This window comes from Jiangella mangrovi, from assembly GCF_014204975.1.
GTDB lineage: Bacteria > Actinomycetota > Actinomycetes > Jiangellales > Jiangellaceae > Jiangella > Jiangella mangrovi.
This window is the reverse complement of sequence record NZ_JACHMM010000001.1, coordinates 1036968-1148909: the sequence shown is the minus strand read 5'-3', so window position 1 is coordinate 1148909 and position 111942 is coordinate 1036968. Positions and strand designations below refer to the sequence as shown.

General features: G+C 72.3%; 106 protein-coding genes, 2 tRNA genes and 4 pseudogenes (2 of these 112 running past the window's edge). 54 read left to right on the top strand and 58 right to left on the bottom strand.

Translation table 11 applies throughout. The annotated features are described in order from the left end of the window. Positions 1 to 154: pseudogene (locus HD601_RS35420) on the top strand (mechanosensitive ion channel family protein); it begins 670 nt to the left of the window's first position. 19 nt (positions 155 to 173) lie between these two features. On the opposite strand, the gene HD601_RS05305 reads toward HD601_RS35420, so the two are convergent. Then, positions 174 to 536, bottom strand: a complete 363-nt coding sequence (locus HD601_RS05305) for a DUF6401 family natural product biosynthesis protein (RefSeq protein ID WP_184819969.1) — start codon at positions 534 to 536, stop codon at positions 174 to 176. Positions 537 to 588: 52 nt separating this feature from the next. Continuing rightward, positions 589 to 1095, bottom strand: coding sequence for a GNAT family N-acetyltransferase (locus HD601_RS33450; RefSeq protein ID WP_184819967.1), 507 nt, complete (start codon positions 1093 to 1095; stop codon positions 589 to 591). A gap of 70 nt (positions 1096 to 1165) precedes the next feature. On the opposite strand from HD601_RS33450, the gene HD601_RS05295 reads away from it, so the two are divergent. Then, on the top strand, positions 1166 to 1678 hold the full coding sequence (locus HD601_RS05295) for a hypothetical protein (RefSeq protein WP_221440551.1): 513 nt from the start codon (positions 1166 to 1168) through the stop codon (positions 1676 to 1678). A gap of 76 nt (positions 1679 to 1754) precedes the next feature. Here the strand turns inward: HD601_RS05295 and HD601_RS05290 are convergent, their stop codons facing one another. From HD601_RS05290 to HD601_RS05280, 3 genes are all read right to left on the bottom strand, one after another. Next, positions 1755 to 2180, bottom strand: a complete 426-nt coding sequence (locus HD601_RS05290) for an Hsp20/alpha crystallin family protein (RefSeq protein ID WP_184819965.1) — start codon at positions 2178 to 2180, stop codon at positions 1755 to 1757. A gap of 483 nt (positions 2181 to 2663) precedes the next feature. Next, entirely contained in the window at positions 2664 to 3539 is an 876-nt protein-coding gene (locus tag HD601_RS05285; protein ID WP_184819963.1) for a methyltransferase, read from the bottom strand. Between the two features lie 103 nt (positions 3540 to 3642). Beyond that, positions 3643 to 3849, bottom strand: coding sequence for an FmdB family zinc ribbon protein (locus HD601_RS05280; RefSeq protein ID WP_184819961.1), 207 nt, complete (start codon positions 3847 to 3849; stop codon positions 3643 to 3645). 88 nt (positions 3850 to 3937) lie between these two features. Here HD601_RS05280 and HD601_RS05275 point away from each other — a divergent pair, with 88 nt between their 5' ends. Beyond that, complete coding sequence (locus HD601_RS05275) at positions 3938 to 4192, top strand: type B 50S ribosomal protein L31 (RefSeq protein ID WP_184819959.1); 255 nt, start codon at positions 3938 to 3940, stop codon at positions 4190 to 4192. Here HD601_RS05275 and HD601_RS05270 read toward each other — a convergent pair. Further along, positions 4168 to 5433, bottom strand: coding sequence for a DUF6596 domain-containing protein (locus HD601_RS05270; RefSeq protein WP_221440550.1), 1266 nt, complete (start codon positions 5431 to 5433; stop codon positions 4168 to 4170). The two genes, HD601_RS05275 and HD601_RS05270, sit on opposite strands and share 25 nt — an antisense overlap. Further along, positions 5415 to 5768, bottom strand: a complete 354-nt coding sequence (locus HD601_RS05265) for a YciI family protein (RefSeq protein WP_184819953.1) — start codon at positions 5766 to 5768, stop codon at positions 5415 to 5417. Before HD601_RS05265 ends, HD601_RS05270 begins: the two co-directional genes overlap by 19 nt. Before the next feature lie 97 nt (positions 5769 to 5865). Between HD601_RS05265 and HD601_RS05260 the strand changes: the two genes are divergently transcribed. After that, positions 5866 to 7221: a dihydrolipoyl dehydrogenase family protein gene (locus HD601_RS05260; RefSeq protein ID WP_184819952.1), complete on the top strand. Its 1356-nt coding sequence runs from the start codon at positions 5866 to 5868 to the stop codon at positions 7219 to 7221. Positions 7222 to 7231: 10 nt separating this feature from the next. On the opposite strand, the gene HD601_RS35415 is transcribed toward HD601_RS05260, so the two are convergent. Continuing rightward, on the bottom strand, positions 7232 to 8293 hold the full coding sequence (locus tag HD601_RS35415) for a peptidoglycan DD-metalloendopeptidase family protein (RefSeq protein WP_184819950.1): 1062 nt from the start codon (positions 8291 to 8293) through the stop codon (positions 7232 to 7234). 203 nt (positions 8294 to 8496) lie between these two features. On the opposite strand from HD601_RS35415, the gene HD601_RS05250 reads away from it, so the two are divergent. After that, positions 8497 to 9072, top strand: a complete 576-nt coding sequence (locus HD601_RS05250) for a helix-turn-helix transcriptional regulator (protein WP_184819949.1) — start codon at positions 8497 to 8499, stop codon at positions 9070 to 9072. Here the strand turns inward: HD601_RS05250 and HD601_RS05245 are convergent. After that, on the bottom strand, positions 9020 to 10234 hold the full coding sequence (locus HD601_RS05245) for an ROK family protein (RefSeq protein ID WP_184819947.1): 1215 nt from the start codon (positions 10232 to 10234) through the stop codon (positions 9020 to 9022). The genes HD601_RS05250 and HD601_RS05245 overlap by 53 nt on opposite strands. Before the next feature lie 100 nt (positions 10235 to 10334). On the opposite strand from HD601_RS05245, the gene ggh reads away from it, so the two are divergent. After that, entirely contained in the window at positions 10335 to 11654 is a 1320-nt protein-coding gene (gene ggh / locus HD601_RS05240) for a glucosylglycerate hydrolase (RefSeq protein WP_246400670.1), read from the top strand. A 19-nt stretch (positions 11655 to 11673) separates the two neighbouring features. On the opposite strand, the gene HD601_RS05235 is transcribed toward ggh, so the two are convergent. Then, positions 11674 to 13614, bottom strand: coding sequence for a PA domain-containing protein (locus HD601_RS05235; protein WP_184819945.1), 1941 nt, complete (start codon positions 13612 to 13614; stop codon positions 11674 to 11676). Between the two features lie 137 nt (positions 13615 to 13751). Here HD601_RS05235 and HD601_RS33440 point away from each other — a divergent pair, with 137 nt between their 5' ends. Next, positions 13752 to 14249: a hypothetical protein gene (locus HD601_RS33440; protein ID WP_246400303.1), complete on the top strand. Its 498-nt coding sequence runs from the start codon at positions 13752 to 13754 to the stop codon at positions 14247 to 14249. Here the strand turns inward: HD601_RS33440 and HD601_RS36230 are convergent. Continuing rightward, a pseudogene (locus HD601_RS36230) lies at positions 14174 to 15316 on the bottom strand (S8 family peptidase); the annotation flags it as partial. The gene HD601_RS33440 and the pseudogene HD601_RS36230 overlap by 76 nt on opposite strands. Positions 15317 to 15682: 366 nt before the next feature. Here HD601_RS36230 and HD601_RS05225 point away from each other — a divergent pair. From HD601_RS05225 to HD601_RS05205, 5 genes are all read left to right on the top strand, one after another. Then, complete coding sequence (locus HD601_RS05225) at positions 15683 to 16666, top strand: winged helix-turn-helix transcriptional regulator (protein ID WP_184819943.1); 984 nt, start codon at positions 15683 to 15685, stop codon at positions 16664 to 16666. A gap of 209 nt (positions 16667 to 16875) precedes the next feature. After that, positions 16876 to 20895 carry a caspase, EACC1-associated type gene (locus HD601_RS05220; RefSeq protein WP_184819941.1) on the top strand — a complete coding sequence of 1340 codons (4020 nt, stop codon included), beginning with the start codon at positions 16876 to 16878 and terminating at the stop codon, positions 20893 to 20895. 135 nt (positions 20896 to 21030) lie between these two features. After that, positions 21031 to 21831, top strand: a complete 801-nt coding sequence (locus HD601_RS05215) for an endonuclease/exonuclease/phosphatase family protein (RefSeq protein WP_221440548.1) — start codon at positions 21031 to 21033, stop codon at positions 21829 to 21831. Between the two features lie 144 nt (positions 21832 to 21975). Beyond that, the gene (locus HD601_RS05210) at positions 21976 to 22548 is read left to right on the top strand and encodes a Uma2 family endonuclease (RefSeq protein ID WP_184819939.1); all 573 of its coding nucleotides are present in this window, start codon (positions 21976 to 21978) and stop codon (positions 22546 to 22548) included. Between the two features lie 2 nt (positions 22549 to 22550). Continuing rightward, complete coding sequence (locus HD601_RS05205) at positions 22551 to 23555, top strand: zinc-binding alcohol dehydrogenase family protein (protein WP_184819937.1); 1005 nt, start codon at positions 22551 to 22553, stop codon at positions 23553 to 23555. Here HD601_RS05205 and HD601_RS05200 read toward each other — a convergent pair. From HD601_RS05200 to HD601_RS05190, 3 genes are read right to left on the bottom strand one after another with little or no spacing between them, the layout of a single operon-like run. Further along, entirely contained in the window at positions 23518 to 24720 is a 1203-nt protein-coding gene (locus tag HD601_RS05200) for a cation:proton antiporter (protein ID WP_184819935.1), read from the bottom strand. The two genes, HD601_RS05205 and HD601_RS05200, sit on opposite strands and share 38 nt — an antisense overlap. Positions 24721 to 24735: 15 nt before the next feature. Then, positions 24736 to 25227 (bottom strand): cation:proton antiporter regulatory subunit, encoded by a 492-nt coding sequence (locus tag HD601_RS35410; protein WP_184819933.1) that lies wholly within the window; start codon positions 25225 to 25227, stop codon positions 24736 to 24738. 31 nt (positions 25228 to 25258) lie between these two features. Beyond that, positions 25259 to 25621 (bottom strand): MmcQ/YjbR family DNA-binding protein, encoded by a 363-nt coding sequence (locus HD601_RS05190; protein WP_184829459.1) that lies wholly within the window; start codon positions 25619 to 25621, stop codon positions 25259 to 25261. Between the two features lie 81 nt (positions 25622 to 25702). On the opposite strand from HD601_RS05190, the gene HD601_RS05185 reads away from it, so the two are divergent. After that, positions 25703 to 26101: a VOC family protein gene (locus HD601_RS05185; RefSeq protein WP_184819931.1), complete on the top strand. Its 399-nt coding sequence runs from the start codon at positions 25703 to 25705 to the stop codon at positions 26099 to 26101. 16 nt (positions 26102 to 26117) lie between these two features. Here HD601_RS05185 and HD601_RS05180 read toward each other — a convergent pair whose 3' ends face one another. Together HD601_RS05180 and HD601_RS05175 are read right to left on the bottom strand one after the other, a co-directional pair. Further along, entirely contained in the window at positions 26118 to 26801 is a 684-nt protein-coding gene (locus HD601_RS05180; RefSeq protein WP_184819929.1) for a helix-turn-helix domain-containing protein, read from the bottom strand. Between the two features lie 38 nt (positions 26802 to 26839). After that, complete coding sequence (locus HD601_RS05175) at positions 26840 to 27685, bottom strand: AraC family transcriptional regulator (RefSeq protein WP_184819927.1); 846 nt, start codon at positions 27683 to 27685, stop codon at positions 26840 to 26842. A 170-nt stretch (positions 27686 to 27855) separates the two neighbouring features. Between HD601_RS05175 and HD601_RS05170 the strand changes: the two genes are divergently transcribed. Then, positions 27856 to 28674 (top strand): phytanoyl-CoA dioxygenase family protein, encoded by an 819-nt coding sequence (locus tag HD601_RS05170; protein WP_184819925.1) that lies wholly within the window; start codon positions 27856 to 27858, stop codon positions 28672 to 28674. Between the two features lie 164 nt (positions 28675 to 28838). On the opposite strand, the gene HD601_RS05165 is transcribed toward HD601_RS05170, so the two are convergent. Then, entirely contained in the window at positions 28839 to 29675 is an 837-nt protein-coding gene (locus HD601_RS05165; protein ID WP_184819923.1) for an isocitrate lyase/PEP mutase family protein, read from the bottom strand. Between the two features lie 82 nt (positions 29676 to 29757). On the opposite strand from HD601_RS05165, the gene HD601_RS05160 reads away from it, so the two are divergent. From HD601_RS05160 to HD601_RS05150, 3 genes are read left to right on the top strand one after another with little or no spacing between them, the layout of a single operon-like run. Beyond that, positions 29758 to 30990 (top strand): FAD-dependent oxidoreductase, encoded by a 1233-nt coding sequence (locus HD601_RS05160; RefSeq protein ID WP_184819921.1) that lies wholly within the window; start codon positions 29758 to 29760, stop codon positions 30988 to 30990. Between the two features lie 13 nt (positions 30991 to 31003). After that, the gene (locus HD601_RS05155; protein ID WP_184819919.1) at positions 31004 to 31429 is read left to right on the top strand and encodes a nitroreductase/quinone reductase family protein; all 426 of its coding nucleotides are present in this window, start codon (positions 31004 to 31006) and stop codon (positions 31427 to 31429) included. A gap of 19 nt (positions 31430 to 31448) precedes the next feature. Beyond that, on the top strand, positions 31449 to 32225 hold the full coding sequence (locus HD601_RS05150; protein WP_184819917.1) for an SDR family NAD(P)-dependent oxidoreductase: 777 nt from the start codon (positions 31449 to 31451) through the stop codon (positions 32223 to 32225). 16 nt (positions 32226 to 32241) lie between these two features. Here the strand turns inward: HD601_RS05150 and HD601_RS05145 are convergent, their stop codons facing one another. Continuing rightward, positions 32242 to 32592: a YciI family protein gene (locus HD601_RS05145; RefSeq protein ID WP_246400666.1), complete on the bottom strand. Its 351-nt coding sequence runs from the start codon at positions 32590 to 32592 to the stop codon at positions 32242 to 32244. Between the two features lie 49 nt (positions 32593 to 32641). Between HD601_RS05145 and HD601_RS05140 the strand changes: the two genes are divergently transcribed. The 3 genes from HD601_RS05140 (at position 32642) to HD601_RS05130 (ending at position 34587) form a co-directional block, all read left to right on the top strand. After that, the gene (locus tag HD601_RS05140; RefSeq protein WP_184819913.1) at positions 32642 to 33184 is read left to right on the top strand and encodes a hypothetical protein; all 543 of its coding nucleotides are present in this window, start codon (positions 32642 to 32644) and stop codon (positions 33182 to 33184) included. Positions 33185 to 33259: 75 nt separating this feature from the next. Continuing rightward, positions 33260 to 33868, top strand: coding sequence for an ArsR/SmtB family transcription factor (locus tag HD601_RS05135; RefSeq protein WP_184819911.1), 609 nt, complete (start codon positions 33260 to 33262; stop codon positions 33866 to 33868). Beyond that, positions 33865 to 34587 (top strand): SRPBCC family protein, encoded by a 723-nt coding sequence (locus HD601_RS05130; protein ID WP_184819909.1) that lies wholly within the window; start codon positions 33865 to 33867, stop codon positions 34585 to 34587. Before HD601_RS05135 ends, HD601_RS05130 begins: the two co-directional genes overlap by 4 nt. On the opposite strand, the gene HD601_RS05125 is transcribed toward HD601_RS05130, so the two are convergent. Beyond that, on the bottom strand, positions 34563 to 35081 hold the full coding sequence (locus HD601_RS05125; RefSeq protein ID WP_184819907.1) for a CGNR zinc finger domain-containing protein: 519 nt from the start codon (positions 35079 to 35081) through the stop codon (positions 34563 to 34565). The genes HD601_RS05130 and HD601_RS05125 overlap by 25 nt on opposite strands. Positions 35082 to 35109: 28 nt before the next feature. Between HD601_RS05125 and HD601_RS05120 the strand changes: the two genes are divergently transcribed. The 3 genes from HD601_RS05120 to HD601_RS05110 all read left to right on the top strand — a co-directional run bounded on the left by HD601_RS05120 (position 35110) and on the right by HD601_RS05110 (position 36751). After that, a complete protein-coding gene (locus HD601_RS05120; RefSeq protein ID WP_184819905.1) occupies positions 35110 to 35655 on the top strand; it encodes a putative glycolipid-binding domain-containing protein in 546 nt (181 codons plus the stop codon). A 169-nt stretch (positions 35656 to 35824) separates the two neighbouring features. Continuing rightward, positions 35825 to 36223: an MmcQ/YjbR family DNA-binding protein gene (locus HD601_RS05115; RefSeq protein ID WP_184819903.1), complete on the top strand. Its 399-nt coding sequence runs from the start codon at positions 35825 to 35827 to the stop codon at positions 36221 to 36223. A gap of 45 nt (positions 36224 to 36268) precedes the next feature. Then, positions 36269 to 36751 carry a GNAT family N-acetyltransferase gene (locus HD601_RS05110; RefSeq protein WP_221440545.1) on the top strand — a complete coding sequence of 161 codons (483 nt, stop codon included), beginning with the start codon at positions 36269 to 36271 and terminating at the stop codon, positions 36749 to 36751. A gap of 10 nt (positions 36752 to 36761) precedes the next feature. Here HD601_RS05110 and HD601_RS05105 read toward each other — a convergent pair whose 3' ends face one another. Next, a complete protein-coding gene (locus HD601_RS05105) occupies positions 36762 to 37343 on the bottom strand; it encodes a TetR/AcrR family transcriptional regulator (RefSeq protein WP_184819901.1) in 582 nt (193 codons plus the stop codon). A gap of 151 nt (positions 37344 to 37494) precedes the next feature. Between HD601_RS05105 and HD601_RS05100 the strand changes: the two are divergent. Continuing rightward, positions 37495 to 38366, top strand: a pseudogene (locus HD601_RS05100) (LLM class F420-dependent oxidoreductase). Between the two features lie 59 nt (positions 38367 to 38425). Here HD601_RS05100 and HD601_RS05095 read toward each other — a convergent pair. Both HD601_RS05095 and HD601_RS05090 read right to left on the bottom strand, forming a co-directional pair. After that, positions 38426 to 39691: a sialidase family protein gene (locus HD601_RS05095; protein ID WP_184819899.1), complete on the bottom strand. Its 1266-nt coding sequence runs from the start codon at positions 39689 to 39691 to the stop codon at positions 38426 to 38428. A 58-nt stretch (positions 39692 to 39749) separates the two neighbouring features. After that, entirely contained in the window at positions 39750 to 40019 is a 270-nt protein-coding gene (locus HD601_RS05090) for a hypothetical protein (protein ID WP_184819897.1), read from the bottom strand. On the opposite strand from HD601_RS05090, the gene HD601_RS05085 reads away from it, so the two are divergent. From HD601_RS05085 to HD601_RS05075, 4 genes are read left to right on the top strand one after another with little or no spacing between them, the layout of a single operon-like run. Further along, complete coding sequence (locus tag HD601_RS05085) at positions 39994 to 41394, top strand: DHA2 family efflux MFS transporter permease subunit (protein WP_184819895.1); 1401 nt, start codon at positions 39994 to 39996, stop codon at positions 41392 to 41394. The genes HD601_RS05090 and HD601_RS05085 overlap by 26 nt on opposite strands. After that, on the top strand, positions 41391 to 41780 hold the full coding sequence (locus HD601_RS05080; RefSeq protein WP_184819893.1) for an SgcJ/EcaC family oxidoreductase: 390 nt from the start codon (positions 41391 to 41393) through the stop codon (positions 41778 to 41780). Before HD601_RS05085 ends, HD601_RS05080 begins: the two co-directional genes overlap by 4 nt. A 13-nt stretch (positions 41781 to 41793) precedes the next feature. Further along, on the top strand, positions 41794 to 41934 hold the full coding sequence (locus HD601_RS32965) for a hypothetical protein (protein ID WP_221440543.1): 141 nt from the start codon (positions 41794 to 41796) through the stop codon (positions 41932 to 41934). A gap of 29 nt (positions 41935 to 41963) precedes the next feature. Then, entirely contained in the window at positions 41964 to 42785 is an 822-nt protein-coding gene (locus HD601_RS05075) for an RNA polymerase subunit sigma-70 (protein ID WP_343076483.1), read from the top strand. Positions 42786 to 42851: 66 nt separating this feature from the next. On the opposite strand, the gene HD601_RS05070 is transcribed toward HD601_RS05075, so the two are convergent. The 3 genes from HD601_RS05070 to HD601_RS05060 are packed head-to-tail and all read right to left on the bottom strand — an operon-like array spanning position 42852 to position 45690. Beyond that, positions 42852 to 44414, bottom strand: a complete 1563-nt coding sequence (locus HD601_RS05070; protein WP_184819891.1) for a CYTH and CHAD domain-containing protein — start codon at positions 44412 to 44414, stop codon at positions 42852 to 42854. Between the two features lie 51 nt (positions 44415 to 44465). Next, positions 44466 to 44972, bottom strand: a complete 507-nt coding sequence (locus HD601_RS05065; protein WP_221440541.1) for a metallophosphoesterase family protein — start codon at positions 44970 to 44972, stop codon at positions 44466 to 44468. Continuing rightward, positions 44965 to 45690: a class I SAM-dependent methyltransferase gene (locus tag HD601_RS05060; RefSeq protein ID WP_184819889.1), complete on the bottom strand. Its 726-nt coding sequence runs from the start codon at positions 45688 to 45690 to the stop codon at positions 44965 to 44967. The genes HD601_RS05065 and HD601_RS05060 overlap by 8 nt, the downstream gene beginning before the upstream one ends. 80 nt (positions 45691 to 45770) lie before the next feature. On the opposite strand from HD601_RS05060, the gene HD601_RS05055 reads away from it, so the two are divergent. From HD601_RS05055 to HD601_RS05040, 4 genes are all read left to right on the top strand, one after another. Beyond that, on the top strand, positions 45771 to 46724 hold the full coding sequence (locus HD601_RS05055; RefSeq protein WP_184819886.1) for an NmrA/HSCARG family protein: 954 nt from the start codon (positions 45771 to 45773) through the stop codon (positions 46722 to 46724). A gap of 67 nt (positions 46725 to 46791) precedes the next feature. Next, positions 46792 to 48612 (top strand): BTAD domain-containing putative transcriptional regulator, encoded by a 1821-nt coding sequence (locus HD601_RS05050; protein WP_184819884.1) that lies wholly within the window; start codon positions 46792 to 46794, stop codon positions 48610 to 48612. 71 nt (positions 48613 to 48683) lie between these two features. Beyond that, entirely contained in the window at positions 48684 to 49886 is a 1203-nt protein-coding gene (locus tag HD601_RS05045) for a M14 family zinc carboxypeptidase (protein ID WP_184819882.1), read from the top strand. 10 nt (positions 49887 to 49896) lie between these two features. Next, a complete protein-coding gene (locus HD601_RS05040) occupies positions 49897 to 50928 on the top strand; it encodes a M14 family zinc carboxypeptidase (protein WP_184819880.1) in 1032 nt (343 codons plus the stop codon). 76 nt (positions 50929 to 51004) lie between these two features. Here HD601_RS05040 and HD601_RS05035 read toward each other — a convergent pair whose 3' ends face one another. After that, a complete protein-coding gene (locus tag HD601_RS05035; protein ID WP_184819878.1) occupies positions 51005 to 51928 on the bottom strand; it encodes an ArsR/SmtB family transcription factor in 924 nt (307 codons plus the stop codon). 54 nt (positions 51929 to 51982) lie between these two features. On the opposite strand from HD601_RS05035, the gene HD601_RS05030 reads away from it, so the two are divergent. Both HD601_RS05030 and HD601_RS05025 read left to right on the top strand, forming a co-directional pair. Next, positions 51983 to 53248 carry an MFS transporter gene (locus tag HD601_RS05030; protein WP_184819876.1) on the top strand — a complete coding sequence of 422 codons (1266 nt, stop codon included), beginning with the start codon at positions 51983 to 51985 and terminating at the stop codon, positions 53246 to 53248. 90 nt (positions 53249 to 53338) lie between these two features. Next, complete coding sequence (locus tag HD601_RS05025; RefSeq protein WP_184819874.1) at positions 53339 to 54406, top strand: type IV toxin-antitoxin system AbiEi family antitoxin domain-containing protein; 1068 nt, start codon at positions 53339 to 53341, stop codon at positions 54404 to 54406. A gap of 384 nt (positions 54407 to 54790) precedes the next feature. Here the strand turns inward: HD601_RS05025 and HD601_RS05020 are convergent, their stop codons facing one another. The 10 genes from HD601_RS05020 to HD601_RS04975 all read right to left on the bottom strand — a co-directional run bounded on the left by HD601_RS05020 (position 54791) and on the right by HD601_RS04975 (position 66611). Next, the gene (locus HD601_RS05020; RefSeq protein WP_184819872.1) at positions 54791 to 56143 is read right to left on the bottom strand and encodes an MFS transporter; all 1353 of its coding nucleotides are present in this window, start codon (positions 56141 to 56143) and stop codon (positions 54791 to 54793) included. Positions 56144 to 56160: 17 nt separating this feature from the next. Next, the gene (locus tag HD601_RS05015) at positions 56161 to 57006 is read right to left on the bottom strand and encodes an NAD(P)H-binding protein (protein ID WP_184819870.1); all 846 of its coding nucleotides are present in this window, start codon (positions 57004 to 57006) and stop codon (positions 56161 to 56163) included. A 60-nt stretch (positions 57007 to 57066) separates the two neighbouring features. Then, positions 57067 to 58026 (bottom strand): glycoside hydrolase family 26 protein, encoded by a 960-nt coding sequence (locus tag HD601_RS05010; protein ID WP_184819868.1) that lies wholly within the window; start codon positions 58024 to 58026, stop codon positions 57067 to 57069. 5 nt (positions 58027 to 58031) lie between these two features. Continuing rightward, positions 58032 to 60254, bottom strand: coding sequence for a glycosyl hydrolase family 28-related protein (locus tag HD601_RS05005; protein WP_184819866.1), 2223 nt, complete (start codon positions 60252 to 60254; stop codon positions 58032 to 58034). A gap of 32 nt (positions 60255 to 60286) precedes the next feature. Then, complete coding sequence (locus tag HD601_RS05000) at positions 60287 to 61102, bottom strand: carbohydrate ABC transporter permease (protein WP_343076482.1); 816 nt, start codon at positions 61100 to 61102, stop codon at positions 60287 to 60289. 91 nt (positions 61103 to 61193) lie between these two features. Then, entirely contained in the window at positions 61194 to 62111 is a 918-nt protein-coding gene (locus HD601_RS04995) for a carbohydrate ABC transporter permease (RefSeq protein ID WP_184819862.1), read from the bottom strand. A 13-nt stretch (positions 62112 to 62124) separates the two neighbouring features. After that, positions 62125 to 63414, bottom strand: a complete 1290-nt coding sequence (locus HD601_RS04990; protein ID WP_184819860.1) for an extracellular solute-binding protein — start codon at positions 63412 to 63414, stop codon at positions 62125 to 62127. A 29-nt stretch (positions 63415 to 63443) separates the two neighbouring features. Beyond that, positions 63444 to 65057 (bottom strand): FAD-dependent oxidoreductase, encoded by a 1614-nt coding sequence (locus tag HD601_RS04985; protein ID WP_184819858.1) that lies wholly within the window; start codon positions 65055 to 65057, stop codon positions 63444 to 63446. 46 nt (positions 65058 to 65103) lie between these two features. Then, positions 65104 to 66156, bottom strand: a complete 1053-nt coding sequence (locus HD601_RS04980; RefSeq protein ID WP_184819856.1) for a LacI family DNA-binding transcriptional regulator — start codon at positions 66154 to 66156, stop codon at positions 65104 to 65106. 176 nt (positions 66157 to 66332) lie between these two features. Further along, complete coding sequence (locus HD601_RS04975; protein WP_184819855.1) at positions 66333 to 66611, bottom strand: DUF1905 domain-containing protein; 279 nt, start codon at positions 66609 to 66611, stop codon at positions 66333 to 66335. Between the two features lie 91 nt (positions 66612 to 66702). On the opposite strand from HD601_RS04975, the gene HD601_RS04970 reads away from it, so the two are divergent. Then, the gene (locus HD601_RS04970; protein ID WP_221440540.1) at positions 66703 to 67242 is read left to right on the top strand and encodes an NUDIX domain-containing protein; all 540 of its coding nucleotides are present in this window, start codon (positions 66703 to 66705) and stop codon (positions 67240 to 67242) included. Positions 67243 to 67392: 150 nt separating this feature from the next. Here HD601_RS04970 and HD601_RS04965 read toward each other — a convergent pair whose 3' ends face one another. Further along, positions 67393 to 68736, bottom strand: coding sequence for a phytase (locus HD601_RS04965; protein WP_184819853.1), 1344 nt, complete (start codon positions 68734 to 68736; stop codon positions 67393 to 67395). A gap of 82 nt (positions 68737 to 68818) precedes the next feature. Between HD601_RS04965 and yaaA the strand changes: the two genes are divergently transcribed. Then, positions 68819 to 69580 (top strand): peroxide stress protein YaaA, encoded by a 762-nt coding sequence (gene yaaA, locus HD601_RS04960; protein WP_184819852.1) that lies wholly within the window; start codon positions 68819 to 68821, stop codon positions 69578 to 69580. On the opposite strand, the gene HD601_RS04955 is transcribed toward yaaA, so the two are convergent. The 9 genes from HD601_RS04955 to HD601_RS04915 all read right to left on the bottom strand — a co-directional run bounded on the left by HD601_RS04955 (position 69568) and on the right by HD601_RS04915 (position 80406). Continuing rightward, entirely contained in the window at positions 69568 to 70563 is a 996-nt protein-coding gene (locus tag HD601_RS04955) for a YdcF family protein (protein WP_184819851.1), read from the bottom strand. The two genes, yaaA and HD601_RS04955, sit on opposite strands and share 13 nt — an antisense overlap. Positions 70564 to 70630: 67 nt before the next feature. Beyond that, positions 70631 to 73519, bottom strand: coding sequence for an AfsR/SARP family transcriptional regulator (locus tag HD601_RS04950; RefSeq protein WP_184819850.1), 2889 nt, complete (start codon positions 73517 to 73519; stop codon positions 70631 to 70633). 31 nt (positions 73520 to 73550) lie between these two features. Beyond that, entirely contained in the window at positions 73551 to 74549 is a 999-nt protein-coding gene (locus HD601_RS04945; protein WP_184819848.1) for a WD40 repeat domain-containing protein, read from the bottom strand. A 127-nt stretch (positions 74550 to 74676) separates the two neighbouring features. Then, positions 74677 to 75195, bottom strand: a complete 519-nt coding sequence (locus tag HD601_RS04940) for a TrmH family RNA methyltransferase (RefSeq protein WP_184819847.1) — start codon at positions 75193 to 75195, stop codon at positions 74677 to 74679. A 46-nt stretch (positions 75196 to 75241) separates the two neighbouring features. Then, entirely contained in the window at positions 75242 to 75394 is a 153-nt protein-coding gene (locus HD601_RS04935; RefSeq protein ID WP_184819846.1) for a hypothetical protein, read from the bottom strand. A 16-nt stretch (positions 75395 to 75410) separates the two neighbouring features. Next, positions 75411 to 77156: an arginine--tRNA ligase gene (argS, locus tag HD601_RS04930; protein WP_184819845.1), complete on the bottom strand. Its 1746-nt coding sequence runs from the start codon at positions 77154 to 77156 to the stop codon at positions 75411 to 75413. Between the two features lie 72 nt (positions 77157 to 77228). Beyond that, positions 77229 to 77954: a nucleotidyltransferase domain-containing protein gene (locus tag HD601_RS04925; RefSeq protein ID WP_184819844.1), complete on the bottom strand. Its 726-nt coding sequence runs from the start codon at positions 77952 to 77954 to the stop codon at positions 77229 to 77231. Continuing rightward, on the bottom strand, positions 77951 to 78886 hold the full coding sequence (locus HD601_RS04920) for a class I SAM-dependent DNA methyltransferase (protein ID WP_184819843.1): 936 nt from the start codon (positions 78884 to 78886) through the stop codon (positions 77951 to 77953). The genes HD601_RS04925 and HD601_RS04920 overlap by 4 nt, the downstream gene beginning before the upstream one ends. Then, a complete protein-coding gene (locus HD601_RS04915; RefSeq protein WP_221440539.1) occupies positions 78883 to 80406 on the bottom strand; it encodes a pyridoxal phosphate-dependent decarboxylase family protein in 1524 nt (507 codons plus the stop codon). The genes HD601_RS04920 and HD601_RS04915 overlap by 4 nt, the downstream gene beginning before the upstream one ends. A gap of 194 nt (positions 80407 to 80600) precedes the next feature. Between HD601_RS04915 and HD601_RS04910 the strand changes: the two genes are divergently transcribed. Beyond that, on the top strand, positions 80601 to 81911 hold the full coding sequence (locus HD601_RS04910; RefSeq protein ID WP_184829451.1) for an NsdA family TPR-like regulatory protein: 1311 nt from the start codon (positions 80601 to 80603) through the stop codon (positions 81909 to 81911). A gap of 29 nt (positions 81912 to 81940) precedes the next feature. Further along, complete coding sequence (locus HD601_RS04905; protein ID WP_184819841.1) at positions 81941 to 82474, top strand: NUDIX domain-containing protein; 534 nt, start codon at positions 81941 to 81943, stop codon at positions 82472 to 82474. A 548-nt stretch (positions 82475 to 83022) separates the two neighbouring features. Here the strand turns inward: HD601_RS04905 and HD601_RS04900 are convergent. Then, a tRNA-Arg gene (locus HD601_RS04900) sits at positions 83023 to 83095 on the bottom strand. 65 nt (positions 83096 to 83160) lie between these two features. On the opposite strand from HD601_RS04900, the gene HD601_RS04895 reads away from it, so the two are divergent. The 3 genes from HD601_RS04895 to HD601_RS04885 all read left to right on the top strand — a co-directional run bounded on the left by HD601_RS04895 (position 83161) and on the right by HD601_RS04885 (position 85612). Then, positions 83161 to 84135 (top strand): pirin family protein, encoded by a 975-nt coding sequence (locus tag HD601_RS04895; protein ID WP_221440537.1) that lies wholly within the window; start codon positions 83161 to 83163, stop codon positions 84133 to 84135. 104 nt (positions 84136 to 84239) lie between these two features. Then, positions 84240 to 84767, top strand: a complete 528-nt coding sequence (locus HD601_RS04890; protein WP_184819839.1) for a sigma-70 family RNA polymerase sigma factor — start codon at positions 84240 to 84242, stop codon at positions 84765 to 84767. 26 nt (positions 84768 to 84793) lie between these two features. Then, positions 84794 to 85612 carry a hypothetical protein gene (locus HD601_RS04885; protein ID WP_184819837.1) on the top strand — a complete coding sequence of 273 codons (819 nt, stop codon included), beginning with the start codon at positions 84794 to 84796 and terminating at the stop codon, positions 85610 to 85612. Positions 85613 to 85760: 148 nt separating this feature from the next. Here HD601_RS04885 and trpS read toward each other — a convergent pair whose 3' ends face one another. Continuing rightward, positions 85761 to 86816: a tryptophan--tRNA ligase gene (gene trpS, locus HD601_RS04880; RefSeq protein ID WP_184819836.1), complete on the bottom strand. Its 1056-nt coding sequence runs from the start codon at positions 86814 to 86816 to the stop codon at positions 85761 to 85763. A gap of 155 nt (positions 86817 to 86971) precedes the next feature. After that, the gene (locus HD601_RS04875) at positions 86972 to 87514 is read right to left on the bottom strand and encodes a hypothetical protein (RefSeq protein WP_184819834.1); all 543 of its coding nucleotides are present in this window, start codon (positions 87512 to 87514) and stop codon (positions 86972 to 86974) included. A 267-nt stretch (positions 87515 to 87781) separates the two neighbouring features. Between HD601_RS04875 and HD601_RS04870 the strand changes: the two genes are divergently transcribed. The 3 genes from HD601_RS04870 (at position 87782) to HD601_RS04860 (ending at position 92633) form a co-directional block, all read left to right on the top strand. After that, a complete protein-coding gene (locus HD601_RS04870; protein WP_184819832.1) occupies positions 87782 to 91849 on the top strand; it encodes a DUF4011 domain-containing protein in 4068 nt (1355 codons plus the stop codon). 153 nt (positions 91850 to 92002) lie between these two features. Next, entirely contained in the window at positions 92003 to 92461 is a 459-nt protein-coding gene (locus HD601_RS04865) for a CBS domain-containing protein (RefSeq protein WP_184819830.1), read from the top strand. A gap of 34 nt (positions 92462 to 92495) precedes the next feature. Beyond that, complete coding sequence (locus HD601_RS04860) at positions 92496 to 92633, top strand: hypothetical protein (RefSeq protein WP_184819828.1); 138 nt, start codon at positions 92496 to 92498, stop codon at positions 92631 to 92633. Between the two features lie 15 nt (positions 92634 to 92648). Here HD601_RS04860 and mscL read toward each other — a convergent pair whose 3' ends face one another. The 5 genes from mscL to HD601_RS04835 all read right to left on the bottom strand — a co-directional run bounded on the left by mscL (position 92649) and on the right by HD601_RS04835 (position 95447). Beyond that, positions 92649 to 93038: a large conductance mechanosensitive channel protein MscL gene (gene mscL / locus HD601_RS04855; RefSeq protein WP_184819826.1), complete on the bottom strand. Its 390-nt coding sequence runs from the start codon at positions 93036 to 93038 to the stop codon at positions 92649 to 92651. A gap of 75 nt (positions 93039 to 93113) precedes the next feature. Next, positions 93114 to 93746: an SAF domain-containing protein gene (locus HD601_RS04850; RefSeq protein ID WP_184819824.1), complete on the bottom strand. Its 633-nt coding sequence runs from the start codon at positions 93744 to 93746 to the stop codon at positions 93114 to 93116. 93 nt (positions 93747 to 93839) lie between these two features. Then, positions 93840 to 94181: an FmdB family zinc ribbon protein gene (locus HD601_RS04845; protein ID WP_184819823.1), complete on the bottom strand. Its 342-nt coding sequence runs from the start codon at positions 94179 to 94181 to the stop codon at positions 93840 to 93842. Positions 94182 to 94290: 109 nt separating this feature from the next. Then, positions 94291 to 94860: a hypothetical protein gene (locus tag HD601_RS04840; protein ID WP_184819822.1), complete on the bottom strand. Its 570-nt coding sequence runs from the start codon at positions 94858 to 94860 to the stop codon at positions 94291 to 94293. Continuing rightward, entirely contained in the window at positions 94857 to 95447 is a 591-nt protein-coding gene (locus HD601_RS04835; protein ID WP_184819821.1) for a hypothetical protein, read from the bottom strand. Before HD601_RS04835 ends, HD601_RS04840 begins: the two co-directional genes overlap by 4 nt. 150 nt (positions 95448 to 95597) lie before the next feature. On the opposite strand from HD601_RS04835, the gene HD601_RS04830 reads away from it, so the two are divergent. Beyond that, the gene (locus HD601_RS04830) at positions 95598 to 98168 is read left to right on the top strand and encodes a penicillin acylase family protein (RefSeq protein ID WP_221440536.1); all 2571 of its coding nucleotides are present in this window, start codon (positions 95598 to 95600) and stop codon (positions 98166 to 98168) included. Between the two features lie 75 nt (positions 98169 to 98243). Here the strand turns inward: HD601_RS04830 and HD601_RS04825 are convergent, their stop codons facing one another. After that, positions 98244 to 98840 carry a 5-formyltetrahydrofolate cyclo-ligase gene (locus HD601_RS04825; protein ID WP_221440535.1) on the bottom strand — a complete coding sequence of 199 codons (597 nt, stop codon included), beginning with the start codon at positions 98838 to 98840 and terminating at the stop codon, positions 98244 to 98246. Between the two features lie 67 nt (positions 98841 to 98907). On the opposite strand from HD601_RS04825, the gene galU reads away from it, so the two are divergent. The 8 genes from galU to HD601_RS04785 all read left to right on the top strand — a co-directional run bounded on the left by galU (position 98908) and on the right by HD601_RS04785 (position 104458). Continuing rightward, positions 98908 to 99849, top strand: a complete 942-nt coding sequence (gene galU / locus HD601_RS04820; protein WP_184819819.1) for a UTP--glucose-1-phosphate uridylyltransferase GalU — start codon at positions 98908 to 98910, stop codon at positions 99847 to 99849. Continuing rightward, a complete protein-coding gene (gene glp / locus HD601_RS04815) occupies positions 99850 to 101076 on the top strand; it encodes a molybdotransferase-like divisome protein Glp (RefSeq protein ID WP_184819817.1) in 1227 nt (408 codons plus the stop codon). A 47-nt stretch (positions 101077 to 101123) separates the two neighbouring features. Further along, positions 101124 to 101552: a cyclic pyranopterin monophosphate synthase MoaC gene (gene moaC, locus HD601_RS04810; RefSeq protein WP_221440534.1), complete on the top strand. Its 429-nt coding sequence runs from the start codon at positions 101124 to 101126 to the stop codon at positions 101550 to 101552. Continuing rightward, on the top strand, positions 101549 to 102040 hold the full coding sequence (locus HD601_RS04805) for a MogA/MoaB family molybdenum cofactor biosynthesis protein (protein WP_184819813.1): 492 nt from the start codon (positions 101549 to 101551) through the stop codon (positions 102038 to 102040). Before moaC ends, HD601_RS04805 begins: the two co-directional genes overlap by 4 nt. Further along, positions 102037 to 102654, top strand: a complete 618-nt coding sequence (locus tag HD601_RS04800) for a GNAT family N-acetyltransferase (protein ID WP_184819811.1) — start codon at positions 102037 to 102039, stop codon at positions 102652 to 102654. Before HD601_RS04805 ends, HD601_RS04800 begins: the two co-directional genes overlap by 4 nt. 144 nt (positions 102655 to 102798) lie before the next feature. Further along, positions 102799 to 103431 carry a YceI family protein gene (locus tag HD601_RS04795; RefSeq protein WP_184819809.1) on the top strand — a complete coding sequence of 211 codons (633 nt, stop codon included), beginning with the start codon at positions 102799 to 102801 and terminating at the stop codon, positions 103429 to 103431. Positions 103432 to 103524: 93 nt separating this feature from the next. After that, positions 103525 to 104331 carry a divisome protein SepX/GlpR gene (gene sepX / locus HD601_RS04790; protein ID WP_184819807.1) on the top strand — a complete coding sequence of 269 codons (807 nt, stop codon included), beginning with the start codon at positions 103525 to 103527 and terminating at the stop codon, positions 104329 to 104331. 51 nt (positions 104332 to 104382) lie between these two features. Further along, positions 104383 to 104458, top strand: a tRNA-Ala gene (locus HD601_RS04785). Positions 104459 to 105251: 793 nt separating this feature from the next. Here the strand turns inward: HD601_RS04785 and HD601_RS04780 are convergent. The 3 genes and pseudogenes from HD601_RS04780 to HD601_RS04770 all read right to left on the bottom strand — a co-directional run bounded on the left by HD601_RS04780 (position 105252) and on the right by HD601_RS04770 (position 111504). Further along, positions 105252 to 107861, bottom strand: coding sequence for a DEAD/DEAH box helicase family protein (locus HD601_RS04780; RefSeq protein ID WP_184819805.1), 2610 nt, complete (start codon positions 107859 to 107861; stop codon positions 105252 to 105254). Beyond that, positions 107858 to 110002, bottom strand: coding sequence for a DNA methyltransferase (locus HD601_RS04775; RefSeq protein ID WP_184819803.1), 2145 nt, complete (start codon positions 110000 to 110002; stop codon positions 107858 to 107860). Before HD601_RS04775 ends, HD601_RS04780 begins: the two co-directional genes overlap by 4 nt. Positions 110003 to 110273: 271 nt before the next feature. Continuing rightward, positions 110274 to 111504 (bottom strand): annotated as a pseudogene (locus tag HD601_RS04770) (IS256 family transposase). A gap of 229 nt (positions 111505 to 111733) precedes the next feature. Here HD601_RS04770 and HD601_RS04765 point away from each other — a divergent pair. Then, positions 111734 to 111942: the 5' portion of a UvrD-helicase domain-containing protein gene (locus HD601_RS04765; protein ID WP_184819801.1), read on the top strand. Its footprint extends 2563 nt past the window's final position; only the first 209 of its 2772 coding nucleotides appear in the window; the start codon lies at positions 111734 to 111736; its stop codon lies off the right edge, out of view.

Here is a 111942-nt window from a genome sequence, read left to right as displayed (position 1 = left end):
CGAGGCCTACCAGCGCGGTCGTGAGGACGCGCTACGTGCGCACGAGACGCCGGCGGGCGTCCAGCCGTCGGGGCGGCCGGGCGACCTGCCGTCGGCGACGAGGGCCGACGCGGTGGGTCCGTACTCGACCTCGCCGCAGGAGGAGCACCCGTAGGGCCGGTGACGGCGCGGGCTCAGGAGAGCGCCGCGTCACCGTCCGCGATGCTGGCCATGGCGCCGTCGGCCGTGGCCAGCATGCAGACGCCGGCCAGTCGCAGCCAGACCCAGTCGTGGCCGCCGCCGGGCCGCCGCACGTTGTCCCGTCCGTGGTCCCGGGCGACGTCCTCGATGCCGCGCGCGTAGTCGGCCAGCTCTGCCGGGCCCAGGCCGGCGTTGCCGAGGACGAGGATGTCGCGGACGGCGGCGGCGTGCTGGTCGACCTCGGCGAGCAGGCCCGGCGCCCACTGCGACATCGTCTCCATGCCGATCCGCGCGGTGAGTGACGCCAGCTCCTGACGTGCGCGGGTCGTGTGCCGGCGGGAGGGCAACCAGTTCATGGCCGTCCAGGCTACGAACCGTCGGCCCGAGCCTGGAAGGCGGGTGGAGGGTTCAGCCGCCGAGGGCGAGCGTCGCCCGGCGGGCCGGTGGTTCACCGTCGGGGCCGACGGTGAAGCCGAGCGTGCGCAGGAACGCTTGCCCCGCCGGCCAGGCGTCGTGCGCCGTCGCGGTGACCTGCTCGAGGCCGGCCGCGCGCGCCTCGGCGATGAGTACGCCGGCGACGGCGGTGCCGGCGCCGCGGCCCCGGTGCGACGGCGCGACGAGGAACTGACCGACGGCGACGGCGGTGCGATGCGGGTACCCGAGCACGGCGTCGACCAGACCGACGATCTTCTCGCCGTCGCGGACGGTGTAGAGCCGCTTGTCCTCGAACGAGCGGCCCTCGGGCAGCGAGTAGAACAGGCTCTGCACGTCGCCGTGGCCCGACGGCCCGCCGGTGACCGCCTCGAACCAGTCGTCGCAGGCGGCGAAGAGCTCGAGGATGCCGGGCTCGTCGTCGGGCTCGATCTGCTCGCGCACGACGAGGGGGCCGAAGTCGGTGGCGACGGTCCAGATCACCCGTCACAGCTTAGTGGCCTGGCGGCGTCCGGAACCGGGGCGCGGCGTCGGACGTCTGATCATCGTGAGGATGGATCGGCTGTTCACGACCGTCGCCGCGGCGGCGGCCCTGCTGCTCGCGGCCTGCGGCAGCGACGTCCCGGCGACGGGCGGCGACGATCCGACGGCGGAGGTGACACCGACCGGCGGGCCCAGCTCCTCACCGGGACTGCCCACCGACGACCCCGGCGCCCCGACCGACGGCCCCACCGATCCCGGCCTCGACCCCACCGGCGGTCCGTCCGCCGACCCCACCGGCCCCGGCGGCGAGCCGCAGCCGGACCCGTCGGGCACCGAGGACCCCGTGCCCCAGCCCACCACGCTGCCCGGCCCCACCGAGCTGACCGGCTTCCCCGAGGCGGGCGTCGAGTCCGGCTGCTGGCTGCTCGACGGCTATCTGCTGATCGGCGGCGACCAGACGCTCATCGCGTCCGGCCGCGAGGTCCAGATCACCGGCACCGTCGACGACACCCTCATGACCACGTGCCAGCAGGGCACGCCGTTCCGCGTCGACACCGTGGTCGGCATCGAGCCATCCAGCTGACCCCGACGGGACCCGGGGACAGCGAACGGCCGGGGCGGTCCGTGTGGACCGCCCCGGCCGTTTGTTCTGCCGCGGGTCAGGCGGCGCGCTGCACCTCGATGCGGGTGGGCGAGGTGCCCGCGTAGACGCCCGCCACGGTGACGCTCAGGACGCCGGCGTCGTAGCTCGCGCTGACGGCGCCCGGGTCGACCGCGACCGGCAGGGCGACCGTGCGGCGGAAGCTGCCGTAGCGGACCTCGCGGACCCGGCGGCCGGAGCCGTTCTCCTCGCGGGTGTCCTGGCGCTCGCCGTGGACGACCAGCTTGCGCCCCTCGACCTCGACGGTGACGTCCTTCTCCGGCTCCAGGCCCGGGAGGTCGAAGCGGGCCACCAGGTCGTCGCCCTCACGAGCGAGGTCGGCGGCGGGGGCGAAGCCCTTGGCGGTGCCGGCGGTGACGGGCGCGTCCCAGAAGCTGCGGAACAGCCGGTCGACGTCGGCGAACGGTACGAGTGTGGTGCTCATGGCGACTCTCCTTCGTGATCGAGTACCTGGGATCACCAGGTCTGACACGCATAACTTGAGTCGCCTACGCTCAATTCCCGCCGTTCGCCGTGGGCGATCCGCCGCAGGTCCGGCGCGGGTCTGGTCCGCGCCCGGTCGGGAGGGGGCGGTTCGCGCGTGGTCCAGTTCCGCCGGCCACTCACTGTTGATCATGGGGAAGGTCGGCTTCTGGGGCGCTGTGGAGCCGACGTTCTCCATGATCATCAAAGATTTGGGCTGCCATCACGACCCGAATTCTTGATGATCACGGAATTCGGCCGGCGAGACTGGTTGGCGGTAGGTCTGGTCCCCGCCCGGTTGGGAGGGGGCCCACCCTACGGGCGGGCACCGACAACCGCCGACAGGCAACCCGTAACGACTGGCAACCCGCAACGACAGGCAACTCGCAACGACAGGCAACCCGCAACGACTGGCAAGCAGCGACGGCGACCGGCGGGGCCGGCGCTAGGCGGTCGCGCGGTGGCCGAGGTGGACGCTGCGGGCGCTGAGCGAGTAGACGTCGTCGCGGTGGGCGAGCCAGGCGTCGTCGGCGGGGTCGAGGAGCCGGTCCCAGGCCGCCTTGTCGGCCGGTCGCAGCTCGCCGTCGGTGTACGCGCGGTCGACGCGGTGACGGAGGCTGTGCAGCACCGAGGCGAGGTCGGCCTCGCTCAGCGGGACCGGGCGCTCGAACGTGAACGTCCGGGTGCCGACCTCGACGAGGCCGGCGCGGCGCAGGGCGGTGGACCAGCCGTACGGCATCGCCACGTTGCCCGGCACGCTGGCCCGCATGCGCGCGAACCAGCGGTCCTCGGCGGCCGCCAGCCGCACCTCGAGTCCCGGCTCGCCGACGCCGACGTCCCAGGGGAGGTGCCGGGCGGGCAGGCCGCCTTCGGCCAGCGCCAGCCGGCCGCCCGGCGCCAGCAGGGCCGCGAGCGCGTCGATGGCGGCCTGCTGGTCGGCGAGGTGGTGGATGGACGACGACGCCCAGATGATGTCCGCACCGCGGGCCACCGCGGGCAGGACGTTGAGGTCGGTGTCGAGGTCGGCGAGGAGCAGCCGGATGTGGCCGTCGTCGATGCCGGTCTCGGTGATGCGCCGGCGCGCCGCGTCGAGGACGTCGCCGTCGCCGTCGACCCCGACGACGAACGCCGCGGGCGGCAGCGCGGCCCCCAGCGCGACGGCCATGCCGGCGCCGCCGCAGCCGATGTCGACGGCGAGCCGGTCGCCCGGCCGAGCCAGCTCGCGGGCGACGGATGCGTACCAGGCGGCGTCGTCGGTGACGGCGGCGCAGAGTCGTTCGGCCTCTTCGGCCCAGTTGATGACGATGGTCTGATGGTTCATGGCGCGGCCCCCTCAACGCCCTTGCCTGAGAATCAGTCTCAGTCAAGCACGCCCCGGGCCGGCGCGGAAGCGATTATTGCGGCCAACGCAAGAATCGACGGGGTCAGCCGCAGCCGCAGCCGCCGCCACAGCACCCGCCGCCACCGGCCGGGGCGGCGCCGGAGCGACCGGCCAGTCCCACGGTGGTGAGCAGCTTGACGGTGTCGTCGTGCCCGGCCGGGCACGGTGCCGGGGCGCTCGCGTCGGCCATGGGCCGCACGACGTCGAAGGTCGAGCCGCAGGCGCGGCAGCGGAACTCGTAGGTCGGCACGCCACGAGTTTACCGGCCGCGACACGGCGGCGGGAATGCCGCGCACAGCCGCCGCGTTGTTGAGAACGACATTCAGAAGGAGGTCGTCGTGAAGAAGAACATCCACCCCGAGTACCGGCCGGTGGTCTACCGCGACGCCGAGGCGGGCCTCGCGTTCCTGACCCGCTCGACCGCGCGCACCGAGCAGACCGTCGCGTGGGAGGACGGGAACACCTACCCCGTCGTCGACGTGCAGATCTCGTCCGCCAGCCACCCGTTCTACACGGGCAAGGCGCGGGTCCTGGACTCCGCGGGCCAGGTCGAGAAGTTCCGCCGGCGCTACGGCGCCAGTTCGGCGGCCTGAGCCAGCAGGTAGGACCGCTCCACGTCGTTGCCGGTCGAGGCGGCGGCCTCCGCATAGGAGGCCGCCGCCTCCGCATACCGGCCCAGCTGCCGCAACAGGTCGGCCCGGACCGCCGGCACACCGTAGTACCCGTCCAGCCGTGGGTCGGCGGCCAGTGCCGCCACCGAGTCGAGGGCCGCGTCCGGCCCGGCCACGTGCGACCACGCGGCCGCCCGGGCTAGCGCCGTCACGGGCGACGGCGCCACCGTCAGCAGCAGGTCGTACAGCGCGACGACCTGCGCCCAGTCGGTCGCCTCGTACGACGGCGCCTCGGAGTGCACGGCCGCGATGGCCGCGTGCAGCGCGTACGGGCCGGCCCGTCCCGGCGACGACCGCCGCATCGCGCGCGCGGCCAGCGCGCACCCGTCGTCGATCAGCGCCCGGTCCCAGCGGGACCGGTCCTGCGCCGACAGCGGCACCAGGTCGACCTCGGAGTCCAGCCGCGCCGTGCCCCGGGCCGCCGCCAGCCGCACCGTTGCCAGCAGTCCCAGCACCTCCGCCTCGTCCGGCATCACCTCGGCCAGCACCTCGGCCAGCTCCGTCGCCGTCCGCACCAGCTCCGGGCGCCGCAGCGACTCGCCGCGCGACGCCGTGTGGCCCTCGGTCAGCAGCAGCGACACGACGGCGAGCGCCGCGGGCAGCCGGTCGGGCAGCTCGTGCGCCGACGGCACGCGGTACGGGATGCCGGCGGCCTGGACCTTCTTCTTCGCCCGGGTCAGCCGGGCCGCCATGGTCGGCGGCGGCACCAGGAAGAGCCGGGCGACGTCCGGCGTCGGCACGCCGCAGACCAGGCGCAGCGTCAACGCGACCCGGGCCGGCAGCGCCAGCGCCGGGTGACAGCAGGTGAAGACCAGCCGCAGCCGCTCGTCGTCCATGGCATCGGCGACGGCGTCCGGCTCACCCTCGCCGGGCACGATGAGCAGCGGCAGCTTGCGGGCCATCGTCCGCTCCCGCCGCATCGCGTCCAGGGCCCGGTTCCGGGCGACCGTCGTCAGCCAGGCCGTCGTGTCCTCGGGTACGCCCCGCACCGGCCAGCGCTCGACCGCCAGGGCGAACGCCTCCTGGACGGCGTCCTCGGCCGCGTCGAGGTCGCGGGTGACGCGCACCACCGTGGCCAAGACCCTCGCCCAGCCCCGGCGGTGCGCGTCGGCGACCGCATCGGCGACCGCGTCGGCCGCCTCGCTCAGAGGTCGGTCTCCCACAGCGGCCGGATCTCCGTGCCGGTGCCGGTCGGGCAGTGCCGGGCGATCTCGATGGCGTCGTCGAGGTCGGCCGCCTCGACGACGTAGTAGCCGGCCAGGTTCTCCTTCAGCTCGACGTACGGGCCGTCGGTGACGAGCATGTCCTCGCCCGGGCCCGCGGGGCGCAGGGTCGTCGCCGTCGTCGACGGGCGCAGTGCGTCGCCGGAGAACTCGATGCCGCGTCCCTGCAGGTAGGCGATGAATCTCCCGTGCTCGTCCAGGGCCGCCGTGCGCTCCTCGTCGGGCACCGCGTCCCAGTCGGTGTCCGGCTCGAACAGCATGAGCATGTACTTCATGTCGCCTCGTCCTTCCCTCTCGGTGGCTGTCTATCACCCTTGACGAACGAGGCGCCCCCGAATCGACATAGGCTCGGCGGCAACGACTGGAGGTGCGATGAGCGAGCAGGTCGATGTGGTCGTTCTGGGGCTCGGCGTGGGCGGCGAGCACGTCGCCGGAACGCTGGCCGAGAACGGGCTGAACGTGGTCGGCATCGAGGGCCGGCTGGTGGGCGGCGAATGCCCCTACTACGCCTGCGTCCCCACGAAGATGATCGTGCGGGCGGCCGACCTGCTGGCCGAGACCCGCCGCGTCGACGGCATGGCCGGGCACGCCGAGGTCACGCCCGACTGGGCGCCGGTCGCGGCCCGCATCCGCGACGAGGCCACCGACGACTGGAACGACCAGGTCGCCGTCGACCGCCTCGTCGGCAAGGGCGTCACCTTCGTCCGCGGCTGGGGCCGTCTCGCCGGTCCGGGCCGGGTCGAGGTCGACGGGACGGTGTACGAGGCGAACCGCGGGGTCGTCATCGGCACCGGGTCGGCGCCGTTCGTGCCGCCCATCGACGGCATCGAGGGCACGCCGTACTGGACCAACCGCGACGCCGTCCAGGTCAAGGAGCTGCCGGAGTCGATGATCGTGCTCGGCGGCGGCCCTGTCGGGCTCGAGCTGACACAGGGGTTCGCCCGGTTCGGCGTGCGGGTCACCATCGTCGAGATGGCCGAGCGGCTGCTGCACAACGAGGAGCCCGAGTCCGGTGAGCTGGCGGCCCGCATCCTCGAGTCCGAGGGCGTCGACGTGCGCGTGGGCTCCGGGGCACGGTCGGTGCGCCACGACGGCGAGCGGTTCACCGTCACGCTCGCCGACGGCTCGGACGTCAGCGCCGAACGCCTGCTGGTGGCGGTGGGCCGCTACTGCGACCTCGGCGCCATCGGGGTCGACGCCGTCGGCCTGGACCCGTCGGCGAAGTTCGTCGAGGTCGACGACCACCTGCGGGCCGGCGACGGACTGTGGGCCGTCGGCGACGTCGCCGGGCACGGCGCGTTCACGCACATGGCCATGTACCAGGGCGACATCGTCATCCGCGACGTCCTCGGCCAGGACGGTCCCGCGGCCGACTACCGCGCGCTGCCGCGGGTGACGTTCATGGATCCCGAGATCGGCGGGGTCGGCCTGACGGAGGCGCAGGCGCGCGACGCCGGGCTCGCGGTCCGCACCGGCAGCACCCAGGTGCCGTCCACGTCGCGCGGCTGGATCCACAAGGCCGGCAACGACGGCTTCATCAAGCTCGTCGCCGACACCGACCAGGGTGTCCTGGTGGGTGCCACGTCGGCCGGGCCCACCGGCGGCGAGGTGCTCGGCGCGCTGGCGGTCGCGGTGCACGGCCGGGTCCCGGTCGAGCAGCTGAAGCACATGATCTACGCCTACCCGACCATCCACCGCGGCATCGGCGACGCCCTGCGCGAGCTCTGAGCGCCGGCTCCTACTGCAGCCAGCTCATCGGGTCGGTGAAGTCGCCGTTCACCAGCACCTCGAAGTGCAGGTGGCAGCCGGTGGACGAGCCGGTGGTGCCGACCCGCCCGATGAGCTCGCCGGCGGCAACCGACTGCCCGGGGCTGGAGCTGAACGCCGACAGGTGGTTGTACGTCGTGGTGACGTCCACCCCGTCGATGTCACCGTGCGAGACCTCGATGCGGTTGCCGTAGGCGCCCGCGTAGTTGGCCGACTCGACGGTGCCGGGGTAGGCCGCGTACACCGGCGAGCCGCAGGCGGCGCCGAAGTCGGTGCCGCTGTGCAGCTTGTAGACGCCGGTCACCGGGTGCACCCGCATGCCGTACGGCGACGTGATGCGCGCGCTCGACGGGTACTGGAAGACGCCGTTGCCGGACGGCGGCGGGCTGTCGGTGGAGCCGCCACCACCGCCGCCGCCGTCGTCGCCGCGGTCGGGCTGGTTCTGCGCGTTCTCGCGCTCCTCGGCCGCGCGCTCGGCGGCCGCATGGATGTCGCGCATCTTGCGCAGCTGCGCGTTCGCCTCGTCCATGGCGGCCGCGGCCTCGTCGAGGGCGGCCAGGGCCTGGTCGGACAGCTCCGTGGCCGAGGCGGCCGCCTGCTGGGCGGCGGCGGCGTGGCCGTCGGCGCGGGAGGCTGCGTCGGTGGCGTTCGCCTGCGACTCGGCGGCCTCGGCGAGGACGCCGTCCTGCACCCGCATGAGGTCCTGGACGCCCGACGACCGGGCCTGGAACTCCTCGGGGTCGCCGATGCCGAGCTGCATGATGCTGCTCAGCTCGGAGTTGGTCATGTAGGCGTGCGCGGCGAGCCGGCCCAGGGTCTGGCGGGCGTTCTCGGCCGCCGTGGCGGCGTCGGTGCTCTCGCCGCGGGCGCGGTCGGCGCGGGCGGTCGCCTGCTCGGCGGCCGCCTGGGCCTCGACCGCGGCCTGGCTGGCCTGCTCGGCCTTCTGCTCGGCGGCCCGTCGGGTCTGCTGGGCCGTCTCGAACGCGGCCTGCGCGGACTCGAGGTCGGCCTGCGCCTCCTCGACGGAGGGCACGGTGGACTCGGCACGGAGATCGGGTGCCGCCGTCGAGGACGTCATTCCCCAGGAAAGACATCCGATGGTGACGGTCGCAGCCACGATCGGCCCCAGTGATCGTCTCGTCACTCGGGGCCCTTCCTGTCGGCAGTCATCGGCGGCTACTGTAAGCGGGCTTTGCCCGGTTTTACAACCAATAGCTGTAATCCAGGGGGATGCCCATGCTCGATGCGGGTGCCGAGCTCGAGGCCGCTCTACGCCCTCTGACCTGGCCCGATGCCGATCTCATGGCCGGTGGTGGCAACTATCTGAGAACTTCTGGATCCTGGATCTACACCGCCTCCCGCCAGCCCGTTCCCGGTGCGACGGACGTCACCTTCGGACGGCGCTACGCGGGCGCCCTGCGCGTCGCCCGCGACGACGGCGAGTTCGTGCTGCTGGACCGGGCCTGGCTGGAAGGCCCCGAGTCGCGGCCGGAGCTGCGCTGGTGCATCCCGCTGGGGACGCTCGCCGCCGACGGCTCGCCGACGGTGGCGGTGCCGGTGGACGAGATCCTGGCCCGCTCGTCCGTGGTCGTCGGCCTGTCCGCGCCGGAGCTCGACCCGGAGGCGCTGCTGACGGCGTCGGCGATCGCCCGGCTGCTGGGCGTCACCCGCAGCACCGTCAACGCCTACCACGCCCGGCACCAGATGCCCCCGCCCGTCGCGACGCTCAACAACCGGCTGCCGCTCTGGACCCGTCCGGTCATCGACCACTGGGCCGCGCGGCAGACCCGCCGGCGCCGGCCCGCTCTCTGAGCCCGGCGTCCACGACCTCCGGGTCGTACACGTGCCCGGTGACCAGGGCGGCCATGCCCACGGCGGCCGGGTGGCGGGCCGTGCTGGCGACGATCTCGAGGTCGCCGGTCAGTCGCTCCAGGGCATCCGCCCGCACCGCCGCCGCGACCTCGTCGACCACGACCGGCAGCCGTCCCAGCGACCCGCCCAGCACGATCGTCTGCGGGTTCACCAGCGCGACCAGCCCGGCGAGCGTCCGGCCCAGCAGCCGGGCGCCGGCACGCAGGTCCGGCGCCGCCGCGACCCGCGCGGCCAGGTCGTCCGACGGCGACGGGGTCACGCCGCGGCGCCGCAGCAGCGCGTAGCCCGACGCGTACGCCGCCAGGCACCCCGTCCGCCCGCATCGGCAGACCGGGGCCGCACTGCCCGCCGGGTCGCCACCGGTCACCCGGATGTGGCCGATGTCGCCGGCCGCGCCGTCGAACCCGCATAGCAGGGCGCCGTCCAGGACCACGCCGGCGCCGATGCCGTGCGCGTACTTCACCGCGACCAGCGGCGTCGTACCGGGACGCTCGGCCGCCTCGCCCAGGGCGTGCGCCCGCGCGTCGTTCTCGAGCAGCACGGGCACCGGCCAGCGGGCGGCGATGACGGCGGCGATCGGGAAACCGTCCCAGCCGGGCATGACCGTGGCCGGTCGGAGCAGTCCGGTGACCGGCGACACGGGGCCGGGCAGCGCGACGCCCACGCCGACCAGCGTCTCGCCCGCGCCCGAAGCGAGCAGCGCGGCGCCCGCCTCGCACACCGTCGTCAACACCTCGGCCGGCGGACCCGCGATGTCCACAGGCAGCTCGCGTTCGCGCAGGCTGTGCCCGGTCAGGTCGGTGACGGCGACCCGCGCGGTGTGGTGGTCGAGGTCGAGCACGAGGACGACGCGGCCCTGGCCGGCGAACCGGATCAGCGCCGCCGGGCGGCCCCCGGTCGGCCCGGCCGCGCCCGCCTCGTGCACGAGGCCGGCCCGGAACAGCGTGTCGAGCCGCTCGAACAGCGTCATGCGCGACAGCCCGGTCTCGGCCAGCAGCTGCTGGCGGGTCCAGTCGTCGCGGGAGCGGATCAGCTGCAGCAGCCGGCCGGGCGAGTTGCCGGTCGTCGCCGCGGGCCGGCCGGTGGTGCGCAGCGCCGTCACGAGCCACCCCTTACGTCCAGCGAGTTGACAAAAGCAGGACGATACCGAAACCTGGACGGGACGGACATCCCCTGGTTCGACAGGTGCAGGAGGCGCGGTGCTGGTCCCGGTCAGCGACGTGGGGCTCGGCGACCGCGCGGCACAGGTGCTGCGCCGCAACGACCTCGGCTCCATGACGGCGGCGGCGCCCCGGCTCTACCCGCACATGTGGAGCTGGGACTCCGCGCTCATCGCCGTCGGGCTGGCCCAGCTGTCGGTGCCGCGCGCGGTCACGGAGCTGCGTACGCTGCTGCGGGCCCAGTGGTCGACCGGGATGATCCCGCACATCGTGTTCTCGGCCGGCGACGGCTACTTCCCCGGCCCGGAGCGCTGGGGGACGCAGGCCGCGGCGGCCGCGCCGGCCTCGGTCCGGACGTCGGGCATCTGCCAGCCGCCAGTGCACGCGGTCGCGGTGCGCCGCATCGTCGACGCCGGGCGGCGGGCGGGCGGGTCGGCGCGCGAGGAGGCCGAGGCGTTCGTCCGCGAGACGTTCGGCGCCTGGCTGGCCTGGCACCGCTGGCTCGCGACGGCGCGCGACCCCGACCGCCGCGGGCTCGTCGAGATCTACCACGGCTGGGAGAGCGGCATGGACAACTCGCCGCGCTGGGACCGGCCGTACGCCGCCGTCGTCCCCGGCGCCGAGTTGCCCTCGTTCGTCCGCACCGACGTCGACCACGTGGGCGACGCCCGCGAGCGCCCCACCGACGCCGAGTACGGGCGGTACCTCTGGCTGGTCGAGCAGCTGCGCCGGGTCGGCTACGACGACGACGCGGCCCGCGACGTGGTCGGCTTCCGGGTCGCCGACGTGTTCACCTCGGCCATCCTCGCGGTGGCCAGCGAGGAGCTGGCACTCCTCGGTGAGGAGCTCGGCGCCGGGTCGGGTGACGACGTGGCCGAGCTGCGCGAGCTGGCGGCCCGGTTCCGCGCCGGCGTCGCGTCCACGGTGTCGCCGTCGACGGGACTCGCCCGCGACCTCGACCGTCGATCGGGGGAGTGGATCGAGACCGAGACGGTGGCCGGCTTCGCGCCGCTCCTCTGCGGCCCCGACGACCGCCAGCGCGAGCTGTTCTGGGGCGAGCGCTGGTGCGGCCACCCCGCCCTGGCCCACCCGCTCCCGCCGACGGTGTCGCCGTCGGACCCCGGCCTGCAGCCGCGGGCCTACTGGCGCGGCCCGGTCTGGCCCATTGTGTCGTGGCTGTTCAGCTGGGCCTTCGCCCGCCACGGCGACGACGACGGCGCCGGCCGGCTGCGCGAGGCCTCGCTCCGGCAGCTCGCCGCGGGCGACTTCGGCGAGTACTACGAGCCGTTCACCGGCGAGCCGCTGGGCAGCCTGCACCAGTCCTGGACCGCCGCGGTCACCCTCGACTGGCTGTCGCGCTGACCGCGGCGGCGAGCGTCGGTCAGTCGGCGGGCAGCGCGGCCGCCCTGATCACCTCCTGGTCGATCCGGTTGCCGTCGGCGTCCTCGGCCGAGAAGCGGAACGAGACGAAGCCGGAGTTGTCGCGCGGCGGACGGTTCGGCAGGTGCGCCGCGAAGGTGTCGCCGTCGCGCCGGACCCGCAGCGTCTGCCAGGTGTCGCCGTCGTCGTAGGAGGCCTCGACGGTCAGGCCGGTGATCCGGGTGTCCGCGCCGGCCAGGTGCCCGGCGCTCACCTGGATCTCGTTCGGGCCGCGGCGGTCGCGCGGTCCGGGGAGCCGGTTGGTGAGGTCGGCGCCGAGGTCGTGGTCGAGCGTCAGCAGCGGTACGACGGCGGGTTCCTCGTCCTCCGAGGTCGTCGCGGAGACGAACGTCCACGACGTCCGCGTCAGGGTCGACAGCTCCACCCAGGGCGTGCGGTTCTCGATCGCGTAGTCGATCCGGAAGGTCTCCTCGCCGGGCGGCAGCAGGATCGTTCCGGACGGGAGGTCGGTGCCGCCGGCCTCGCCGATCAGCTCGTCGCCGTGCCACACCTGGAACAGCCCCTGGTAGCCCTGGCCGAACCCGTCGGCCACGGCCTCGGCGAAGTTGCCGTCCGCGTCGACGTACCCGGCCGTGGGGATGATCAGCACGTCGCCCTGCCGGGCCATCGGCTGGCCGGAGTCGAACCCGGGCGCCAGCGGCTGGCGTAGCCACGACGTCTCCTCGGTGCCGGGCTCCTCGTAGGTCCGCAGCGTGCTGAGCAGCTTGAGTGGGGTGACGAACGGCTCCGGCCAGTTGCCGGAGTACGGCTCCTGCGGCGTCCGCACGTGGTGCTGCCAGACGATCTCGGGGTCGAGGACGTAGTAGTCGACCCGCTCCGCCGGGGCCGACGGCACCGCATGGGCCCACGTCGCGGAGAAGTCCGCGCCCGGCTCGAACGCCCACGAGGCCTCGGACAGCGAGCCGGCCACCTGGACGGAGAAGTCGCGCTCGACGGCCGCCAACTCGTCGGAGTCGGCCACGTAGGAGAGCTCGGCCGGGATCCGCCCGTGCTCGGTGTGGCTGAGGTCGTAGAGGTAGGGGCTCGACGGCGTCCCGGTCGCGGTGGCGGTCAGGGGGCCGGCCGCCATCCGGTCGAGCAGCGCGAGTCCCTCCTCGTGCGACAGCCGGACGGTCGGGACGTCCAGCCGGATCCCCCACGCGCCGGGATCGGCGGACGATCCGGGCAGGTGGTGGTAGACCGCGACCATGCGGGCGCCGGCGGCGGCCGCGGCGTTGGCCTGCTCGGCCACGGCGACGGCCGGGTCGCGCCGGACCAGGGCCAGCGCGCCGTCCAGGTCCGCCCCCGCGAGTTCGGCGGGCGTGGCCGTCCCGGCGTCGACGACCGGCAGCTCCAGCTCGCCGTCGAGCACCGGGAGCTGCCAGGTCTGGTCGCTGAACGCCGGAGGCGGGTAGTACGACGGGTGCAGCGCGGTGCCGCCGGCCTCGAGCATCACCTCCGGCGCGGCGAGGCGGAAGCGCGACGACGCGCTGAAAGCGCCCACCGTCACCTCGTCGGTCGGCGCCATGAACAGCCGCTCCTCGATCTGCGACCCGGGCGGGTTGAGCAGGTACTCGGCGGCGGTGGTGCCGTCTGCGGCCGTACGGGCCCAGCTGAACCCGGCGGCGGCGCCGAGGTTGCCGGCGCCGGTCACGTGGTCCGGCGTGGTGACCTCGACCTCGGTGGCCTCGCGGGCGTCGAGGACGACGGTGAGGTCGGCGTCGACGGTGACCTCGGGGTCGCCGACCAGGGCCGAGTGCAGCGGGATGGTCGTGAACAGGTCGCCGTCGCTCTCGGCCCAGGCCGGCTTGGTGAGCACCCACCCCATGACCGAGTAGGTGCCGGCGGGGACGCGGAGGCAGATGTCGAGGCCGGCCGGCTGCTCGGCGCACGGTTCCAGCATCGGCCGGCCGGCCGGTCGCGACGTCGACGACGGGCGTGCCGGCGAACTGCGCCAGGGCCCGCGCCGGGCGGCCGTCCGCGGCGATCGCGTGGAGGGTGAGGTCGTGGTAGCGCGGCTCCACGTCGTACGCGACCGGCATGGCCAGCTCGGTGTCGCCGGCGGTCGCGACGAGCCGGCCGGCGTACTGGGCCGGCGTGTCGCCGGCGACGTCGAGCACGCCCTCCGCCTGCGCGGTCGCTCCCGGCGCGATGGTGAGCGACGACGGCGTCACGGTCAGGTCGCCCGGCTCGACACCGGGGACGTCGAAGGCCAGCTCCACGGTGACCGGCTCGTCGCTCGTGTTCCGGAAGCCGGCGGCGCGCCGCAGCGGCTCGGCCGGGCCGTCCTCGGGATGCGGCACGGCGCCGAAGGCCAGCGGGCCGGTCGTCATCACCACCGGACCCTCGAGCACGCGTCCGACGTCGACCCGGCCGGTGCCCTGGTCGGACACGTCCAGCCCGTCCGTCGGCACCGCCGTCGACATCAGGGCAGCCTTGAGCTCCGGCCCGGTCAGCTCCGGCCGGGCCTGCGCCAGCAGCGCCGCGGCCCCGGCGACGTGCGGCGACGCCATGGAGGTGCCGGAGAGCGCGACGTAGGGATCGGTGCTGCCGCCGCCGGCGCGGGCCGCGGAGATGCCGACGCCGGGCGCGGTGATGTCCGGCTTCGGCTCGCTGCTCTCGAACACCGGGCCGCGGCTGGAGAAGTCGGCCAGCCGGTCGTCGCGGTCGACGGCGCCGACGGTGAGCGCTGACGGTGCGTCGGCCGGGCTGCCGATGCAGGCCTCGCACTCGTTGTTGCCGGCCGCGATGACGAAGAGCGTGCCGTGCTCGGCGCTGATGCGCTCCACGGCGGCGGTGAACAGCGGGCCCTCGAAGTGGCCCGGGCCGAGGCCCAGGCTCATGTTGACGATGTCCGCACCCTGGGCGGCGGCCCACTCCATGCCCGCGATCGCCCACGACACCGAGCCGCCGCCGTCGGAGCCGAGCACCTTGCCGTTGAGCAGCCGCGCGCCCGGCGCCACGCCACGGCGCTCGCCGTCCGAGGCAGCGCCCGTGCCCGCGACCGTCGACGCGACGTGGGTGCCGTGGCCGTTGTGGTCGGTGGCGTCGGGGTCCTCGGTGAAGTTGGCCGCCGCGTCGACCCGTCCGGCCAGGTCGGGGTGGGTGTCGTCGATGCCGGTGTCGAGGACGGCGACCACGGTGCCGGTGCCGTCGACGCCCGCGTCCCAGGCGGCCGGCGCCGAGATCTGGCTGGTGCTGCGGTCCAGCCGGGCCTCGGTGGGCGCGTCCAGCCAGACCTTCTCGACGGCGCCGAGCGGCTGGGCCGCGAGCGTGTCGGCGTCGGCCTCGGCGCCGCCGCCGGCCGCGGCCAGGCCGAGGACCGCCGCGCCGAACTCGTCGGTGGCGGCGTCCACGGCGACCGCGTTGACGCTGTCCAGCTGCAGCCGCGCCGTGGCGCCGGGAACGGGCTCGGTGCTGAGCGGGCGCGGCGCGTCGTCGGCGTAGTCGAGGATCAGTGGCAGCCCGTCGCCGGCCGGCAGCTCGGACAGCGCGGTGACGTCGAACAGGGCGGCGTCCAGGCGGTCCGGGACCAGCGCCGCGACGTCGGCCGGAATGACCGACGTGGTGTCGCCGTGGCTGCTGACCAGGAACTGCGGGACCATGCCGTTCGGCCGGGACGCGGGGTCGACGGTGATGCCGTGGCGGCCGTCGGAGGTCGGGTGCACCTCGACGCGGTCGCCCGTGACCAGCGTGACGGTGGTGGCCGCGGGCGCCGCGCCGAACGCCGTCGCCGGTGGCGCCTGTCCAGGCACCTCGGCGTGTCCGGGCGCCGTCGCGCCGAGGGAGACGGCCACCGAGCCGCCCAGCAGGACGGCGACGACGCGTTGCGCGGGGGTACCAGGCCGGCGGATCGTCACGACGGCTCCTTCACATTGTCGCAAGGGGGAAGTGCCGTCCAGTGTTCGGTCCGGGCGCTCGGTGGCACCAGAGCTGGGCCTGGCGAGTGCTCGCCATGGCATCATCTCGCCATGCTGCAGGCACTGGGCGTGACGCCCTTGGACGAAGAGGTGTACCGGACGCTGCTGCGCTACCCGGGCAGCACCTCCGAGGACCTCGCCGACCTCGCCGGGCACGCGGCATCGACGCTGCGGCGCTCGGTGCGCCGGCTCGAGGAGCTCGGCCTGGTCACGAGGCTCGCCGGGACGCCGGTGCGGCTGCTGCCGGCCCGCCCCGACGTCGCCGTGGACGTGCTGGTCGCGCAGCGCCAGCAGGAGCTGGCGCTGGCCCGCGAGTCGGCCCGCGGCCTGCTGCAGGAGATGTCCGCCGAGCACGTGCACGAGTCGGGCGACCTCATCGAGATCGTCCGCGGCAGGCCGGCCGTCGCACACCGCTTCATGCAGATGGAGCAGACGGTCACGCGTGAGCTGCTGGTGCTGGACCGGCCGCCGTACGCGCAGACGCTCGACCAGCCGAACGACCGCGAGTACGAGCTGCTCGCCCGCGGCGTCCGCTGCCGCGGCATCTACGCGCCCGAGGGGCTGGAGCGGCCCGGCCGCCTCGACGAGCTGCGCCGCCTGGTCGACGCCGGCGAGGAGGCGCGGACGTCGCCCGTGGTGCCGCTGAAGATGGCCATCGCCGACGGCGAGGTCGCCATCCTGCCGCTGAGCTTCGAGCAGAGTGCCGAGCAGGCGCTGGTGGTGCACGCCTCGACGCTCGTCGACGCGCTGGTGTCGCTGTTCGAGGTGCTGTGGGACCTCGCGCTGCCGCTGGCCGGACTAGAGGGGACGGGGCAGCAGACCGGCGCGGGCGAGGCGGATGCGGCCGTCGCAGCGCTGGTGCCGTTGCTGGTGGCCGGGCTCGGCGACCAGGCGATCGCCCGCCAGCTGGGAGTGAGCCCGCGGACGCTGAGCCGGCAGCTGGCGGTGCTCATGGAGACACTCGGCGCGCGGACGCGGTTCCAGGCGGGGGTGCTCGCGGTGGCCCGCGGACTGACCGGTCCCGGTTCGGGATGACAACCCGGAATTCTCATGATCGAATGCGCGCGGGGTTATACGGGACGTCTTTCTAGATCACCACGATCCTCTCGTCCGAGTACTCCATCGGGTGTTCGGACCATATTGCTCCAAGACCCGACATACGTCGCGATGCGTACTTAGTCTGCGAGAGAACTGCAGGTGAACGGGGTGTTCGCCGCCATCCAGGCCAGACGCGAGGGAGCCTGATGAACGAGCTGTCGATGAATGTGCGGGCCGATCACGTCCGCGACCGATTCGTGGCAGTCCGTCCGGCCACCGCCACACTTCCGGTGTCGTCGAGGCGGACTCCGGACGCGTCCCTGCGTTTCCCGTCGGCCGCGGAGTCCGCTGTCGCGCCCGCGGTTCCGGACCGCCGGCAGCTGCCCGCGGGCGACCGCGCGGCCCTGCTCGTCGGCACCGCCGTGCACGACCACGCGGGCTACCCGCTGCTGCCGGCCGCGGCGGCCGGGCTGCGGCAGCTGCGGCAGGTCCTGGAGCGTGCCGACGTGGGCATGGTCGACACGTGCCAGGTGGTGCCCGACGGCAGCCGCGGCGAGGTCATGCGGGCCATCGAGACGTTCCTCGACGAGCGCGCGCTGGCCGACACCGTCCTCGTGTACCTCACCGGCTACGCGCAGGTGTCCGCGGCCGACGGCCGGCTCTACCTCGCCGCGGCCGACACCGACCCCGCGGACCTCGAGCGCACCGCCATCCCCGCCGACTTCCTCCGCGACCAGCTGCAGGAGTGCCGGGCGGCCAGCAAGGTCGTGCTCCTCGACACCTGCCTGCCGGGCGCCGAGACCGACCGGTTCGCCGTCCAGCGCCGTCAGGTCATGCTCGAGCCGGCCGGTGTCTACGTCATCTCGGCGTCGCAGGTGCCGCAGCCGGCGGCGGCCATGGCCGAGCCGGTCGCGCGCCTCGGCACGACGCGGTTCACCGGCGAGATCGTCGAGGGCCTGCGCACCGGGCGGGTCAAGCGCGGCCTGGGCCCGTGGGTCACCGCCGACGACCTCGCGACCTACCTGACGGAGCGGCTCACCGAGCAGGGCCTCCGGGCCGAGCAGCTGCCGGCCACGTCGACGCTGGCGGTCGCCGGCAACCACGTCATCGCGCGGTCCGCGGTGCGGGCGCTCAGCCTGCTCGACGGCGACGCCGACGGTGTGCGCGGCCGCGGCCCCGACGGCGGCAAGGGCGGCTGGGGCGGCGCCACCGCCACCCTCGCGCCCGCCGCACCGGCCACCGGCGCGTCCGCCGGCGGTGCGGGGACGGCCGACGGCGAGCACGGCGACCAGGTCGCCGACCCGGGCTGGCGCGAGGTCATCGCCTACTACCGCGCCTGTCTGGCGGAGGCCCCGTCGCCGGGCGCGCTGCCCAGCCGCACCGGCGAGGCGGCCGACTGGTTCCCCATGGCCGACGGCGCGGAGCTGCTGCTCAGCGGCGTCGAGGCCACCGCCCTCGCGCCCGCCGGCGTCGACACGTTCGACTGGAAAGAGCGCGACGTCTGGTACGGCTACCCGCTCGTCACGCTCGCCGGCGCCGGCCGCCGCAACTCCGGCGACCCGCTCGCCTCGTCGACCGTCGCGCCGCTGCTGGTGCGCCGCGCCGAGGTCACCGTCGACGCACGCGGGGCCGCGGCGCTGCGCCCGACCGGCCCGGTGCTGCCGCACGCCGGGGTCCTGCAGGCCTGCCTCGACGACCAAGAGGCGGCCAGCCTGCTGGCGGCCTGGCGGCAGGGCTGGAAGCCCGGCGACCGCGACCAGATGCTGGTGGCGATCCGCCAGCTGCTGAAGCGGCTCGGGCTGACCGAGCTGGACGCGCTCGACCCGGCCGCGCTGAGCGCCGTCGAGCTGAAGACCGCGAACCGCACCGGCGTGCACAACACCGCCGGCGTCCTCTACGCCGAGTCCGATCGCGCCGCCCAGCAGGCCGTCGCCGCCGAGCTGGGCGAGCTGGCCGAGCGGCTGGCCGACGTCCCGGGCACGGCCCTGGAGTTCCTGGGCAAGCCGGTCGGGCTGCGCACGACCACCCGCTCCTTCGTCACCCCCGTGCTGCCGGCCGAGCTGAACGAGAGCCAGGAGGCCGTGGTCGCGGCAGCCATGTCGCGGCCGCTCACCGTCGTCACCGCCCCGCCCGGCACCGGGGCGGGCGACGTCATCGTCGACGTCGTCGCCACCGCGGTCGCCGCCGGGCAGAAGGTGCTCGTGGCCTCGGCCGACGACGCCGCGCTGCAGCGGCTGGCCGACCGGTGCGGCGCCCTCACCACCGGTCTGCTGGTCAAGACCGGCGACGCGCAGGCGCGGGCCGAGGAGAAGCAGGTGGTCCGCGAGCTGCTGCGCTCCACCAAGGACGAGCGGCGCGGCCGGGCCCGGGGCTCCGTGGCCGCCGAGCTGGCAGCCACCCAGGCGCAGGTCAAGGCCTGGCGCGAGCGGCTGGCCGAGCGCAACGACCTCGAGATCCTGATGCGCAAGACGACGACGGCGCGGGCGACGGCGGCCGAGCGGCTCGGCGTGCCGGCGGACGTGCTGGCCGCGGCCTGGCGCGACGACGACCCGGGCCTGAGCGACTGGATCGACCGCGCGCGCACCCTCACCGAGACGCACCTCATGGGCGGGCTGCGCCGGCGCAACCTGGTGCTCGCGTACGTGCACGCCGTCGCCGAGGCGGGGGCCGACGGCGACACCGTCCGCGACGCGCTGCTCGAGCCCGCCGCCTACGACACCCTGCTGCTGTTCGCCCGGGCCGAGGAGCGCCTGCGCGAGGACAAGCGCGAGGTGCTCGCCGTCACCGACGACGCCCTCGACCGCGAGGGCCGCGACCTCGCCGCCCGGGTCGCCGAGCTGTCGACCGAGCTGGTCTCGGTGGTCGTCGGCGAGCAGGCGGCGACCGCCCGCGAGCGGCTCGAGGCGCGCCGCATCGCGCTTGAGCCGGGCGGCCGGAACCGGCAGACCAGCCACCGCGAGCTGCTGAGCCACCTCGGCGGCTGGGCCGTCACGCTCGAGGACGCCGGCCAGCTGGCGCTCGAGGCCGGCATGTTCGACCTCGTGGTCATCGACGACGCCCACCGCGCGCCGGTCTCGGCCGCGCTGCCGCTGCTGTTCCGCGCGCGCCGGGCGCTGATCGTCGGCGACCCCCGCCAGCAGGTCCGGGCGCCCGGCCTCAGCGACCACCGGCTGCGTCGGGCGCGCCGGGCCGCGGGGCTCTCCGCCGGGTTCCTGGCCGAGCGGCGGCTGTCGTTCCGCGGCGACTCGGTCTACGACGCCGCACTGCCGAACGTCGAGGAGCCGCTGCTGCTCGACGAGCACGACGGCTCGCACCCCGGCATCGCCCGCATCGTCGACGAGCACTGCTACGAGGGCCGGCTCACCGTCGTCACCGACGTCGGCGCGCTGCCCCGGGCGCTCGACCCCGAGACCGGCGACGCCACGCTGCTGCTCTGGGAGGACGTCACCGGCACGCCCGAGCGCGGCGCCAACGGCGGGTCGTGGCGCAACCAGGCCGAGATCGACCGCGTCGTGTGGGCGGTCAAGGAACTGCGCGAGCAGCTCCCCGAGGACGCCACCATCGCGGTCGTCACACCGTTCCGGGCGCAGGCCGACGAGCTGCGGTCGCTGTTCCGGTTCGAGCCGGTGCCGGTGGTGTGCGTGGCCGACGGCGAGCCCGTCGACTGCGACGCCGTCGTGCTGTCGCTGGTCGCGGGCGAGGACATGCCGGCGGCGACGGTCCGCTGGGCGCTGGCCCAGGCCCCGCTGTGGAGCGCCGCCATCAGCCGCACGCGTGCGCACGTCGTCACCGTCGGGCAGCACGGGTTCTGGTCGCGCCAGGCCGGGCTCCCGGCGCTGCTGGCGCGGATGTCGGCCGTCCGGTCCTTCCACGTCCGGCCCAACCCGCCGGCGCCGCTGGAGTCCGCCGTCTTCACCGACCCGCTGATCGAGCTGCTGTGCGACCGGCTCGCTGCCGCCGGGCACACCGACGTCGAGCCGAACGCCGTCGTCGACGGCTACCGCGTCGACGTGCTGGTGCGCACCCCGTCCGGCAGCACCGCGGTGCTGATCGACCGCGGCTGGCCGGGCGAGGACTCCGCTCGCCACCTGCGGCTGCTGCTGCGCCGGCGGCGCCTGCTGACCGGCCTGGTGCCGGAGTCGGGGCTGCCGCCGGTGACCCGGGTGCTGCGGGTGCCGACGTGGCAGGTGCGCTCCGGCGACCCGATCGACGGGCTCATTGACTGACCGTTTCCGGCAGGTTTGTCTACAAGTCATCCATGGTGGGAAAGCTCGACGGCACGTGCCCCGTGACGTCGAAGGGATTCCCCCATGCGCATGCTCCGCACCGCCGTGCCCGCGGCTCTGGCAGTCTTGGGACTGATGGCCGCGACCGCACAACCCGCCTCGTCGGCCGACCCGTCGCCGCGTGACCGCCCGCTGTCGGTCATGAGCTTCAACATCCACGCCGGCATCGGCACCGACGACCAGCTGAACCTCCAGCGCGTCGCCGACGTCATCGAGTCCGAGGGCGTCGACGTCGTCGGCCTGCAGGAGGTCGACCGGCACTGGGGCGCCCGCAGCGACTTCGTCGACCAGGCCGCCTGGCTCGCCGAGGAGCTGGACATGCACGTCGTCTACGGCGCCAACCTCGACCAGGACCCGCTCGAGCCCGGCCAGCCGCGCCGTCAGTACGGCACCGCCATCCTCAGCGAGCGGCCGATCCGCGAGTGGGACAACACCTTCCTGCCCAAGTACGAGGGGCACGAGCAGCGCGGCCTGCTGCGCGCCCGCATCAACGTGCGGGGTGTCTGGGCGACGGTCTACAACACGCACCTGCAGCACAACGACGCCAACGAGCGGCTCGAGCAGGTCGCGGCCATCGAGGAGCTGATCGGCGAGCCGGACGAGTCGGTCGTGCTGCTCGGCGACCTCAACGCGGTGCCGACGGCGCCGGAGATCCGCGAGCTCGTCGACGACCTCGTGGACGCGTGGGAGGCCGGCGGCGCGGGCGAGGGCCACACCTACCCGGCCGAGGACCCGAACGCCCGCATCGACTACGTCCTCACGTCCGGCGACGTCATCACCCGGACGGCCGCGGTGGTGACGACCGACGCCTCGGACCACCTTCCGGTGAAGGCGGACGTGCTGCTGCCCGGTTCGCACGTCGGCCTGGGGAGTTAGCGGTTCGGGCAAGTTTCCGGACGCCGGATCCGCCGGTTCGGGCAACCGGGCCGGCGGATTCGGGCAACTGCGCGAAGGTGCGGAACTGCGTATCGTGACGGTATGACTCGAAGGTCAGAACACGATCGAGCGAAGGAGGTACCGATGACGACGGTCACCGTGCCCATGGAGCTCCTGACCATCGAGGACTGGGATGCACTCGAGGAGACCGACGCCAACCGGTACTGGGAGCTCGTCGACGGGACGATCGTCATGAACTCGTTCCCGTCGGTCGGACATCAGCTGGTTGCGCAGCGACTGGTCACGCGATTGCACGCGCAGCTACCCGACGGCCTGGTCGCCCTTCAGCACATCGGCGTGACCATCGAGGCGCAGTTCCCGCCGACGGAGCGCGGCCCGGACGTCGTCGTGTTCCCGCGGGCGCTGGCGCACCTGGACGTGCCGCGGATCGACCCGGCCGACGTGCGGCTGGTGGTCGAGGTCGTCTCACCCGGCTCGCGGCGCACCGACCGGATCGGGAAGGTCGCCGACTATCAGTACGCCGGCATTCCGGCGTACTGGATCATCGACCCGGCGGCTTCTGACGACAGTCGGTTCGTGGCGTATGAGCTGGTGGGCGAGGCCTACAAGGAGGTCGCACGCGGCTCGGGCGTCATCGCGCTCGAGCGGCCGTTCCCGGTGACCGTCGACGTCGATGCGTTGCTGACGTTCGACTGACGATGCGCGCCTGGCGGGTCACGGCGCCCGGGCCCATGGCGACCCGGCCGCTCACCCTCGTCGACGAGCCGGTCCCCGAGCCCCGCCCTGGCGAGCTGCTGGTCCGCGTCCTGGCCTGCGGCGTCTGCCGCACCGACCTGCACGTCGCCGAGGGCGACCTGCCGGTGCACCGCCCGCACGTCGTCCCCGGCCACGAGGTCGTCGGCGAGGTCGTGACCGCACCCGACGACGCCGGGCACGTCCCCGGCGACCGCGTCGGCATCGCCTGGCTGCGCGGCACCGACGGCACCTGCGCCTACTGCCGCCGGGGCGCCGAGAATCTGTGCCCGGCGTCGGTCTACACCGGCTGGGACGCCGACGGCGGGTATGCCGAGTACGCCACCGTCCCGGCCGGCTACGCGCTGGCGCTGCCCACCGGTTACGACGACGCCGAGCTGGCGCCGCTGCTGTGCGCCGGCATCATCGGCTACCGCGCGCTGCTCCGCGCGGAGCTTCCGGCCGGCGGGCGCCTGGGCATCTACGGGTTCGGCGCCAGCGCCCATCTGGCCGCGCAGGTCGCGCTGGCCCAAGGTGCCACCGTTCACGTCCTGACCCGCAGCCCGGCCGCCCGGGCGCTGGCGCTCGAGCTGGGCGCCGCGTCGGCCGGAGGCGCCGCCGACCCGCCGCCGGAGCCGCTCGAAGCCGCCCTCCTGTTCGCGCCGGTCGGCGATCTTGTGCCGACGGCACTCGAGGCGCTGGACCGCGGCGGCACGCTCGCGGTCGCCGGCATCCACCTCACCGACGTTCCGCCGCTGGACTACCAGCGGCACCTGTTCCAGGAGCGGCAGCTGCGCAGCGTCACCGCCAACACCCGCGACGACGCACGGGCGTTCCTGCGCTTCGCCGGCGCGCACCGCCTGCAGGTCACCACCACGCCCTATCCGCTGGGCCGGGCCGACCGAGCCCTGGCCGACCTGGCTGGCGACGCCGTCACCGGCGCGGCGGTACTGCTCCCCGGTCTCGGCTGAGCATCCGCCGTCGCAGCGCCGCCCGGAACCGCGGCGACTCCGGCAGCCGCGCGAGCAGCGGTCCGGTCACGACGGTGATCAACACGTACGTCGTCACCAGCGGCGCCAGCGTGGGTTCGATGCCGGCGCTCACCGCCAGCCCCGCGATGACGACGGAGAACTCGCCGCGCGGTGCCAGCGCCAGCCCGGTCCGCCACCGCCCGGGCTCGCCGATCCCGGCCCGCCGCGCGGCCAGGTAGCCCGTCAGCAGCTTCGTCGCGATCGTGATGATCGCGAGCGCGAGGGCCGGCAGCAGGACCGGCCCGATCTCGGCCGGGTCCGTCTGCAGCCCGAAGAAGACGAAGAACACCGCCGCGAACACGTCGCGCAACGGCGTCAGCAGCTCCGACGCGTGCTCGGCGACCGGGCCCGAGATCGCGATGCCGACCAGGAACGCGCCGACGGCCGCCGACACGTTGACCTGCTCGGCCACGCCGGCGACCAGCATCGTCAGCCCCAGCACGCCCAGCAGCAGAGCCTCGCGCTGCCGCGGCGAGAACAGGGTGGAGATGACCCGGCCGTACTTCAGCGCCGCGAACAGGATGACCAGCGCTGCGGAGACGGCGATGGCCATGGTCCGGGCGCCCTCGGCCAGCCCCGCCCCGACCACCAGCGCCGAGAGCAGCGGCAGGTAGAACGCCATCGCGAGGTCCTCGATGACCAGGATCGACAGAACCACCGGCGTCTCGCGGTTGTTCAGCCGGCCCAGGTCACGCAGCACCTTCGCGATGACGCCCGACGACGACACCCAGGTGACGCCGGCGAGCGCGACGGCGGCCACGGGGCCCCAGCCGAGCAGCAGTGCGAGCGCCGCCCCCGGCAGCGCGTTGAGCAGGGCGTCGAGCAGCCCCGCCAGCGCGGACCGGCGAATGCTCGTCAGCAGCTCACCGGCGGAGTACTCCAGGCCCAGCATGACCAGCAGCAGGATGACGCCGACCTCGGAGCCGACCTCGAAGAACTCCTCGCTCGCCGACAGTGGCAGCAGCCCGCCCTGCCCGAACGCCAGCCCGGCCAGCAGGTACAGCGGGATCGGCGATACCCCGGCGCGACCGGCGATGCGCCCGAGCAGGCCCATGCCCAAGAGGAGCGCGCCGATCTCGATCAGCAGCGTGGTCGTCTCCGCCATGGGGGCAGCGGGCGGTCAGTTCGCGCCGTCGGCGATGATCCGCGTCAAGGAGTCCAGACCGGTGCGGGTGCCGACCGCGACCACGTTGTCACCGGCTTGCAGCCGCGTCTCGGGCCCGGGCGACGGGACCACGCTGCCGTCGCGCAGCAGCGCCACGATGGACGCGCCGGTGCGCGTGCGGGCCCGGGTGTCGCCGAGTCGCCGGTCGACGAACGGGGAGTCGGCCGCGATGACGATCTGCTCGGTGTACACGCCCGCGGCCTCGCGCAGCGCCGAGAGCTGCCCGAGCATGACCGACGCGCCGAGCAGCTCGGCCAGCGCCTCGGCCTCGTCGTCGGTGAGGGTGACCGGGTCGCGGCAGGAGTCGGGATCGTCCACCTCGAACACCGCGAGCGTGCGCTCGCCGGAGCGGTGGGTCAGGACACTGACGCGGCGGCCGGTCTCGGTGAGCACGTCGTGCCGCACCCCGATGCCCGGCAGGTCGACCTGCTCGATACGTACTGCCACGCCTTCGACAGTACCTCCGCCGCGACGCGGATCAGCCAGCGTCCAGCGCCTTCAGCATCCGCTTGAGCGCGACCTGCCGGTAGGAGCCGTCCAGCAGCTCGCCGACCTCGGCCCAGTCGACCTCGGCGGCGGTGAGGTCGAACGCCAGCCAGCCGCTGGGGCCGTAGTAGGCGGGCACGTAGAACCGTGGCTCCTGCAGCAGCGCCGGGCGGTCGGAGGGGTCGGGCTTGACGATGACGGCGAACGGGTGGTCGTCGTTGCCCTCGAAGACGGCGAACATCTTCTTCCCCGCGCGGAACGTCGGCCGGCCCCACGCCTCGACCTCGACCGCCTCGGGGAAGCGCAGGCACGCCGCGCGCAGGTCAGCGAGGTACGGGTCGTCGTCGCTGTACATCCGCGGGTGCGCCACGACCTCAGCGTAGCGGCGTCCGATTCCTTCAAGACGGCGTGCGCGCCGGGCCGTAGCGTCGGTGGCATGACACAGCCACGTTTCGCCGCCATCGGGTTCCCCGTCGCCGACATGGCACGCTCGCTGGAGTTCTACCGCGCCCTCGGACTGGACGTCCCGGACGGCGCCGAGGACGCGCCGCACGTCGAGATCGAGCTCGCGCCGGGGGTCAAGCTCCTGCTCGACACCCACGCGACCATCGCCTCGTTCGACCCCGGCTTCACGCCGCCCGAGGAGAGCGGCGCCAACCTCGCGTTCGACTGCGGCGACCCGGCCGGGGTCGACGAGCTGTACGAGAAGCTCACCGCCGCCGGGTACGAGTCGCACCTCGCGCCGTGGGACGCGTTCTGGGGGCAGCGCTACGCCGTGGTGCTCGGCCCGGACGGCAACGGCGTCGACCTGTATGCGGCGCTGCCGGCGAGCTGACGCGCTTTGCCGTGGGTCAGGCCACCAGGGTGGTCAGGGTGACGCCGGTCAGCGACCGCACCTCGCGTGAGAGGTGCGCCTGGTCGGCGTACCCGGCCGCGTAGGCGGCCTCGGCCGCGGCCGTGCCGGAGCGCCCGAGTTCGAGCGCGCGGTGCAGCCGCAGGATGCGGGCCAGCGTCTTCGGCCCGTACCCGAACGCGTCGAGGCTGCGGCGGTGCAGCTGCCGGGGGCTCAGCCCGACCTCGTCGGCGACCTCGCCGACCGTGGACCCCTGGCCCAGCCGTTCGGCCACCCGCTCGACGACGGGATCGGCCGGCGCCGCCGCGGCCAGCCGGCCCTGGGCGACCGCCTCGAGCAGGCCGCCGGGATCGGACGCCTCGGCCAGCCGCTCGGTCAGCCGGCGCACCTGCGCGGCCGGCCAGAGCTCGTCGAGGCGCACCCGCTGGTCGCGCAGCTCGTGCGCGGGCAGGCCCAGCACCCGCGGCCCCGCCCCACTCGCCAAGCGCAGCCCCACGAACGGCGTGCCCGGCCGCCACGACGCGATGTGCGCGACGGTGTCGGGCCCGGCGACCGTCAGCCGGCCGTTCGACCAGAGCAGGTCGAGGCAGCCGTCGGGGAGTACCCGGTGCGACTCGGCCGAGCGCACCGTCGACGACCAGACCACCGCGTGCGGGATGCGCGAGGGGCGTTCGCGGTACATACCTCCACTCTGCCACTCGGCTCCGACAGCCGCCGCCGTCAGCCGCCGCCGTCGGCGAAGCGGGCGCGGTACTCGCGCGGCGTCATGGCCTTGAGCTCGCGGAAGCGCCGGTTGAAGTTCGAGAGGTTGCCGAACCCGCAGGTCGCGGCGATGTCGGAGATCGCGCGGTCGGTCTCGGACAGCAGCCGGCACGCGGCGCCGACGCGCAGCTCGGTGAGGTAGGCGGTGAACGTGCGGCCGGTGGCGCGGCGGAAGAACCGGCTGAACGCCGTCGGGGAGAGGTGCGCGACCGCGGCGACGTCGTCGACGGCGATCGGCTCGGCGTAGTGGGCGTGCAGATGGCCGAAGACGTCGTCCATGCGACGGCCGTTCGCCCGGCCGGGCGGCCGGTAGCCGGCGCCGGCCAGTGGCCGCCCCGGTGCGCCGTCGGCCAGCCTGACCAGGGCGTCGAGCAGGCCGAGCGTGCCGTCGGCGCCGGTCCGGGTGGTCAGCTCGGTGAGCCGGGTGACCATCGGCGGCGGCGCGGGCAGCTCCAGCCCGCGTCCGGCGGAGGCGATCAGGCGCCCGGCCCCGGCGAACTCCGCCGCGTCGAACAGTCCGGGGCCCAGGAAGTCCGGCCGAAAGTGCACCACGACCGCCTCGTGCCGTCCCGGCGCCGCCGACACGAAGGCGTGCGGCACACCGGCGCCGAGGAGGGTGAGCTGGCCCGGCTCGTACGGCTCGATGCTGTCGCCCGCGTAGCGCGTCCCGGTGCCCGCGGTGATCAGCGTCAGCTCGACCTCGGGGTGGAAGTGCCAGCTGAACGCGAACGCGCGGCTGCGGAACAGGTGCCGCTTCCACGACAGCCCTCCCGTCGTGCCGACGTGCTCGAGGGCCGGGCGCATGCCCCGACGATACGGGGCAGCCGCGTAGGAGCGCCTCGACGCGGTGAAGAGGTCAGGAGAGTACCGGAAGTCGTCATCGCCGGCGTGGTGGCCGATGGGGCGGCGCCCGCAGCATGGACGTGGGCGCCCAGCCGTGACCACCCCCGTCACCACCCGTCCCAGGAGGACCGATGACCACGACTACGCCGACCGCCCTCGACACCCCCTACGACCTCGCGCCGGAGCGGATCGCCGCGTTCGAGCGCGACGGCTTCGTCCAGCTCGGCGGCGTGCTCGATCCGTCCGTCGTCGCCGGCTACGAGCCCGAGATCACCGCGAAGGTGATCGAGCTGAACACCATGCACCTGCCGATGGCCGAGGGATCCACCTACAACAAGGCGTTCCTGCAGGTCGGCAACCTCTGGCAGCACAGCGAGCGGGTGCGTGAGCTGGTGTACTCGCGCCGGCTGGCCCGGATCGCCGCGGAGCTGCTGGGGGTCGACGGTGTGCGGCTGTACCACGACCAGGCGCTGTACAAGGAGCCCGGCGGCGGGATCACGCCCTGGCACGCCGACCAGTACTACTGGCCACTGGCGAACGACCGCTGCTGCACGATCTGGCTGCCCCTGCAGGAGACCCCGCTGGAGATGGGACCGCTGGAGTTCGCCGCCGGCAGCCACCGGTTCGAGTACGGCCGCGACCTGCCGATCAGCGACGAGTCCGAGGCCGCGCTGCAGGTGGCGCTGGCCGAGCAGGACCTGCCCGTCGTGAACGAGCCGTTCGCGCTCGGCGACGCCAGCTTCCACCTGGGCTGGACCTTCCACCACGCCGGCCCGAACACGGCGGCCGATCCGCGCCGGGTGATGACGGTCATCTACATCGACGCGGACATGGTCGCCGCCGAGCCGGTCAACGAGCACCAGGTGGGCAACCTGGCCGCGTCGCTGCCCGGGGTCCGGCCCGGCGAGGTCGCGGCCAGCCCGCTCAACCCGGTTCTGTACCGCCGCTGACGCGACGGGTCTTGCTCCCGGCCCGGAGCGTCGACTGGCGGGCGAACGCTGCGAAGACCGGGTGGCGTCGCTGTCGTCCTGACGGCAGCGACGCCACCCAGTCGGTGCAGCGACGCCACACCGAAGCCGCCCGAGCCGCGCCCGCGGTCGCGCGTCGCCCGGTGTCAGGACATCAGCGTGTTGAGGTCGCCATAGGCGAGCCCTCCCTCGATGGCGGTGTAGGTGCCCTGCTCGAACAGTTCCTTCGCCGCGCGTTGGGCGACCGCGTAGGCGGCCGCGGCGACCGACGAGCCGAGGCTGATGCGGGCGACCCCGGCGGCCGCGAACTCGGCGACCGGCGGGGCGCTCGGCCCGGCCAGGACGTTGAGCGGCCCATCGATCGCCGCGGCGAGCCGCGTGACCGTCGGCACGTCGACGACGCCGGGGACGAAGATGCCGGATGCGCCGGCCTGGAGGTAGGCCCGGGCCCGGGCGACGGCGTCGTCGAACCGCCCGGCCGGGTCGCCCACGGCGCGCAGGTAGGTGTCGATGCGCGCGTTGACGTAGAACGGCACGCCGGCGGCGTCGGCGGCCGCACGCGCCGCCGCCAGCCGCTCGGCCTGCTCCTCCGGCGCGCGCAACGCCGACGGGTCGGACGGGTGGACGTCCTCGATGTTCGCCCCGACCGCCCCCGCCGCCAGCACGCCCTGCACCGTCACCCCGACCTCCGCCGCCGTGGCTCCGAAGCCGCTCTCGAGGTCGGCCGTGACCGGCACGCCCACCGCCGCCACGACCCGTGCGGTCAGCGCCAGCACGCTGTCGCGGTCGATCTGGTCGCCGTCGGCCGCGCCGAGGGCCCAGGCCACGCCGGCACTGGTGGTGGCGACCGCGGGGGCTCCGGCGGCCTCGACGATGCAGGCGCTGAGCGGGTCCCAGGCGTTGGGCAGCAGGAGCGGGGTTCCGGGCCGGTGCAGGGCGGCGAAGGCGGCGGCGCTGTCACGCAAAGACGTCATGGACCGCATCCAACCAGCCAGGTCCGACAACCACTGGCGGATTATCGCCCTCGACCCCGCCGCCCCGCACCGGGCGCGTTAGCGTGGGGCCGTGACCGAGCAGCCATTCGTCATCGTCGGAGCCGGCCTCGCCGGTGCCAAGGGCGCCGAGGCCCTGCGCGACCAGGGATACACCGGTCCGCTGGTGCTCATCGGCGACGAGCCGGACCGCCCGTACGAGCGGCCGCCGCTCTCCAAGGACTACCTCCTCGGCAAGGCCGAGCGCGACGCCGCGTTCGTGCACGACGAGGGCTGGTACGCCGAGCACGACGTCGACCTGCGGCTGGGCACGCGTGTCATCGAGATCGACCCCCGCACGCACACCGTCGTCCAGGACGACGGCGGCACCGTCCGCTACGGCAAGCTGCTGCTGGCCACCGGGTCCAGCCCGCGCCGGCTCACGCTGCCGGGCGCCGACGCCGACGGCGTGCACTACCTGCGCAAACTGCCCGACTCCGACGCCATCAAGGCGACGCTCGCCTCGATCCAGCGACTGCTCGTCGTGGGCGGCGGCTGGATCGGTCTCGAGATCACCGCGGCCGCGCGCGAGGCCGGCGTCGAGGTCACCGTCGTCGAGTCGCAGGAGCTGCCGCTCATCGGCCCGCTGGGGCCCGAGCTGGCCACGGTCTTCGCCACGTTGCACACCGAGCACGGCGTCAGGATGCGCATGCGCAGCGGGGTCGAGCGGTTCACGGTGGGCGCCGACGGCGTCAGCGGTGCGGTGCTCGCCGACGGCACCCGGCTCGAGGCCGACGCGGTCGTGGTCGGCATCGGGGCGGCGCCGAACCTGCAACTGGCGGCCGGTGCCGGGCTGCGGGTGCGCTCGGGTGTCGTCACCGACGCGCGGCTTCAGTCCAGCGACCCCGACATCGTCGTCGCCGGTGACATCGCCGAGGCCGACCATCCGCTGCTGGGGCCGGGCATCCGGGTCGAGCATTGGGCCAACGCGCTGAACCAGCCGGCGGTCGCGGCGTCGACCATGCTGGGCGGCGACGCCGTCTACGACGAGCTGCCGTACTTCTTCACCGACCAGTACGACCTCGGCATGGAGTTCCACGGCCTGGTGCGGCAGGACGACTACGACGACGTCGTCTACCGCGGCGACGTCGAGGCCCGCGAGTTCGTCTCCTTCTGGCTGCGCGACGGCCGGGTGGTCGCCGGCATGAACGTCAACGTGTGGGACGTCGGCGAGCCGATCAAGGCACTGATCCGCTCCGGCGAACCGGTCGACGTCGCGCGGCTCACCGACACCGGCGTCCCGCTCGAGGACGTCTTGGGCTCCTAGGCCGCGGCCCGCCGTGCGCGACGTCACCGCCCGCCGGCTGTCCCGCCTGCACATCGCCCTCTACCGGGCGACCCGCGGCGTGGCCGGCCGGCGGCTCGTGCGCAACGACATGCTGCTGCTCACCACGACCGGCTCGCGGACCGGGCAGCGGCACACCGTCCCGCTGCTCTACCTGCACGACGACGAGCGGCTGGTGGTGATCGCGTCGTGGGGCGGCCGGCCGCGGCACCCGCAGTGGTACACGAACCTCGTCGCGCACCCGGACGTGACGGTGCAGGTGCGCGGGCGGCGTTGGCCGGCCCGGGCCCGGACGGCGGACCCGGAGGAACGCGCGGTGTGGTGGCCGCGCGTGCTCGCCGCGTACAAGGGCTACCGCCTCTACGAGTCCAACACCGACCGCGTCATCCCGGTCGTGTTCCTGGAGCCGCCGTCGCCGTGACCGTGGCAGGGTGGAGGGCATGGACCGCTCGTATGTGGTGACGGGCGGCGGCCGCGGCGTGGGCCGTGCCGTCGTGGAACGGCTGCTCGAGGCCGGTGGCACGGTGGTGGCGCTCGACCTCGACCCGACGGCGCTCGCCTGGTTGCGCGACCATCCGGCCGGCAAGCGCGCCCTGGCGGTGGCGGGCAGCGCGGCCGACGACGGCGTCGCCTGGCACGCCGCCGACCTCGCCGAGTCCGCCGCCCCGCTGGCCGGCTGGGTCAACAACGCGGCGGTCTTCCGCGACGCGTCCGTGGACTCCACCGACGCGGCCGAGACGTCCCGGCTCATCGCGCTGAACCTCGACCCGGTGGTGGTGGGCTGCACGACGGCGGTCCGCCGGTTCCTGGCGCACGGTCAGGGCGGGGCCATCGTCAACGTGTCGTCGCACCAGGCGCAGCGGGCGGTGCCGGGGTCACTGCCGTACGCCACGGCCAAGGCGGCGGTCGAGGGCCTGACCAGGGCGCTCGCGGTCGAGTACGGCGCGCGCGGCGTCCGCGTCAATGCCGTCGCGCTGGGGTCCATCGCCACCGAGCGCTACGACAGCTACCTCGCCGGTCTCTCCCCTGAGGCGGCCGCCGAGGTCGAGGCGCAGCTGCGTCAGCTGCACCCGGTCGGGCGGGTCGGCCGGGTCGGCGAGGTGGCGTCCGTCGTGGCGCACCTGCTCTCCGACGACGCCTCGTTCGTCAACGGCGCGACGGTGCCGGTCGACGGCGGGCGCGCGGCGCTGGGGCTCGACCCCGAGGCGCCGGCCTGAGTCTGGACCCGCAGGGTCACATGTCGGCAGGGTCGATGACCCGGCGCACCTCGACGAGGTCCAGCGCGGCCTCGGGGATGAGCGCCGCGATCTCCGTCGCCCGCTCGTCGCTCGCGCAGTCGACCAGGTAGAAGCCGGCGAGCACCTCCTTCGCCTCGCCGAACGGCCCGTCGGTCACCGCGGGGACGCCGTCGCGCACCCGGACGGTCCGGGCCGCCTCGACGGTGAGCCCCTGCGACGCGACGTACTCCCCCGACGCGACCAGCTTCTCGGTCAGCTCGCGGTGGGCCCGCATGTGCGCGGCGCCGGCCTTGTCGCCGTCGTAGATGCGCTGCCACGTCTCGTCGCTGCCGTAGATCAGCATCATGTACTTCACGAGCGGCAGCTTAGGGCGCAGCGCCACTAGGCTGGAACCCGTGGCGCGACCGAACAGCACCGTCGTCGTGATCGTCGGCGAGCAGGCGGGCCGCATCGTGGCCGGGCTCGACGGGCTGGCGAACGTGCGGGCGGTGGCTCGCACGGGTGACGACGGCGACGGCGTGCGGGTCCGCGAGGCGGCCGCGCAGTCGCACGCGGCCTATGTCGTGCACGATCTCGACCCGCTCGCCGGTGTCGGCGCCGCGTGGGCCGGGTTCTTCGATGCCACCGCGCCGGCCGGCACGCTCGAGGTCGCCGTCGAGGCAGCGCTGAGCAGTCTGCGCACCGAGGCCGCCGCGCTGCCCGACTACTACGTCGTCCTCGACCCGGACGGGCTCGGCGACACCGCCAAGCACTGGTGGTTCGGGGTGCTCGCCGGCGCCTCGCCGAACCGCGTCGTGCCGGCCGCCCCGTCCGTCGGTGCCGTCCGCGACCTGCTCGGCGGGCTGCGATCCGGGCGCTGGTGGCCCGATCCGCCGGACGAGTGGCTGCGTGGCCTCGGCCGCGTCGTCCCCGACCGCGCCCCGCTCGCCGCACCCTGACCCGTCGTCACCCCAGGTCGTGGCCACGCTCGCTCCCATATTGACAAATTGAACTGTCAATTCGAGGATGGTGCTATGGCCGCGATCACCTACCTCGAGGAGCCCGCCGAGGTGCGCGCCGCGCTGTCGCCGCCACGGCGCGAGCTGCTGACGGCGCTGCGCGAACCGTCGTCGGCCACCCAGCTCGCGGCGGCGTTCGGACTGCCGCGGCAGCGGGTCAACTACCACCTGCGCGTGCTCGAGGCCGCCGGGCTGGTCGAGCTGGTCGAGGAGCGACGGCGGCGCGGGTTCGTCGAGCGGATCCTGCGGGCCAAGCCGGGGGCGCTCGTCGTCGACCCCGCGGTCATGTCCGCCGACGGCGACGGCGACGGCGACGGCCGCCGGCGGTTCACGCAGATCCAGGACCAGTACGCCGCCGAGCACCTCGTCGGCGTCGCGGCCGGCGCCGTGCGCGACGTCGCCCGCATGCAGTCGAAGGCCGACGAGTCCGGCAGGCGGCTGCTCACGTTCACCATCGAGGCCGAGGTGCGCTTCGCCGCGCCCGGCGACGTCCACGCGTTCACCGACGAGCTGACCGAGGCGGTGCGGCGCACAGTCGCCCGCTTCGACACCGCCGACGGCCGGCCGTACCGCCTGGTTGCCGGCGGCTACCCGGCACCCGCCGAACAGGAGATCACCCCATGACCGACCAGGAACGCCCCGTGATCCAGGTGACCATCGCCGCACCCGTCGACGACGTGTGGCGTGCGCTGCGCGAGAAGGACAAGATCCGGCACTGGCACGGCTGGGACGACCCCGGCCTCGACGCCGAGATCGACCTCATCTACTTCCAGAGCTTCGTCGAGGACGCGCCGGCCCGCACGCTCGGCGTCCAGGAGGGCGACCAGATCGTCCTCGAGCCCGACGGCGACGGCACCCGGGTCACGCTGACCAGGGCGCCGCGCGGGGTCAGCCCCGAGTGGGACGCCTACTACGACGACATCACCGAGGGCTGGACGACGTTCATGCACCAGCTGCGCTTCTTCCTCGAGCGTCAGCCCGGCGGCCACCGTCGCACCGTGTTCCTCGCCGGCACCACGGCCGGCGCGCCGCCGCTGCTGCCCGAACTGGGGCTCGACGGCGTCGCCGTCCAGCCGGCGGGCAGCGCGTTCGAGGCGACCCTGGCCGGGCAGGACGTCAAGGGCGAGGTCTGGTTCCGCTCGGAGAACCAGCTCGGCGTCACGGTCGACGCCTGGGGCGACGGCCTTCTGGTGGTCGCGTACGCCGGGCCGACCGTCGACAAGCCGGCCGGGACCGCCATGGCAGTGCTCAGTACCTACGGGCTGGACGAGGCGTATGCCGAGCTGAACGACCGGTGGGCCGCCTGGTGGGGCGAGCGCTACCCGGCGTCCGCCGAGGCCTGACGCGCCCGGTGGGCGCGGACCTTGGCGATGCTGCCGCACGACCGCCCGCCCGGACCGCCCGCCGTCATGAGGCACCAGCGCTTGCTGCCGTTGCGGGTGTGGTCGTAGAACGCCCAGCGGCAGTCCGGGCAGGTCTTCAGCCGTGACCACCGGCCGTCGGCCATCGCCGTCACGACGGCGGCCACCAGGTCACCGGCCGGGCCGCCCTCGTGCCAGTACGTGACGGCGCCATCCTCGACCCGCGGCTGCAGCCCGGCCCTGGCGATCCACCGGTTGACGACGGCGTCGGCTTCCGCCCCGCCGTCGAGGGCGGCGCGGAGGTCGTCGCGCAGGTCGCGGACGGCGCCGCGCTCGGCCGGATCGGTGACGGCGTGCGCGGCGGCCCACGCGTCGAACCGGTCGTCGGGCTGCCGGGTGTCGTTGGGGATCAGCCAGCTGTTCAGCAGCTCGCGGACGTCCTCGAGAACGCCCGGCGCCTCCTGAGCGTTAACCATCCAATCAGTTTAGTGGTTAACTAGCGTCATGATGGGACGCGAGCTGATGTGGTCGGCGCTGCAGTGGCCGGCCACCGAGCACCTGATCCTGCGGGCCGGCGGCGACGGCGTGGTGGCCGACGGCGTGATCGTCGCGCTGGACGGCCGGCCGACGCGGGTCGCCTACCGCATCGAGGCCGACGCCGGCTGGGCCGTGCGGCGGCTGACGCTGGCGACCAACGGCGAGCCCGACCTGGTGCTGGAACGGCGCGACGGCGACCGCTGGTACGACGGCGACGGCGCCGAGCGGGCCGACCTAGCCGGCTGCGTGGAGGTCGACGTCGCGCTGACGCCGTTCACCAACACGCTGCCGATCCGCCGCCTGGGCCTCGCGGTGGGGGAGGCGTCGGAGGACCTGCGGATCATCTACGTGCAGGTGGACCGCGGCCTGACGTCCGACGCGGTGAATCAGCGCTACGTCCGGCTGGCCGACGACGTCTACCGCTACTCGTCCGGCGAATTCACCGCCGACCTGACGGTGGATGCCGACGGCTTCGTCGTCGACTATCCGGACCTCTGGCGGCGGATCGCCTGACGGCCCGCCCTCCTTGTTCGGGCCGATCCCGAGCTGTCCGAGCCGATGCCGTCATAGACGCTCCCGCCCTGGCAGCCGCCCCCGGCCGACCGGCGACGGCGGAAGCTGACGGCGCCGTGGGCCGGACGGCCCCTGGTTCGCCCGCCCGGACGGGTCTACCGTTGATCACATGTGCAGCTGGGACGACGTCAGCCGCATCGCGACCGCCCTGCCGGACGCCGACGAGCAGTCCGGGCGCGACGGACTGCGCAGCTGGAAGGTCCGCGACAAGACGTTCGTGTGGGAGCGGCCGCTGCGCAAGGCCGACCTCGCCGCACTCGGCGACGCCGCCCCGGACGGCCCGATCCTCGGCGTCTGGGTCGCCGACCTCGGCGTCAAGGAGGCGATCCTCGCCGACGACCCGGACCTCTTCTTCACGACGCCGCACTTCGACGGCTACGCGGCGGTGCTGGTGCGCCTCGATCGCATCGACGAGCCCGAGCTCACCGAGTTGATGGTCGAGGCCTGGCTGGATCGCGCGCCGAAGAAAGTCGCCCAGGCCTACCTCGACGAGATCGAGCCGCGCTGAAAACCCGTTGAAGCCGGCCGGACGGGACGATTACGGTCGCCGCCCGTGACCACCGCTCTGCACACCGACCGTCTCGTCCTGCGCTCGTGGACCGCTGCCGATGTCACCGCCGTCGTCGACGGGGTCCGCTCGGCACAGTGGGCCGAGGACTTCCCCGCCGAGGGCGACCAGGTGATCGCAGGCCTGCTCGCCGACCACCTCGGCTGGCTCGGCCCGTACGGTCACCGGCTCGTCGTCGAGCGCGAGACCGGGCTGGTGGTGGGGTCGATCGGCCTGTTCTGGCCGCCGGCGGACGGCAGCGTCGAGATCGGCTACGGCATCCTGGCCTCGCGGCGCGGCCGTGGGTACGCCGCCGAGGCGACCCGGGCGCTGACGGCGCACGCCCTCGCCGCACCGGGGGTTCACGCCGTCCGGGCCGGCGTCGAATTGGCCAACCCCGCCTCGATCCGGGTGCTCGAGAAGGACGGCTTCGGCCTCGCCCACACCGACCAGCAGCAGGGCACCGCCGTCTACCGGACCACGGGCTAGGGCGACCGGGTCAGCCGCCAGGCCGCACCCGGACGCCGTCGAGCGCCATGGTCAGCACGCGCTCGAGCTGCGCGGGGTCGGCGAACGGGTACATCGTCACGCCGCCGACCAGCCGGATCACGTCGTCGAAGGAGGCGTCGGGCCGGGCGTCGCCGGACTCCTGGGCCCGGCGCAGCAGCGGCTCGCCGGCCGCGTTGACGAGCTTCCAGCCGGAGGCGAACACCGTCGACTGGTGGTTGAGGGCCTCGGCGATGGCCCGCTTGGTCGCCGTGTAGCCGACGAACCGGCGCAGCCAGGCGGCGAGCGCCTCCCACGGCGGGAGGTCCGCCACGTCGTCGGCCGCGCGGCACAGCACCTCGACCTCGTCGACGTAGACGGCCTCGAAGAGGTCCTGCCGGGTGGGGAAGTGCCGGTAGAGCGTGCCGATGCCGACCCCGGCGCGGCGGGCGATGTCCTCGAGCGACGCGCCCATGCCGGCCTCGGCGAACGCCTCGCGGGCCGCGGCGAGCAGCTTCTCGTAGTTGCGCCGGGCGTCGGCGCGCATCGGCCGGCGCCCGAGGACGTCGGGTGTGGCCTCGTCCGCGTCGGTCATGCCGTCGTCCCCGTCTTTCCATCAGAGCCCTTGCAAGCGGAGGCGTGCCTCCATATAGTGATGTGGAGGGCACCCTCCACTTTACGCCATCGCTTCTCGTCGACGAAGCACATCACATCCGGCTCTCTCTCAGCGAAGGAACCACCACGCCATGAAGCTCGGCCTGCAGATCCCAGACTTCACCTGGCCGAACGGCCCGGCCGCGCTCGGCGGCGAGCTGGCGGCCATCGCCCGCACCGCCGACGGCGCCGGGTTCGAGTACCTCGCGGTCATGGACCACTTCTTCCAGATCCGCGGCGTCGGCCCGTCCGAGAACGACATGCTCGAGGCGTACACCACCCTCGGCTTCCTCGCCGCGCACACCGAGCGCGCGACGCTGCTCACCCTCATCACCGGCATCCAGTACCGCGAGCCCGGCCTGCTCGCCAAGGCCGTCACCACGCTCGACGTCCTCTCCGGCGGCCGCGCGATGCTCGGCATCGGCGCCGGCTGGAACGAGGAGGAGTCGCGCGGCCTGGGCTTCCCGTTCCCGCCCACCGCCGAGCGGTTCGAGCGGCTCGAGGAGGCGCTGCACTACGTCATGCAGATGTGGTCCGACGACGACGGCCCGTTCGACGGCCGCTTCACGAAGGCCGAGCGGCTGCTCAACTCGCCGCAGGCGCTCAGCCGCCCGCACCCGCCGATCATGGTCGGCGGCGGCGGTGAGAAGAAGACGCTGCGGCTGGTCGCGCAGTACGCCCAGGCCTGCAACCTCTTCGACACCCCGGAGCTGCCGCACAAGCTCGACGTGCTGCGCCGGCACTGCGAGGACGTCGGCCGCGACTACGACGACATCACCAAGACCGTCTACCACTCGATGGGCGTCGGCACGAACGGCGACGGCACCCAGCGGCTGATCGACGAGCTCGGCCGGCTCGCCGATCTGGGCGCCGACGTCGTCATCGGCAGCCTCCGTCGCTGCCGGGTCTCGACGACCTCGAGCGCATCGGCGCCGACGTCATCCCCGTCGCCGCGAAGCTCTGACCCTCGTTCCCTTGATCATCAATGATCCGACCCCCTCTGGGTGGTTGGATCATTGATGATCATGAGATGCCGCCCGCGCAGCTCGGCTCGCGGACGCCGGCCTGGATCCACGGCAGGTTCACCTTGCGGAACGCGATCGAGCGGTGTGACGTGGAGTTGCTCGCGGTGTTCTCGTTGACCTCGATCAACGCGCCGACGTTGTAGTCGGCGGTCTTCGCGATGCTCGAGTAGCCGCCCTCGCGGTAGTTGCCGCCCTCCAGCGGAAGCGGTGCGTCAGAGAACGGCCGGCTGTAGCTCCACGTGCGCCCCTCGTCCTCGCTCATCCGGATCCGCATCCGGGTCCGGGTCTCGGTGCTGGCGGAGTTGACGAACGCGAGCCGGGCCGGGGCGTCGGCGTTGTAGCGCATCGTCGACGCCTCGTTGAGCGGATCGAGCAGGCAGCTCGCCGGCGCGAACGGCGCCCACGAGCCGCCGATGCTCCCCGTCGAGACCCAGCGCCGTTTCCCGGTCTCCCAGACGCCCGAGGTCGGCCGGTCGTTGCGGTACAGCCGGCCGTCGGCCAGTTCGAGGACCGTCGACTCGCCGGTCTGCTCCATCGCCGCGCCCGACGCCGTCTCCATGACGTCGACCTGCCAGGTCTCGCCGTGGTCGTCGCTGTAGATGGTGCGGTGCTGGGCCGGGATCACCAGCCGGCCCGGGTTGCGCACGGTGGTCTGGATGCCGACGCCGGGCCCGACCGCGTCCCAGTTCCAGCTGCGCCCGCCGGCCAGCGTCCGCGGCTTCAGCGTGCTCGACAGGTTGACGGGGTCGCTCCAGCTCACGCCGTCGTCGGTCGACGATGACAGCCAGACCTGCCGGTCGTCCCACGAGTTCACCGGGTGCGAGCCGACCGGCTGGTGGTTCATGAAGAGCCAGATCGTCCCGGTCTCGCGGTCGACGACGGCGGTCGGGTTGCCCCAGGTGCCCTGCCCGGCCCCGACGACCTCCGACAGCCGCGACCAGGTGGCTCCGTCGTCGGTGGAGCGCTTGTAGAGCAGGTTGATGTTGCCGAAGTCCTGGTTGTTCGCGGCCCTGCCCTCGGCGAACGCGATCAGCGTGTCCTCGGTGGTGCGGATCAGCGCCGGGATCCGGAACGAGTGGTATGTGATCCCATTGAGCACCTCACCGCCGCCGCCGTCGAAGATGACCCGCTCGCTGTGCGACGGCGCGGCGGCGAGGACGGGCCCGGCCGCGGCTGACGCCGTCGTCGATGGTGGAGCGGAGAACGCGGCCGCGAGCACCGCCGCCGTGATCGTTCCGGCCAGGACCACGCCGCTTCGACCCATCGCCCGCACCCTTTCGTGACCGCCGACCTGACGATCCGAAATGTATCGGGATATTGGGTTATTGGATAGATGTGGGGGCGGCAGCTGCGGCCAGCGTGCGGAACCGGTCGAGGTCGCCGCCGCAGGCCTGGGTGACCAGCTCCAGCGCGTCCGGGTCGCCCGAGTCCTGCAGTTGCAGCGCCAGCACGGTGTTGATCAGCATCCCCTCGGCGAGGAAGCGAGTGGCCTCGTCGGGGGAGAGGCCGGCGTCGTCGCGGAGCAGCCGGTAGATCGTCAGGAACCCCTCGCGCCCGACCGGGCCGATGGCGGCGTCGCTGCCGATGTTCATGGCGGCGCTGGACAACCTGGTCGTCACCAGCGCGCTCCCGGTGCTGCAGCGGGAGTTCGAGGCCTCCATCGAGGAGCTGCAGTGGTTCGTCAACGCCTACACCCTGGCGTTCGCCGGGCTGATCCTCGTCGCCGTCGCGCTCGGTGACCGGTTCGGCCGGCGGCGGGTGTTCGCGATCGGGCTGGCGCTGTTCACGGTGTCGTCGGTGCTGTGCGCGCTGAGCGTGGAGTCGTGGCAGCTCATCGCGGCCCGGGCGCTGCAGGGCGCGAGCGCGGCGGCGCTGATGCCGTTGTCGCTGACGCTGCTGTCGACGTCGGTGGCGCCCCGGCTGCGGCCCGTGGCGATCGGTGTCTGGGGCGGCGTGACGGGGCTCGGCGTCGCCCTCGGCCCTCTGGTCGGCGGCGCCGTCGTCGAGGGGCTGAGCTGGCACGCGATCTTCTGGCTGAACGTACCGATCGGCCTGCTGTCGCTGCCGCTGGTCCTGGCGGTGCTGCCGGAGTCGTTCGGCCGCCGGGTGCGCATCGACCTCGTCGGCGTCGGGCTGGCCAGCACTGGACTGCTCGCGCTCGTCTTCGGGATCGTCCGGGCCGAGTCGGTGGGCTGGGGGAGCGCGCAGATCGTGGCGACGCTGACGGCGGGCGTCGTACTGCTCGGGCTGTTCGTGGCGTGGGAGCGGCGCACGCCGGACCCGCTGCTGTCGCTGGGCCTGTTCCGCGACCGGAGCTTCTCGGTGGCCAACGTGGTCGGCGTGCTTTTCAGCTTCGGCATCTTCGGGGCGATCTTCATCCTCATCCAGTTCCTGCAGATCGTGCAGGGCTACAGCCCGCTCGAGGCCGGCGTGCTGACCATGCCGTGGACCATGGCCCCGATGGTCGTCGCGCCGCTGGCCGGACTCGCGGTGCCGCGGCTCGGGACCCGGCTGCCGATCGTGACCGGGCTGGTCTTCGTCACGGTGGCGCTCACCTGGATCGCGCTGGTCATGACCGAGGACGTCGGCTATGGGCGGCTCGTGGTCGCGTTCGCGCTGGCCGGTGTGGGCATGGGCCTGGTCATCGCGCCGAGCGCCACCGCCGTCCTCGCCACCATCCGCGACGAGGACAACGCGAAGGCGTCCGGCACCAACTCCGCGCTGCGCGAGGTCGGCGTCGCGCTGGGCATCGCCGTGCTGACGGCGGTCTTCACCGGCGCGGGCGGCGAGCTGACGCCGTCGGGCTACGTCGACGCCGCCGGCGTCGCGGTGCTGGCCGGCGCGGGTGTGGTCGGCCTGGGGGCGCTGGCCGCGCTCGCCCTGCCGCACGGCCGGACGGGGCGCTCCGTAGAGTCGCCCGCGGAGACGCCGATGAGTTCGCGGCCGCTCGCCGGTACACCCCGGTGACAGCACGACCCACCGAGACCGATGTCCAAGCCGTCCTCGACCAGATCTGCACCGCCTGGGCGGCCGGCGACGCCGACGCGTTCGCGGCGCCCTACGCCGAGGACGCGACCGTGGCGATGCGCGGGGTATTCCACCAGGGCCGGGCCGCGGTCCGCGACCACATGGCCGCCGGGTTCGCCGGCCCGCTGCGAGGCTCGCAGGGCGTCGACACCCCGCAGGACGTCCGCGTCGACGGCGACACCGCGATCGTCGTCAGCCGGGCCGGGATCCTGTTCGCCGGCGAGACCGAGCTGCCCGCCGAACGCGCGGTGCTGGCCACCTGGGTCCTGCTCCGGCGCGACGGTCGCTGGCAGATCGCCGCCTACGCGAACACGCCCGCCCAGTGACGACGGGGGCACGGTGACGACGGGCGCCGGCGACGACCTCGCGGAGCGCCTGGAGCCGCATCGTCGCGAGCTGGTCGCGCACTGCTACCGGATGGTCGGCTCGGTGCACGGGGCTGAGGGCGTGGCCGACCGCGAGGTCCCTGGCGGCGATTAGTCCCGCAAGGTAAAGGAAATCAGGACTTGGTGCAGGAGACGATGCTGCGGGCCTGGCGGGCGCGCGACCGGTACGACGAGAGCCGCGCGTCGGTGCGCACATGGCTCTACTCGATCGCGACGAACGCCTGCCTCACGGCGCTCGAGGGCCGGGCGCGGCGGCCGCTGCCGTCCGGCCTCGGCGCGCCCAGCGAGGACGCCGAGGCGCCGCTGACCCCGTCGTTCGAGGTGCCCTGGCTGCACCCGTTCCCCACCGACCCGGCCGACGCCGTCGAGGTACGGACGGGGCTGCGGCTCGCGCTGGTCGCGGCGGTGCAGGTGCTGCCGCCGCGGCAGCGGGCCGTGCTCGTGCTGCGCGAGGTGCTGCAGTTCAGCGCCGCCGAGGCTCGACACGACGGTCGCGTCGGTCAACAGCGCGCTGCAGCGGGCCCGGGCCGTGTCGCGGCGGCCGGGCCGACGGCGTCGGCGGTCGCGGCCGCCCCGGACGACCCGGACGACCCGCGCGCTCGCGCCGTCGTCGACCGGTACGCCCGCGCCTTCGAGGCCGCCGACGTCGACGGGCTGGTCGCGCTGCTCACCGAGGACGCCGTCCTCGAGATGCCGCCGGTCGCGCTCTGGTACCGCGGCCGCGACGACTACGGCCGGTTCATGGAGCGGCTGTTCGTGCTGCGCGGCTCTGACTGGCGGACCGAGCCGGTGTGGGCCAACGGCCAGCCGGCGTTCGCGGCCTACCGCGCCGGGACACTGCACACGCTGCAGGTGTTCGCGGTCGATGGCGGCCGCATCGCGCACACCGTCGTCTTCCAGGATCCGCGGGTGTTCGAGCTGTTCGGCCTCGCCCCTCGTTCATGATCATCCAAGAAATGGGGCGCCATCACGCCCCGGAACTTGGATGATCATGGAGGAGCGTGCGGTGGATCAGCTCAACCAGCGCCGCGCCTTCTTCGCGGTGACCCGGTCCCAGGCCGGCCAGAACCGGCGCTCGGCGTCCTCGGCGAGCTCCTGGTGCCGGTCGTGCAGCACGCCGAACGTGAAGCCGTTCTCTCCGGCCTGCTGCGCCTGCGTGCCGAGCTGGCGCAGCAGCGGCCGGACGACGGCGCTGTCCTGGTGCTCGCCCAGCACCGAGGCGACCTTCTTGGCCCGCTTGCGCAGCCGGTTCGCCGGCTTGCCGGCGGTGGGCCGGGCCAGCTCCGCCGCGTACCGCAGCCGCTTGGCCGCCTTGCGCGCGTCGTGCAGGGCCTCGTCGCGCATGGCGTCGTCGCGGTGCTCCTCGCCGTCGATCCGCTGGACCCGCCGCCTCGTCGTCCGGTACGCCTTGTGCACGTGCCGCGGCAGCTCCTGGTCCGCCGGGCGCGACGCCCGCTCCGTCAGTGGCGGGTCGGCGACCAGCCGGTCCACCGCGTCCAACAGGCGCAGGTACCGCTCCGACCGCAGCGTCTCCTCGACGGCCGCGGCCGCGTCGGCCCGTGCCGGGGCGAAGTGCCGGGTGAGCCGGGCCGAGACCGGGCCGATCACCAGCTCGGCCGGGAACTCGGCGACCTCGCGGGTCAGCGTCTCCTCCATGACCTCCAGGTCGCGGGCGGGGCCGAGCCGGCGGCCGAGCCAGCGCAGCTCCGTCCGGACGGGTTCGGTGACGCCCCGGTCGAACAGGCCGCGGTACACCCGCAGCGTGCTGCGCAGCCGGCGGGTCGCCACGCGCAGCTGGTGGACGGAGTCCGGCTCCCCGCGGCGGGTGGCGAGGTCGTACCTCGTCAGCCGCGCGACCTGGGTGCGCAGGTAGCCGACGACCTGCGCGCCGGCGGTGTCGTCGTCGAGGCCGCCGGCCGGCCCGTGAGCACCCGGCGCCTCCGCACCGACCCGTCCGAGCGCCCGGGCCAGCTTCGACGGCGCCTCGCTGCGGCGCAGGCCGTGGCGGCGCAGTTCGGCATCGGCGGACGTCAGCAGGGCCCGGTCGCCGTCGCCGGTCAGCTCGACCTCGACCTCGCGCCAGCGGGCGGTCGACTTGCGGCGCAGGTCGGTGGCCTCGACGCGGTCGTCGGTGAGCTCCGCGACCGGCCGGCCGTGCTCACCGAGCAGCTGCCACGTGGTCCGGTCGGTGACGATGTGCGCGACCGGCTCCAGCTCGAGGCCGCGGGTGTGACCGTCCAGCAGGGCGGTGAAGTCCGACGGCGGAGTGTCGGCACCCCCGGCGACCAGGGCCACCGGCTCCTCCAGCGGCAGCCGTAGCTCGACCCGGGTGTCCGCCTCGGCGCTCGGCACCTTCAGATGCCAGCCCGCGTCGGCGCCGCCCGCGCACCGCCGCAGCGTGATGCCGGCCCGCAGCAGCCGCAGGTCCGGGGTGTCGAAGTAGACGGCCTGGAGCTCCTCGGAGCTCGGATCGACAGGGGTCGTCCCACCCGCGAAGGTCAGCCCCGCCACGGGAGGCGCCGGCCCGTCGTCGCGTACCTCGTACTTGCGTTCGCGTTCGATGTGGGCCGTCATACTGATCGGCTACCCGCTGCGGGCGGGGCAAAACGGGCGGCACGCGGGGGATCAGGGCGTGACGGCGACGATGTCCGCGGCGCTCACCCGGCCGTCGCTCAGCGTCAGCAGCCCGACGGTGCCGCGCGGCTGGCGGCGCTTGTCCGTGGGCGAACCGGGATTGAAGACGCGGAAGCCGCCGGACTCCTCGTTCCACGGGATGTGCGAGTGCCCGAACACGACGAGGTCGGCGTCGGGGAACAGCGCGCGCAGCCTCGGCAGCCGCCCGGACGCCGGCCCGCTGTCGTGCAGCATCGCGATGCGGACGCCGGCGACGGTGAGCCGCAGCACCTCGGGCGCGCCCCACGCCGCGACGTCGGCGCCGTCGTTGTTGCCCTGCACCGCGTGGACCGGCGCGAACGCCGTCAGCTCGTCGAGCACCGACGGCACACAGACGTCGCCCGCGTGCAGGATGAGGTCGACGTGGCCGAACACCTCGGCGACCGCCGGCGGGCAGGACTTCCAGAACCGCGGCGCGTGCGTGTCCGACACGACCCCGACGCGCACGAGCTCACCCATCGACGGCTCGCGCGACGGTGACGATGCTCCGGCTGTCCGCGGCGAACGGCCGCCGGTCCCACCAGCCGTAGCGGTCCTCGAGCACGAACCCGGCCTCGGCCAGCAGGGCGTCCAGCGTCGCGACATCGAGGAACCGCAGCGTGCCGCGGTCGACCCGCAGCGCCGTGCCGTCGCGGGTGCCGGTGGTCTCGGTGAACGTCACCCGGCCGTCCGCGACCGCCTCGACGTCGTGCCAGACCCGCAGCTCGCGCCCCGCGTGGTCGACGACGTCGAAGCCGTTCTCCGGACGCCACTGCTCCCACTCGCGCACCTCGGGGTTGCGGGTGTCGAACGCGAACCGCCCGCCGGAGGCGAGCGCGCGCCGGACGGCCGCCAGCGAAGCCGTCAGGTCGGCGTCCTCGCGCAGCTCCTGGAACGCGTTGCCGGTCATGACCGCGAGCTCGAACTCCTCTTTGGCGGAGAGGTCGGCGGCCCGACCCTCGACCCACTCGACGTCGGCGCGGCGTCGCGCGCGGTCCAGGGCGGCGACGTCCGGGTCGAGCCCGCACAGGCGTCCGTGGTGTCCCTCCTCGCGGGCGCGGCGCAGCAGTCCGCCCGGTCCGCAGCCGACATCGAGGACCGCGCCGGCCGCCATGACCAGGCCGAGGTAGAAGTCGTCGCCGGGACCCCAGGGGTTGAGCACCTCGTAGAGCGCCGCCACGTCGTCATCGGAGTACATCTCCGTCAGCCTAAGGGTCCTGACCTGCACGTCAATCGAATATGCACGGGACGTGAAGGTCGCGGCGGTTGCCTCGGAGCATGACCGAACAGAAGATCATCGTAGTAGTGGGCGCCACCGGGCAGCAGGGCGGCGGGGTCGCACGGGCGATCCTCGACGACCCCGAGAAGCGTTTCGCCGTCCGGGCGCTGACCCGGCGGCCGGACGCCGGCGCGGCGAAGGCGCTGGCCGCCGCCGGCGCGGAAGTCGTCGCCGCCGACCTCGACGACGAGGCGAGCGTGCGGGCCGCGCTCGAGGGCGCCTACGGCGGCTTCTTCGTCACGGCGTTCTGGGAGTACAACTCCGTCGAGCGCGAGCAGGCGCACGCCCGCGCCCTGGCGAACGGTGCCGCCGCGGCCGGCCTGAAGCACGTCATCTGGTCGACGCTGCCCGACACCCGCGAGCACATCGCCCCCGACGACCACCGCGCTCCGACGCTGGAAGGCGGCTACAAGGTCCCGCACTTCGACAGCAAGGGCGAGGCCGACGCGTTCTTCGCCGAGGCGGGCGTGCCCACGACGTACCTGTCGACGACGTTCTACTTCGACTCGTTCATCGACTACTTCCCGCCGACGCGCGGCGAGGACGGGGTGCTCGCGCTGCGGCTGCCGATGGGCGACGCCCGGCTGCCCGGCATCGCGGCGGAGGACATCGGCCGGACGGCGTTCGCCATCCTCGCCCGCGGGCCGGAGGAGTTCGCCGGGCAGACGGTGAGCATCTCCGGCGAGAACCTCACCGGCGCGGAGTACGCGGCGGCGTTCAGCAAGGAGCTCGGCGAGACCGTCGAGTACCGGCCGCTGAGCCTCGACGAGGTCCGCGCGCAGCCGACGCCCGGATCGGACGACTTCGCGAACATGTTCTTCTTCTACGCCGAGCACCAGGACGTCTTCGCCGGCGCCCGCGACCCCGAGCAGGTCCGCAAGCTCCACCCGCACCTGCAGGACTTCGCCGGCTGGCTGGCCGCCCACCGCGAGGCGTTCACCGGCGGCGCGTGATCGGAATACCGCCTCCGGACCCGTCGTTGGCTCCCACGGGTTGCCCGACGGGTCCGGAGGAGGTGGCGTGGCCGACGAGCTGCGGTTCGAGGTGCTCGGTCCGGTCCGCGCCTGGCGCGGCGACGCCGAGATCGCGCTGGGTTCGCCGCAGCAGCGCTCGCTGCTGGCGTTCCTCCTGCTCCAGGACGGCACCGCGGTGACGACGGCGCAGCTGGTCGCGGCGCTGTGGCCGGACGAGCCGCCCCCGGCCGCCGTCGGCATGGTCCGCTCCTACGTGTCGCGGCTGCGCCGAGCGCTGGGCCCCGCGGTGGTCGCGTCGGTCGCCGGCGGCTACGCCGTGCGCCTCGACAGCCCCGACGACCTCGACCTGACGGTGTTCAGGCGGCTCCTCGCCACGGCCAGGCGGTCCGACGGCGACCCCGCGGCGACGGCGTTGCGCTCGGCCCTGGCGCTCTGGCGCGGCACGCCGCTCGCCGGGGTCGCCGCGGACTTCGCCGAGTTCGAGCGGGTCCGGCTCGCCGAGCTGCGGCTGACGGCGCTCGAGGACCTCGCCGCGGCCGACATCGACGCCGGCCGCCCCGCCGAGGCCGCCGCCGACCTCGCCGAGCTGGTCGCCGAGGAGCCGCTGCGCGAACGCCCGCGCGAGCTGCTCATGCTGGCCCTGTACCGGTCCGGGCGGCAGGCCGACGCCCTGGCCGTCTTCGCCGACGTCCAGCACCGGTTGTCCGAGGAGCTCGGGCTGTATCCCGGGCCTGGCCTGCAGGAGCTGCAACGCAGGATCCTCACCGCGGAGCCGGTCCCGCCGGCGCCGGCCGCGCCGACTGCGCCGGCCGCAGCACCCGTGGAGCCGCAGCTGACGCCGTCGTTCACCGGCTCCGTCCAGCGGCCCTGCCAGCTGCCGCCCGACCTGCCGGAGTTCGTCGGCCGGCACGAGGAGCTCGCCGTCGCGGCCGCCACTCTGACGCCGTCGTCCGGGACGGTGCCGGTGCTCGGCGTCGACGGGCTGGCCCGCATCGGCAAGACCACGTTCGCCGTGCATCTCGGCCGCAGCCTGCCCATGGAGTTCCCCGACGGCCACCTCTTCGTCGACCTCGGCACGTCCGCCGATCCGCTGGCCGAGCTGTTGCGCGGTCTCGGGGTGCGGGCCGGCGAGCTGCCGGACTCCACCGGCGAGCGGGCCACGCTCTGGCGCACACTGTCGGCCGGCCGGCGGCTGCTCGTCGTGCTCGACGATGCCCGCGACGGCGACCAGGTGCGCTCGCTGCTGCCCGGCGCCGGCGGGGCGGCGGTCGTGGTGACGGCGCGGCAGCGGCTATACGGGCTGGCCGCCACGCGCTGGCTGACCCTCGGCGTGCTGCCCGACGGCGACGCGCTCGCCCTGTTCGAGCGGCTGGTCGGGGCCGAGCGGCTGCGGGCCGAACCGGACGCCGTCGCGACCCTGCTCACCCAGGCCGGTGGGCTGCCGCAGGTGGTGCAGGCGCTGGGGGAGCGGATCGCGTCGCGGCCGGACTGGACGCTGCGCGCCGCCGTCGAGCGGCTGCACGCCCCGGAGCCCGATGCCCCGGTGCGCGCGCCGGAGTGCTCGTCCATCGAGGATCCGTACGACGCCATGCTCATCGGCCTGGTGCCGGAGCAGACCCGGGCGTTCCTGCTGCTGGCCGTGCCGGAGGTCGTGGAGATCACGCCGTCGTTCGCCGCCGAGGTGCTGGGGCTGCCGCTCGGTGAGGCCGCCGACCTGGTCGAGTCGCTGGTCGACGTGCACCTGCTGACCGCCACCGGGCCGGACACCTACGCCTACGTGGCGCCGTTGCGCCGGTTCGCCCGCAACCGCGCCCGCGAGAGCTACGGCCCCGGCCGCCCCGTGCGGATAGTTGAGGCGATCGCCTAATTCCAGGCCGTGCCCCTTTGGGACGTGACGGCGATCACATGGGTGCTATGTCACCGACCACAGGAGCCGACATGCGCCGACGCACGTTCCTCGCTGGAGTCGCCGGTCTGGGAGTGGGTGCGGCACTGACTCCCAGTGCCCACGCCGGTCCTCAGTCCCGCCCGAACGGGCCGTGGCTGCAGCCCGACCAGACCGTTCAGAAGGTCGCCCTCACCGCCAACACCGACCTCGGGCCGAAGCTGTCGACCATCGCGGCGCGGTCGAAGGGACGCATGGCGGTCGAGGTCGCCGGCCGGTCGGCCACCGGCTGGCCGATCCACCTGGTCCGCTTCGGCGAGCCGGGCTCGGGCCGGCTGCCGGTGCTCATCCAGACCCAGATCCACGGCGGCGAGCCGCTGGGCACCGAGGTGGTGCTCCGGCTCATGCAGACGCTCGCGACCAGCTCGCACCCCGCGGTCCGGGACATCCTCGACCGGCTCACGATCTGGTTCATCCCGCGGCTCAACATGGACGGCGCCGACTTCCGTGACGAGACCGGGTTCCTGGTCCAGCGGCGGCAGAACACGCAGGTCTGGACGCCGCAGGAGTGGGGCCTCGCCGCCGCGACGCCGGCGCCCTGGTACCTGCCACGCAACCTGCTCCAGCCCGGCCGCGTCTCCGGCTACGACATCAACCGCGACTTCCACCCGGACCTGACCTTCCGCCTCGGCCCTGGCGACGAGGCCCTGCTGCCCGGGGAGTCGGAGTTGCCCGGGTTCTACGTCACCCCGGAGGCCCGCACGTCCGCGGCGATCTTCCAGCGCCTCCGGCCGGAGGTCTTCATCGACCACCACCACCGCGGCAGCAACGTCGAGTCCGAGACGGAGAACCAGCTCACGACGCTGCAGGTGATCGGCCTGGTCACCGAGGGCACGCCGGAGTTCCCGCTCGACCCTGCCGTGCGCGACCTGAGCTTCCGGATCAACGTGCTGGTGTACGACGCGCTGCGCTCGCTCGGCGAGTCGCCGTTCGGCGGCATCACCCGCTACCCGGACGTGGAGCTGCCGGGCACCGCGCTCGGTTCGTACGCACTCAACGGAGCCGGGATCATGCTGTACGAGACCCGTTCCGTGGCGCAGAAGTCGATGGGCATGCTGATCCAGCAGTCGCTCACCGGCATGGGCGTGACGCTCGAGGCGCTCGCCTCCGGTGCGATCGACACCGTCGACGGCGACCGCTACCTCGACATCCCGCCGGCCGGCCCGTCCATCGGCAACCCCCGCGACGACCTCTAGGGAGACGACCATGCGCAGAATCATCACCGGGCTCGCCGGCCTCGGCATGCTCGCCACCGTCCTGACAGGCGCGGGGACGGCGGCCTCCGAACCGCCGCACCTGCCGGGCGGGCCGTGCCTGCAGGAGGACCAGAACGTCAGCCTGTCCAGTGTCGCCGGCTACGACGACGTCGTGCAGGAGCTGGACCGGATCGAGCGGACCAGCCAGGGCCGGGTCGCCGTCGCGTCGGCGGGGGTGTCCGGCGAGGGCCGCGAGCTGTACTACGCCACCGTCGGCACCGGCCCGACGACGTTCTGGCTGCAGGCCCGCATCCACGGCAACGAGCTGCACAGCACCGAGGCCGTGCTGCAGATCCTCGACCACCTCGCCAGCGGGTCGCCGGACGCGCGGCTGATCCGCGAGAACCTCACCGTCATCGTCATCCCCATGTACAACCCGGACGGCGCCGAGGCGAACATCCGGCAGAGCACGACGCCCACCCGCATCGACCTCAACCGCGACTGGGAGAACTTCGCGCAGCCCGAGACCGTCGCCTTCTGGAAGCTGTGGCGTGACACCGCCCCGGAGCTGGCGCTCGACCTGCACCACATGGGCCAGGCACCGATCGTCGAGGGCACCAACGACCTCAACCAGTTCCAGATCGGCGCCCGCTCGATCGACCCGAGCCGCATGACGGCCGAGCAGTGGCTGACCAACCGGCAGATGGCCATGGCCAGCGTCGAGGCGCTGGACCAGTACGGCCTGGCGAACGTCGCGCACTACCCGCTGATCGACATCACCAACGCCGGGCTCAGCCGCATGCTCATGGGCGGCACCGCGCCGGCCGGTGAGCAGCCCGCGCCGCAGGGCCTCACGACGGGCGCCATCTTCTACGAGGTCCGCTCGGTCGGCCAGAAGAGCAACGGCCAGCTCGAGAACCTCTTCCGCATCCCGACCATGGCGGTGCTGCGGGCCGCGGCCGACGGGTCGCTCGGCCAGCAGGACGTGTCCGGCTATGAGGACCTGCCGTTCGCGAGCCAGGAGCAGTGCGGCCGCTTCTGAGCTTCGCCCCCCGACCCCCGGGGCCGGTCCGAAACGTGCTCGGACCGGCCCCGGGCTCCTGCGTCAGGGCGCGCCGTCACGTGCCCAGGAGGGCGTCGCCGAGCGCCGTCCTGGCGTAGAGGACGACCCGGCCGGTGCGGTGCGACGTCACCAGGCCGGCCGCCCGCAGCAGGCTCAGGTGCTGCGACACGCCGCCGGGCGTGAGCCCCGTGCGCCGGGCCAGCTCGCCGGTCGACGCGGGCGAGTCCAGCTCGGCCAGCAGCAGTGCCCGGGAGTGGCCGAGGACTGCTGCCAGCGCGTCGAGCGCGTCCGGTGCGTCCGGCCGGCCGCGCTCCCACAGCGTCGCGACGCCGCGGGCGGGATAGCGCAGCACCGGCTGCCAGGGCTCCTCGGTCTTCGAGGCGACGTGCGGCCAGAGGAAGGCCGACGGCACCAGCACCAGTCCGCGCCCGCTCAGCCGCCGGGTCTCGCTGACGTGCGCGTGCCGGACGGTGAGGGTGTCTCCGGCCCAGGCGATCGCCGGATCGAGGTCGGCGAAGAGCTGCGGCGCGCCGCCGGCGGCCAGCCTCCGGGCCCGGTAGAGCACGTCGCCCTCGAGCAGATCGCGCACCCGGGGCCAGGACGGCGCGAACGCCAGCTCCCAGTACGACGCGATGGTGCTCACGAGGGCTTCGAGTGCCTGGTCGCCGCCGGGGACGGTCGCCGGGTCGGTGCCGCGCAGCAGTTCGAGCTCGTCGGCCAGTTCAGGAGTCGGCGTCTGCGGGGTCGGCGCGAGGAAACCGGGCAGCGTCCGGCCCGGGTGCCTGACGTGGGTGGTCAGCGGCCGGAGGTCCAGGCCCGTCTCGGACAACCGGGCCCGGGTCGCCTTGACCCAGGGCAGGTGCAGGGCGTGCCCGGCCGGCTCGCGCAGCACCCGGATGCTCGCCACGACCTCCCACAGCGGCGAGAAGGCGAACCGCGTGAGCGACAGGTCCTGGGCGGCGAAGGTCAGCTCCAGCATTCAGCTCAGCCTAAATCTCTCGGCAGGGTGCGCGCGAGCGGCGAGGGTGCCGCCATGACCCTCGACGCCCCTGTTGTCGCGGCGCCGCCCGCCCGGCGCGACCTGCACCTGTTGTTCGCCGCCGCGGCCGCCAGCAAGCTCGGCCTGCAGGTCGGCTCACTCGCCCTGCCGCTCGTCGCCGTGCTCGCGCTGTCCGCCTCGCCCGGCGAGGTGGGCCTGCTCGCGACGCTCACCACGGCCGCGTTCCTGCTCATCGGCCTGCCCGCCGGCGTCTGGGTCGACCGCATGCGCCGCCGCGGCGTCATGATCGCCGCCGACCTCGCCCGGGCCGTGCTGTACGCGTCGTTCCCGGTGGCCTGGTGGCTCGACGCGCTGACCCTCGGGCAGCTCTACGCCGTCGCGCTGCTGACCGGGGTGGCGACGGTGTTCTTCGACGTGTCGGCGCACAGCTACCTGCCGCACGTGGCCGGGCGCGACCGGCTGATCGAGGCCAACTCCGTGCTCGGCAGCATCGACTCCGTCGTGCACATCGGCGGGCGCAGCGCGGCCGGGTTCCTCGTGCAGCTGGCGTCCGCGCCGGCCGCGGTGGTCGTGACGGCGGCCGGCTACCTGGTGTCCGGCGGCTTCCTGCTGGGGATCCGACGGCGTGAGCCGTCGGTGGCGTCGGGCCTGGCTGCTGCGCCGCGCGAACCGATGCTGCGCTCGATCGGCGCCGGCGTCCGGTTCGTGGCCGGCCACCCGGTGCTGCGCGCGGTCGCCGTCGCCGGCGCGATGACGAACCTCGGCATGCAGCTCATCCTCGTCATGCTGCCGGTCCTGCTGGTCGAGCGGCTCGGGATGTCGGCCGGCGTGCTGGGGTTGTTCTTCGCGGTCGGCGGGGTCAGCGGCCTGATCGGCGCGGCGACGGCGACCCGCGTGGTCCGGCGGCTCGGAGCGGGGCGCGCGTTGTGGCTGCTGGGTGTCGTGATCGCCCCGGCCGGCCTGCTGGTGCCGCTGATCGACGCCGGGCCGCTGCTGTGGCTGGCGGGGCTCGGCTGGGTGATCGTCGTCTACAAGATCGCCGTCGACAACGTCGTGCTGGTCAGCTTCCGGCAGAAGGTCACCCCCGACCACCTGCTCGGCCGGCAGACGGCGACCATGCGGTTCCTGCTGACGGGCGCCGTGGCGATCGGCGCCGGCCTGTCCGGCCTCATCGGCGGTCTGGCCGGTCCGCGGACGGCGCTGTGGGCGGGCGCCGTCGTGCTGGCCCTGGTCTGGGTGCCGCTGTACCTGTCGCCGCTTCGCCGCCTCCGCTCCCTCGACGACGCCGCCGTAGGCTGAGTCGTCCACAGGTCGCTCGGTGCGCGCGAGTCATCCACAAATCGCGCCTCGGGCCTCCCGAGGGTCGCCCGCCCCACCGAAGCTGGTCGGGTGTCTGCCCGCCTGCGCCACCTCCCGCCCGACGTGGCCGGACTCCTCGAGCGGTGCTTCGAGGTCGTCGACGTCGCCACCGCGGCCCGGGCCGGTATCGACGAGAGCCGGCTGCGTCGGCTGGCCGCTGCCGGGCTGCTGGTCCGGCTCGCGCCCGGCTGCTACGTCTCGGCCGCCGTTCTGGCTGCTGCGCCGGCGTGGGCGGCGTACCGGCTGCGGTCGCGTGCGTTCGCCCTCTACAGCGGCGACACGACCTTCCTGACCGGCTGGTCCGCGGTGGCCGCCTGGCACCTGCCCACGGTCGGTTCGGTGCCGCGGCGGGTGACGGCGATCCGGCCGAGCGGCACCGGACCCAGGGTCCAGCTGGGCGTGTACGGCGACGTCAGGATCATCTCCGTTCCATCGCACCAGCTGGGACGGGTCCAGGGCATCGGGCTGATGAGGACCGGCTGGGCCATCGCCGATGCCGCACGATCGGGCCCGATCCTCCCCGCCCTGGTCGCCGCCGACGCCGCGATGGCGGCGGGCCGGGAACTGCAGACCGCGGTACTTGCCATGGCCGGTTGGCCGGGAGTGGCGCGGGCACGGTGGGTGGCCGAGCACGCCGATCCGGGTGCGGAGTCGCCGCTGGAGACCTTGGGCCGATTCACCTGCCTGCAGTTCGATCTGCCGTTGCCCGTGGCGAACGCGTGGGTGGGTGAGACCCAGCCGGAGTACCGGGTGGATGGGTTGTGGCCGTATCACTGGGCCGCGTTCGAGGCCGATGGTGCGTTGAAGTACGACAACCGGCCCGACGCCTCGCAGATCGTGGCGCGGCAGGGTGAGCGCGAGTGGCGGTTGCGGCGTCTGGGTGTCGACGTGGTGCGGTTCGGGTGGGACCTGGCGTGGCGGAATCGGGCCGAGCTTGCCCAGCGGTTCGCCGCGCTGCTGCGGGACAACGCCCGGCATGACCGGCCGGTCCGGTGGTGGAAGCACGTTCCCGGTGTCGGCGCGGTCGAGCCGGAACCGGCGGACTGGCCCTCGCCCGGGCCGGCGGGGGTCGTGCTGCCGGCCGGGTGGGATCGCTGACGCCCGGGAATCAGGTCGACGCTCGGGGAACCGACGCGTCCGGGCTCCGAACGCTCGCCAAGCGCCGGATTCCCGAGCGTCAGCCGGAATCCGGAGCGCCGGCCGGCCGGTCCGCTCGGCCCCGGTGTCCGGCTGCGGGGGCCGCCGTCGATACGCGCGAGCGTGCTGTCGCCCGGGCCGGCGGGGGTCGTGCTGCCGGCCGGGTGGGATCGCTGACGCCCGGGAATCAGGTCGACGCTCGGGGAACCGACGCGTCCGGGCTCCGAACGCTCGCCAAGCGCCGGATTCCCGAGCGTCAGCCGGAATCCGGAGCGCCGGCCGGCCGGTCCGCTCGGCCCCGGTGTCCGGCTGCGGGGGCCGCCGTCGATACGCGCGAGCGTGCTGTCACCCGGCCGGCCGGCGCGGCCCCGCTGCGCGGCTGCGGGTGGCGGCGAGGGCGGCGAGTCCGAGGACGACGGCGAAGGCTCCGTAGGCGGCGGGCAGACCGCCGTCGATGCTGGCGAGCGCGCCACCGCCGGCCCGGCCGGGCAGCCCGCCGATCGCCTCGGCCGTGATCACCGCCGCCGCCAGCTCGGCCGCTTCCGTCCCGGTCCCCGTCCCCGTCGCCGCCGTCGAGCGGAGGTAGAGGCCGGGGTAGCCCAGCCCGACCCCGGCGCCGGCCACGGCCCAGGCCACCAGCGCGCCGCCGAAGCCCAACGTCTCGAAGCCCAACGTCCCGAAGGCCGGCGTCCCGGAGCCCGCCGCCAGCAGGCCGACCGCTGCCGCCGTCAGCGCGAGCCCTGCCGCCGGGACCTGCCGCTCCGGAGCCACGCGGGCGACCACGAGGCTGGTCAGTCCCCAGGCGAACGGCGCGGCGCCCAGCACGATCGCCGCATGGGCGAGCGTCACGCCGTAGCCGTCGGTCAGCAGCACCGTGATCAGGCTGTCCGCGCCGACGTACCCGGCGGCGAACAGCGTCATCGCGGCCAGTGCTGCCGGACCGCCGCGCCGCAGCCGGGCCGTCCCCGCCGGCAGCAGCGCGACCGTCCCGGCGACGGCGCACGCCGCGCCCGCCGCCGCGCCGAGCCAGACGCCGTCGGCCAGCACCATGGCCGCCGCGCCCACAGGCACCAGCAGCCCGGCCGGCCGCAGCCGCTCGTCGTCCGCAATCGACGACGAGCCCGCCGAGCCACTCACCGCCCGGACCACCAGCAGCCGGCCGGCCAGCACCACAGGCACGGGGACCAGCAGCGTCCACCGCCAGCCGACGGCGTGCTCGAGCGCGAGCGTGGCGGCCGGACCGGCCATGGCCGGCAGGATCCACATCGCCGACGACGCCGCGACCACCTTCAGCCGCAGCCGCTCGTCCAGCCGCCGGATCGCCGCGCTGATCCCGAAGACCGCCAGCAACCCGCCCGCCAGGCCCGCCGTGAACTGGCCCGCGGCAAACACCCAGGCCTGCTGCGCCGTTGCGGCAAAGACCAGCCCGCCGGCGTAGACCACCGTCCCGAGTGCCAGCGTCCGCCCGGCGCCCAGGCGGCGCAGCGCCGTCCCGGCCAGCGGCAGCGCCACGAACAGCCCGAGCGTGCCGCCCGCCACCAACAGCCCCAGCCGGTCGCGGGCGTCCAGCTCCTCGGTGACCACCGGCAGCAGCGTCGACGCGACGAACGTGCTCACCGCCGCGGCGAACTCCAGCGCGACGATGCCCACGGCGAGCAGGCGGTCGCCGGCCGATCGGGTTGTCGCCGCCGTCGCCATGCGATCATGCTAGCAAACTAGCTGAATGCCTCTCGGTTCGACGACACCCACTGGGCGAACGTCCGCGCCGGCCGGCCGGTGACCTCCTCGACCGTCGGCAGCACGGTGTACCCGGCCTCCGGCGGGTTCGTCCGCATGGCCAGGAAGAACTCGATGTCGCCGTCGGACCAGCCCTGCTCGCGCCACTGGCCGACGATCTGGTCGCGAGTGAGCTCCTCGAACCGGATCGGCCGGCCGAGCACCTCGGCGAGCACGGCGACCTTCTGCGGGGCGGTCAGCGCCTCGGGCCCGGTCAGCCAGTACTCACGCCCGGCGTGCTCGTCGGCCGCAGAGGTCAGCGCGACCGCCGCCACGGCCGCGATGTCGGCGTCGTGCACCATGGCGCTCGGGCTGTCCGGGAAGCCGTCGCGGACGACGCCCTCGGCGCGGATCGAGTCGGCCCACTCGAGCACGTTCGACATGAACTCGACCGGCGCGAGGTGGGTCCAGGCCAGCCCGCTCGCCTCGACGGCCCGCTCGAGGTCGCTCTTCTCGAGGTCGCCCTTGAGCAGCGTGACCCGACGGACGCCCTTGCGGACCGCGGTCTCGGCGATCTGCTCGCCGTTGTCCAGCGGCGAGTAGTCGGCGCCGTCGAACCCGATGAGATGCGCCGCCTCCATGCCGCCCATCGCGACGTCGAGGCTGTGCGGGTCCTTCAGATTGCCGGCGACCAGGTCGGTCTCGGCCGGCAACTCCGCCGCGCCGGGGTTGCGGGTCAGGGCCCGGACCCGGTGCCCCGTGGCGAGGAGCTGCTCGACCAGCGGCCGGCCGACGTTGCCGGTCGCGCCGGTGACCAGAATCGAAGTGGGTGCCATGGAAGTCATGGCTCGACGGTAGGAGCCATTCCGGTCACCGGACGACCGCAATGGCCCACAGGACGGCGCTCAGGAGGGGTCGAAGTACGGGTCGTGGGCGAAGGCGGCGAACGCCTGCTGAGCGGGGCCGCCGTCGGGGACCGTGACCCGCCAGTCGTCGCCGTCGGGGGCGTCGCCGTCGCGGTGGAAGTAGACGAACGCCTTGAGCTGCGGGTACGAGCTCTTCACCACCGACCGCGTCGTGGTCAGCCAGGCGGCCTGGACGGGGTCGACCGCGGCCCGGTGCACGCCGGTCTCGCCGACCATGAACGGCTTGCCGTGGTCGGCGGCGAAGGCGTGCGCGGTGTCCATCATGAGGTCGAACGGCCGGTAGTGGTAGGCGGGGTCGGTGTGCGGGCGGGCGTAGGCGTCGGCGGCGATCCAGTCGACGAACGCGTCGCCCGGGTAGAACGCGTCGGCCTTGAAGGTCTCGCGGTAGGCCCGCCAGGTGGGGCACCACACGAACGCCACGTTGGGCGCGCCGGCGAACTTCGCGTGCACGTACGTCCAGACCTCGCGAAACAGCGCGGTGTCGGTGTAGCGCAGGTCGAACTCCCAGGTGAAACGCAGGAACAGCGGTGCCTCCAGCGACGCCAGCAACGTCGCCTGCCCGGAGATCTCGTCGTCGTGCAGACCGTCGGCGATCTCCTGCAGTCGCGTCTGCGGGCCGGCGCCCCACGAGATCATCGGGATCCGGCCCGCCGCGATGTCGTTCTGCCAGCGCGCCGTGTGCGGCGCCGTGCCGTAGTGGTGGAAGCAGTGGTTGATGCGCAGCTGGTGCCCGATCCGCGACTCCAGCGCCTCGGGCTGCGAGACGCCGGCGTCGTTGCCGGCGTAGGCGTAGACCCCGAGATGGGCGCCCGACGACGGGATCAGCTCACTCCGGTCGCGGGGCACGGCTGCGGCCGACGGCGTCAGCGTCCCGCCGAGCGCCACCCCGGCCGCGACACCGCCGGCCACACCCAGGAAGGACCGTCGTCCCAGCGACATCGCGCTCACCCCTCGATCCCGACGTGGACGAACTCGATCTCAGGCACCAGCCGCCCGGTCCCGTGGTCGACGGCGCCGGCTCCCCACTGGGTGAACTGCGGTTCGATGTTGCGGTAGCCGCGATTGCCGCGCAGCTCGATCCGGCGCGAGTCGCGGACGCTGACGGCGTACGGGTACGGCCCGAGCACCGTCGCGACCCGGAAGAACACCGAGTTGGCGAAGAGCAGGTCGGAGCTCCCGACCACCTCGACGGCCTGCGAGCGCCAGCCGTAGATGTGGTCCTCGGTCTGCAGGCCGAGGAACTGCCAGTCCGACACCCCGCGCAGGACGACCTCGCGGTTCTCGTGGTGCTCGACGGAGACCTCGTAGACCCGGGCGGGCACGTCGGTGTCCTCGACCAGCAGGCCGTTGTCGGCCCAGCCGGCCGCGGCCCACACGTTGGCGATGGTGCCGCCGCCCCCGCGCACCCACACGTTGTACTTGTGCCGGCCGCGGTAGGTGTAACCCGGATCGCCGGACGCGACGTCCTCCGGGTGCCACTTCACGAACTGCGTCGTCACGTCCGCCAGGTACGACCCATCGGCGGACTGCCACAGCAGGTTCGCCGCGCCCGGTGTCTGCTCGGCGGTGTCCAGGCCGAGCCCGACGACGATGTTGCGCCCACCCGGCGGCGTCGACACCAGCGCCCGCGGGGCGTCCGGGTCGGCGAAGTTCGCATGTCCGTCGACGGCGCGCAGCCAGGTCTGCCGGGGGTGCAGCCCGATGAGGTTCGACGTCCGCCGCAGCCGCAGCGTGTCGCTGAGCAGGTACTTCCCGATCGGCACGTACACCGTGTCGTACTGGTCGACGGCGGCCTGGAACACCTCGAGGTCGTCCGAGCCGGCGCCGATGGTCCGCCCGAGCGAGGCGGCGATGTCGGCCGCGTTCGCCCAGGTCCCGACCGCCGGCAGCGCGGGCACGTCGGTGCGCAGGATCCGCTTCGTCCACGCCGTCCCGGCCGTCCCGACGACGTCGGCGTAGACACCGTCGCGGCGGCTCTCGCGCGACGACAGCGCGTTCTCGACCCGCAGCCCGTAGGTCAGCTCCCTGATCCGGCTGGTCCGGGTGCGCGCCGTGGTCCGCTCGCCGGTCTGGGTGAGCAGCAGCAGGTCGCGAACGCCGTCGGCGGTGCAGTTGCGGACGGTGAGCTGGTTGCTGTTGCGGATCAGCGGGTCGGTGGCGCCGGGGATGGTGGAGCTCTCGTTCAGCGCCACCGCGACGTCGCCGATGTCCTGGAAATGCGAGTCCTGGAGGTAGAGGTGCTGCCACTGGTCGACGGCGGACTCGAACGCCCGCGGCGCGCCGGCGAACACCGTCCGCACGACCACCAGCTTGGCGTCGTTGAACAGCCGCACGTTCAGCGACCGCTGGCCCTCGAACCGGCAGTCCAGCACCGTCGTCTGCCAGCCGGCCGACGCGGCGTAGGCGTGGAAGCCGATCTCGCCGCCGAAGACCCGGACCCGCTGGATGAGGTTGGCGTTGTGGTCGATGCCGGTGTGGCCCTCGCCGAGGTGGATGTCGAGGTCCTGCAGGATGCACAGCTGGGCGCCGGCGAACCGGACGGCGAACGTGCTCGGGTTGCCGGGCTCGACGCGGATGTCGAGGTTCACCAGGCCGGAGCCGAACGTGTCGTTGTTGGCGTACGTCACGGGCCCGCCGACCGGCCGGCGGCGGAACGAGAAGAGGTCGCGCGGCGTGCTCGACGCGTAGCCGGGCGTCGACGCGCCGAGCACGAACACCGGCCGCCGTGCGCCGTAGCCGACGATCCGCACCGAGTCCCACACGTTGATCGGCGCGGACAGCCGGTACGTCCCCTCGGGCACCAGGACGACGCCGCCGCCGTCGCCGTGCGGGAAGTCGCGGGCGCCGCCGAGGATGTCGCCGAGCTTGTTGGCGATGCCCCGGCGCGACGCCTCGTCGACGGCGGCCTGCAGGGCGGCGGTGTCGTCGCCGACGCCGTCGGCGTGCGTCGTGAACCCGGCGGAGCCCAGGACGACGGTGGTCGGGTCGGCCGGCAGCGCGGTCAGCGTCGACCCGAACACCGTCGGGTCGACGCCGGTGGCGGCCCAGCCACCCGCCCGGCCGGCAGCTGACGCCGTCGTCGACGGAAGGAACGGTGCGGCCGCGAGGCCGGCGCTGATCGCCAGCAGCGAGCGGCGGGACAGTGCTGGTACGTGGTTCGGCGACATCGACGAACTCCTTCTCGCAGGGAAGTGTCAGGTCAGCCCTTGAGGCCGGTGTTGGCGAGGCCCTCGACGAACTGCCGCTGGGCCAGCAGGAACACCGCGAGCACCGGCAGCACCGTGAGCGTGGTGGCGGCCAGCTGGACGTTCCACATGGGCCCGCCGTAGGCGTCGACGTACTGCGTCAGCGCCAGCGGCAGAGTGAAGCCCTCGCGGCTGGACAGGAAGACCAGCGGCTCGAGGAACAGGTTCCACGAGTGCAGGAAGGTGAAGATCGCGACCGCCGCGATGGCCGGGCGCGCCAGCGGGAACGCGATGCGGCGGAAGATGCCGGCCCGGCTGAGGCCGTCCATGCGGGCGGCCTCCTCCAGCTCGCCGGGAAGGGTCAGGAAGAACTGCCGCATGATGAACGTCGCCAGCACGCTCGGCGCCCCGACGATGGGGATGACGATCAGCGGCCAGTGCGTGTCGATCAGCCCGGCCCAGTTGACCAGCCGGAACAGCGGCACGATGGTCACCTCGGCCGGCACCAGCAGCCCGATCAGCACGACGCCGAACAGCAGGTTCGCCCCGGGGAAGCGGATCCGGGCGAACGCGTAGCCGGCCATCGAGGACACCGCGATGGTGCCCACCGTGACCAGCGCCGCGATGTACATGCTGTTCCAGTACTGCTGCGCGAACGGCTGCAGGTCGAACACCTGGCCGTAGGCCTCGATGGTCGGCGACGACGGCCACAGCGTCGGCGGGATCCGCAGGATCTCGCTCATCGGCTTGAAGCTGGCCGTCACCATCCACCAGGTCGGGAAGACGAACGGCACGGCCAGCACGCACAGCAGCACGAAGACCGCGACCATGGCCGGACGGACCCGGCGGCGGCGGGCCGGCGCCGTCGGTGCCGCGGCGCCCTGGTCGCCCGCCACTGCGGACACCGGCGCCTCGACGACGTCAGACCTCATGGAACACCCACCGCCTCCGCGTCTGCCACTGGACGAACGTCAGGATCGCGACGATCACGAACAGCACCACCGACACGGCGCTGGCGTAGCCGAACTCCTGGAACTGGAAGGCCTGCTGGTAGAGGTAGTAGACGATCACCGTCGTCGACGTCCCCGGCCCGCCCTGCGTCAGGACGGCGATCTGCGCGAAGACCTGCAGCGAGCCGACGACCGTCAGGATCGACACCAGCAGGATGGTCCCGCTGATCAGCGGCACGGTCACCGACCAGAACGAGCGCCACGGCGACGCCCCGTCCATGGTGGCCGCCTCGCGCACCTCGCGCGGCACGCCCTGCAGCGCGGCCAGGAACAGCACCATGTTGAGGCCGACGTTCTTGAACACCTGCACGACGATCACCGAGAGCATCGCCGTCGGCCCCTCGCGCAGCCAGTTGGGACCGTCGATCCCCAGCTGCGACAGGAACCCGTTGATGCCGCCGTCGGCCTGCAGCAGGAAGCCCCACACGATGGTCCACGCGACCAGCGACACCACGACCGGGGAGAAGAAGAACGCCCGGAACGTCGCCGTGCCCGGCAGCCGCTGGTTGAGCATGACGGCCAGCGCGAGCGCAAGGCCGACGTTGAGCACCACCAGACCGGCGGAGAAGATCCCGCTGGCCCGCATCGCGTCGTGGAACCCCGGGTCCGTCGCCAGCCGCTCGTAGTTGTCCGTGCCCGCGTAGGTGAAGCTGTTCGCCAGGACGTTCCAGTCGTGCAGGCTGTACCAGACGACGGCGACCAGCGGCCCGATCACGAACAGCAGGCTGCCGACGAGCTGGGGCAGGACGAACGCGTATCCGGTGAGGACGTCCTCGCGCCGGCTCAGCCGCCGTTGTCGACGCGGTGTGCCGATGGTCGCCGTCGTCATCAACGGTCCCCGATCAGCCGGCCAGCAGCGGTTCTGCGGCCGCGCAGACCGACTCGGCGACGGCACTCACGTCGGCGTCCGCGGTCCACAGGGCGTCGAGCTCGGCCCGGATCGCGGCCTGCAACTGGGCGAAGTTGGCGTGCGCCGGCTTCGTCACCGCACCCGGGATGCCGTCGATCACGACCGCCTGCAGCTGCTCCGTCGTCAGCTTGGCGTTGGCGCCCTGCAGCGTCTCGGCGGTGAGCAGCGACGTGCGCGGTGGCGGGAAGTAGGCGGCCAGCCGCTCGGCGTTCTCCGGGTTCGTGAAGTACGCCAGGAAGTCCGCGGCGACGTCGGCGTTCGGGCCGTCGGCGAAGACCCCTATGCCGGCCTGCCCGATGACGTTGACGTGCCCCTCCGGCCCGTCCGGCAGCGGCACCAGGTCCCAGCCGAAGCTGTCGTCCAGCGCCGACGCGCGGCTGATCTGCGTCACCGTGAGGGCGGCGTCGCCGGCGAAGAAGTCCGCCGTCGTGCCGGGGCCGGGCAGCGCGCCCGTGGTGAAGATCTGGTCGTGGATCCAGGTCAGCGCGTCGATCATCGCAGGCGACGTGAACTCGCAGGTGGACCCGTCCTCCGACCACGGCTCGGCGCCGAAGCTGGACCAGATGGTGCCGAGGTTCTCCCACAGCGCGAAGTCGAAGTCGCGGACCACGAGTCCGGCCTTGCCGCTGGCCTGCGCCGTCGCGGCCGCGATCTCCGCCGCCCGGTCCCAGGTCCAGTCGCCGGCCGCGATCAGGTCCGCGGGCAGCGGCTGGCCGGCGGCCGTCAGCTGGTCGGTGTTGACGAACACGCCGAACGGGCTGTTCGAGAACGGGTAGGCGTACAGCCCGCCGTCGTTCTCCCAGAGCCGCAGCGCGTCCGGCTCCAGGTCGCCGGCGTCGTAGCCGTCGGTCTCCTCCAGCACCGGGCGCAGGTCGAGCAGCGCGCCGCTGGCGACGAACTCCGGCGCCGACGACTCGAAGATCCAGGCGAGGTCGGGCGGGTTGCCGCCGGCGATCTGCGTGGTGATGCCGGTGGTGTAGTCCTCGAACGGCAGCGTCTCGAAGCTGATGCCCGAGACGGTGTCGGCGTGGTCGGCGACGTAGGCGTCGGCGATCTCCTGGAACAGCGCGAGCTGTGCCTCGTCGGCGGTCCAGACGGTCATGCGCAGGTCGGCGGGGCCGTCCGACGTCGAGTCGCCCCCGCCGTCGTCGCCACCACAGGCGGTCAGGGTCAGCGCGACGGCGGTGAGGCCGGCGACGCCGTACAGAGTGCGGTGCTTCATCGTCCCTCCTTGGACGTGGTCAGCGAGAGTCAGTAGCCGGACACGCCGTCCCGCCAGCGCAGCTCCACGCCGTCGCGGGTCAGCAGTGCCTGGAAGTCCTCGAGCAGCGGCTGCTTGGCCTGGATCTCGTGCGGCTGCCGGTCGTCGTCGAGGCAGCTCGCGGCCAGGTGCCCGGCGGCCTCGCCGATGTTCCACTCGACGGGGTGCAGCCGGTAGCAGCCGTTGGTGATGTGGGTGGTGCCGATGTTCTTCGCCGCGGGGAGCAGGTTGCGCATCCGTTGCGGCAGCAGGGCGCCGAGCGGGATCTCGAACGGCTCGGCGCCGACGTCCAGGTAGTTGTCGCCACCCGTGGACGGGTGCAGGTCGATCCGGTACATGCCGACGCCGACGGTGTCCGGGTAGCGACGGGCGCCGCTCGCGCCGCGGACGGCCTGCGACAGGTCGTGCTCGACGACGGTGGTGACGGCCCGGATGCGCCGGCCCTCGCGGACGTACGGCGCCTGGGCCAGCCCGTCGTCGGTGCCGACGACGTCGGGGCGCAGCCGCAGCCCCGGCCAGCCCGTGCCGCCGTCGGGCCGTGGCGCCTCGGTCTGCATCCAGTAGAGCATCGAGAGGCTGAGCTGCTTGGCGTCGTCCAGCCTCCGCGTGCGGGTGGCCTCGTCGACGTCGATGACCGGCGCCTGGAAGTAGTCGATGTTCGGCCAGTTCACCAGCGTGATGTCGCTGGCGTAGTGACCGGGCGCGAAGAGGTCGCGGGCGGCGATGCGGCGGAACGTCCACAGGTTGGCGTCGCCCTGCTCGCGGCTCTGGTCGGCGTCGACGGCGAGCGCGTCGTCGCCGGGGTTCGGGTCGAAGACGCGCGGCTTGTGCCGCAGCGTGCGCGGGTCGGGAGCGCCGAAGCTGAGCAGCGGCGAGCCCCAGAACGCGGGCTCGACCGAGCGCCAGTGGTCGTAGCGCTGGGGGCGGCTGATCGTGTGGTCGCCGTCGACGTGGTCCAACGCGAAGCAGTAGCTGATCGCCTGCTGGTTCTCCGGCTGCGCGTGCTCCGGGGCGCTGGGCTCGCCGGTCTCGGCGCGCGACTCGAAGCCGGTGACGTACTCGGTGCCGGTGAGCGGCAGCAGGTCGCCGGTCTCGGTGGCGTCGATGACGTAGTCGGCGCTGATCGTCGTGGTCGCGTGCGTGTCGAGGCGCTGGATCGTGACGGCGCGGACGGTGTCGCCGTCGACGTCGGCGCCGATGGCGCGGGCGGGCTGCAGGACGGTGAGCCGGCCGGCCGAGCGCCAGGGCGCGAGCAGCTCGTCGATGACGGCGACCGCGACCCGCGGCTCGTGGCAGAGCTTGCTGACCCAGCCGGCGCCCGGGTTCAGCGCCGGATGCCGGCGCGCCGCGTCCGTCAGCGGGTAGGCGCGGCGGTAGTGGTCGCGGATGCCGTCGCGCAGGGCGCGGTAGGAGCGGGTGGCGCCGAACTCCTCGATCCACGGGTGCTCGTCCGGCGGGACGGCCTGCGACGTGAGCTGGCCGCCGAGCCAGGGGTACTCCTCGGTCAGCACCACCCGGCGGCCGCGGCGCAGTGCCGCCAGGGCCGCCGCGACGCCGCCGAGGCCGCCGCCGACCACCAGGATCTCGGTCTCTAGCTCGTTCACTCGTCTCCTTCTGGATTGCTGCGGTTCTGCGCTCAGCGGCCGGGGCTCAGCGCGAACGGGGAGCGGACACCGTCGCGCCGGGCTCGACCATGCAGGGGAGCAGCCGGTGCCGGTCCGTGGTGCCGGACGGGTCCTCGATCAGCTCGATGAGCAGCGACAACGCCTGCTCGCCCATCTCCTCGCGCGGGATCCGGAAGCCGCTCCACGCGACAGCGGAGCCGGCGTCGTCGGTGCCGGGCTCGACGGGGACGTCCGGCTGGCCGAGCACGGCGATCGAGAGGTCGGCCGGCACGTCCAGGCCGCGCTCGGCCGCCGCCGCGCGGATGCTCCCGGCGCGGTACGCCTCGGCCAGGACCAGGCCCGTCAGGTGGTTCTCGACCACGACGTCGACGATCTCGGCGGGGCTCAGCTCGGCCGGGTCGAACGACGTCGGCCGCAGCCCGGCCGCGCGCATCGCCGTCCGGTAGCCCGTCAGCCGGTCGATGATCGACTCGCGGTCGCTCAGCTCGCCGACGAAGCCGATGCGCTCGTGCCCCTGCTCGACGAAGAGCCCGACGACATCGTTCGTCGCCTGGACGTAGTCGGCGCCGACGTACGGGAGGTCGGCGGCGCCGGGCAGCTCGCGCCGTCCGACGAAGACGAACGGGAACCCGTCGTCGATGAGGTGCACGAGCTCCTGCTTGTCCTCCGTGCGGCCCAGCAGGACGCAGCCGTCGGTGACACCCAGGTGGGCGCGGGCCTTGCCGGACAGCCGGCGCCGTCCGTTCTCGACCGGCGCGCTGGTGAACAGCAGCAGGTCGCTGCCCCAGCGCTCCGCCTCGCGCTCGATGCCGACCAGGAACGGGTGGTAGAAGTCGCCGTTGCCCTGGGGGAACACCGGCTCGTAGGTGAACACGCCGATGATCTGGTTGCGGCCGCGGGCCAGCCGCTGCGCCAGCGGGTTCGCCGAGTAGCCGGTCTTGCTGATCGCGTCGAGGACGCGCTGCCGGGTCTCGGGGCCGACGCGGTCCGGCTCGGCGTTGAGCACCAGCGACACGGTGGCCTGGCTGACCCCAGCCATCCGCGCGACGTCGGCCTGGGTGGCTCGCTTGGCCGCCATGCCACTCCTCCCGATGATCGTTATGCGCATAACTTCATGACCTGGATCCACCGGCTCGTAGCCGGGGATTGGGTGCGATCCTGGCCGGTCGCCGGAATGGTGTCAAGGGTGTGACAAGGAGATTTCAGGCAGGCGGCGGTGGTCGCGCTGGTCAGGCCATGAATCAGTTATGCGAATTACTTGTTCGCGTCGGCCGGCGCGATGGTGAGGTCCACGTCATCGCCGACGGCGGCGTCGGCGGTCTTCAGTGCGGCCTTGCTGACGCCGACGCAGAACCCGCCGCCGGCCACGAGCATGGTGCTGCCGGTGAACGGCGCGGCGTTGATGGTCCCGGACACGCGGTACTGCCGGCGGCCGCCGAGCTCGGCCACCAACTCCGCCGGGACGTCGACGACCGCCATGCCGCCCGGCCTGTCCTCGCGCCAGCGGCGCACCCGTCCGGTGAACGTCACCACGCGTGCAGTCTCCCATGATCATCAACCCTTTGGGCTGCCATGACAGCGCGGAAGGTTGATGATCTCGGGTGAGTCCTGGAATCGTGGCCGCGTGACCCACCCCGGCTTCGAGGACGACGTGCGCGCCGAGGGCGCGCCCGAGCGCGAGTTCCATACCGGCGTCGCGGGGCGGCTGCCGCGCAAGACCGTCGCCGGCGGGGCGCTGTTCCGCGACGAGGCCGGGCTGATCCTGTTCCTCGAGCCGACGTACAAGCCGACGCTCGAGATCCCCGGCGGCAACTCCGAGGCGGAGGAGTCGCCGCTGCGGACCTGCCGGCGCGAGGTGCGCGAGGAACTCGGCCTCGACCTCCCCGTCGGCCGCGCGCTGGTGGTCGACTGGGTCCCCGCCAGCGGCCCCTGGCACGACAAGATCGTCTTCGTGTTCGACGGCGGCGTGCTGGACGCCGCGACGATCGCGCGGATCACGCCCGACCCGGGTGAGGTCCGCGCGTTCGGCTTCCTTCCCCTGGCGGACGCGGCCGACCGGCTCCGCCCGTCCATGGCCCGCCGCCTCGCCGCCGCCCAGCTCGCGCTGGAGAGCGGCGAGGCGCTCTACACCGAGTTCGGCCGGCCGGTTCACGCCCCGTACTGAGCGGGTGGGGACCGGCGTGGCGCGAGCATTCAGCGTGCCTTGGCAAGGCTGGCCGCCCTGGAAATGGGGACGAAACGGACGTGCGAGCGACGGTGAGCCGTGCCAAGCACGTCGCCAGGATTGCCAAGGTCGGCGGTGCAACCCCCAGAGTCAGCGCAGCCGCGGGTCGTTGCCCCAGTCCGTGCTGACCTGCAGCCCGAGCGCGTCGGCGACCTGGCCCCAGTCGACGTAGGAGAAGTTGGTGGCGTCGCGCTCCGGGTCGACGCCCGGGCCGGTCTCGGGCTCGTCGTGCGTGACCAGCAGGCCCTCGCGGTAGTCGCCGACGACGCGGTTGGTGACGGCGAGCCCGTCGGACCCGTTGATCTCGTCAACGCCGTCGCCGGCGACCCGGAAGGTGCCGAGCGGGCGGTTGTGGCCCATGGTCGAGTAGACGGCGAACCGGTCGTCACCCTGGCTGGACACGATGACGTAGCCGACCCGGCCGCGGCCGTAGTAGACGTCGACGCCCTCGGCGTCGGCGACCAGGTTCGGCCCGCCGAGGCCCGGCGGGTCCGGGTCGACGGGGACGCACTCCTCGGTCTCCTCGTCGTAGACGTCGTGGATGCCGAAGTCGGCCACCTCGTCGATCAGCCGCGGGTCGCCAGAGCCGAGCGGCAGCGGGATCCGCCACAGGCCGACGTCCTCCTGCGTCGCGTAGAGCACGTCGCTGCGCTGGTCGACAGCGACACCCTCGAGCTGCGGGCCGACGCCCGGCTCCTCGCACGGCACCCACGTGTCGCCGTCCGGCAGCGGGAAGCTGTCCGGCATCTCGAGGTGCTCGACGCCGGTGTAGGCGATGGTGCCGTCGGCGCGCGGGGTGATGCGCGCGGTCGCGACGGTGGTGGCGCCCTCCCGGGTCACGACGGCGTACGTCTCGCCCTTGCGGGGCTGCCAGACGGCGACGCCGTACGCGGTCTGCTCCTCCTCGACGGTCTCGCGGTCGGGGCTGAACAGGAACCGCTGCTCCGGCGCGGTGACCTCGCGCAGCGGCGTGGCGGCGCGGGAACCGGCCGGGTCGATGGTGAAGAACCGGAGCTGGTCGTTGTAGCGGTCCGACGCCACGGCGACGTCGACCGTGCGCCCGCCGACGCGCAGTCCGTAGGCGATGTCGACGTTGTTGTACCGCCCGTCGACGCCGTCGGCGCGCGGCGCGGGGGTGCCCGGCAGCGACTGCAGCTCGCGCGAGTCGAGGTCGTAGACCCGCAGCCCGCCCTCCTTCGCCGTCACGATGACGATCGACCGGTCCGAGTGCTTCGGGTGGACCCAGATCGCGGGGTCGTCGCCGGAGGCGTTCCCGCCCTCGTCGTCGTCGTACAGCACCGGCGTCTCGTTGTCGGTGGTCACGACGGCGGGCGCATGCGGCCTCGACGGGCCGGCAGAAGGCGCGCCGGTGGCCGGCAGCGCGAGCGTGAGGGCGAGCGGAACAGCGGCAGCGAGGGCAACGGTTCGGCGCATGATCGCGAGCCAACTCCAGCAACCTTGCCGCGCCCGTGTCCGCCGGGCGAACGGTCGGCGAACACGTCCCTATGCTGAAGCCGTGCTGATCGTGGTGCCGCCGTCGGAGACGCAGGCCCGGCCGGCTCGCGGCCGCGGCCTCGATCTCGCGCGGCTCTCGTTCCCCGAGCTCACCGAGGCGCGCGTGGCGGTGCTCGACGGCATGGTCAGCACCAGCGCCCGCCCCGACGCGGTCCGCCGGCTCGACGCTCCGGCGGGCGCGGCCGCCGAGATCGCCCGGAACCTGGACGTGCTGTCGGCGCCGTCGGCCGCTGCCTCGGCGGTCTACCGCGGCGTCCTCTACGGCGCGTTCGACCCGGCGACGCTGTCCGCCGAGGCCGCGCGGCGGGCCCGGCGCCGCGTCGTCATCGTGTCCTCGCTGTTCGGGGCGCTGCGGCTGGGCGACCGGATCCCGGCGTACCGACTGCCCGTCTGCGCGCACCTCGACGGCCTCGAGGACGTGCCCGGGCTGGAGGCGTACTGGCGGGCGCGGCTCGGCGCGGTGCTGACGGCGGCGGCCGGGCGTGGCGTGGTGGTCGACCTGCGGTCCAGCAGCTACACGCCGTTGTGGCGGCCCGGCCCGGAGCTGGCGGAGCGCTGGGTGCTGCTGCGCGCCCCCGGCTCGCCGCACGCCGCGAAGGCCACCCGCGGCCTGGTGGCCCGCGCGCTCTGCGAGGCGGCGGACGATCCCCGGACGGCGGGTGAGCTTGCCGCCGTCGTCGCCCGGACCTTCGACGTGTCGCTGAGCGAGCCCGCGCGAGAACAGGACCCGTGGCTGCTCGAGGTCCGCGCTCAGGCGAGGTAGAGCGCGGCCGGCCCGGCGATGATCAGGGCGATGACGATCCCGTGCAGCACCTTGTGCTCGGCGAAGAGCGCCACGAACTCGCGCAGGAAGGCGTTGGGAACGTAGTAGCGGGCGGTCGGGGCGCCGGCGACGTGCGCGCGCAGCCGCAGCCGGCGGGACTGGATGGCGGCGCGCAGGGCGTGGTACCCGCTGGTCACGATGAGCAGCCGGCCGTCGGCGCCGCGCTCGGCGAGGACCCGGCGGCTGAAGACGAGGTTCTCGCGGGTCGAGGTGGACCGGTCCTCCTCGACCAGGAGGTCCTCGGGGATGCCGTGCTCGTGCAGGTAACCGGCCATGGCGCGGGCCTCGGACACCGGCTCGTCCGGCCCCTGCCCGCCGGAGGCGACGACGTACGGCGTGAACCCCGCCGCCTGCTCGCGCCCGAACAGCTGGACGGCCTTGTCCAGACGGCTGGCCAGCAGCGGAGGCACCGTGCCGCGGGACACGCTCGCGCCGAGCACGACGATGGCCGTGTGGCCCGGGCGCGGGGTGAACCGCGAGTAGACGACGGCGTAGAGCGCGACCAGCGTGAACACGAACCCGATGTAGCCGGCCACGCCGAGCAGCGACAGCAACGCGGGCACGAGGAACGTGCGGTCCGGCGCCCGGTAGGCGATCAGGAAGCCGACGGCGCCGATGACGACGACACCGATGATCGCGATACCCGTCAGCAGCGAGAGCGCGTTGCCCAGCCGCAACCGCTCGCGCTGCAGCACCACCACGCCGTTGACGATGAGCAGCACCGCCAGGCCGAGCACCAGCAGCGGTGACGCCGCCACCAGGACGACCAGCAGCGTCGGGGCGAGGTCACCGAGCAGCCCGAGCAGCATCGTCCCCGCGCCGAGCAGCAGCAGGAGCCCGTTGCTCAGCCGCCGCGGCTCGCGGTGGAACCGCCAGACGAAGGCCGCCAGCAGGATCCCTCCGATGACCAGCGGCGTCGTCATGGGCGCACAGTAACCGCGGGACCGGGGTGTGCGCTTGCAGTTGCCGCAGACCGCACCTGCCCCGTCGTCAGCGGTGGCTGGGCTCGGGGTCCAACTCGGCGAACAGGCTCGTGGCCCACGGTGTGCCTCTGAGTCCCGCGATGCCGATCAGCCGGCCCGCCTCCGCGGCGCAGGCACGGGCGCTCCCGGTGTCGCCGGCGGCCTCGTGGGCGAGGGCGAGCTCGGCCAGGGCCTCGCATTTCGTCTGGACGTCGTGATGGCCGAGGAGGAGCTGGAGGGCATCGGCGGCCGTCTCGAGGCTGTCCTGCCCGGCCAGCCGCCGGGCGCGCGCCAGCAGCACTTTCGCCTGCGCGGTCAGCCGGTCCGAGCCCATCTGGCGCACCGTAGCGATCGTCATCTCGGCCACGGCGATGGCGGCCTCCGGCTCGCCGGCCGTGAGGTGCGCGGCGGCCTCGGCGACGAATTCGTCGTGGAGCTCTCTGGACCCCGGCTCGGGGACGGCGAGCTTCCGGGTGGCCTGCAGCGTCTCCAGCGCCGCTGCGGCGTCACCGTGCCGGGCGAGGAGGTACGCGTACGTGCGCTGGCAGCGCAGACGGAGGACGGCGGGCAGCGCGTCCGCGGCCGCGAGGCACTGACGCATCACCTCGACGGCGGTGGTGAAGTCGCCCAGGCGGCTGTGCAGGAGACCGAGATTGTGCAGCATGGCGGCCTCGCCGTAGGCGTCGCCGAGGTGCCTCCAGGTGGCGATCGCCTCTTCGGCGCCGGCCATGGCCTCGTGCAGGCGCCCCTGGTCGGACAGGGTCGCCGCGAGGTTGTGCCGCGCTGAGGCGACGAAGTGGATGGCGCTCGGCGGCAAAGGGGCGGTCGTGACGGCCCTGAGCAGGTCTTCGGTGATCTCGTGCGCGGTGCAGCACTCGGTGAGGACGGAGTCGAGGAGGGGGACCAGCGCCGCAGCCTCGACCGCTTCCTCGTCGTCGGCCGACGCGAGGCCGACGGAGGCCAGGCTGATGAGAAGCAGGGTCCGCGGATGCAGCCAGGCGTGCAGGTCGCTGAGCTGCGGGAAGGTGACGCCATCGCTGTCGTCGGCGGCGATGGCGGCGGCGATGACCGCGTGATGGGAGCGGTCGCCGGGCCGGAGCCGATCCCTCGCGTTGGCGACCGAGGCGATCGCCTGGCGCAGGACCCGGCGGCGTCCCGCCTCGGTGTGCGGCCGCGGGCCATCCCTCAGGTAGCTGCCGATGAGGCTGTGCCAGCCGTAGCACCCGGGCGTCGTCGGTTCGAGCAGCCGGACGTCGCAGAGCTGCTCCAGCAGGTCGCCGGCTTCGGCGCGGCCGACTCGCCATAGCGCGGCCGCGGAATCGACGTCCACGACGTCGATGGGCAGGGCCCCGAGCTCGCGGAACCGCGCCTCGTCGGGCGGCTCGAGCGTGCCGGTCGTCGCATCGAGCGCGGCGGCGACCGACCGGCCGTCCAGCCGCAGCTCGGCCAGGCGGCCCGGTCCGGCGAGCCGGTCGCGCAGGTGGGCCAGCGGCCAGCTCGGCCGGGTGGCGAGGCGGCCGCCGACGATCAGCAGCGCCAGCGGCGAGCCCGCGCACGTCTCGACGATGGCCGTCGCCGCCTCGGGCTCCGCGGCCAGCCTGTCGGCGCCGACCAGCGTGGCCAGCAGCTCGCGCGACTCCGTCGCCGAGATGGTGTCGAGGTCGACGGACAGGTTCGCGGGGAGCGCCAGCCGGCGGCGGCTGGTCACGAGAACCGCGCACTCGCCTGCGCCCGGAAGGAGCGCGGTGATCTGGTCGGCCGAATGCGCGTCGTCGACGAGGACGAGCAGCCGCTTGCGGGCGCAGATCGAGCGGAACAGCGCCGCGCGGTCCGCCGTCGACGACGGGATGTCGTCGCCGGCGATGCCGAGGTCGCGCAGGAAGGAGCCGAGCACGTCCCGGGCGGCGACGGCGGTGCCGCCGCTCGTCCCCTCGGCGAACAGCTGCCCGTCGGGGAACCGGGCCCGGGCTCGGTGCGCCGCCTCCAGCACCGTCGTCGTCTTCCCGACACCGGCCGGCCCCGACACGACGGCCACGCGGACCCGGTCGGCGGGCCGCTCGAGCAGGGCCCCGAGCGCGTCGAGCTCGCGGCGCCGTCCGACGAACGCGGGGGAGCCGGCCGGCAGCTGGGCGGGCGTGGGTGCCGGTGGTGACGGTGACGCCGTCGGCTCCGGTCGTGCCGGCAAGAGGAGATCCTGGTCGCCGGCGAGCATGCGCTGGTGCAACTGGGTCGCCTCGGCGCCCGGGTCGATGCCGAGATCCTCCCGCAGGACGTCGACCAGGCGACTGAACGTCGTGAGCGCCTCGCCCTGCTGGCCGGTGCGGTAGAGGGCGAGCATGAGGTGGCACCAGGTCCGCTCGCGCCACGGATGCTCCGCCGTCATCCGCCGCAGCGACGCGACCAGCGCGTCGTCGATGTCGTCGAGCTGCAGCCGCAGGTCGTTGCTCCGCTCGACGACGCTCAGGATCTCGTCGAGGATCGCGGGCGCCTCGACCTCCGCCAGCCGCTCCGATGCCAGTCCCGACAGCGGCGGCCCGGTCCAGAGCCCGAGCGCTTCTGTCAGGGTGTCGAGTTCCTCGCGCGCCGACGCGGCCTGCTCGGTCCGCGTCGTCACCAGCCGCCGGAACCGGTGCAGGTCGACGCGGTCCGGGTCGAGGTCCAGCAGCAACCCGTCCCCCTGCGCGACGATCGCCTCGCGCCCGAGCACGTCGCGCAACCGTGACGCGTACGTCTGGATCGCGCGGCGCGCGTTCGCGGGCAGGTCCTCCTCGGACCAGACCAGCTCGGTCAGGGCGTCGTACGACACCGGGGTGCCGATGCGCACCGCGAGCGCGGCGAGCAGGATCGCCGGACGGCGGGCGAGCGGCTGTTGTTCTGAACCCCCGAACAGCGCGAAGGGGCCCAGCAGTCGGATCAAGACCGCGGGCTCGCCTGGCACAGGGTCGAGGCTACAGCCCCGGCGACCGTGCCACGTGGACGTCGAAGGCGCTGGGTGCGGTGGTGCGCGCGTAACTGAAGAGGTCGCCGTCGGGGCTGATGTCGCCGGGGAACACGTCCTGCCCGAACTCGTACGTGGCGACGTCGACACCGGTCAGCGTGCTGGTGAACGTGAGCGTCCTTCGCGGCGCGACGACCCGGTTGGTGAGCACGAAGGCGCCGTCGTCGGTCACGTCGGCCACGCTGTCGTAGAGGTCCAGCTCGAGGGAGCGCTGCACGGTCCCGTTCGGCACGCCGACCAGGCGGACTCCGGTGGGGACGCCGGGCAGGATGCGCCTGGTCCAGATCCCGGTGCCGTCCGGGGTCCAGCGCAGCAGCTGGTTGCCGTCGGCGAGCGTCATCGCCGTCGCCCACGTGTCGGTGCGGAACACCCGCACGCCCGCGACCGCCCTGCCGTCGACGATGAAGCGGTCGTTGGCGGCCAGGAACCGCCCATCGGGCGAGAACCGCACGGCCGCCGTGGTTGCGGGCACGCTGAGCGTGGCGACTCTCGCACCGCTGGAGACGCGGTGGATGTGCACCTGCCCGCCCCGCTCGTAGGACCGCGCGTCCATCGCCGCGATGGTCGTCCCGTCGGGCGCGAACTGCAGACTGTCGAGGTCGCGGCCGGCGGCTGTGGGGACGCTGCGTAGCAGAGCGCCGGTCGACGTCCGGTACAGGCGGATGGTCCGGACGGTCAGCCCCGAGCTGGTGTCGTTGACGGTGACGGCGAACGTCTGGTTGTCCCTCGACATCGCGACGGCGCTGAACTCGAGCGGGCTGGTCAGTGTTCTGACGACAGCGCCGCTGGCGGCCTGGCGGATCTCGAGCCGGCCTCCGGCCGACGTGTTCCCGGCGGCGAGTGCCAGGGTGCCGTCCTCGGAGAAGAACGCCCAGGACTGACCGGGTGCGGTCCAGACCGGGGTGGGGGTCGCAGCGGCGGCGGGCGTGGACAGACCCGGAAGGGCCATGACAGCGGCGAGGAGAACCGGGACCAATCGACGCCTGATCATGCCGCCAGTGTCGGCGCGCTGTGGGTGCGTCGATACCCCGGCCGGGCTGCCGCCGAACGAACAACCGGTGACGAGTGGCCCACACTCAGGAGAGCCCCGCGAGCCGGTAGGCGACGAGGCTTCCCGCCACCGCGACGTTCAGGCTCGCTCCCCAGCCGACCATGGGAATCTCAACACACTCGTCGACTCGAGCGAGGACGTCGTCGGGAACGCCGTGGTGCTCGTGGCCGAGCAGGACGACGGTCGGTCTGCGGGCCGGCGCGAGCCGCGTGAGTGGTGTCGCGTCGTGAGCGAGCTCGACCGCGACGATGCGCTTGCCCGCCGCGTGTTGCTCGTCGAGCCAGCCTTCCTTGCTGGGCGCGACCCAATGGACGCACGGCCTTCGGCCGCGCAGCGTGTCCCCGGTCTGCAATGCAGACGTGTAGTGCGGTGTCCGTGGCACCGCACTACACGCGCCGATCGCGTCGCAGGTGCGCAACAGAGTGCCGAGGTTGGCGTCGTAGGCCACCCACAGGGGAGCGATGACGAGATGATCCCAGCATCCGTGCCGGGTACGGCGGCGTTGGGCGCGCAGTTCGCGCGGCTTGGTCTTCGCACCGCTCACGGGCGCGGGGTTCGGACTCCGAATGTAGTCATGCGGTGGGCGCCTTTCAGCGGCGGCGCCGGTCCATCGACGTCTTGTCCACTGCTGGCAACCGGGTGCTCGTCAGCAGGGTTTCCATGCCGTCGAGAATCGTACCGGCGACGAGGTGCCGCCTGCGGGTGGGCTGCCGGACGATGCCCGGCAGCTCTATCCGCAGCACGTCCCGGCCTGGTGCGTCAGATGCGTTCGGGCGCATCGATGCCGAGCAGGCCGAGGCCGGTGGCCAGGGTGCGGCCGGTCAGCTCACACAGCGAGATTCGGTTGGTGCGTACGGTGCCTTCGGCGCTTGTGACCGGGCAGGCGTCGTAGAACTTGGTGAACGTGGTGGCCAGGTCGTACAGGTACCCGCACAGGCGGTGGGGCTCGAGCGTGTCGGCCACGTCGCGCAGGCTTGCCTCGAACCCGTCCAGGGACAGGGCAAGTGCCCGTTCGGCGGAATGCAGCGGCAGTGTTGCGTCCACGGCAGGTCGCCCTGCGGCGGCGATCCGTCCGGTGGCCTTGCGCAGGATGGAACGCACGCGGGCGTAGGCGTACTGGAGGTAGACGCCAGTGTTGCCGGTGGTGGCGACCATTTGGTCAACGTCGAACACGTAGTCTTTGGTGCGGGTGTTGGACAGGTCCGCGTACTTGATCGCCGCTGTGCCTGCCGCGTGCACGATCGCGTTCAGTTCGGTCTCAGAGAAGTCGTGGTCCCGCGTCTGCAGGACCGTGCGGACTGCCGCCTCGGCGTCGTCCAGCAGGTCCGCGAGCCGGACGGCCTTGCCGGAGCGGGTCTTGAACGGTCTGCCGTTTTTGCCGAGGACCGTGCCGAACTGGACGTGCTCGGTGTGCACGGTCTCGGGGAGCCAGCCGACTCTCCGGGCGGTGTCGAACACCATGGTGAAGTGCAGCGCCTGACGCGCGTCCACGACGTACAGGATGCGATCCGCCTTGTACTCCTCTACGCGCAGGCGGATCGTGGCGAGGTCAGTGGCTGCGTATCCGTAACCGCCGTCCTTCTTGCGGACTATGAGCGGCACGGGGTCGCCATCAGGGCCAGCGACCCCGTCGATGAAGACGACGATCGCGCCATCGGACTCGACCGCGACACCTGTGGAGAGCAGTTCATCGACGATTCCGGGAAGAGCGTTGTTGTAGCGGGACTCGCCGTCGAAGTCGCCGTCGTCGAGCAGGATGCCGAGGCGGGCATAGATGGCCTCGAAGGCCTGCTCGGACTCGGCCACGAGGTCGCGCCAAACGGTGACAGTGGGCTCATCGCCCGCCTGGAGTGCGACGACGCGGGTGCGAGACCGGTCCGCGAACGCGGGGTCCGCCTCGAACTCGGCGCGAGCCGCCTTGTACAGGGCGTCGAGAGCCGACATCGTCTCGGCGCCGTGGCCGCGCCAAGTGACGTCGGTGTGCTCGTCGAGGTACTGGATGAGCATGCCGAACTGGGTGCCCCAGTCCCCGATGTGATTCTGCCGGGTGACGTCCGCCCCGAGGTGGGCGAGGACGCGCACGAGGGCGTCGCCGATCACCGAGCTGCGCAGGTGTCCTACGTGCATCTCCTTGGCCACGTTCGGCGCTGAGTAGTCGACGACGACCCGTTCGTCGGTGCATGGGCTCGCGACGCCCAGCCGCGCGTCTGCGAGCCTGTCGGTGACAGCCGACCATACGACCTGGTCGGGCACGGTGATGTTGACGAATCCGGGGCCGGAGACCTCTGCCGTGCAGCCGTCAATGTGTCCGGCGATGTCGCCGGCGATGTCACGTGGTGGCCGGCCGACCCTCTTGGCGACGGCAAGGGCAGCGTTGGCCTGGAAATCGGCGCGGTCGGATCGTCGGACCACCGGGTCGGTGTCGGCCAGCTCAGCAGGCAGCACCCGGGTCAGGGCGGCCTTGACGGCCGCCTCTACCTGGCCCTTGATTGCGACGACGGTCACGCTGCAACCTTCCGTTCGAATGTGTGGATATCCCGCTGAGCTGCGGGGAAATGTAAGTCTACGGATCTCCGGTCAGTCCGAATCGCTCAGTGCAGGCTTTCGCGACCCGCGATGAAGTGTCTGTGCACGTCTGTGTCTCCCGTGCAGGTGGGCAGCGAGTAGTGCGTACAGATGCGGACCGTCATGATCCTGGTAACCGAGCCAGTCTTGACCGCTCGCTCCGGTGACCGGGTCCGAGATCAGGCCGGCGGCGAGCTCATGTAATTCGTGGGCACTCGGGCGGCCCACGGTGAGAACTGCGAGCCGGGTGAGTGCTCCAATCGCTGCGCGGGCTGCTCGCTGGTGTGCATGGCCATCGCCGCCGAGGAACACGTGCGGACTGGTGAGAGCGTTGAGGATCAGTCTGGCCTTGAATCGCGGGGAATTGAGGTAGGCGGGGTCGGTCGGCACGGTCGAGATGACGATCTCGCCACCGGCTGTGGTGAACCCTGCCAGGCTAAGCGCGTCGTGGAGCTCGCCGCGAGTGGTCCAGAGCTTTATGGCGTAGGCAACCTCGCTGTCCAGAGTGAGGCCGTGCGCGGCGTGCAAGCGCAGGACGCGGGCGACAAGGTAACGGATCGTGTCGGGCGCGGGCTGCTCGTCGAAGACGTACAGCAGATCCAGGTCAGACCTGGCCGATGCCCGGCCCCGGGCGTGGGAGCCGTATGCGACGGCAAATCTGACTCCCGGCAGGGTCTTGAGGAGCGCTCCAGCGCCGGCCAGCGCGGGCAGCGTGGACAGCACCGGTACGGAGGTCACGGGTCCACCCCCCGCGTGCCTGCACTGTCGTTCGGCAGGTGGCTGGTGCGCGGTGTACGCCAGAAGTCGATCAGGTGCATCCCGGTGGGCAGCAGGACTCGGCCGTCGTCGATGGTGTGTTGATGGACGAAAGCCTCGATCTCGGCGCGGATGTCCGGGTCATCGACAAGGGCGGGCATGGACTTCAGGTGGACGATCGTGAACCAGTCGATCGCGGTCGGCGGGTCGGGCGCCACGGACAGGCCACCGGTGCGGAAATGGGTGAGACGTCCGAGGCCGTCTTCCTCGGCGTCGCGGAGCGCGGCGAGCAGGGTCTCGCGCCCGAAGCCGCGGCCGGTGCCGGGGAAAGGTGCGATGCGTTCCCATGCGCGGGTGACGACCCGCTGTTCTGGGGCGTCGGAGTCGAAGAACAGAGCGATCAGGTGCCCGCCGTGGGCCAGGAGATCGACAATCTTGCGAACGAGTACCTTGGCATCCGCGACACCGGCCGCGAGGTCGGGGCGGGGCCGGATGCCGTCCGTGGTGAGGTCCTCGAAACAATCCCCGATCGGGTACGACAGGGACCAGAACGCGCCGACGATGTCGAAACGCTCACCATCTGCATGCAGGCACTCGACCGCGGCCGCGATGTCTGCGAGCTGGGTGGTCGCGAGCGGGTATCGAGTCCGGAACACATCGAGCATCGGCGCGCCGGAGTCCACGCCGTGCAGCGACGACGCGTAGGGCGCCAGGGCTGCGGTGACGCGGCCGGTGCCGCAGCCGAGCTCCAGGATCCGCATTCGACCGGACGCGGGGGCGGGACCATAGCAGCGATGCATCAACGCGCGGACATGGCCGGTGTCCTCGGCGCCGTCGAACCAGTGCGGCAGCAGGACTCGGTCATAGACGTCCGGGGTATGGTATACGGCGCGAAACGGCAGGGTGCCGGTCATCGTCGGCTCTCTTTCGTCGGCCCTGTCTCGCGGGTGATCTGCAGACCAAGACAGTCGACCTCGTCGAGCACACCCTGGACTTGGGCCGTAGTGATCCGGTGGTTGACGGACATGAACCGCAGCGGGTGCAACTGCTCGCCCAGGGACAGGACTCCAGGATCGGGGATGCTGAACTGGTGCAGGTACCACTCGCCGTCAGCCAGGAGCCGGCCATGTATGCGCTTGTTGACGTCGTTGATTCGGTTGAGGTCCGGGGCGGTGAGGTCGGTGCTCGGCGGGAGCCAGAGAAATGCGCACGCGGTCAGGTCCGGGTTGTGGAGCCGCAGGAACCGGGGGCGGGAATCGACGGCCATGACGAAGTCCCGCATGGTCGCGAACCGCCGTTCGACGAGCGCAGCCAAACCGTGGCGGCCGTGGGCCCGCATCGTCATCCAGAGCTTGAGAGAGGACCACGGCTTGGACCCGACGAACGGGGTGACCTGCCCGAACGCGAAGTCCTCCTGCATGATGAGGTCCGAGTGGCTGCTGATCGCCCGTAGTGCCTCGACATCGCGGGTGACCAAGGCACTGACGGCGTAGGGCACGGCCATGACCTTGTGCGGGTCGACGGTGACCGAGTCGTACAGGTCGATTCCGTCGACGAGTCGGCGCGTCGTCGGGCTGAACGTGGCCATGAAGCCCCAGCAGGCGTCGGCGTGCAGCCAGGCGGCGGGAGCCTTCGAACGGACGATGTCGTGCACTGCGCGCAGGTTCTCGACCGTCTGAGTCCGGGAGTCGCCGGCGTAGGCCACGACAGCCATGATCTCGTCGCGGTGCTCTGCGAGCGCGTGGCGTAGACCTGCAAGGTCGTACCGGAACCCATCGGTGTCGACTTCGATGACGGCGTTCCCGCACCCGATCCAGGCGAGCGAGGAGCGGATGCTGTAGTGCCCGATCCCACGCGGCACCACGACTGCGCAACGTCCTGGGTCTGTGACACCAGACTGCATCGTTCCGGGGAACCGGTGCTCGCGGGCGAGCATCATCGCGATCGTGTTCGACATCGTGCCGCCGGTGGTCACCACGCCGCCGGCCGTCCATACCGTGGAGACTTCGGGGAGCGGCGGACTGGCGTACCCGATCAGGTCTCGGAACCAGCGCAGCACCGCGATCTCGACGAATGTCGCTGACGGCGAGTCGAAGCTCTGGTTGATCAGATTCTGTTGCGTGAACATCGCCAGCAGACTGCCGGCCAGGGCGGCCGGATCGTCACCGGTGTCGCCGAACCCGAGGAACTGCGGGCTGGCCTCGTTCTTGCACAGCGGGAGCAAGTCGTGCTGGAACTCGGCGACAAGGTCGGCTAGCGACGTCGCCGCGTCGGGTAGGTCGGTGACGACCAGGTCTCGGATCGCCGTCGGGGCGAGCCGCCTCGCATAGATCTGTTCCTGGTCCTTGAAGGCCATGCCGAGATCGATGAGCGACTTGAGGAGTTCCGCCGTCGTGGCCTCGGCGCTGTGCAATACCTCGGGAGCGAGTGTCATGGCGAACCTCCATCGTCAGAGCACATACCGCTAGTCAATGCAGTAGTGCACGTCTGCGACAGAGCGCGCGAGCCCAGCGTTCGTGCACTCGGTTCGCACGGGGTGTGAATCAACCCTCGTTACTCTGAGTACGCACGAGCAGAAGCGGCGAAGGGAGTGGGACGGTGGCAGGGCCGAACTCGCTGCTGGACAACATGCTTTCCGAGGCCGGGATGTCGCGGCAAGGCCTTGCGGTCCGGGTCAACGAAGCAGGTGCACGACAAGGGCGCGTCCCCCGGTACGACCACACCGCCGTCGCGCGCTGGCTTCGCGGCCAGCGGCCAAGGGCGCCGGTACCTGACCTGATCTGCGAAGTACTGGGAGCCCAGTTGGATCGGCCCCTCACACTCGCCGACATCGGGCTTGACACCGCGGAGGATGACTCGGCGGTTCCCGCCCCCCTCCCGATCTTCGTCAGCCGCACAACGTCGATGTGGCGTTCAGACCACTTGCAACGCCAGGAGCTGTGGTCGTCGCCGATCGCCACGGGAATGGATGCCGTGCGGCCCGTGTGGGAGTGGGAGAACCCACCCATAGACCTCGATCTCTCGAGCCAAGGCGACAGGCACGTTGGAGCGAAGGATGTGCGCACCCTCCATGACGCTCGACGGCACTACGAGCACATGTACCGGCGTGCAGGCGGGGTCGCGACACATGCACGGGTGGCCGGTTTCCTGAGCCAGCAGACCACGCCGATGCTCTATGGGACGTTCACCGATGGAGTGGGTAGGGAGCTGCACCGCGCCATTGGCGGCCTGACGGCGGTCGCGGGCATCAGCGCGTACGACGCCGAACTGCACGGCATCGCGCAGCGCTACTTCCACCAAGCGTTACGGCTGGCGAAGTCGTCGGGCGACCGCGCCTTCGGCGGTTACGTCCTCGCGCTCCTGGTCAACCAATCGTTGGCACTCGGTGATCCGCGCCAAGCGATCGCGTTCTCGCAGGCTGCGCTGAGAACCGCGGGAGCCGCAGTTTCACCTGCCCTCAGGGCCGACCTGCACGTGATGCAAGCGAAGGGCTACGCACTCATCGGCGACGCAGCGACGGCACGCCGCGCGATGCACGAGGCAGAGCGTGCAGCAGGTCTTATCGGCAGTGGATCCGAGCCAGCCGAGACGAGCTATGTGCAACCCGGCCTGATCGAAGCCCAGATGTCCGAGGCGCTGATCAGCCTAGGCGACCTACGGCCAGCATCCGAGTTCGCCGCAGCATCACTCGAAGCGCCCGCGCATGCACGAGGCCGCGTGAATCGCCGCGCTACCGCCGCCACCCTGGCACTCCGGGCGGGTGACGCAGACCAAGCGGCCATCCTGGTCGTCGATATGCTTGACCACGCTCAGGGCATGGAGTCCGGACGGCTCACACACCGCTTCCGCCAGCTCCGCCACTCGCTGGCGGGCCACCAATCGGTGGCGACACACGACGCCATCGACCGACTAGACCGAACTCTAGAGCTGCTCGCATGACACCCGGCCCCTATGGAAGGCTCCGCACCATGCAATGGAAGAACCTCGGCGAACACACGGTCTACGAGAACCGCTGGTTCACCGTGAACCTCGCGGATGTCGAGCTTCCAGACGGCCGGCACCTGGACCACTACCTGATTCGGCAGCGGCCGGTTGTGCTCACCGCCGCGATAGCCGACGGCGCGGCCTTGCTGCTGTGGCGGCACCGCTTCATCACTGACACGTGGGGCTGGGAACTGCCCGCAGGCGTCGTCGACGATGGTGAGACTCTCGAGGAGGCGGCGGCGCGCGAGGCCCTCGAAGAGACAGGTTGGCAGCCTGGTCCCCTCCATCATCTGATGACCCTGGAGCCTGCCAACGGCCTCTCCGACTCCCTCCATCACGTGTACTGGGCCGAAGGCGCGGACTACATCGGTCACCCTGAGGACGACTTTGAGTCTTCTCGGCGTGAGTGGATCCCGCTGTCGCAAGTCCCCGACCTCGTACGTAAGGGCGAGATACGAGCGGCCAACACCGCCGCCGCCCTGATGATGCTGCACGGCACCAACGTCCAGGAGTCGTAGATCAGCGTCACCCCGTCGGGCACGCAGGTCGTGCCATCGGATTGGAAGTGGGCGATAGGACCAGGGTCCACCATCCGGGCGAGCACTATAGGAACGTTACTGAACGGTTGTTGATAACTGCAAAAGAATTCGCGCATGCGTGGCGAGATTTTCCTCCCCTGGGTCTAGCATCAGCCGCATGACGGCGAGCGACGGCAGTTGAGGATGAGGCAATAAAAGGCGACGACGCGGGTGGGGCGAACCGCGGCAGCGTTTCCCGTTCTCCTGAAACAATGCCAAGCGTCGACTTCTCGATCTTGGCGGCTGGATCCCAGCGACGGAGTACTGAAGCACGTCGGGTGGGCGTTGCTTCGCGATGGCGTAAGCGCCACCCTTGACACGCTTCACTCCGACCATGGGGCCGGCATTTGTGAGGAGGCCGGGCGAAGTGGGCGAACGGTGGCGTGCAGCATGGTCGTGCAACCCGCCTGCAACTTGCGACGGGGAGACCAGATCCGTCTCGGTCCTTCAGGGTCAACAAGCGCCGAGTGAATGCGCTGGTGAGAGGGTGCCCCCGGCAGGATTCGAACCTGCGACCCTCCGCTTAGGAGGCGGATGCTCTATCCCCTGAGCTACGAGGGCGGGCCGAGACAGTCTATCGGCCGCGGGCCCACCCCCGTGCCCCGCCCGCGTCTACGCTCGACACCGTGAGCAATCTCGACGCGAAGCCGGCCGAGATGCGGTGCCACGCGGCCACGCACGCCGGCCCGACCACGATCAGGCTCGAGCCGCGCGAGGTGCCGCTGGGCGGGATCCGCGCCATGCAGGTGAGTCGTACCCTGCCGCACCGCCAGCTTCCCACCGTCGGCGCGTGGTGCTTCCTCGACCAGTTCGGGCCGCAGCGCACGGACATGGTCGTCCTGCCGCACCCGCACACCGGCCTGCAGACTGTCACCTGGCCCATCCAGGGCGAGATCCACCATCGCGACAGCGTGGGCAGCGACGTCGTCGTGAAGCCGGGGCAGCTCAATCTGATGACGAGCGGGCCGGGCATCGCGCACTCGGAGATCTCGCTCGGCGAGTCGCCACTTCTGCACGGCCTGCAGCTCTGGGTCGCGCTCCCCGAGGCCGCCGCCACGCACACCAGACCGACCTTCGAGCAGCACACCGACCTTCCCATCTACGACGGCGACGGCGTGCGCGCCACTGTGGTCGTGGGGGAGTTCGCCGGGACGGCGTCGCCCGCCACCACCTACACGCCGCTGCTCGGCGCCCAGCTCGGCCTCGACGCGACGCGAGCCGACACCGTCGTCCCCCTCAACCCGGACTTCGAGCACGCCGTCCTCGTCCTCACCGGCCGGGCCACCGTCGACGGCACCGAGCTCGAGTCGGGCCCGCTGCTCTACCTCGGCACCGGCCGCTCCGAGCTCAGGCTCCGTACAGACACGACGGGCACCACGCTCTTCCTCCTCGGCGGCGAACCGTTCCCCGACGATCTCGTCATGTGGTGGAACTTCGTCGGCCGCAGCCACGAGGACATCGTCGCCGCGCGGGAGGAGTGGGAGCGGGCGGGTCAGGAGCGCTTCGGCACGGTCGCCGGACACGGCGCCGATCGCATCCCCGCGCCGCCCCTGCCGCCGTTGCGCCTCACCCCGCGCCGGCGACGGCCCCCAACCGGCTGAAACGACGCAAGCCGTACCCTTCCGGCCGCTCCGTGCGATGACGCCTGTGAGGCGCAGCGCGCGCACGTGGAGGGCAGCTGTCCATCGGAGCGGAGTTCGACGGGGTGATCCTCGCGGCGCGTGCGGGCGCGCCGTGGGCCTTTGAGCGCCTGTACGCCGATCTCGCACCGGTCGTCGCCGGCTACGCGCGGCTGCAGGGATCGCAGGAGCCCGAGGACGTGACCAGTGAGGTCTTCCTCGGCGTCTTCGCCGGCCTCGGGTCCTTCACCGGATCGGAGCAGCAATTCCGGTCGTGGGTCTTCACCATCGCGTACCGCCGGGTGACCGACGAGCATCGACGGCGGTCGCGGCGGCCGGCGACGGTGGACGTCGACCTCGAGGTCGTCGACCAGGTCGGCGGTGACGCCGAGGAGGACGCCCTCGAGGCGCTCGGCCGGCGCCGCGTGCACGAGCTGTGCGCCGGCCTGTCGGCGGACCAGCGCGAGGTCGTGCTGCTGCGGATCCTCGGTGACCTGAGCGTCGAGGAGGTGGCCGGCATCGTCGGCAAGTCGGCCGGCGCCGTCAAGGCACTGCAACGACGGGGGCTGAGCGCGTTGCGGCGACGACTCGACCGGGAGCGCGTATCCAGATGAGGCGTGTGGGCGATGGCAGGACTGACATGACACCAACAGCCGCACCTGACGACGCGACGGTCGAGGCGATCCTGCAGCACACGTGGATCCCGTCCGGCGGAGAGGGCTGGGCCGAACTCGCGGCACTGTCGGATGCGGTCGACGCCATTCGAAGGAGTGCAGATGAAGCCGTTCCCCCCACGGCCGAGCTCGCCCGCCGCATCGCCCTGGGTGACTTCGCCGGGGTCACGCCGGCACCGCCGATCCGCCCGCACGGAGTGCGCGCCCGCCTCGCCCGGAGGTACGCGATGATGAGCCTCCGCGCACGACTGGTCGCCCTGGTCGCCGTCCTCTTCACCGGAGTGACAGGCGTGGCCGCTGCTGGCGCCCTGCCCGGTCCGGCGCAGGACGGGTTCGAGACGGTGGTCGAGTCGGTGACGCCGATCGAGTTCGACGACGGCGCCCCGCCGAGCGACGGCGCCGAGTTCGGCCAGGACGTCTCCGAGGACGCGCAGGACGACGGCGTCGACGGCCAGGAGGTCAGCGAGGACGCCCAGGAGCTGGGCAACCGGCCCGACGACCCTGGCGCGGGCCACGAGCCGGAGCTGCCGGACCTGCCGACCACCGTCCCGACGACGCCCGGCGAGCACCGGCCGGACGAGCCCGGCCGTCCCGAGGACGGGGACCAGGGTCAGCCCGACGAGGGCGATCAGGGCCAGGACGAGAACGGCCAGAGCGACGAGCACCGGCCGGAGCAGGGCGACCAGGGTCAGGACGACGCCGGCCGGCCCGAGCAGGCCGTCCCGGACCAGGCCCAGGACGACCAGGGCGACCAGGGCGAGGACGGCGACCAGGACGGAGACTGACCCGCCGAAGCGTCGCACCGGCCCCTCCACCCCACCATGTAGACGGCCGGTGCGCGGCGGTCACGACGGATCCCGTCGGCCGCAGGAGTGAGCGCCTGGTTGGACCTCCCTGCCCCGCCAGGCGCTCACTCGTCGCCGACCAACCGCTTCAATACGCGGTCATCCCGAGCACCTCCTGCACGTCCGCCAGCGTCGACGAGGCCAGCGCCGACGCCCGCTCGGCCCCGTCGGCCAGCAGCCTCCCGACCAGCCCAGGCTCCGCCGCCAGCTCCGCCCGGCGTGCGCGGACCGGCCGCAGCTCCTCGTTCACGGCCTCGGTGACCAGCGCCTTCAGCGCCGCCGACCCGCCCGGGCCGACCCGCTCCGCGACCACGGCCGGCGCCAGATCCAGGCACAGCGCCGCGATCTCGACCAGCGACGACACCCCCGGCCGCCGATCAGGCTCGTAGGTCACCGCACGTTCGGAATCGGTCACCGACCGCCTGATCAGCCGCGCCGTCTCGTCGGCGGACGCCTTCAGGGCGATCGCGTTGCCACGGCTCTTGCTCATCTTCCGGCCGTCGATGCCGAGCAGCCGGGGTGACGGCGACAGCAGCGCCTGCGGTTCGCGGAAGACCGGGCGGCCGCCGGCGTAGCGCTCGTTGAACCGCCGCGCGATGAGCCGCGTCTGCTCGACGTGTGGCAGCTGGTCGTCGCCGACGGGGACCAGGCTGCCGTGGCAGAACAGGATGTCCGCCGCCTGGTGCACCGGATACGTGAGCAGCAGCCCGCTGATCGCCGCCAGCCCGGACGCGGCCGCCTCGTCCTTCACCGTCGGGTTGCGCTGCAGCTCGGCCACCGTGGTCAGCGACAGGAACGGCAGCATCAGCTGGTTGAGGGCCGGGACGGCGCTGTGCGCGAACACCGTCGTCAGCTCGGGGTCAATGCCCGCGGCGAGGTTGTCGAGGACGACCTCGCGCACGTTGTCGGCGATCTCACCGGGCGACAGCCGGTCGGTGATCACCTGGTAGTCGGCGACGACGAGGAAGGTCTCGACGCCCTGGCGCTGCAGCCGGACGCGGTTGAGCAGCGTGCCGAAGTAGTGCCCGAGGTGCAGCGGGCCGGTCGGCCGGTCGCCGGTGAGGACGCGGTAGCGCCCCGGATCGGCCGCCACCTGGGCCGGGTCGGCCAGCAGCGGTGTGTCGAGGGTGGTGGTGAGGGTCATGACGCTCTCCGTTCGGTGGACGGGCCACCGCGAGAGCTGTCACCGATCCGGCCGCCGTCGCGGCGGCCGGTGAGCATGCTGAAGGGGGCCGCCTACGAAGGCAGCCACCACACCAGCACGAGGGACTTCACGAGTCCATCGTAACGCGTCGTTCGTCAGCCGATCGGCGTGCAGTTCACCCCGAGCTGCGTCAGCCCGGCGACGAAGCCGGCCGTCAGCTCCGCGGCCTGCGTGACCTGCTCCGGCGTCGTCTCGGCGGTGCTGCCGGTCAGCGCCGTCCACGCCTGGGCGGCCTGGTCGCCGGTGACGACGACGGCGTTCGCCTGGGTCTGCTCGGCCTCCTCGGCCGGCAGCGGGACGTCGTGCACGGCGCCGACGAGCGCCCTGGTCCCGGCCTCGACGGCGGGGAGGTTGGCGACGTCGAGGCGCACCTCGGGGCCCTGCGCCATGATCGGCTGCTCGGCCGCCACCGTCGTGCACGCGTCGGTCACGCCGGTGGCCCAGTCGGCCAGCGTCCCGGACGGACGGGGGTCGCTGTCGGCCGCGGTGTCGTCCGAACCGCCGCTCGACGCGACCAGCACGATGCCGACGACCGCCGCCACCAGCAGGAACACCGCCGCTACACCCAGCGTGAGCTTGGTGCGGCGTGGCGGCGGGCGGTGGGTGACAGCCGAGGAGACGTCCTCGAGCAGTTTCACGACTCACACCTTTCGAGCCTGGCCTGGATCCGTTCGCTTCGTTGCCGGATCCCTCGCCCCCCGTGGACCGGCGACACTCTAAAGCATGCGCCTGCTCCGCACACGACATACCCGCCGGGGGCGGAGGCACCCGGGTCGGACGAAGCGGACGGCCTGCGGTTAAACCTGCGGCCCTCTTCGGCTTGCCTCCCCACGCGGACGGGGTCGGCGAACTACCGTGCGTGGTGTGAGGCATCCGGTTCCCCAGCTACCGCGCCCGTGAGCGCGATGCGCAGCGACGCCGTCGCCGGTCCCGCCCCGACCCGCGCGGAGATGGTCGCTCACGCCGTCGAGCAGTGGAGCGAGGAGCTCGCCACGCTCGGCGGGCGGGACCCGCTGCTGTCCTACCGCGACCTCAAGGTGGGCACGCTCGACCTCGCGGCCGCCGAGCCCGAGGCGCGCAAGCTGCTGCTCGAGGGCGAGCCCGTGCTCGTCTCCAAGCTCTTCCCGTACGAGCCGCTGCGCACGTCGGCGCTGCGCTCGGTGCGAGCCATCCGCGACAAGTCCCGCGAGCTGGCCGAGGAGCGCGGCCTCGCCGTCTGCTACCTCGCCGTGGGCATCGCGACCTGGGCGAATCCGTTCGCGGCCCGACGTCCCACGGCGCCGGTCATGCTCCGCTCGGCGGTGGTCGAGGCGCGCGACCCGGCCGAGACCGACTTCAGCATCACCATCGCCGACGACCCGTTCGTCAACCCGGTCCTGCTGTGGGCGCTGGACTCCCAGCTCGGCCTGCGTTTCGCCACCGACGACCTGCGCGACCCGGCCGGCCGGCTGCGGTACGCGACGGTGGTCGAGCGGCTGCGCGAGTTCGCCCCGCCGCACGTGGTCGACGGGTTCGCCATCGCGCACCGGGCCGTGCTCGCTACGTTCGCGACGGTGCCGCTGGCGCTCAGCCGCGACCTCGCCGCGCTCGGCGTCGACCTGCAGCAGCACGACGTCGTCGCGGCGCTGGCCGGCGACCCCGCCGCGCTGTCCGCCGTCTCTCGCCCGGGCGCACCGGGCGAGCTGCGCTACCGCGTCCTCGACACCGACAGCGAGCAGGACGACGTCGTCGCCGCGGGCGCCGGCGACGGTCACCTGCGGGTCGCCGCGGCGCCGGGCACGGGCCGCACCCAGACGGTCGCCGCGCTGGTGGCGGAGCTGGTCGGACGGGGTCAGCGGGTGCTGGTCGTGGGCGAGAAGCGCACCGTCCTCGACGACCTCGTCACCCGGCTCGACTCCGTCGGCCTGCGCGACCTCGTGCTCGACGCGGGCCGCACACCCGCCCCTGACGCCGTCCAGCAGATCGCCGAGATCGCCCGCCGGCTGACCCGGGCACGGCCCGGCGAGTTCGAGCACATCACGCCCGGCACCGCGGCCACGCTGGCCGGCGAACTCGACGCGTACCGCGACGCCATCCACCAGATCCGCCAGCCCTGGGGCTCGACGGCGCATGAGGCCATGGTGCTGGTCGCGACGGCGCAGGAGTTCGCCCGGACGTCCGCGCGGGTCGACCCCGACGTCCTGGCGCGGGCGGGCAGCACGGCGCACGTCCGGCTGCAGCTGCGCGACTTCGCCAACATCGAGGGCCTGACGCTGACGGAGACCGGGTCGCCCTGGTTCGGCTCCGACGTCCCCGACCTCCGGGCCGCCGACGCGCTGCTCGGCACCGTCACCGAACTGCGCGAACGGGCGCTGCCGCGACTGAAGAACGCCGCCACCCGGGCCGCCGTCGAGGTCGGCGTGGCCGGGCCGAGCACCGTCGCCGAGTGCCTCGAGACCGTCGACCTGCTGTCCTCGGTCGGGCGGACCATCGAGACGCTCGGGGCGCAGATCTGGGACGAGCCCATCGCCGACCTCGCCGCCGCCACCGGCGACCGCGCCTACCGCACTGAGCACGGCGCCGAGGCCGGCTTCTTCGCCCGGCGCAAGCTGCGCAAGCGCCTCGCCGACCTCACCGGCAAGTCCGGCGGGCAGCACCGTCAGCGCCAGCACGAGGGCCTGCTCGCCGCGCAGCAGCAGCTGGCGACGTGGAAGGAGCGGTCCCGCGACGGCAAGGCGCCGCGGACCGGCCCGCATCTGCTCAACGCCGTCGACGCCGCGAAGGGTGTGCGGCACGCGCTGGCCGAGCTGGCCGCCGGCAACCCGCGCGCGGGCGACCTCGAGGAGCTGTCGTTCGCCGACGTCGCGAAGCGGCTGGACGAGCTGATCGCCGACGCCGGCCACCTGCGCTCGCTGCCCCGGCTGTACGAGCTGCAGGCCGAGCTGTCCGCGGCCGGCCTCGACGACCTCATCGCCGAGCTGCGCCGCCGCGGCCTGGGTGCCGAGCAGGTCGAGGCCGTCTTCGACTACGCCTGGTACTCCTCGCTGCTGGACTTCTGGCGCTCGACCGACCCGGCGCTCGGCCGGTTCGACCGGTACGCGCACGACCGGCGGCTCGAGGAGTTCCGCGCCGCCGACATGGTCGAGGTGCGCGCCGCCGCGGGCCGGGTGCTCGAGGCCCGGCGCGGCCGCTTCGCCGACGTCGCCGAGCAGCACGAGGGCCAGGCCGCCGTCCTGACGGAGTCGCCCGACGGCGCGCTGCCGCCGACGCCGCGGGCGCTGGTCGAGGAGGCGCCGGAGCTCGCGCTGGCGACGGTGCCGTGCTGGGTGGTGTCGCCGCTGTCCGTGGCCGAGCTGCTGCCGCCGCGCCGGCTGTTCGACGTCGTCATCGTCGAGGACGCCGGCCGGCTCGCCGTCGCCGAGGCGGTCCCGGCGCTGGCCCGCGCGGCCCGTGTCGTGCTCGTGGGCGACGACGACGTCGCGCGCCCGCCGTTCACCACCGCCGTCGAGCCCGCGCCGGACCCCGACGAGCAGGAGGGGCCGTGGGCGCAGGACCCGCCCGCCTCCGTCGTCGACCTGCTCCGCGGCTCGCTCCCGGAGCGGCTGCTGACGGGGCAGCACCGCGTCCGCGACGACCGGCTGATCGGCTTCGCGGCCCGCACGACGCACGCCGCCCGGCTGACGACGGTGCCCGGTGTCGGCGGCGCGGACCGCGTGATCATGGAGATCGTCGACTCCGACCCCATCGCCGACGACCCCGTCGACAGCTCGTCCGACGAGGTCGCCCGCGTCGTCGAGCTCGTCCTCGACCACGTCCGCAAGCGCCCGCACGAGAGCCTCGGTGTGGTGACCCTCGGGCCGCGGCACGCCGAGCGGCTGGACGTCGCGTTGCGGCACGCGCTGATCCGCGCCCCCGAGGTCGCGCCGTACCTGCGCGGCGACCGCGCCGAGCCGTTCTTCATCAAGGACGTCGAGCGGGTGTCCGGCGACGTGCGCGACGCGATCATCCTGTCGCTGGGCTACGGCCGGTCGGTCGACGGGCGCATCCTGTACCGCTTCGGCGCGCTGGGCCGCCCCGGCGGCGAGCGACGGCTCACCGCGGCGACCCTGTGCTCGCGCGAGCGGCTCACCGTCGTCGCGACCTTCGGCGCCGACGACCTCAGCCCGCGGCGGCTCACGACGCCGGGCGCGCAGGCGCTCGGGCAGTTCCTGGCGTACGTGCAGCAGGGCCCGCAGCCCGACTGGGTCGAGGGCTCCGGCTCGGCTCCGGCCCGCTCCGGCGTGCTGGCCGAGACCGTCGCCGAGCGGCTGCAGGAGGCCGGCGTCGCGGCCGAGGTCGTGCTCGACCACGGCGGGCCCGGTGGTGTCGCCGTCGCCGTCCGGCACCCCACGCGGCGGTCGCGGTTCGTGCTGGCTATCGAGACCGACGGCGAGACGTACGCGGCCCGGCGCAGCGCCCGCGAGCGTGAGCGGCTGCGGCAGGAGCAGCTGACCCGGCTCGGCTGGACGGTGCACCGCATCTGGTCCGCTGCCTGGGCGGCCGACCCCGACGCCGAGACCGAGCGGCTGCTGGCGGCGTACGAGCAGGCCGTCAAGGACGCCGACGCCTACGACTGGGCGGTCGCGGCGGCCGAGGCCGACATCGTCGCCGGCATGCCCGAGGAGGAGCCCGCGGCGGCCGCAGCTGACGCCGTCGCCGAGGACGGGAAGGCCGCGGACGAGAAGGCCGCCGACGACACCTCCGCGGCGGAGGAGCCCGCGCCCGAACGGCAGGGCGATCGGCCGCTCATCGTCAGCGGCCGCGCGGTCAGCGACTACACCGGCCGCGAACTGGCCTCGCTCGCCCGCTGGACCGAGTCCGACGGCGTCGCCCGGCGGGTGGACGACGTGGTGACGCTGCTCGCCGCGGACCTCACGCTGGACGCCGCCGACGCCCGCACCACCGACGTCCTGCGTCACGCCGTCCGGGTCGCCCGCGCCGGCTCGCCCGCCTGACGCACCCGCCTCACCCGCCCGCCCGCGCTGGGCTGCCCAGCGCGGGCCGGGCTCTGACCTGCCGGATCCTGGAATCCGTCGCCGACGGCCGGGGGCAGTGTTCTACGCTGGTGATCTTCCAGCAGGTATGTCGTTCAGGGGGAGCGGATAGCCGTGCGCGTCGCCGAGATCATGACCAGTGCCACCATCACCGACTCGACCACGGGAACGCTGCGCAGCGCCGCGGAGTTGATGTGGAAGCAGCAGACGGGGTCGCTGGTCATCGTCGACGGCGACACCATCGCCGGCATCATCACCGAGCGCGACGTCCTGCGAGCGGTCGGCCGTGGGGCCGACCCCGACCAGGAGCCGATCGCCGACGTCATGACCCGCGACGTCATCACGGCCGAGCCCGACACGCACGTGCGTGACGCGGCGCGGCTCATGGCGCAGCACTGGATCCGCCACCTGCCCATCGTCGACGACGGGCGGCTGGCCGGCATCCTCAGCCAGCGCGACGTCATCGGCGTCTTCGCGGCGCTCTGGTACGAGAACGGCGTGCCCGAGATCGACGTCGACAACCTGGTCCGCGAGCGCCGGCTGGCCCGCATCGAAGCGGGCGACCTGGACTGAGCGGTCCGCCCCAGCCACGAGAGGAACCACGGGCATGAGCAGCGCATCCGGGTGGGAGGACGACCTCGAGGTCCTGCCCGACACCACCACCGACGAGCGTCCCACCGGCTGGGGCGAGGACGACTCCTCCAACGACACGAGGCTGCTGGAGGAGCGCCCGCCGCACTGGTGACCGTGCCGAGTCCGCTCAGACGCGGTCGCGCAGGGAGTCGCGGATCTCGCGGAGCAGGATGATGTCCTCCGGCGGCACGGACTCCTCGGCCGCCTCCGGCTCGCTCGCGCGCATCTCGCGCAGCTTGTTGATGGGCGTGATGATGAGGAAGTAGATCGCCGCGGCGACGCACAGGAAGTTGAAGACCGCCGCGAGGACGAGGCCGAACGAGAAGTCGGCCTCGTTGATGGTGAAGTTGCCGACGGCGGCCAGGTTCGGCTCGCCGAAGATCGCCGCGATCAGCGGGTTGATGAGCCCGTTGACGATCGCGTTGACGATCTGGGTGAACGCGGCGCCGATGACCACGGCAACCGCCAGATCGACGACGTTGCCCCTGCTGATGAAGTCTCTGAAGCCCTTGAGCATCCGTTGCAACCCTTCTCCCGTCCAGACGCTTGGCCGGGCACACCTTAGCGGCTGAAAGACCGTGATCAGGGGACATCAGGGCACACCGACGGTGAACGACAGGCGCGCGGCGACGGCGGCAGCGGCGAGGTCGGCGGCCTGGGCCGGGCTGGCGGCGACGAGGACGAGGGCGCCCTCGGCGAGCGTGGAGCCGGCGGCCGACGGCAGCGCCAGCACCGGCACGTCCGCCGCCACGACGGACGTGCTCGCGACGCCGTCCAGCGACGTCGCCAACAGGTCGATGCGGTCGCCCGGACGGAGGTAGGTCGCGGCTCCGGCGTCGGCCACGCGCACCGGCGCGGCGACCACGTCCCCGGCCGCGTCCCAGCCGTCGAGCAGTCCCGGTCCGAGGATGCGGCGGTCGGTGATCGGCTCGCCCGCTCGCACGGGCGCGGCGAGCAACGCGCCAGGCGCCGACGCCGCGTCGACGACTCCGGCCGGGACGGCGGACGCCGGAAGTCCCACCGTTGCGAGGTCGGCGGCGCTCAGCACCGTGCCGCCGGGCAGGTCGTGGGCCGCCACGACCACGTCGACCGTGTCCGGCGGGGCGGGCGACGCGGCCTCGATGGCGAACGCGACGGCGGCAGCGGCCAGCCCGCCGGCCAGCAGGCGGCGATGCCAGCCGGCGGTGCGAATGAGGTGTCGCAGGGCGGAGCGGGGGTCGTCCATGCGCACGACGCTAGGTGCGCCGGACCCCGTCGATCCGGCTGTCCACAGGCCGAGTTCGCCCGCGGGCGGCCTGTGGACGGGACGCGGCTCGCCTCAGGCGGCGGGAGACGAGGCCTTCGAGCCGGACGACGAGCTCGAGGACGTCGACGAGGAGTCCTTCTTCGAGGACGAGTCGCCGCTCTTCTTGCTGCCGGAGTCGGACGAGCTGGACGAGGACTCCTTGGAGCTGCTGCTCGCCGGGGTGCTGGAGGACGACGTGGCGCGGCTGTCGTTGCGGTAGAAGCCGGAGCCCTTGAACACCACGCCGACGGCGGAGAACACCTTGCGCAGGCGGCCGCCGCACACCGGGCACTCGGTCAGGGCGTCGTCGCTGAACTTCTGCACCGCCTCGAGCGGCTCGCCGCAGTCAGTGCAGACATATTGGTACGTGGGCACGTTGCCAGATCCTCCCGGTCAGCATCGAAGGTCGATGGCTTCTAGCACTCTCAACCCTCGACTGCCAAGAATAATGCCCGGTCCTGTGCGGCCTTGTCCACGCGGCCGGTCACCAGGGTCGCATGGTGAACACGACGCCGACCGCCGCCACCGCCCACAGCACGCTGGCCAGCGTCCCGATGATGAACCGCTCGGCGGCGGCCGGTCTGCGCAGCTCCGGGTAGCGGCCCAGGCCCTTGACGCCGAGCACCAGCGCGAGCCCTTCGGGCCAGCCGGCCAGCAGCGTGACGGCGACGGCGACCCGTTCGAGCGCGCCGATGGAGGTGCCGCCGCGCAGCGTCTGCGGGTCCGAGACGTTCGCTGACGCGTCGCCCACCTCGCCGTCGTCGTCGATGACGCCGGTCTTGCGGTCGGCGACCCGCAGCAGCGCCGTCGCGACCAGGCTGCCGCCCGTGACCGCGGCGGCGATGGCGGCCGCCCGCGCGACGGTGAGCAGGGTGTCGCCGGCCGGGTCGCCGGCCAGGCCGAACAGCGCGGCGGCCACGACCAGCACGATCGGGACGGCGGCCGCTGCCAGCCAGGTGCCGGTGGTCGCACCGGGCCGGCGCTCGACCAGGTACCACACGATGCCACCGGCCACGGCCGCCACACAGAGCAGGACCACCGCCACCACCGTCATGCGGCGGCCTCGTGCAGCAGGCGCGCCACGACCGGCCGCGCGTCGCGTTCCTGCTGCCAGAGCGCGACCGACAGCCGCTGCCCGACGGCCTGCCGGCTCACGCCCAGGATCTCGGCGGCCTCGGCGAAGGTGTGCCCGGCCTCGACGAGGTCGATGGCGGCCCAGCCGGCCGGGCTGCGCCGCGAGACCACCGCCGCCAGCAGGGTCAGGACGGCGTCGGCCTCCTGCGCCCGTTCGGCCTCGGCTCCGACGACGGCGACGTGCTGCGGGCGCTGCTTGGCGGTGTCGAGCGCCTCGCGAGCGTGGACGAACGCCGGGCCGCGGGCCGAGCGCGTGCTGGCCGGCAGCGGCTCCTCGACCGGCCCCGCCCCGATGCCGACGCTCCACGCGTCGGCACGCAGCAGCAGCCGCGCGGCGTCGACGGCGGCCGCGGGCTCGGCGAGGACGCCCTGGAACTCGTCGCCGGCGGTGCGCTCGAACGCGAGCAGCGGCTCGTGGACCAGCTGCTTCAGCGTGGACAGGGCATCCTCGACCAGGTCGCGGCTGCGGCGGCTGCCGCGCTGGTCGACGGTCAGGACGAAGGGCACAGTGCAAGGCTACGACCTGGCGTCCACTCCCGCAAGGTTCAGAACTTGCATCGCGCCATGAAAGGACCACACCTTGACCGCAGGCTGACGCCGTCGTCGGCCGCCATGACGGGCATCAGCAGGGCTTGATCGGTCGCCTACTCTGTCCCGGTGACTCGTCGCCGCCTCGCCGCTGGGCTCGCCGTCCTGGCGGGTCTGGTCGTGCTGGCGCTCGTCGCCTCGGCCTCCGTCGGCGTCTGGTCGGTGCGCCGCGCGTACCCGGAGTACGACGGCACGGCCGAGATCCCGCGGCTGTCGGCGGGCGTCGAGGTCATCCGCGACGAGAACGGCATCCCGCACATCTATGCCGACACCCCCGAGGACCTGTTCCGGGCCCAGGCGTACGTGCACGCGCAGGACCGGTTCTGGCAGATGGACTTCCGCCGCCACGTCACGTCGGGCCGGCTGTCGGAGCTGTTCGGCGAGGACCAGGTCGAGACCGACGCGTTCGTGCGGACCCTCGGCTGGACCCAGGTCGCGCGCGCCGAGCTGCCGCTGATCAGCCCCGAGGGCCGCCGCTACTTCGACGCGTACGCCGACGGCGTCAACGCCTGGCTGGACCAGACCGACGGCGGCGAGCGCGGCCTGGCGTACACCCTGCTCGGGCTGACCGGCGGCGACGACGCACCCAGCCGCTGGACGCCGGTCGACTCGCTGAGCTGGCTCAAGGCCATGGCGTGGGACCTGCGCGGCAACATGCAGGACGAGATCAGCCGGTCGCTGCTCGCCGCGAGCGGGCTGCCGGTCGACCGCGTCGAGCAGCTCTGGCCGGACTCGCCGGCCGGGCTGGCGCCGCCCATCGTCCCCGACGAGTACGTGTCGCCGCGGCTGCCCGAGGCGCTGACCGGCACCGACGGCGCCCCCGTCCCGCTGCCGCCCGAGGCCGTGGACGCCATCGAGCAGGCCGCCGACGGGCTCGACGCGGCACCGGTGACGTTCGGCGACGGCGACGGCGTCGGCTCCAACTCGTGGGTGGTCGGCGGCGACCTCACCGAGTCCGGCGCACCGCTGCTGGCCAACGACCCGCACCTGGCGCCGTCGATCCCGTCCATCTGGTACCAGGTCGGGCTGCACTGCCGCGAGGTCGGGCCGGCCTGCCCGTTCGACGTGGTCGGCTACTCGTTCGCGGGGCTGCCGGGCGTCATCATCGGGCACAACCAGGACGTCGCGTGGGGGTTCACCAACCTCAGCCCCGACGTCACCGACCTCTACCTCGAGCAGATCCGCGGCAACTCCTACCGCGTCGGCGACGACTGGCTGCCGCTCGAGGTCCGCGAAGAGACCATCCGGGTGGCCGGCGGCGACGACGTCACCATCACCGTCCGCAGCACCCGCCACGGGCCGCTGCTGTCCGAGCGCGACGACGACATCGAGGACATCGGCGCGGACGCCGAGGTCGAGGGCGAGCCGCCGCCGGGCGGCAGCTCCGACGACGGGTACGAGGTCGCCCTGCGCTGGACCGCGCTCGACCCCGGCCGCACGGCCGACGCGATCTTCGCACTGAACCGGGCCACCGACTGGGACTCGTTCCGCTCGGCCGCCGCACTGTTCGACGTGCCGTCGCAGAACCTCGTCTACGCCGACACCGAGGGCAACATCGGCTACCAGGCCCCGGGCCGCGTGCCCGTGCGCACCACGTACGACGGTCGCTACCCCGTTCCGGGCTGGACCGGGCAGTACGAGTGGGCCGGCTACATCCCGTTCGCCGCCATGCCCAGCGTCCTGAACCCGATGCAGGGCTATGTCGTGACGGCGAACCAGCCGGTCACCAGCGACCGCTACCCGTTCCTGCTGACCGCCGACTTCGACCCCGGCCACCGTGCCGGGCGCATCAACGACCTGATCGCCGCGGCAGCCGGCGACGGCGACCCGCTCGACGCCGCGGACATGGCCGCGATCCAGATGGACGCGCACAGCGACGCCGCCGACATCCTGGTGCCGTACCTGCTCGAACTCGAGGCGCCGCAGGGCTACTACGGCGACGGGTTGCGGCTGCTGCGCGACTGGGACCGGTCGATGTCGCCGGACTCCTCCGCGACCGCCTACTTCAACGCCGTCTGGCGCAACCTGCTCGAGCTGACCTTCCACGACGACCTGCCCGAGGACGAGTGGCCCGACGGCGGCGGGCGCTGGTTCGAGGTCATGCGGCACCTGCTGCAGCACCCGGACGACCCGTTCTGGGACGACGTCACGAGCGAGGGCGGCACCGAGACGCGCGACATCGTCCTGGTCGAGGCCGCCCGCGACGCCCGCGACGAGATGACCATGGAGCAGGGCAAGGACGCCTCGAAGTGGGAGTGGGGCCGGCTGCACGCCCTGGAGCTGACGGAGCAGACGTTCGGCACGTCCGGCATCGGGCTGGTCGAGTGGATGTTCAACCGCGGGCCGGTCGAGGTCGGCGGCGGCGGGTCCATCGTGCTGGCCAACGCCTGGGACGCCGCCGAGGGCTACGAGACGGTCTGGTCGCCGTCCATGCGCATGATCGTCGACCTCGACGACCTCGACGCGTCGCGCTGGATCGACCTCACCGGCATCAGCGGCCACCCGTTCCACGACAACTACGAGGACCAGACCGAGCTCTGGCGCGACGGCGAGACGCTGCCGATGCGCTGGGACGAGGACGGCATCCGCGAGGCCGGCGAGCACACCTTCACCTTCGAGCCGCCCGAGCCGACCGACTGACGACGCCGGCCGGGCGACGGGTTCGATTCCGTGCGCGCCACCACCTGGTTCCGTGGCCGTCCACGGACGGCCAACTCAGCGCAGCCGCTGGGCTCCACTGGGGGTGGCGGCGGCGTCGACGGGGACGTCGTGCGGCTCGCGGGGGATCGGGATGTCGAGCACCTCGCCGTCGTGCAGCAGGACGCAGGTGAACACCGGTGGCGACACCGCGAGCTGGCGGGCCAGCACGCGGTCGTACGACCCGCCGCCGCGCCCCAGCCGGTGACCGTGCCGGTCGACCGCCAGTCCCGGCACCAGGAGCGCCGACGCCGACGCCACCGCCGCGGGACCCAAGCGGTCGCCGTCGGGCTCCAGCAGCCCGCGCGCGGCCGTGACCAGACCACGTGGTCCGGTGTACGCGGCCCAGTCGAGGTCGCCGTCGGGCAGCAGCACCGGCAGCAGCACTTCGACGCCGTCGTCGCTGAGCGCCTCGATGAGCGGGCCGGTGCCGGGCTCGCGGCCCACCGACACGTAGAGGGCGACGGTGTGCGCTCTGGCCAGCTCTGGAAGGGCCAGGACGACGTCGCGCAGGCCCTGTCCGGCCGCCGCGAGCGCCGTCGCGTCGAACTCGGAGCGGCGGGCGAGGATGCGCTCGCGCAGCGCCCGTTTGGCCTCGCGCACCGTCGTCGTCACGCCTTCACCGTATGCCGCCCGCACGTCGCCCTTCAGCCTGTCCGCCGGGCTTTGTAGGGTGACGCCCATGACTCCAGCGCAGACGGAACAGGGCGGACCGGCCGGTGCGGTGACGAAGGTGGTCATCCCGGTCGCGGGCCTGGGCACCAGGTTCCTGCCGGCCACCAAGGCCACGCCGAAGGAGATGCTGCCGGTCGTCGACAAGCCGGCCATCCAGTACGTCGTCGAAGAGGCCGTCTCGGCGGGGCTCTCCGACGTACTCCTGGTCACCGGGCGCAACAAGGACGCCATCGAGAACCACTTCGACCGCGCCTGGGAGCTCGAGCGCGCGCTGGAACAGAAGGGCGACCAGGAGCGGCTGCGGCGGGTCATGAAGTCGCAGATCCTGGGCGACATCCACTACGTCCGCCAGGGCGACCCGCGCGGCCTCGGGCACGCGGTCCTGTGCGGCGCGCTGCACGTCGGCGACCAGCCGTTCGCCGTCATGCTCGGCGACGACCTCATCGACCCGCGCGACCCGCTCCTGCCGCACATGCTCGACGTGCAGAAGCGCTACGGCGGCAGCGTCATCGCGCTCATCGAGGTCGACCCGTCCCAGGCCCACCTGTACGGCTGCGCCTCCGTCGAGCCGGCCGAGGACGACGTCGTGCGCGTCACCGACCTCGTAGAGAAGCCCGAGCCGGGCACCGCGCCGAGCAACCTCGCCATCATCGGGCGCTACGTGCTGCACCCCGCCGTCTTCGACGTGCTGAAGAGCACCGAGCCGGGGCGGGGCGGCGAGATCCAGCTCACCGACGCCCTCAAGACGCTGGCCGGCATGCCCGCCGAGGACGGCGGCGGCGTGCACGCCGTCGTGTTCCGCGGCCGCCGCTACGACACCGGCGACCGCCTCGACTACTTGCGCACCACGGTCAGCCTGGCCAGCGAGCGCAGCGATCTGGGCAAGGACTTCCGGGCGTTCCTGCGCGAGTTCGTTGCGCAGCTTCCGCCCGAGGTTAAGGATGACTAGGTGAAGCGTGTCGCCGACCATCTGTCCGACATCCTCGCGGCGGTCCGGCCGCTGAGCGAGCTGGACTTCCAGCTGCTCGACGCGCACGGGTGCGTGCTGACCGAGGACGTCATCGCGCCCTGGTCGCTGCCGCAGTTCGACAACACCGCCATGGACGGCTACGCGGTGCGCGCCGACGACGTCGCGTCGGCGACGGCGGACGAGCCGGTCTCGCTGCCGGTCGTCCTCGACATCCCGGCCGGCGACACCCGGGTCAACGCCATCGGCCCGGGGCTGGCGGCGCGCATCATGACCGGCGCCCCCATGCCGGCCGGGGCCGACGCCGTCGTGCCGGTCGAAGAGACCGACGCCGGCACCGCGCGCGTGCGCATCATGACAGCGGCGAAGCCCGGCGCGCACATCCGCCGGGCCGGCGGCGACGTGCACGAGGGTGACGTCGTCATGGGCGCGGGCACCTACCTGGGTGCGGCGCAGATCGGCCTGCTGGCCGCCGTCGGGCGCGACCGCGTCGTCGTCCGGCCGCGGCCGCGCGTCGTCATCATCTCCACCGGCAGCGAGCTGGTCGAGCCCGGCTACCCCCTGACCACGGGGCAGATCTCCGACTCCAACTCGTTCACGCTGACCGCTGCCGCGCGCGAGGCCGGCGCCGTCGCGTACCGCATCCCGCCCATCCCCGACGACAAGGACCGCCTGCTCGGCCTCATCGAGGACCAGCTGATCCGGGCCGACATGGTCATCACCACGGGCGGGGTCAGCGCGGGCGCCTACGACATCGTCAAAGAGGTCCTCTCGCAGCTCGGCACGGTCAAGTTCGACAGCGTCGCCATGCAGCCGGGCAAGCCGCAGGGCTTCGGCACCATCGGCGACGACCGCACGCCGATCTTCGCGCTGCCCGGCAACCCGGTCAGCGCGTTCGTGTCGTTCGAGGTGTTCGTGCGCCCGGCCATCCGCAAGATGCTCGGCTCGCCGCGGCTGCACCGCGCCAGCGTCAAGGCCGTCCTGCAAGAGCGGCTGCGCTCGCCCGAGGGGCGGCGGCAGTTCGCACGGGCGCGGGTGCAGACGGCGACCGACGGGACGCATCAGGTGCGGCCCATCGGGGCGCAGCACTCGCACCTCATGGGCGACCTCGCCTACGCCAACGCGCTGATCGTCGTGCCCGAGCACATCACCGAGGTCGCGGCGGGCCAGGTGGTCGACACCGTCCTGCTGGAACGGCGGCGAGAGTGACGTCGTCGTCGGGGTTCACGCACCTCGATTCCGAGGGTGCGGCGCGCATGGTCGATGTGTCGGCCAAGGACGTGACGGTCCGGACGGCGACGGCGTCGGGCCGCGTGCTGGTGTCGCCGGCTGTCGTCGCGGCGTTGCGAGGCGGTGAGGTGCCGAAGGGCGACGCGCTCGCCGTCGCGCGGCTGGCCGGCATCATGGGCGCGAAGAAGACGCCCGACCTCATCCCGCTGTGTCATCCGCTGGCGCTGCACGGGGTGGACGTGTCGCTGACGGTGCTGGATGACGCCGTGGGTGTGGTTGCTGTCGTTCGGACCGCCGACCGGACCGGCGTCGAGATGGAGGCGCTGACCGCCGTCGCGACCGCAGCGCTCACCGTCGTCGACATGGTGAAGTCGATCGACAAGGGCGCGGTCATCACCGACATCCGCATCGAGGAGAAGACCGGCGGCAAGTCCGGGACCTGGCGGCGACCATGAGAGCACTGGTCGTGACGGTGTCGACGCGCGCGGCCACGGGGGTGTACGAGGACCGCGGCGGGCCGTTGATCGTCGCGGCGTTGTCGTCTGCGGGGTTCTCCGTTTCGGGCCCAGTCGTGGTGCCGGATGGTGCTCCCGTCGAGGCGGCGTTGCGGTCCGGGGTCGCCGACGGCTATGACGTCGTCGTGACCACCGGCGGCACCGGGCTCAGCCCCACCGACTTCACGCCCGAGATGACCCGCCGCGTGGTCGAGGTCGAGGTGCCAGGCATCGCCGAGGCCATCCGCGCGTACGGGGTCGCGCAGGGGGTGCCGACGGCGGCATTGTCGCGTGGGATAGCGGGCCGGGCCGGTCGGACGCTCATCGTCAACCTCCCCGGATCGCCTGGCGGAGTGCGCGACGGCCTCGCCGTTCTGGTTCCGGTGCTGGGGCACGCGGTGGACCAGCTGCGCGGGGGAGACCACGTGGGTTCGGGAGGTGCGTCGTGAGGTCGCGGTCCACCAGGCTCGGCTGGCCGGTCGAGCTGCACGAGGGCCCCGTCGGGCTGCGGCCGCTGCATGCGCGCGACCTGCGAGTCTGGTCCGAGGTGCGCCAGCGCAGCGAGGCCTGGCTGCGGCCGTGGGAGGCGACGCCCCCGCCGCCGGCCGATCCGTACACGATGTCGTTCCGGCAGATGGTCCGGCTGCACTCCGCCCAGGCCCGCGCCGACGAGTCGCTGCCGTGGGCCGTCACGTACCACGGGCGGCTGGCCGGGCAGCTCAACGTCTCGAACATCATCTGGGGCTCGGCCCGCATGGGGACGATCGGCTACTGGCTCGACGTCGACCTCGCCGGCCACGGCATCATGCCCACTGCCGTCGCGCTGGGCGTCGACTACTGCTTCTTCGTCGCCGGCCTGCACCGGCTCGAGGTCAACATCCGGCCCGAGAACCGCGCCTCCCTGCGGGTCGTCGAGAAGCTCGGCTTCCGTGAGGAAGGATTGCGGCCGAAGCTCCTGCACATCGACGGTGAGTGGCGCGACCACCGCTCGTTCGCGCTGACCGCCGAAGAGGTCCCCGAAGGACTCCTGCGACGGTGGCGTTCGTCGCGTCTGGCCCCCTGAGCTGGTTGCTTGGTGGTGCGCTGACCAGCGCTGATCACTGTGGGTGACCGATTCCGGGCGATTCATCACGCTCTGTTGCTATCTGTCTGTGCGATTATTGATCGGTAGCGCATCGTTTGCTGATTGTTTCGTCTCGGGGGATTCATGAACGACTCGGCAGGTGTGCGGCTCTGGAACGGCGCCATGCTTCCGACGCCGGGCGTCTTCCAGATCGATGCCGCCCACACGACCGCGGGCTTCGTCGCCCGGCACCTGATGGTCACCCAGGTCCGTGGCCGGTTCGAGAAGGTCGAAGGCACCATTCATGTGGCCGAGGACCCGCTCGACTCGTCCGCGAACGCCGTCATCGAAACCGGCTCCATCACCACCGGCGCGGCCGAGCGCGACGCGCACCTGCGCAGCGGTGACTTCCTGGACGTCGAGACGTTCCCGAAGATGAGCTTCATCTCCCGCCAGGTCCACGGCGGCTCGTCGGGCCCCAAGTGGGCCACCGTCAACGGCCAGATGGTCCGCCGCCGCCGTGGTGGCGCCGGCAAGTTCATCTGTGTCGGCGACCTGACGATCAAGGGCGTGACGCGCCCGATCGAGCTCGATGTTTCGATTGACGGCGTCAAGGGCGACCCCTGGGGCGGCGAGCGGCTCGCGCTGTCGGCGACCGGCGAGATCGACCGCGAGGCGTACGGCATGACCTGGAACGTGGCGCTCGAGGCCGGCGGCTGGCTGGTGTCGCAGAAGGTCCAGCTCGAGATCCGGGCACAAGCGATCAGGATGACCTGAGGTCACTCTGGTCACACCGGTATCGTCCGTTACGGACGACACACCGGGTCAGGTCCAACGTGTGGGTTGTCTCGCACCGTAGCGTTTTGGGCCATGGGATACAGCGGCCTCATCTATGCGGCGATCGTCGCAGCGTGGGCCGCTTTTCTCGTGCCCAAGTGGGTGCGCCGCAACGAGGAAGTCGAGCAGGCCCGCTCGGCCGATGTCGAACGTGGGGTGCGCGTACTGTCGCCTCGCCGTGGTCGCCCGCCGCAGGCCCCCCACGGCGCCGTCGTGGTCCCCCAGCCGGCAGGGGCGGTCGTGACGCCGTCGGTCGATCGTGACGTCTTCGCAGAAGCCGCAAGGCGCCGCCGTCGCATACTCTCGCTCCTGTTGGTGCTACTCGTGGTCTCTGCGGGCTTTGTCCTCGTGGGCCGCGCGCAGGCATGGCTGCCAGCCGGCCCGGGAGTACTGCTCTTTCTCTTCCTCGTCGTCGCCCGCCGCGCAGCCGTCACCCAAGCCCGCCGCCAGCGGATCGACGCCCGCCGTCGTGCGGCCTCGCGCAAGCGCGAGGCCCGTCAAGGCGGCGTCGTGTGGACATCCGAAACCGTGACCTCCGAGGCCGAGGAAACCGCCCCACGTCGGTTGGTCCTGCCAGACGAAGTCACCGAGCCGGCTGCCGCAGCCGAGGGCGAATGGTCGCCGGTGTCGGTGCCGCTCCCGACCTATCTCACCAAGCCCAAGGCAACCCGCCCCGCGGCCCGGAAGATCGATCTCGGCCAGCCCGGTGCCTGGACCTCCGGCAGACTGGACCCGGCTTCGTCCATCCAGCTCCCCCACCGCGCCCCCGCCGAGCAGCCGGCCGAAACCACCTCCACCGACGAAGTGGTCGACGAGCCCCGCCGCGCCGTCGGCGACTGACTCCCGATTGGGTCTCGGGCCGGTCCGGATGGTAAAGTCGCGGACGTTCTAGGGGCTGTGGCGCAGCTGGTAGCGCACCTCGTTCGCAACGAGGGGGTCAGGGGTTCGAGTCCCCTCAGCTCCACCATGTGATGAGTCGGGACATCGTTCATAGTGGACGAAAGGCCTGGCCAGCGGCCGGGCTCTCGTTCTTCGCTGCGTTAGTAGCATTGGAGCCGACCCGCCGCGGCCATCAACGATGTCTCGACTCATCTAACAACGATGTCGTGAACCAACACACTCTCAGCCCCACAAAGTGATGAGTCGGGACATCATTTAAGGTTCGCGCGCTCGGCGAGCGGCCGGGCTGCCATTTGTTGGTTGCGCCAGTAGTGCGGTCGATGGTGTGGGCGGCGGGGAGTCCGCCGGGTTGACCGATGCCTCGGTCGCCGACGAGTAATGATCATGATGCTCAGCCACCGGATGCACTGCACGAGCACGAGCTCCGGATAGATCTTGCTCGGCATGACGCCTATCTTCCAACTCAGAAGATGCGGCATCCAACCCGGGGCGCTTCAACCTGCTGACGACGTCAGTGCCGATGACCGGGTGTGTGCGGTGGCCGCCAGAGGTAGCCGGTGGTGCTCGCCTGGCCATGCGAGGATCTGCACATCGCTGCCGTCGGTGAATGTCCAGCGGGTGAAGTCGGACTGCCAGGTCTCGTTGGGCTCTTCGGCGCTGAACCGGCGCTGGGACGCACGACGCGGCGATATCTGCGCCGTTCGTATCCGCAAGCCGCGCTGTCGCCCAGCTGGACCAGATGATTGGCGAAGCCACCCACGAGATGATGCGCAACCTCGGCGTCAGCGTTGCCGACACTGTTGAGCGCCTTGTGACGTCACTGACGGAAGACCTGGCCCGACTACATCGCCGTTTGGGCCCTACCAGCTCTCCGGCTCGTACATCACGCTAAAGTCGGAGCGGTAGAGTTCGATCGGCGGCTTCTTGCCGGCGAGCACGGCTTCCTGCACCATGCTGAGTTTCATGTCGAGGACTCGCATTCCGCTCGCAATCTCTGCGACGGCCTCGATGCGATGGAACAGGTCGCGGTAGTCTCGCGCGAAGCGCGCCAAGGCCCGGAGTTTGGTTGCTGCGTCATCGAGGTGATGACCGTGCGGGTCGACAATTGAGGCAACAATCTTGCCACCGATCTCATGGAAGAACACGAAGTCGGGGTGCATCGAGCGCCAGTTCCCGTCTTGGTCGCGGTACGCGATACCGAGGGAGTCGAACGCCGCGCGTGACGGATTGCGGTACCACCCGCGCGCGTCAGGACGGGAGATCTCGGCGAGCACTACCTTGCGTTCCCACTCGTTCAGGTCGGTGAGTGGGAACTGACCGTCATCGTCCGACATCAGGTGAAGAGGTGCCAGCGGCGCAACAGTGAGCTGGCCGTATTCATCCTCGACCGAGAAACCCTCGATGCGGGTGCGCGGTGGCCGCAACGACCCGAGTTGTGGCTCGGTCGCCATCGCGCGAATGTCCTCGTATTCCTGCTGGCGTACGTCGGGAAGCCTCTTGATTGCGACGCGGTATTTGGCGAACAGCCTGTCGGTGAGTTCGAGCGCCTCGGCGTCAACCTTCTCGCGTACCTCCTTCACCGAGGCCAACGCGGAGGCACGAACATACGCCTCGCGGAGGCCGTCATCGTCGGTGTCGGGGTCGTCTGGGCCGGCGACGTGGTTGACGTACGACTGGGCGATATCCGACCCGAACGCCCTTTTCGCCGACTCGAACCCGGTTCGAATCGCGCGGTCGTCGGCCCGCTCGATGAACTCGTCATAGGAGAGCCCGCCCTTGCCATATCGGCCAGAGATCTCCTTTACGTGAACGTCCCAAACTTCCTGGACCGCCGCTTCGAGCTGCCTCGCGTAGCGGGTGGCGTACGCGTCGAGGATGCGGTGAAGCTCCTCTTCGACCTCCTTGAGCGCTCCCGGACGTAGCGCGTCGGTGGACAGCGCCTGGGCGAGTGCCACGAGACGCTTCATTGGCCTCGCTCCGCGCTGTGGAAGTGTTTCCGTGGGCAGTGTCTGCCACAGGTCCCAGACGGCCTTCGGGACGTTCGGGTTGGGCAGAAGCTCCTTGCCGTCGATGATGGCCTTCTTCTGTGCCCCGGGGATCTCCTCGAGCTCGCCCGTCAAGAACCGCACCACTTTCACAGCAGTCGTGCGGTCGAAAAAGGGGAGGATGCAATCGACCGCGTTCAAGCGCTCGTCACCTGGTACTCGGCGTGCAAGCGGACTGCGAACCATGCGGCCCAGCAGCTGCGTTATGTGAGTGTCGTCCTTCGCGGGCCGAAACGAAACCAGCACCTCTGCCCTTGGGCAGTCCCAGCCGGTGGAGATCGCGTCCTTGGCGACAAGCACTCGCACCTGATGCGAGTCCTGGACGCGCTGCGGTTCGATCCAGTCCACCTCCCACGCGCCAAACTTCTGTGTGGAGTGGTCACCGAGAACGTGCCGGATCGAGTTTGCTCGTAGTTCCGGGTATTCCGCGAAGATCGTGTCGAGCGCCAGCCCGACGTGGTCGTGGTCGGGCGTATTCGGGGTCTGCAGCACGAGGAGCGGGCGAACCGTCTCGTGAAGGCCCTGGGCATGCGCGTACGCCGCCCAGCGCTCGGCCGAGTCCTTCAGCTTGCGCGCCGCCCGGCGCACCAGCACCGAGTCAAAATTGCCGACCTCGTCGGGAATGTCGAGGACGAGCGTATCCTTCACGAGACCCGACTCTTGCACCCGGACGGGGTCGACGAGTATCGGCTTCAGCGTTTGGCGGTTCTTGGTGGCCTCGGCTTGCTTCATCGCGTTCTCGAAGTGGGCGATCGTCGCGGAAATGCCCCACACGATTGGGATGGCAGGCCGCACCCTAGTGCCGTTCACGAGTTTGCGGACGATCGTCGGCTTATCCGATGTGTCCTTTGAGTTGAAGCCGCGGTGCGCCTCGTCGAGCACGAGGTAGAGCGTGAGCTTCGGGTCCTCGATCGTGTTCGCGAGCGTCTCCCAGATCGTCCAGCCCTGATCGTCGGGGGTGGGCTGAAACGCGGCAAGCTGGCCGCCATTATCGGAGGACTCCACATACCCCCGGGTGAGTTTCGACGTTTTCGTGAGCTTTTGGGTGTTGAGGAAGTACACCTTGCCCGGGTCCAGTCGAGGGTGCGCAAACGGCGGCTCAATGTGTACGAGGTTGGAGTGCGTGAACTTCTCAGACGCCTGGATAAGGCGGTTGAATGTCTGCTTGTTCAGGTTGGGGTCGTCGGAGAACCAGAGCACAACAGCGCCGGGGTCGGGCGCGAAGTCGAACGAATCGCTGCCCCAGAACAGTGCCTCAATGGCGGCGGCTGCCATCACGGTTTTACCGGCCCCGGTCGTCGCGGCGAGGGAGAACGACGAGCGAACTGGCGTCATTGACTTCTTGTACAGTGTGCGCGCCGACGCGAGGTTCTGCAGGATCTCTTCGACGGCGTCGGCTTGGTAGTCCTTCAGGGTGAACTTCACAGTGCGCCCCTCCCGGATTCGATCTCGAAGTTGCGCAAGTACGCCTCGTACAGGCGCACTGGCTCGACCTGGTCGGGGAGTTCTTGAGACACCGACTCGAACAGCCGGTCCTCGTCCGTGACGATATAGACAATCCTAGCGTCGTCGTTTTCCGCCACCGCTTTGAGGAAGTCCTCGGTGTGGTCGAGTTCGGCGAGCACGCCGTAGGTATCGGCGACGTCCCAGCCCTTGGAGATATCGTCGATTTGTCGACCGCACGACCCGGCCCGGAGCCAGAGAAGGGGCGCGATTCTGGCGAACTCGCGGTTGCTAGCCACGCGAAGCGGCGCCTCATAGGTCAGGGTGAAGAACCCGACGTTCTCCTCCAGCCCGTCGGCCATCGGGAACTCGTCAGTGAACTTGTAGTCGCCCTTGATCGGCTGGCCGTCGGGGGTTCTGCCGGTGATTGCGGCCTGGATGCGCGGCTTGGTGATGTACTCGCAGATCCCCCGTTGCTCCCACTTCGGATCACCAGGGCGAAGCCCGCCTCCTCGCAATGACCTCTGCTCGGCAGCGGCAACTTCATTATTAGTGATGCAGATGGAACGGCGCCTACCGCCGTCTTGCTTATTCAACCGCATTACGGCATGAGTGGTGGTGCCGGATCCAGAGAAGTAGTCGATAATCACGGCTTCAGGCTTTTCTCCCACAAAGAAACGAAGCGAGTCCTCGACTGCGTACAGCGATTTGGGGAAAGGAAATCGTCGATCTGGGACGAAGCGCGTCAGGAGTGCCGTTCCGTGCGCGCTCGCATCGTGCGAATCCATAAGCCACATCGTCTTTGGGCGTCGGCTGTTGCTGTTTGCTCCGGTGACTCGCACGCGGCCATCTGGCTCAAGACCAACGACCTTCAACTCGCCTGATGCAATACGGGATAGATCGCCGCCTTTCAGATACACAACGGAACCAGATCCCGTGTCTCTGTTCGCGCTCCGAAGAGCAGCAGTTCCGGCGGCGAGCTGCTCGCGAAGGCGATCGGGCGACACCTGCCATCGTCCTTCTTCGCCGCGCGGGTCGAGTGGCCAGACTGCAAAGGTCCCGTTAGGGGGGTGGTGGGCCGAACGGTGCGCGTCAGGAGGCAGGGGTTCTCCTACTGAAACCAACGTGCCGTCGAGCTCCGAGACATGGAGCGGATAGAAGCCGTTCGGCCGATGAGACCGGCGCCAATCCGTGCTTCCTCGCCGCCGCAGCCCGTGCCAGGTCACCATCGCTGCCTGCGGTTCGGGAATGGCCCCATCCCGGAGCATGTCAGTGGCATGAGAACTAGGCCCGGAAGTACCTAGCATGACGAAGAAGATGTACTCTTCGACCCGAGAGAACTCACCGGACCTCTGCGACCCGCTGGGCTTGATTGAACTCGTCACCATCTGGACTTTTGCTTCGGGGAAGACCTGTTCGAGCAGCAGGCCCAATCGCAGATACTCCTTCTCATCGATCGTCACGATGAGGACGGAGTCGTATGGGTTGAGGAGCTCCTTAGCGAGAAGTAGGCGTCGCTCCATAAATGCCAGCCACTTGCTGTGGCGGTAGAGATCATCGCCCTCAACATAGTCGTTATTGTACTTCCAGTCCTTCGCGCCGGTGTTGTAGGGCGGGTCGATATAAATCGCGTCGACCTTGCTGCGATGGGTGAACAGTAGCACCTGAAGCGCGTGGTAGTTCTCGGCGTTGATGACGGTGTGAAATGGCTTGTTACCGCCACGCTCGACCTTGCCGGTGGAAACGAGACCTGGATAGATCGGATCACGAAACTCCGCAACGACCACGAGGCCATCAACTGCAGCAGTCGTCTTTGAGGCGTCGCTTCGGTCGAGGGCTTCAAGAGACGCGGTCGGTGTGCCGGAAGCTCGGTCGATCTTGACGACCTGCCAGAGCTTCTCGTGCGCCTTCGTCGGTACCTCGCAACGCAGCGGAAGGACCCGCACCTTGTCACCCTTGCGGACCTTGCGCCCGGGGAGCTCGACGACCTCGGGGACGTGGCGCTCGAAGTTCAGGCCGAAGGCTCGGCGATCCGCGAGGGCGGCCACCTCTCGTTCGAGGTCGGCGGCGAGGGCCTCATCTGTCGCGCGAAGCTGACGCAGCAGGTCGCTGATCCGGGACACGACTCTCCTTCATACGGTGACGGCCAAAGCTTGCCACGGCCCCCCGACAGATCCAGGTGTCTCTCGGAGGCTCGGCGGTACCCTCGTGCTATCGAACGAGGACCCACGGCCCGCATCGGTAGTCCCTACGTTCTGTCGGTGGGTGCAACTACGGGGCCTCCATCACTCGAAGATGACGTCTGGGACGGCGGACGCGCAGCTGTGCACGGTGACGTCCCGTGACGTGGTGTAGGCGGTCTTCCACGGTGTGCGGGTCAGCGAGTTGTGCTGATCATGCCGTGAGGAGCGCAGTTGGTGCTACCTCCTGATCGTTGGTGGTGGTGTTGAGCAGGGCCATGGAGCCTTCGGAGAGGTAGCGGCGGTCGGAGACTTGCCATTCGTTGTGGGTCTCGACCAGCACCGAGCCGGCCAGGCGCAGTAACGCGGCAGGGTTGGGGAACACGCCGACGACGTCGGTGCGGCGTTTGATCTCTTTTGTTCACCCGTTCCAGCGGATTGGTCGACCAGATCTTCTTCCAGTGGCTGATCGGGAAGCCGGTGAACGCGGTGATGTCGTCGGCGGCTTCGCGCAGCATGGTCTCGACCTTGGGGAGTTGCCGCCCGAGCATCCCGGCGATGGTGTCCAGTTGCTCGCGCACGTGGTCGCGGTCGGGTTGGGCGAAGATCGTCCTGATCGCGGCGGCGACCATCTCGGCGTCGCCCTTGGGGACCTGAGCGAGCACGTTGCGCAGAAAGTGCACGCGGCAGCGCTGCCAGGACGCGCCGATCAGGACCGCCTCGATCGCGGCCTTCAAGCCGGCGTGCGCGTCGGAGATGACCAGTTGCACCCCGCGCAGCCCGCGGGTCTTCAGGCTTCGCAGGAAGGCGGTCCAGAACGCGCCGTTCTCGCTGTCGCCTACGTCGAACCCGAGTACCTCGCGGCGACCGTCGGCGGCGACCCCGGTGGCGACCACGACCGCCTGCGACACGACCCGGTGATTGACGCGTGCTTTGCAGTAGGTGGCGTCGAGGAACACGTACGGATACGCCTGTTCGGCCAGCGATCGGTCGCGGATCGCGGCCACCTCGACGTCGAGCTCGGCGCAGATCCGGCTGACCTCGGACTTGGAGATGCCAGTGTCCGCGCCCAACGCCTTGACCAGGTCATCGACCTTGCGGGTGGAGGTGCTGTGCAGGTAAGCCTCCATGATCACGGCGAACAGCGACTGGTCCACCCGTCGACGCCGCTCGAGCAGGCTCGCGAAGAACGAACCGGCGCGCAGCTTGGGAATGCGCAACTCCAAGTCGCCGGCCACCGTTGAGACAGTCTTGGGCCGGTGGCCGTTGCGCTGCGCCAGCCGAGTGTCGGTGCGCTCGTGCGGGCCGGCACCGATCACCGAGGTCAGCTCGGCCTCAATCAACGCCTGGTAAATCGTCGTGGCTGCTTGCCGGATCCGATCCTCGACATCGGCGCCCTTGAGTGCGTCGAGCACCTCCAGCAGGGCAGACTGGTCCAGAGCCATCGTGTGATGTGTCCCTTCCGCGAGAACCATTGGCGTGGTCTCGCCGACCATCACACGATGGCCACTCCCGACGTGGTCACCCACGCCGACAACGGCCCGACCGTTACACCACGACCTGGGACGTCACCCTGTGCCCACACGAGAGCAATGAGCCGGCGCCCGCACCGCGGGCAAGCGCTTCGGCTGTGGCGAACCGCCGACGTAGCCCTCGCCTGCCAAGATGGATACCGTGACGACGTACACCGAGGCTCAGGCGGAAGCAATCAGTTGCCTGGACGAGCCGCTCCAGATCATTGCATGTGCGGGTTCAGGGAAGACCCAAGTGATCTCGCAGCGCATCGCCGCGATTCTGGGCTTGCCGGGTGTGGACCCGCGCAACGTCGTGGCCTTCACCTTCACGGAGAAGGCGGCAGCCGAGCTCAAGGAGCGGGTTCTGTC

Bases quoted from the DNA above. Each gene is read 5' to 3' on its own strand.
- HD601_RS05150 (WP_184819917.1), top strand. From the start codon at position 31,449: ATGGACCGCTCGTATGTGGTGACGGGCGGCGGCCGCGGCGTGGGCCGT.
- HD601_RS05085 (WP_184819895.1), top strand. From the start codon at position 39,994: ATGGCGGCGTCGCTGCCGATGTTCATGGCGGCGCTGGACAACCTGGTC.
- HD601_RS33440 (WP_246400303.1), top strand. From the start codon at position 13,752: ATGGCCAGCTCGGTGTCGCCGGCGGTCGCGACGAGCCGGCCGGCGTAC.
- HD601_RS05135 (WP_184819911.1), top strand. From the start codon at position 33,260: ATGGCCGCGATCACCTACCTCGAGGAGCCCGCCGAGGTGCGCGCCGCG.
- HD601_RS04795 (WP_184819809.1), top strand. From the start codon at position 102,799: ATGAACGACTCGGCAGGTGTGCGGCTCTGGAACGGCGCCATGCTTCCG.
- HD601_RS05000 (WP_343076482.1), bottom strand. From the start codon at position 61,102: ATGGTCGCGGTCTTCGTGCTGCTGTGCGTGCTGGCCGTGCCGTTCGTC.
- trpS (WP_184819836.1), bottom strand. From the start codon at position 86,816: ATGACCCTCACCACCACCCTCGACACACCGCTGCTGGCCGACCCGGCC.
- HD601_RS04920 (WP_184819843.1), bottom strand. From the start codon at position 78,886: ATGACCGGCACCCTGCCGTTTCGCGCCGTATACCATACCCCGGACGTC.
- HD601_RS05165 (WP_184819923.1), bottom strand. From the start codon at position 29,675: ATGCGGTCCATGACGTCTTTGCGTGACAGCGCCGCCGCCTTCGCCGCC.
- HD601_RS04965 (WP_184819853.1), bottom strand. From the start codon at position 68,736: ATGCGCCGAACCGTTGCCCTCGCTGCCGCTGTTCCGCTCGCCCTCACG.
- HD601_RS05205 (WP_184819937.1), top strand. From the start codon at position 22,551: ATGCGCGCCTGGCGGGTCACGGCGCCCGGGCCCATGGCGACCCGGCCG.
- HD601_RS05115 (WP_184819903.1), top strand. From the start codon at position 35,825: ATGTGCAGCTGGGACGACGTCAGCCGCATCGCGACCGCCCTGCCGGAC.
- HD601_RS05305 (WP_184819969.1), bottom strand. From the start codon at position 536: ATGAACTGGTTGCCCTCCCGCCGGCACACGACCCGCGCACGTCAGGAG.
- HD601_RS05120 (WP_184819905.1), top strand. From the start codon at position 35,110: ATGATGGGACGCGAGCTGATGTGGTCGGCGCTGCAGTGGCCGGCCACC.
- HD601_RS05265 (WP_184819953.1), bottom strand. From the start codon at position 5,768: ATGAAGTACATGCTCATGCTGTTCGAGCCGGACACCGACTGGGACGCG.
- HD601_RS05130 (WP_184819909.1), top strand. From the start codon at position 33,865: ATGACCGACCAGGAACGCCCCGTGATCCAGGTGACCATCGCCGCACCC.
- HD601_RS05010 (WP_184819868.1), bottom strand. From the start codon at position 58,026: ATGTCGCTGGGACGACGGTCCTTCCTGGGTGTGGCCGGCGGTGTCGCG.
- HD601_RS05170 (WP_184819925.1), top strand. From the start codon at position 27,856: ATGACCACGACTACGCCGACCGCCCTCGACACCCCCTACGACCTCGCG.
- HD601_RS05200 (WP_184819935.1), bottom strand. From the start codon at position 24,720: ATGGCGGAGACGACCACGCTGCTGATCGAGATCGGCGCGCTCCTCTTG.
- HD601_RS04870 (WP_184819832.1), top strand. From the start codon at position 87,782: ATGCGCAGCGACGCCGTCGCCGGTCCCGCCCCGACCCGCGCGGAGATG.
- HD601_RS04915 (WP_221440539.1), bottom strand. From the start codon at position 80,406: ATGACACTCGCTCCCGAGGTATTGCACAGCGCCGAGGCCACGACGGCG.
- mscL (WP_184819826.1), bottom strand. From the start codon at position 93,038: ATGCTCAAGGGCTTCAGAGACTTCATCAGCAGGGGCAACGTCGTCGAT.
- HD601_RS05040 (WP_184819880.1), top strand. From the start codon at position 49,897: ATGCGCAGAATCATCACCGGGCTCGCCGGCCTCGGCATGCTCGCCACC.
- HD601_RS05185 (WP_184819931.1), top strand. From the start codon at position 25,703: ATGACACAGCCACGTTTCGCCGCCATCGGGTTCCCCGTCGCCGACATG.
- HD601_RS04840 (WP_184819822.1), bottom strand. From the start codon at position 94,860: ATGACGGTGGTGGCGGTGGTCCTGCTCTGTGTGGCGGCCGTGGCCGGT.
- sepX (WP_184819807.1), top strand. From the start codon at position 103,525: ATGGGATACAGCGGCCTCATCTATGCGGCGATCGTCGCAGCGTGGGCC.
- HD601_RS04945 (WP_184819848.1), bottom strand. From the start codon at position 74,549: ATGGCCCTTCCGGGTCTGTCCACGCCCGCCGCCGCTGCGACCCCCACC.
- HD601_RS05015 (WP_184819870.1), bottom strand. From the start codon at position 57,006: ATGACTTCCATGGCACCCACTTCGATTCTGGTCACCGGCGCGACCGGC.
- HD601_RS05175 (WP_184819927.1), bottom strand. From the start codon at position 27,685: ATGCGCCCGGCCCTCGAGCACGTCGGCACGACGGGAGGGCTGTCGTGG.
- HD601_RS04860 (WP_184819828.1), top strand. From the start codon at position 92,496: ATGAGCAGCGCATCCGGGTGGGAGGACGACCTCGAGGTCCTGCCCGAC.
- galU (WP_184819819.1), top strand. From the start codon at position 98,908: ATGACTCCAGCGCAGACGGAACAGGGCGGACCGGCCGGTGCGGTGACG.
- HD601_RS05290 (WP_184819965.1), bottom strand. From the start codon at position 2,180: ATGAGCACCACACTCGTACCGTTCGCCGACGTCGACCGGCTGTTCCGC.
- HD601_RS04885 (WP_184819837.1), top strand. From the start codon at position 84,794: ATGACACCAACAGCCGCACCTGACGACGCGACGGTCGAGGCGATCCTG.
- HD601_RS04905 (WP_184819841.1), top strand. From the start codon at position 81,941: ATGCAATGGAAGAACCTCGGCGAACACACGGTCTACGAGAACCGCTGG.
- HD601_RS05045 (WP_184819882.1), top strand. From the start codon at position 48,684: ATGCGCCGACGCACGTTCCTCGCTGGAGTCGCCGGTCTGGGAGTGGGT.
- HD601_RS05220 (WP_184819941.1), top strand. From the start codon at position 16,876: ATGAACGAGCTGTCGATGAATGTGCGGGCCGATCACGTCCGCGACCGA.
- HD601_RS05060 (WP_184819889.1), bottom strand. From the start codon at position 45,690: ATGTACTCCGATGACGACGTGGCGGCGCTCTACGAGGTGCTCAACCCC.
- HD601_RS04990 (WP_184819860.1), bottom strand. From the start codon at position 63,414: ATGAAGCACCGCACTCTGTACGGCGTCGCCGGCCTCACCGCCGTCGCG.
- HD601_RS04850 (WP_184819824.1), bottom strand. From the start codon at position 93,746: ATGGACGACCCCCGCTCCGCCCTGCGACACCTCATTCGCACCGCCGGC.
- HD601_RS05055 (WP_184819886.1), top strand. From the start codon at position 45,771: ATGACCGAACAGAAGATCATCGTAGTAGTGGGCGCCACCGGGCAGCAG.
- HD601_RS05180 (WP_184819929.1), bottom strand. From the start codon at position 26,801: ATGTACCGCGAACGCCCCTCGCGCATCCCGCACGCGGTGGTCTGGTCG.
- HD601_RS05090 (WP_184819897.1), bottom strand. From the start codon at position 40,019: ATGAACATCGGCAGCGACGCCGCCATCGGCCCGGTCGGGCGCGAGGGG.
- HD601_RS05145 (WP_246400666.1), bottom strand. From the start codon at position 32,592: ATGATGCTGATCTACGGCAGCGACGAGACGTGGCAGCGCATCTACGAC.
- HD601_RS04805 (WP_184819813.1), top strand. From the start codon at position 101,549: ATGAGAGCACTGGTCGTGACGGTGTCGACGCGCGCGGCCACGGGGGTG.
- HD601_RS04910 (WP_184829451.1), top strand. From the start codon at position 80,601: ATGCTTTCCGAGGCCGGGATGTCGCGGCAAGGCCTTGCGGTCCGGGTC.
- HD601_RS05035 (WP_184819878.1), bottom strand. From the start codon at position 51,928: ATGCTGGAGCTGACCTTCGCCGCCCAGGACCTGTCGCTCACGCGGTTC.
- HD601_RS05260 (WP_184819952.1), top strand. From the start codon at position 5,866: ATGAGCGAGCAGGTCGATGTGGTCGTTCTGGGGCTCGGCGTGGGCGGC.
- HD601_RS05295 (WP_221440551.1), top strand. From the start codon at position 1,166: ATGGATCGGCTGTTCACGACCGTCGCCGCGGCGGCGGCCCTGCTGCTC.
- moaC (WP_221440534.1), top strand. From the start codon at position 101,124: ATGGTCGATGTGTCGGCCAAGGACGTGACGGTCCGGACGGCGACGGCG.
- HD601_RS05235 (WP_184819945.1), bottom strand. From the start codon at position 13,614: ATGCTGGAACCGTGCGCCGAGCAGCCGGCCGGCCTCGACATCTGCCTC.
- HD601_RS05070 (WP_184819891.1), bottom strand. From the start codon at position 44,414: ATGACGGCCCACATCGAACGCGAACGCAAGTACGAGGTACGCGACGAC.
- HD601_RS05250 (WP_184819949.1), top strand. From the start codon at position 8,497: ATGCTCGATGCGGGTGCCGAGCTCGAGGCCGCTCTACGCCCTCTGACC.
- HD601_RS04980 (WP_184819856.1), bottom strand. From the start codon at position 66,156: ATGGCGGCCAAGCGAGCCACCCAGGCCGACGTCGCGCGGATGGCTGGG.
- HD601_RS04955 (WP_184819851.1), bottom strand. From the start codon at position 70,563: ATGACGACGCCGCTGGTCATCGGAGGGATCCTGCTGGCGGCCTTCGTC.
- HD601_RS05190 (WP_184829459.1), bottom strand. From the start codon at position 25,621: ATGTACAGCGACGACGACCCGTACCTCGCTGACCTGCGCGCGGCGTGC.
- HD601_RS05065 (WP_221440541.1), bottom strand. From the start codon at position 44,972: ATGGGTGAGCTCGTGCGCGTCGGGGTCGTGTCGGACACGCACGCGCCG.
- HD601_RS05285 (WP_184819963.1), bottom strand. From the start codon at position 3,539: ATGAACCATCAGACCATCGTCATCAACTGGGCCGAAGAGGCCGAACGA.
- HD601_RS04995 (WP_184819862.1), bottom strand. From the start codon at position 62,111: ATGACGACGGCGACCATCGGCACACCGCGTCGACAACGGCGGCTGAGC.
- HD601_RS05030 (WP_184819876.1), top strand. From the start codon at position 51,983: ATGACCCTCGACGCCCCTGTTGTCGCGGCGCCGCCCGCCCGGCGCGAC.
- HD601_RS05095 (WP_184819899.1), bottom strand. From the start codon at position 39,691: ATGGGTCGAAGCGGCGTGGTCCTGGCCGGAACGATCACGGCGGCGGTG.
- HD601_RS05105 (WP_184819901.1), bottom strand. From the start codon at position 37,343: ATGACCGACGCGGACGAGGCCACACCCGACGTCCTCGGGCGCCGGCCG.
- HD601_RS05215 (WP_221440548.1), top strand. From the start codon at position 21,031: ATGGCCGCGACCGCACAACCCGCCTCGTCGGCCGACCCGTCGCCGCGT.
- HD601_RS05225 (WP_184819943.1), top strand. From the start codon at position 15,683: ATGCTGCAGGCACTGGGCGTGACGCCCTTGGACGAAGAGGTGTACCGG.
- HD601_RS05005 (WP_184819866.1), bottom strand. From the start codon at position 60,254: ATGTCGCCGAACCACGTACCAGCACTGTCCCGCCGCTCGCTGCTGGCG.
- HD601_RS05020 (WP_184819872.1), bottom strand. From the start codon at position 56,143: ATGGCGACGGCGGCGACAACCCGATCGGCCGGCGACCGCCTGCTCGCC.
- HD601_RS05125 (WP_184819907.1), bottom strand. From the start codon at position 35,081: ATGGTTAACGCTCAGGAGGCGCCGGGCGTTCTCGAGGACGTCCGCGAG.
- HD601_RS05210 (WP_184819939.1), top strand. From the start codon at position 21,976: ATGACGACGGTCACCGTGCCCATGGAGCTCCTGACCATCGAGGACTGG.